The organism is Nostoc parmelioides FACHB-3921 (assembly GCF_014696625.1).
Classification (GTDB): domain Bacteria; phylum Cyanobacteriota; class Cyanobacteriia; order Cyanobacteriales; family Nostocaceae; genus Trichormus; species Trichormus parmelioides.
In genome coordinates, this window is sequence record NZ_JACJQL010000010.1 from 57672 (window position 1) to 156110 (window position 98439).

Genomic DNA, 98439 nt, shown 5'->3' on the forward strand with positions numbered 1-98439 from the left:
CCAAACACGCACCGGAGATTGTAAATCTTGGCTAGGAGTCAGCTCGATTTTACACTTGTTGGCTAATTCAGCGATCGCACAATCATCGTCAATGGCAATACCCTGTTGTAGCACTAACCAAGTCACAGCACGATACATCGCTCCTGTATCTAGATACACTAGACCGAGTTTAGTTGCTACTTGACGAGCCACGGTGGATTTTCCCGCACCGGCTGGCCCATCAATAGCGATGATAGGTTGGCGATCGCGCAAAATGGTATTGTCAATCAAACGTGTAGAGCCAAGACGAGCAGCGATCGCCAGCATTCCTTCCTCCTGAATTTTATCTAATGGCATTAACGTAGTCGGTTCAACCAATTCTATATATTCCACTAAAACACTACTAACCTTGGCTAATTCCTGCCGTACCACTTCTCGCAACCTACTGCTATAGCGGACACCTGCCTTAAATGCAGCCTCAGCTTGCAGCAAGCCACGATACAATACTGCTGCTTGCTGTTTTTCTGGAGCAGTTAAATACTGGTTGCGAGAGCTACAGGCTAAACCCGATGCTTCTCGCACAGTGGGACAAGCAACAATTTCTACAGGCAAATTTAAGTCAGCCACCAGCCGTTTAATCACAGCTAACTGCTGACCATCTTTTTGACCAAAATAAGCTCGGTCAGGTTGTACCAAGTTCAAAAGCTTGGTCACAATCGTCGCCACACCCTGAAAGTGACCTAACCGAGAATGACCACACAAGCCAGATATCATAACAGATGGAGGGATTACTTGTGTAACTTGAGATTCTTGTATATTTTTCTGGGGTATGCCTAATTCTTCCGGAGAAGGGGCAAAAATCGCATCAACTCCCGCCTGCTCGCACAATTGTCGGTCTTGTTCTAAAGTGCGGGGATATTTTCCATAATCCTCATTCGGGGCAAATTGCAGAGGATTGATAAAAATACTCACAATTACAGTAGAGTTTTCGTGCCGCGCCCGTTCAATCAGGCTCAAGTGGCCTTGATGTAAACTCCCCATTGTTGGCACGAGGCCAATTGCAGTCTGATACCAGCTAGTCATACTATCTAGTATCTGTTCTTCTGATGCTGTCAGCTGACTTTCCCAGCGACATTTATTTAAAAAGCAGCGTAAAGCCGCAACTGTTGTCAACAGGCGCACAAAAAAATACCCCTAGTTCTTCATTGAACCTCTCCCCCGTTAGTTTATATCTGAAATAGGGGTAAGAGATGAGTGAACTAGAGGAATTGGGGTTTGGGTATGAGGAATTGGGTACTGGGGGTTGGATATATGCTTTTCTGATTTTTCTGGCTTGTGCTTTTCTTTTATTGCTGGTTGCTAGTCCCCAGTCCCCAGACGCTAATCCCTATCTTCCCAAAACTTCAATCCTTACTGGTGCAACACCACTGCCGATCATTCCTATCACTCTGGCTGCACCTGTGGATAAATCAATCACTCGGCCACGAGAAAATGGCCCCCGGTCGTTGATACGCACCACTACAGAACGACCGTTGCGGGTATTGGTAACACGAACTCTTGTGCCGAAAGGTAAGCTACGATGAGCAGCAGTCATGGCTTCTGGATTAAATCTCTCACCAGTAGCAGTTGGTCTGCCAGCAAACCCGTCTCCGTGTCCATAAAAGGAAGCTATCCCTTGGAAAGTGAGTCTGATACCGCTAGCAATTCGCTGCGGCAGATTTGCTATTGGGTTTGAGGAACGCTTTGGTGAGCGTGCTGGTAAATTAGCGATTTCTTTGAGAGGTGAAGCATTACCTAAAAGTCTCCGCAGACGATTAGTTGCTTGCAGCGCATCGTTAGCAAGATTATTGGTGGAATCTGCTAGCCTTGTGTTTTGATTAATTTCCACCAATTCTTGATTATTGACTTTGATGGTGTAACGCTCTAATTTTTGCTGACTGGAAGAACTTTTATTTTGAGATTGAGAGGCAACTAATGAAGAGTCTGCACCCTTCCAACTTACGGTAATCTGGTCAGCTTTGACATTATTCCTGATGAGCTGGTTGATTTTTGCTGCTACCGAACTAGCTCTTTTAACTGGATCGTCATTTTGCGAACGGTTCTGGATTCTGGCATCCGCTAAATTCCCCAGACTTGCCACCTGAACTGATTTCTCAGTATTAAGGGCGTACGATTGCACGCCCTTTGTGTCTCCAATTGCTCCTACTTTTGTCTCCACGCTGGCAACTGGGTTAGAACTTACAAAGGTGAGAACTGGAATTTTCCGAATAAATAGGGTTGCCGCCCTACGACCTCCAAGGTTATGGGGATGAATGCTCGTAATCACAGCATCCGAGGTTCTTTTCCCTTCTGATGATTGAAACTCTCCTACCTTGACTACATCACTAGCTAGAATTTGCTCAGCTGGTGCTGTAGCTTTAGTAGTTTGAGTCCGACCGACTGCGGGCGTACCCAAAACAGTTACAGATAGGGCAACAATAGTCCACAAATGTCTTTGATTCATGCGTCCGATTTTTAAAGCGACTGTAGAACAGCAGTTTTTTTAACTCATAAGAATTTGCTTCACTTTTAGTGGCAACTCCTAAAAATGCAAACTCGTTCCGCTTTCACTTTCCGTTTTATAACTCGCATCAGACTAACATGAACTTCTGGCGTTGGGGATCAGGGTTTTATCGTAGGAATTGGCGCTTTTCCCAAATTTGTTTTCGGATAATAAGCTTGAAACCTTGTTCAAATGCGGATTTTGCCCATGTAGCGTTTTTTTCGATCTACCAAGGTTTTCTTAACAAAACTTAACAATTTCTTGGCTAAAAATTGCTCTAAAAGTTCCCGCAGATAGCAGGACTTTTGACTATACTTTATGTATGAATTTATACTTATTATATTATCTGATGAAATTTATAATAATCAATTATAGTACAAAAAAGTAATGTTAAACCTACTGAGTTAAACTATGTTTATATTCCCTTTATATTAGCTTACACCTGATATATGTCAATACTTACAGAGATAAATATTTTAGGGGCGAACACTAATGAGTATTTATCCTCAGCTAATTTTTATGATACATAGATATGTAATACTACTCTCAAATTAGTAAAAAAACGTGATGCTGATGACAATTGACCACAGTAAAGCTAAGTAAAAAAAACTGCCTACTTTTGTAGCTTATTTATTTTTAAGTAAAACCTGAATTATATAGTGAGATAATGAAAAACTGGGCGTTAGTTTGAGTAGAAAATTTTATTAATGTATAAAATATAACTTTTACTCCAAAAGCCCCAAATTACTTAATAAAACGCAATTTTTGAGAGCAAGCTATTAGCTGATGAGCGATCAAGCCAATCAAGGAGATTTAGAAATACGTCCCTCTCCCCTATTAACGGTGATTAACGATTTGCATTCTAAATACAAGTCACTCAAAGAAGGGATAGTAGCGAACTACATACCAGAACTGGCTAAAGTTAATCCAGACCTGTTTAGTATTTCCATCGTTACAGTGGACGGTCAGGTTTATCAGGTAGGAGATTATCAACAACTATTTACTATCCAGTCTATTTCTAAAGTTTTCGCCTACGGACTAGCGTTAGAAGATCATGGACGGGATTATGTGTTAACTAGGGTTGGTGTAGAACCAACAGGTGAAGCATTTAACTCGATTATTTTAGATGAGCAGTCGAAGCGGCCTTATAACCCAATGGTAAATGCTGGGGCGATCGCCACCACTAGTTTAATCAAAGGTGCTGGGGCAACAGAACGCCTAAATCGAGTGCTGGAAATGTTTCGCCGATACATCGGCCATGATGTGTTCGTTGATATTTCCGTATTTACTTCCGAACGCAGTACAGGACACCGTAATCGGGCGATGGCACATCTCATGCTCAACTTTGGCATGATAGATAGAAATATAGAAGAAGCATTAGACCTATATTTTCAGCAATGTGCTGTGATGGTTAACTGTCACGACCTGGCCGTGATGGCTGCTACCTTGGCAAACAGGGGGGTGAACCCAGTCACAGGAGAACAAGCGGTAAATAGTAGATATATAAAAGATATCCTCAGCGTTATGTACACCTGTGGGATGTACAACTTTGCGGGAGAGTGGGCTTATAAAGTCGGTATTCCGGCAAAAAGCGGTGTTTGTGGGGGCATTATGGCAGTTGTCCCCAATCAGATGGGAATTGCTGTGTTTTCTCCACCTTTAGATATTCGAGGTAACAGTGTGCGAGGAGTGAAGGTGTGTGAAGAACTTTCTCAGCAGTTGGGCTTACATCTATTTGAATGTGTGAAAGTGGAGAATGGAAAATGGGGAGTAGGGAATTGTGAGTGTTGAGTTGTTCCCCTACTCCCTGTTTTTTGGTCTATTTCCTCAACAACAAATAATAGAGTGAACCATGACCACCTGTAACACCTGCGCGATCGCCTGCTTGTTTCCCAGTTCCCATGAAGTAATCTACTCTTCCTGGGCCTTTGATGGCATTACCGGTATCTTGATCTAATACATAGCGGCTGACAGTGCGATACTCCATTCTTCCGCCAGCTACGGGAAAGGGAATAGAAGTATGAACAAGTGCTAGTGCGCCCGGAGGCATTAAAGATTTGTCTGTGGCAATGGAACGTTCTGCTGTTACTGGTACATTGATACTACCAGTAGCTGGCCTACTACCAGTTTCTTGGAAGAAAACAAATCTTTCCCAACGTGGTAAGTAGTTATTTAACTCCTCTGGTTGTTGGCGGAAGAAACTGATCATTTTTGGTAGTGTCATCCCCGATAAGGGAAGTTTGCCATCTTTGGCCAGTTCTCGCCCAATACTAGTCCAAGGGTAATCGGTTCCGCCTGCATAGCCGATCGCCGTTCGCTGTCCATTAGTTAACTGAATTTGGGCAGAACCTTGAATTTGTACCAAGTACGCATCTAGGCGATCGCTAAACCAGAGCAATTCTGAGCCACGCAATAGACCTGTATGCCCTTGTAAACCGTCTTCACCTTCCAGTTCTAATCTTGTTGGGTGTGGTTTAGACCATTGCCTGAAGTTAGATGGTAAGCGATATAGAGGATATTTATATACAGAAGTTCTGACACGACTAGCTCTATAAACTGGTTGATAGTAGGAAGTAAACTTAACAGTACCCTTGCCGTCATTACCTACAGACTGGTAAAAAGCAAACTCTCGTCGCACCGCAGCTTGCAACTGGGCGGGAGTTCTAGAATTGACAACTAATTGACGGAAACGTAACAAACTCCGCCGTACACGACTCAGAGTAATTCCTCTGACTGGATAATTCTGATAAATTCGTTTGGCGGTATTCGTTTGTAAGTAACGCAAACTGTTGTCTATGGCTGCTAATAGCGCTTTGCGGTCACTGGCTCTACCTACACCAAAAATTTGCTCATCGAAACCCAAACAAGGATTTTGGGTAACACAGTTGTTACCAATTTCTACAAGTTTCAGGGGAGTTCGAGTTACAGGCGACGGTAGTTGAGGATTGCTAGGGAGTGGTGACGGGACATCAATCACCTGGGCTACTGCGATCGGATTTACCAAAGCAATTCCCAGACTCAAGGAAAACAAAGCAAGGGTTTTTCTTATCATTTAGTTGAATCTTTCAACACTAGAACTAAAAACAGGTTCTACTCGGATCGCTACAATCCGGGAAGGGCGCACAACCATATACTCCCCTTGAATATTCTTGATGGGTACGCTAATAAAGTCGCTAGAACCAGATTTGGGTACTAGTTCGCCACTATACCATTTTTGGAATTCCTGAATAGTGGGAAACCGTACTTCTTCTCGATGACCACTTTCCAGCATCATGTGTACAGCGTATTCGTTTGGAGTTCTAGGCATAAGGTTGAATCCCTTAAAATATGTTCAACCTATTGTTAACCACGTTACACCAGAATGAAAAGGGTAAGCATACGGGAGCAAGATTTGCTTTTCGGGGAGACAAGGAAATTAGAAACTCATCACACATTACTCCTGATGGTTCTTTTCTTCACGCCTATGACGGTTACTCAACTGGAGACGGTTCCCAGGAATTTGGAAATAGGGGTATAGGGGTATAGGGGTTATAGGGGTTAAAAATTCTTACACCCTCACACCCTTACACCCTTATCTTTTTAACCACCAACATGAATGGCTGGTCGTCTGTGGGGATTCTTTTCAGCGCGACGCAACACTTCACGGGTGACTACAGCAATATCACCTTCACCAAACAGGATAAAACGCAGCAAATATTGGATGGGGTTTCCTTCTACCCAGCCGAAATAAGCATGAGGAATTTTATCTGTTTGGTCACGTATATATAGAAGTAGAGCTGCAATGGCGTTGGGTACGGCTGCACTTTCTGCCCGGAGGATGCGGTACGCTCCGACTTGTACACCTTTGACTTTGATGACATCGGCGAAATCTGAAGCGTCGGAGACGATAATTTCTAAGAACAGGATGGGATCAGTGGGTGGAATGTGATTGTCTTCACGTACCTCTGTCTCTTTGAGGAAATACTCTTGCTCATCGCCATCATTTAATCGATTGGCAATGAGGCGGATTGCACCTTGACTTTCTTCAACAATATATTGATGAGCCAGTTCGTCAACTTCGATTTGCTCTACTCGCAATTCGGTTGACCGCCAAACGCGGGAAACTAGGGAAGTAAAAATGATGGCGCTGATGAAGAAACCAGCGATTCTAATACCCTCTGGCCTTTCAATAATATTGACGATAGTCGTATATATAAATACTAAGGTAATGCTGCCGAAGATAAATTTGCCCTTTGTGGATCTTTGACGGTGGGCAGAAAGAGTGACAGCAAAGGCGGCGGAACTGATTAAAACTAATACACCTGTGGCGTAAGCTCCCCCCTGGGCTTCCACATTGGCGCGAAAGATAATTGTGACAACAAAGGCGATCGCTGTATAGACTAAAACTAAAGGTCGTGCTGCTAATGCCCAATTGGGAGCCATACCGTAACGTGGCAGGTAGCGAGGCACAATATTTAGTAGTCCCGCCATTGCGGATGCACCAGCAAACCACAAAATGGAAATTGTGCTGAGGTCATAAATTGTGCCAAAGCTATTACCTAAATATAGATGTGCTAGATAAGCTAAGGCGCGTCCATTAGCTTTACCGCCTGTAGCAAATTCGGCTGCGGGAATCAACAAAGTTGTGACAAAGCTGCTGGTAAGCAAAAAGAAACTCATGATTACCGCCGCCGCCGTTAGTAACTTGCGGGTATTGCGGATACGTCCTGTAGGGTGTTGGGGTGTATCACTGCTACTACCTTGTACCAGAGGCATAACGGTAACACCAGTCTCAAAGCCTGATAAACCCAGTGCCAATCTGGGGAATAACAACATAGATAGGCCGATGACGACGAAAAAATTTGAGTGACGGGCAAAAATTGCCGTTTGCCAATTAGCGATCGCTGATGGGTAAATAAGAACTTGATATAAGCCAACGCCAATGACAATTAAATTTAACAGCAGATATACGCTCACCAAAACGACGGCTATACCGATTGCTTCTCGAAAACCTCTCAGAAAAACTGCCCCTAGTAATGCTACTAGTACAAGAGTGATGGGAATGCTTTGATTATGAAATAGATTCGGAACAAGGGGATTTTCGATGATATGGGCTGTAGCATCAGCCGCCGAAAGAGTAATCGTGATAATGAAGTCTGTCGCCACAAAACCGAGCAGGCACAATACGAGTAATTTGCCTTGCCACCAAGAAAGCAAATGCTCCAATATGGCAATAGACCCTTCACCATGTGGACTTTTGCTAGCAATGCGCCGATAGATTGGTAATGCGCCAAAAAGTGTCAGCAGAACTAAGATCAGCGTCGCTATCGGAGAAAGAGCGCCGGCTGCTAGTGCCGCAATACCTGGTTGATAACCAAGGGTAGAAAAATAATCTACACCAGTCAAACACATGACTCGCCACCAGGAATGCTTGCGGTGAGCTTCTTCCTTACGATAAGGGCCTTCTTTTTCTCGTCTGTCTTCTTCGAGCAACCAGTCCATCAACTGTCTGCCGAGCCGTTGCGTAGACATAATTAGTTTAGCCATTAAACACAGTTTTGTTACAATAAGAAAGAATATTGTCTTCTTTGTATTTCTTTAGCTTTGTGGTAGAAAAACTAATTTTAAACCAAAAAATACAGAGGTTATAATTCTCTTACTTATCAATAGAAAAAACTAAGTTATTTCGTATATTTGTTTATGTTTGGCTAAAAGCTGGATATATTTCTCATTTGTTTTTGCTGCTAGCCACTTAGTTTTAAATATTGCTGCGGACTCAGCTTTAATAGGGTCTACATCGTAGGGTAAAATTTCTTTTTTATCATGCGTGTTTTCTGAATTTTGCTTATATTTCCTCCCACTTTTATGATTAGCATAACGACGCGATCGCGTATATCCCATTTGCAAGAACTTCCTAGCCATATCCGCACCAACAAAATCATCTGCGTCTAGATAATCAATAAAAATTGCGTAGATTTTTTCACTCGATTCCCTAGCAATATCAGGTGTTTTAAATCGCCAGTAGGGAAGAATTTCTGATTTATATGGCTCAACTAAAAGTACACCCTGTTCACCTTTGCCAACTCGATAGAGTTCAGGATGTTGGCGAAAGTCGAGATTTTTATAGTCTAAAGAATAATCAAAAGCCATGATTGTTTTTTATCATGGATAATAAACTCTCAAAATATAGTTACACTTCCATCTATGTAGGGAAATTTCTGCTGCTATGGTAACTACTCCTCAATCCCTAAACAGTGTACTTTCACCGGGTAATCTGCGTAGAGTGCATCACATTGCCCTGAATGTTAAAGATATGCAGGCTTCTCGCTATTTTTACGGTACTATCCTGGGATTACATGAACTTACAGGCGATGAGGTACCAGCCACTTTGGTGGAACTTGTCGCCAGTGGAAAAGTTGCTAACTTCGCTACCCCCGACGGTACAATTCTAGACTTATTTTGGACACCTGACTTAACACCACCAAACCCAGACCCAGAACAAAGTTTTACTAGAGCCTACCATCTAGCATTTGATATTGATCCTGGGTTATTTGAGCAAGCGGTGGCAGTTGTGCGAGAAAATCAAATTGCGATCGCTCATGGCCCCGTCACTCGTCCTACTGGTAGAGGCGTTTACTTCTACGACCCCGACGGCTTCATGATTGAAATTCGCTGCGACCCACAATAAAAAATATTAAAATTTCTAGTTGATTAATGTTAGTAAAGGCGCAGAAGTCAGCCTAACTGTTAGATTGGGCTAACTTCTGCTACACTCCTTGCATATATAAAAAATAACAGCGTTTAAAGTCTTTTGACTGCCAAATTGCCACAAACCTTTTTCAGTACTTATCAATTTTTATACAGCATAAATATTGAATTTAGATACTAATAAACATATTTTGGGGCTGATGTCTCAACGGAAAGTAGTATAATTTTTCCTGCTCTGATATTGCCTGTCCAAAGGCTGGAGCTAAAACTAAAAAATCTAGGTTTGTGCTTATGTTAAGTCCTGTTTTGACGATCGCCATCTTTCAAAAGCAGCCGAATCCTCAAGTGTTTTCAGCAGGTCAGGTCATCTTTGAAGAAGGACAAGTTGGTGATTATATGTACGGTATTGTAGAAGGAACTGTTGATTTATTGATCAATAGTAAGGTTGTAGAAACAATAGAGGCTGGGGAGATATTTGGTACAGGTATATTAGTAGGAGTGAATCATCGGAATTATACAGCGATCGCTCAAACTGATTGTCAACTAGCTTACTTAGATGAGAAAAGATTCTTATTCGCTGTCCAAGAAACACCAATGTTTGCACTCAATGTCCTGAGAAATTATTCAGAACGTCTCAGTCGCTTGCAACGTTTAGTTTAATATCACAGTATGTTTCAACCGCAGGAAAATGAGTAGTACTTTACATCGAAGGCAACTACTGAAATTATTGGGTATGAGTGTCTTAGGAACCTCATTTTCCAGTTGTGTCACATCTCCAGCTAGGGCAACAACGGTAAACTGGGGATATATCGGTAAAGTAGGCCCAGAGCATTGGGGTGAGCTTTCCCCTGACTTTGCACTCTGCCAAATAGGCAGAAAACAAACGCCGATTGATTTGCAGATTGCAAATGTGAAAGATGTCCACAGCAGCAGTCAAGATTTGTTAGTCTTCAATTATCAGCCAACGGCATTACACCTAATAAACAACGGTAAAACCGTCCAAGTCAACTATCCACCAGGCAGTTATCTTAAGTATGCTCACCAAAAATTTGAGCTACTTCAGTTCCACTTTCATCACTTCAGCGAACACCGAGTTGATGGAAAATTATATGATATGGAACTCCATTTAGTTCACCGGAGTAAATCTGGTGACTTAGCCGTTATGGGTATTTTCTTGCAAGCAGGAGCATTTAACCCCACGCTGCAAATTATCTGGGATGCCATACCTCAAAAGCAAGGAACAGAAAAGCAAATAGCGGATATAAATATAGATGTTTCCCAATTTCTCCCAGCACAACGCAGATTTTTTACTTATTCTGGCTCTCTGACAACCCCACCCTGTTCAGAAAATGTTCTCTGGTGCGTGATGGCAACTCCTATCGAAGCCTCTCCTGCACAGATAGCTCAGTTTAGTCAAATGTTTCCTGAAAATGCACGTCCGATCCAATCTCTCAACGATCGCCTAGTTATCGAAGCTATTTAAAATTTTTCTGCCAACTTTCCCTGATTTTGTGTTGCTATGTCATACTAGGAGATGAGAATTTATTCGGCGACCGCGTTTGTTTTGAGTATTGACAGGCTTTTCCCTTTTGGTATTTACAGACATTTCTCCGAAATCTCAATCCCTAGACACTTCTGATTTTGGAGACAATAATATGTCTATTTATGTTGGTAATCTTTCTTACGACGTTACAGAAGAAAGCTTGAACGCCGTATTTGCAGAATATGGTTCTGTAAAGCGGGTTCAGCTACCTGTAGACCGTGAAACCGGCCGTGTACGCGGCTTTGGCTTCGTGGAAATGAGTAGTGATGCAGAAGAAACAGCAGCAATTGAAGCGCTTGACGGTGCTGAGTGGATGGGACGTGACCTTAAAGTAAATAAGGCTAAACCCAGAGAAGACAGAGGCGGTTCTAGGGGTTCCTTTGGCGGCAATCGCAGCAACAACAACTTCCGTAACCGCTATTAAGAAAATATAGATTTGAACTGGAGAACCGGGAATGAAGAAGTAGTTATTTCTACCTCCTAACCCCCTAAAATTTTAATGCTCCTTTTGAACAGAACTTATTACTAATATCGGCTCAAGCAAGAATGCTTGAGCCTTTTTGATGTAACATCTGCAATTAACACCTCATACCAATCTTTCTGAATTACAAATTAGTATGATTTTGCTATTTATTTCATTGGTTGTAACTTGGTCACCTTGAGTTTAAAAGGCCCAACCCCAGTTTCGCCAAAAGACCGAACACGAATAATAAAAGTCCCTGTTTCATTGATGCGGGTAAACAGTAGAGAATTACTAGTGCCATCGGGGCCATCATCATTTTCTGCTAGCGTTGAGCCATCGGGTGCAAGTAGTGTGATGATACTGTCAAAACTTTCTGAAGATAAATCAACTGCTAGATTATCCCCCTTATTCAGCTTCACCGCATAGTCACGGGCAAATCCACCCTGACCAGTGGGAATGTCTTTATCTGAAAGTGCATCAGAAAGTTCTTTAAAATCAGTCAACAGGATAGGACTGTACAACTTACTCTGAGCAAATGCTGCTGTTGTACTGATGGCAATTACCATTAAGGTAGCGGGAAATATATTTATTCTTGTGAAATTTTTAGTCAGAAATTTACTGATCATTGTAAGTGATGTTCCCACAACAATTGGGTGGTTTGGTTAATTATAGATTTCCCAGAGATAGCTTGCCATTAATTTTTGATGTATCTATCTTTTGCAGCACTGGCTGTAGCTGCTAACCCCAAGACAGTGATTTCATTTTGACGCAGTATCTGCACGGCAGATTTAACAGTAGCACCAGTGGTGTAAATATCATCTATTAACAATACTGGGGCTTTTGGGCAGCTATGACGAAAATCTTGACCAATTGCAAAAGCTTCAGCCAAGTTGTTTTCTCGTTCAGAGACTGATAAACCAAACTGCGCTGTTGTCTCGCGCACTCTCGCCAAACCATTTAGTTTCAATTTTAATCCAGTTGTTTGGCAAAAGCTTTGGGCAATTAAGGCTGCTTGATTGTATCCTCTTTGTTTTTGCTTACTGGGGTGGAGTGGGATTGGTACAACTACAATTTGTGTTGTTTGATGAAGAGAATGTAACAACCAAGTTTCTCCTAGCCATTGTCCCAAAAGACGGGCAATTTCGGGTTGATTGTCGTACTTCATCAGTGCGATCGCTCGTTTGAGCGTACCACCATACAAACCCCAGCTAAATACCGGTATTGGCTGTTTCCACAACGCATCAGGGTGTGTGTGACGGCATTTTTGTAACTGTCTGGTACAGTTAGGACACAATTCAGTAGATGTAGGTCTTTGACACAGAGGACAGTTAGATTGCAAAAACAGGTCAAGCAGACCTTGAAAGTGGCGACTCCATGTTGGCATTTAAAGCTACTTGAGGAATTTGACATAAACGCGATCGCACCGCGCTGTTTCCACTTCCGTGGCTGGTTGGTAGCCGTGATTTTCATATAGCTTGACTGCTTCTACCAAAACGCTGGCTGTTTCAATCCAAATTTCTTGAAAACCACGAGAGGCGATCGCTGCTTCTAACTGTTGTAACAAATATTTCCCCAATCCTAAACCCCTAACACTGGGTAAAAGATACATTTTCCTGATTTCTACAGCCTTTTCCCCGCGATTTACAGGGTAATATGCCCCAGTACCTACTATTTGGCTTTGGTGTTCAATTACCCAAAACTCGCCTCCGGTTGCTAAGTAACATTCTTCTACTTGCAACACATCGCGGTCTGCACCTTTGGGTTCCCAACCTAAACCGTATTCTGATAATACGTAACTGATGACTGCGGCGGCTTTAGTGCGATCGCCTTTTTGCCAGTTACGAATTAAGAAGTCTTGATAGTAGCTGTTCATTACCGTTTGTGGGTCAGGTTTTTACAGAAAAGTCTTCTGGATCTATTCCCAATTTACCCAGCATATAGCTTCTCCTGTTGATTTTAACTCAGGTAAAGCTTGCAGCGCACGGATTTTATCTATGCAACACAAGAGTTCTTGAGATTATGACGATAGAGGCGATCGGATTAATTTTTTGTGCTAATATTTTTATGGGTTACGTAACGCATAACTACGATTCCATGACCATTTAAGTATGTCTCCATCAGATTAATACCCTAAATATAAAGATAAAAGAACGGAGAAATTTGCTTTAGGAGAAAGGGTTAAAGAGTTTCAATCTTTTGAGAGACAAGCACAAAAGCGATTAGATATTATAGATGCAGCCCCTAACAAGGAAGCGCTAATACAACTACCAAGTAATCGTTTTGAGTCATTAGGAGGCGATAGAAAAGGTCAGTACAGTATCCGAATTAATGAGCAGTGGAGAATTTGTTTTAACTGGCCTGATGATTTTCTTAAGCCCTTCAACATAGAGATTACAGATTATCACTGAAGGAGAGATAAATGGCACGCCCACCAATCCACCCCGGAGAAATTCTTGCTGACGAAATTACTGAACTCGCTATGACTGCAAGTGATTTAGCGCGTGTTCTCCATGTTCCCAAAAACAGAATTACTGAAATCATTAATGGCAGACGAGGGATAACAGCCGATACAGCTTTGCGATTAGGACAATATTTTGGAACTGGTGGAGAATTCTGGTTAAATCTTCAAAAGAATTATGAGCTAAGGTTAGCTGAACAAACATTAGGTAAGGAAATACAAGAAACTATTTGTCCTCGTATCTTAGTATCTTGAATTGATTATAGAGTCTTAAAATTTGGTAAATGGATAAGCGGCAGTTCTTAATCAGACATGATTAGCAACTACCAATTACCCATTACCACTCTTTAATTAATAATGTTAATTAACATTACTCATATTGCTAAAAATTTCAATTAAATTACCATCAGGATCTCGGAAATGTGCTGTTCTTAAACCCCATTCTGGACGGTTCAGAGGCTGAGTCACAATGATGGCGTTGTGGTCTTTGAGATGATAATAAAACTCATCTACGTTATCTACAGCGAAAACCAAAGCTACTTTGTTCTGACATTCAATTGCTGAAGGTTGATAAGCGCTGGGAACGGCTTCCGCCATTAATTCTTTTCTGAACAAAGCTAACTTGATATAGTCGCCGGTATGTAACTCAGCATAACCACTATTTTCATCGCCCCAATCGATGAAAAATCCGAGTGCATCCCGATAGAACAAAAAACAATCTCTGTAGTTGGAGACAAGCAACCTGATATGTGTTAACTGTATCTGCATATTTATGAGTGATTATACTAACTATGAATTCTAGGTTCTGGGTGTAAATTTTCTAGTAACTCACTTTCAACAATAGCTAATTCATCGAGCCTTTGACTAACAATTTCCCGGTCAAAGTAAGTATCCGCTAAAACCCAATATGTACCAAAGTGTCGTGCCTCAGATGCCATCAAACCTTTATAAAACTTGGCTAGTTCTGGTTCGGGACAGTGTGTAGCTAATAAGCCTAAGCGTTCGTGACTTCTTGCTTCGATTAAACCAGTCACGAGTAAGGAATCTAAAAAGCGTTCTGGTTCGTTGGTACGTGCAGCCGCTTTTAAGCCAGCGCCATAGGGAGGCGGGGGTAAGGGTGCTAGGGGTATATTGCGGCGTTCTAGCCACTGATTTACCAGTTCAAAATGTTCTAATTCTTCACGGGCGATCGCTGTTAATTCCCTGACCATTTTGGTATTAGATGGATAGCGAAACATAAAATTTAAGGCTACACCCGCCGCTTTGCGTTCGCAGTGGGAGTGGTCAAGCAAGATGATATCTAAGTTAGCGATCGCTTGTTCTATCCAAGCTTCACTGGTAGGTTGCTTTAGTACATTGATTTTTGGTAACACGGAGGTAAGCACAGGACGAGAAAACTATCAAAATTGTAACTCCAGCACATTGATTGTAATGTGAGTGGCTAGCTTTTCGTTTATCTGCGTCAAAAAAGTGCTGTTATATTTTCTCTCCAGCCCAAATAAATAAATCACCAGGGCGGAGGAAAAGACCTAACTCACTTCACAATCCTTGCTGTTAATAGCTCAAACTGCACTTAGTTAGTCATAATTCCCAACACTCTGGTGTTGATTAAGCGGAAAATTCCGCAATTAGGGTAAAAGTAAAGGGCTTAGAAAGCATATAACAGTCATCTTAAAAGTATTGTATCAAGACACACATTTTCATTTAGTTTTTAGAGTCTCTCAGAAGCATGATCCCCACTGTATTAAGACTTACAGATAATCGGGGATTTATGGGATCTATCAATCATGCCAATAGATAAAGTTATCGGCATTGGACAACCTAGAAATACTTAAATATATTTAATAATCATATTTAATTCCTAATATTTTATTACCAATCTATTTGTTGGCGATCGCGGAAGAAACCACCAGACGCACCACCATCAGGAAGAGTTGCCAGCCAGACGATTGTATCAACTCCTTCTTCAGGGGTTCGTGGTGCATCTTGCCCACCCATATCAGTTTTCACCCAACCAGGACAAACAGAATTAACTAGAATATTCGTCCCTTTTAATTCACTGGCAAAAATTCGCGTCAGTGCATTTAAGGCTGTTTTGGAAATGCGATATGCGGGTATACCTGAACCCATATCAGTTAACTGTCCAGCACCGGAAGAAACATTGACAATTCGACCATAGTTTTGTTTTTGCATTAAGGGTATTAATGCCTGAGTTACTCGTAAAATTCCATAAACATTTGTATCTATTGTTTGCTGTAAAGTCTCTATTTTTGTGTGAAAAATGCTGTTATTACCAGTTTGAGAATCAATATATATGGCTGCATTGTTAATTAAAATATCGACTTTGCCAAACTCATCACAGATAAATGTAGCTAACTGCTGACTACTTTTCTCACTTGTGACATCAAGAGGATAAGCAATCACATCTAAACCCTCAGCTTGTAATTTTTCAGCCGCAGCTTTTCCTTTAGCTTCATCCCGACTAGTGAGAACTACCTGATATCCCTTTTTAGCCAATTGGCGGGAGGCTTCAAAACCCAAACCACGGTTTCCACCAGTAATTACAGCGATTTTTTTGGTTGTATTCATTGTTTTTTATTTTCTGTCGATAGTGAATAACTACTCACACTGTTGTAAAAAACCTACACTTGTCAAACCTGCCCTGCTCCCCTCCCTCATCTCCTCATTGCCTGCATTGATGGAACAATGACTGATACCCTGTTAATTAGGGCAAAATTTTTATCAGACAAATTTTTCTATCAATGAATTACCTTGTAGCCGTATTACCAGATCGCATCCAAGCAGAAGCTGCTTACTTAGCCTTAGAACGAGAAGGTATTAATAGCACTATCTTGGGTAGAGGGTATAAAACTGCTGATGAGTTTGGCTTGATTGATCCCAATCTCCAAGCTAAAAAGCAAGTGAAGCTAATGGCATATTGGTTAGTACCATTCGGCTTTTTTGCCGGTTTTACCTTTAGCTACATCACTGGTTTGGATACCTTCGCCTGGGCGGGTGAAATTGGTAATCACGTTGTAGGCGGCATTTTAGGCGCTGCTAGTGGTGCTATGGGTAGTGTATTTGTTGGTGGAGGAGTAGGCTTAATTATTGGTGGTGGTGATGCTTTACCTTACCGCAATCGCTTAGATGCCGGTAAATACTTGATTGTAGTTCAAGGCTCGGAAACGCTGTCTCGCCAAGCAACCCGAATATTACGCCAGTTCGAGCCAGAAAATATCCAAGGTTATGCTGATACAAGTCCTGTGTGAGGAGTTGGGGACAAGAAAGTAAAAAGTAAAAAGGTAAAAGATATTTTTCTTTTGACTTTTGCCTTTTGACTTTTTCCTTGGACTGGGGACTGGGGATGAGGTAAGTATCGGAAAATAACAACTGACAACTGACAACCGACAACTGACTATATAAAAATGTTGCCACGAGAAGAACTTTTAAAGGGTGTGGAAAATCGAGATAGTGTAGCTCGTGTAATTGATCAAGCAGAGCAAGCTATTAAGACTTGGGAAGTGGTTGTGACAGATTTTTTGTCTCCGCCAGAGTTAGCAGAGATTCAACGGGTCTTTAGTCGGTTAACAGACGTGCAGTTGGTGGCTTGGGGTGGATATCCGCAAGCAGAACGCCAAAGATTAGCGATCGCCCGTGCTGAGTTACCCTTAGATCAATCTCAAGTTAGCCTTGTGGTGCTAGAAATCGCTGGTAATTTCCTATTTGACTCGGCGACTCACCGCGATTTTTTAGGCGCAATGCTGGGAACAGGAATTGTCAGGGAGAAAACTGGCGATATTATTGTTCTGGGTGAACGGGGAGCGCAAGCCATCGTTGTTCCAGAGTTAGCAGAATTTTTGCAAATTCATCTTAATCAGGTGCGTTCTGTTCCTGTGAAAACCCAACCTATTGAGCTAGCTGAGTTAAAAGTTCGGGAACCAAAGAAGAAAGAATTGACGACAGTGGAAGCTTCTTTGCGGTTAGATGCGATCGCCTCGGCTGGTTTTGGGATGTCTCGCAGTAAAATGGTAGACTTGATTGACTCTGGTGATGTCCGTGTCAATTGGAAAGAAGTCACCCAAGCCAGTTCCCAAGTAAAATCGGGTGACTTAATCGCCATTCGCGGTAAAGGACGCTTAGAAGTTGGAGAAATTGCCGTAACGAAAAAAGAACGTTATCGTGTCCAACTGACTAGGTATATGTAAGTTGACAGTTGACAGTTGACTGATAAGTGAACATCAAAAAATAAATTAGCCGAAATTGATGGTTTGGTAGGGTGCGTCAGTGCGATAGAACCTAACTATACTCAGAAATTATTCACACTGACGCACCCCACATTTTGGATATTTTTTTATCTGGAAGTACCTGACAACTAAGCTTTAAAGTGTTTAGCTAAAAGACTAAGCAAAGTTTTGCGTGGCACAAGTCGAGCCACATTGCTTCTAAGTTGGGTACTAGTATCACTAATAATTACCGTTGGTTCCCAGTTTTCCAGGGCTTTGAGTGATTTCAAGACAACTTCTTCAGAACTCATTACCTTATTTGTGGTTTCCGCCAAAGCTTGGGGAAAATTAGCCTCGGTAAAAAAGTCAGTTTCCGTTGGCCCTGGACAAGTAACTAAAACACGAACACCATATTGGCGATTTTCTGCCCATAAAGCTTCACTAAAACTGACAATAAAAGCCTTACTTGCGGCATACACTGAAAGATAAGGTATCGGTTGAAAGCCTGCAATAGACGCGACGTTAATAATGCTTCCCGAACGGTTTTGACGCATTAAGGGCAAGAATCTATGAGTTAAATCTACCAATGCTAAAACGTTTAACTGGACAATTTTAATTTGTCTTGTGCGATCGCTTTCGGCAAAGTCACCATAATCGCCGAACCCAGCATTGTTAATTAAACAATCAATCGTCAATCCTTTGCTTTTCGTTATATCAAATACATCCGCGACTGCATCTGTTTGTGTTAAGTCTTTAGCGATTACATCTACTTGAATTTTGTGTTGCTGTTGTAATTCTTGAGCTAATTGATGTAACTTATCTTGCGATCGCGCTACAAGTACAAGATTGGTCTGGCGTGCAGCTAATTCTTGAGCAAAGGCTTTACCTATACCGCCAGAAGCACCCGTAATTAAAGCAGTTGGCATTTGAGATAATAAGTATTTTCTTATGCTACTTATAAATTTTAACAATAGATTTTTCGGTCATTAGTCATTAGTAAAAATTCAGCACCGTAGATTATTGACCTTATGGCACGTTGTTGTATTTCTGCCAGTTAAGTTTTTTTGGTGATGATGGGAATACTAGTATCATAAGTTATATTTTATCTCTATGTATCGCCTCAATCAAAGAGCCTGGAAGTTATTGTTGGCAGAAGTGGAAAAATGTAGTGGTAATGACCAAGTTAGTAAGATTGAACGGGAAATAGTAATTAAACGATTAGAGAAATTGCGTTTAGAAAAAGGTTCTCCTGCTCAGATAGATGAGCTACGGGATACAGTTTTGGACATATATCCACAATTCAGTGAGAAAGTCCTCAAGCAAGCTGCAAAAGCTAATCAAGCACCTGGACTTTTTACCAAAATCAAATGGACAGTAATTCTCGTGGGTAGTTCGGCGGGGATTGTCTGGGTGGTGAATTTACCTTATCCCATGATTCGCTGGCCTGTAGCGAGAACAGTACCAATCCTACTGTTACCCAGCTATATGAGTATGGATTATCACTATCGGGGAGTAATTCAAAATCTAGAGCAAGCTGACCAGTTAATTAATAAAGCTACTAGTTCATTTGATATTGAGGAGGGCGCAAAAAAGGTTCAAGAAGCACAAAAACATCTAGATAATCTACCAGTTTGGTTTTTGGGATATTATCCCCAGGCTTACTGTAATTTGTTTGGTTGCAGTTGGCGATTCACCTTAGATGAGTTTGAAACAGCTCGTCAACGGACAGCGCGAATTAGTGCTGTTGTTTTTCAAGATAAGAACGCTTTAACACCACTTAGTCAAGGTGAACTAGCGATAGAATTGGCGAAAAAACAATATGAACAAGCTACTAATAGCAAAGATAGAGAACAGGCGATCGCCTCTTGGCAAGCAGGAATCGACCAGTTAGAAGAAATTCCCGCACAAACATTAGCTGCAAAAACCGCAAAAGCGAAGCTAAGAGCCTACAAACGGGATTTTGAAAACGCTCGAATTGGTAGTTTCATTGTCGCGGCTCAAGAATTTGATCTCGCCGCCGAAAAAATCAAGCAAACACAGCCACAAACAGCCTCGGAATTATGGCAACAAGCCATGAACCGCATCAACCAAGTTCCCTTAGAAAACCCTAGATACTTGGAAGCACAAAAGTTATTGGCAATTTACCAAGGCAAAATTCAGGGCATTGTTGATCCTAAAAGTGGCAAATTAATTGAGGGAGCCAAACAATTCGCCTTGGCTGCGGCTCAAGCCTCCCAAAACCCACCACATACAGAAACAAAATGGAAGCAAATTGCTAAACTGTGGTCAACAGCAATTGAGCAATTAGAAAATGTGCGTGTAGAAGAACCAGGTTATGTGGAAGCGCAGAAGTTATTAGCAAATTACCAAACCAACTTAGGAATTATCGAAACTCGACTGCAAGCTGAAGCAGAGTCACAATCATCACTGAAACAAGCTAATGAGCAAATCCAAAGCTTGATTGCTAACCCTCCCACCGACCCGCAACAGTTCCAAGGTCAAATACAAGGGATTATCAATCAGCTCAACACTATCAAGCCTGGAACAACCGCCTACCCGGAAGGGCAAAGACTAATGGCTTTGGCACAGAAGCGACTGAAACAATAAAACTTTGCTTTTACAGGAAATGTGTGTTAATGTTATAAATCGTGTGGTTGAGGACGTATAGCTCAGTTGGTTAGAGCGCTACGTTGACATCGTAGAGGTCACTGGTTCGAATCCAGTTACGTCCATTCGTAAACATATCTTATTTTATTTGCAAAAACTTATCTAAGGCTGACACCATACTAGGCGGCCAGCGACGGATGTTTTTTACCCAGTTCATATCTTTATACCGGGTATCTAAACCATAAGCCGCAACCCAGTTGCTTTCGGCTTCACCTTTTTGTCCGTTTACCCAGTAGATAGCTGTTAGGGCGGCGCGGACATCTGCGAAGTTGGGGTATTTACGAACGATATTACGCATTTCCCGGATTGCCTCATCTTTTTGCCCAGTTTCATAAAGGGCAATGGCGTAGTTAGCACGGGCGAAGGCAAAGTTGGGGGCAATTTCAAAGGATTTTTTGTAATCAGCGATCGCTTCAGACCATTTCCCTAAACCTGCTTTAGCATTACCCCGATTGTTATAGCCCATTGCATCGTTGGGGTCGAGTTCTAGGACATGATTATAATCTGCGATCGCTTCAGACCATTTCCCCAAGCCTTCTAATGCTGTACCCCGATTTAAATACGGGTCAGTAACATTTGGGGCTAATTCTATAGCTTTGTTAAAATCTGTCAGCGCTGCTTGTAACTTATTCTGACTTACCCGCGAATTGCCGCGATTACTCCAAGCCCCTGCATTAGTAGGGAAATTATCAATAATTTTTGTCCAATACTTTTCTGCGGTGACAAAATCACCTTTATTTGTGGCAGTAAATGCCTGATTTTTCCATTCTTCCCCTTGTTCTATTTGTTCCTGGGTAATCGATGGTTGTGGAGATTGTGCCATGACTGGTGTACCCCAGCCAAACAAAACTAATAAGCTGAGAACAACACTAATTAACTTAATCATTATCTGGGTTGACTGTTGACTGTTGACTGTTGGCTGTTGACTAATCACTACAGTAAAGATAGCTGCTCATTCGGTGGTGTGAAGCCCATGTGTTTATACGCAGCTTTCGTGGCTGTGCGGCCACGGGGAGTCCGACTGAGATAGCCAATTTGCATCAAGTAAGGTTCGTATACTTCTTCTATTGTTTGAGTATCTTCTCCGGTAGCGGCGGCGATTGTTTCTAAACCTACGGGGCCACCGTTAAACTGCTCGATAATCACACTAAGCATTCGGCGGTCTGTCCAATCGAGTCCGCATGGGTCTACTTGAAATAGCTGTAGTGCTTCGGCGGCGATATTTTGGCTAACTTCTGTACAGGATTTTACCTGTGCATAATCGCGGACGCGTTTCAGTAAGCGATTGGCGATACGTGGTGTCCCCCGTGAACGACGGGCGATTTCTGTGGCTCCATCGTCGGTAACTTGGGTTTGGAGTAACTGAGCGCTCCGCAGGACTATTTGACTGAGTTCGTCAACTTCGTAAAAGCGCAGTTTTTGAATTAAGCCGAAGCGATCGCGCAGTGGTGAAGTTAAGGCACCTACGCGGGTTGTTGCCCCCACTAAGGTAAACTTGGACAAAGGTATACTCCGAATCCTGGCGCTGGAACCTTTACCCACGGTAATATCTAAGCGGTAATCTTCCATTGCCGGATAGAGAATTTCTTCGGTCATCCGCGAAAGTCGATGGATTTCATCGATAAATAAAATATCACCGGGTTTGAGGTTCACTAGTAGCCCAACAATATCTCTGGGACGTTCTAAAGCAGGCGCACTAGTGATTTTATAATTGACTCCCATTTCCGAAGCTAATATCATTGCCATTGTTGTTTTACCCAATCCTGGCGGGCCATACAGTAGCAAGTGATCCAAAACTTCACCCCGCGACTTGGCTGCTTTGATGGCAATGTCCAGCACGTCTTTCAGGTCTTTCTGCCCGATGTAGTCGGCGAATCTTTGTGGTCTGATACTTTCTTCTTGCTTACCTTGCTCATCAATAGCAGCTTCAGGTTGCAAAACCTTCTCTTTGGGGGCGGCTGGTGCTGACTCCGGGCGTTTGTTTGGTTGTCCGTTTGGTTCTGGGGGCTGTTTTTTTGAGGAGATGATCGCCATAATTCAGCTTGCAACTCTAAGTTTAGGACTGTTTACGTTAATTCTTCGCCGTAATACTGGTAGTAGAAATGGTGGCGAAGATTTTGGTGAGAAAATACACAGGTCAATTTAAAATTTAAATTCCGGACAATTACCCAGGAGTAAAAAAATCATTATGTTATCTAAAAGAATCTTACCTTGTTTAGATGTGAAGGCGGGACGGGTAGTTAAAGGAGTTAACTTTGTTGATCTTAAGGATGCGGGCGATCCGGTAGAACTGGCCAAGGTTTACAACGATGCTGGGGCTGATGAGTTAGTGTTTCTGGATATTACGGCTACTCATGAAGACCGGGATACTATCATTGACGTTGTTTATCGGACTGCCGAGCAGGTCTTTATTCCCCTGACTGTAGGGGGTGGTATTCAATCCTTAGAAAATGTTAAAGCTTTGTTACGCGCCGGAGCAGACAAGGTTAGTATTAACTCTGCGGCAGTACGTGACCCAGAATTGATTGATCGGGCAAGCGATTGCTTTGGTAACCAGTGCATCGTTGTAGCGATTGATGCTAGACGTAGAGTAGATCCTTGTAATCCCGGCTGGGATGTTTACGTGCGTGGTGGTAGAGAAAACACTGGTTTAGATGCCTTATCATGGGCGAAAGAGGTAGAAAAACGTGGTGCAGGAGAACTATTGGTAACGAGTATGGATGCTGATGGTACTCAAGCTGGTTACGATCTAGAGTTAACACGGGCAATTGCTGAGTCTGTAGAAATACCAGTTATTGCTTCTGGCGGTGCGGGTAACTGTGAACATATATACACTGCCTTAACTGAAGGGAAAGCGGAAGCTGCTTTATTGGCATCGCTGCTACATTATGGTCAACTCAGTGTAGCTGAGATTAAGAATTATCTGCGCGACTGTCAAGTTCCAGTCCGCTTATACACATAGTTCTAAAGACATCATGGAATTTACATCACGTCTACCACAAGTCGGGTACAGTTCTCGAAAAGGATGTTAAGATTATTTTACAAGTATTAATAAATATTAAAAAATATGTTGATTCCTATTTTATTATTTGATGTAGCCTTGGTGGCGTGGTCACTGCACCTCATGGAGAAAGCTGTAGAGCATAAGGAATTTTCTCTCATGTTGGCAGGAACATTGGTGGCGCTAGCTGCTGCGGCTATGTTAGTAGTTTACTTTCTCATGGGGCATTGCATGAGCTATTTGTTACAAGTTAAGTAACTTGTACTCACAAGCCATTATCATTAGATTGTATAGCCATAGCCAGATAGATTAGGACATCAAGCTCAGATAAAACCCTGACAAGGTAAGGCTTTCAAGTCTGTCAACAGTCAACAGCTATACTTATGATATTGATTAGATTTGAGGAACTTGTGAGGAATTGGGGATTGGCAAAGAAAAAATCACCAATTACTCCATCAGCAGGAGAGTAGGGAGCTTTAGGCATTACCAACCTGCACAAATATTATTTATACAAAAGTAATTTAATAGTGAAAGTAGTGCCTTGTCCTTCACCAGGGCTAGTGACATGAATCGCCCCGCCGTGTAATTCTATGAGATAACGGGCGATCGCTAACCCTAAACCCAAACCATGTTGTTTATGTTGGCAGTCCGCTTGACGGTAGCGATCAAAAACGTAGGGTAAAAATTCCGACTTAATACCAATACCTGTATCAGTAACTGTGATGTGAGCTTCAGAGTCTGTGTATGATAGTTGGACTGTGATCTGTCCCTCTGGAGGTGTGAATTTAATCGCATTTGAAAGTAGATTGCCTAAAACTTGTAACAGGCGATTGATATCACCAGGAATCAGTGGAATTGATTCATCTATCACAGACTTTAAATGAATATTTTTGGCTTTTGCTGAGGGATAAGCAGTCTCAATTGCTACGCCGATAATAGCAGCTAAATCCACTTGGCAAAATTCCAACTGTAACTTACCTCTGAGGACACGAGACATATCCAGTAAGTCTTCCAAGAGCTTTGACTGTGATTGAGCATTGCGTTCAATGGTTTCTAAAGCACGGGTAAATGTGGTTTCATCAAGCTGGCGAGTCCGTAGCAATTGTGACCAGCCGAGAATTGCATTCAGTGGCGATCGCAAATCATGAGATACCATAGCCACAAACTCATCTTTCGTTTGGTTGGCGGCTTCTGCTTCCGCACGGGCTAATTTTTCTAATTGCAATAGTCGATTGCGTTCTGTTTCCGCACGTTTGCGATCGCTAATATCGGTTGTACTGCCGACTACTCGCACTGGCTGGCCATTTTCATCTCTGGTGATTACGCCTTGATCTAAAACATATAAATACTGATTATTCTTGTGACGGATGCGATATTCAAAAGCATAACGATTTTGATGGATAGGCAACTTCTGAAATTCCTCAAGCATAAGTGCTTTATCTTCAGGATGGATTTTCTCTTGCCACCATTCCAGGGTTGAGACTGCTTCTTCCAAAGAGTAGCCTAAAATCCGCGTCAATCCCTCCGTTCTGGTAACTCTACCTTTTGCTACATCCCATTCATATATGAGAGCATTAACTGCGGCGGCGGCTAGTCGAAAACGTTCATTGCTAGAGCGTAGTTCTTCTTCAACTTGCTTACGAGCAGTGATATCAAAGGCTGTACCAACTATTTGGCGTGGTGAACCGTCAGCGTTCCTCATAAAGACGGAATTACGACTAAAAAACCAACACCATCCACCGTTGGCGTGGTGCATCCTATACTCGTGTTCGATGATGTCTCCATCCTTAGCTGAGTCAAATTGCTGGAATACTTGCGGAAGCCGAACAAAATCATCAGCGTGCATTAATTTGACAAGAAATTCGTTTCCTAAACCTTGAATTTCTTGCGGAGTGTAACCTAATAGATTACCAACCTTACCGTTAAGATAAACATTCCGCTTTTCCATCAAGTCGTAAACGTATAGAATTCCCGGAGTGGTTTCTGCAATGCGTTCAATAAATTTCTGGCTTGTATTTAACTGTTGCTCACTCCGGTACAGTTCTCGGCGTAATTGTGTTTGTGTGATGGCTGAGTGAAGAGTTGAGCGCAAACGTTCTGCTGTTGTTTGTCCTTTCACTAGATAGTCATGAACACCACTTTTCATTGCTTGTACGGCGATCGCTTCATTGCCGTAACCCGTTAACATGACTATAGCTGGCATAGCTCCTTGCAGCAGCAGTTGCAATTCAGCCAAAAATTCCAGTCCATCTTGGTCTGGTAGTAAAAAGTCTAATAAAATTACATCAGGTTGCAACTGCCGACATAATTCCAGTGCTTCCTCTCCTGATTCCTGTTCTAGAATTGTATAGTGATGCTCTTGGTCTTGCTGAAGATAGCGGCGATAAACTTGGCGATCTTCAGCACAATCATCAATAATTAAAATGGTTAGCGGTTGTGCCATGACTAATTGCTAACAGCATCAGGAAGAATCACAATATCTAACCAATAAGTTAAAAAACTGTGAATTGTTTTAACTAAACGGTTTATATCTATAGGCTTAAGGATATAACTAGCGGCGCAATATCGGTAACATATTTCAATATCTTTAGGATTACAAGAAGTTGTGAGGACAATCACAGGAATATGTTTGAGGTTACGATCCTGTTTAATTTGAGCTAATATTTCTCGTCCATCGGTTCCCGGTAAATTTAAATCCAGCAAAATAATTGAGGGACAAGGAGCCATTTCCGGGTCGAGATAAGCTCCTGTATGGTAGAGAAAATCTAAAGCATCCTCGCCATCAGTGCAACGAAAAACAGGATTTAACACCACTTCTCGTTGCATGACTCGTTGAAAAGCTTCAAAGTCTTCGTCACTATCTTCAATTACTAATAAGGGTTGGGTGTTGCTACCAATCATCTGGGGAGTGCTGAAAAGTTCTCTGAATTATGAATTTTACTGGAGCAGCCTAGCTGTAGGCTATGAGTGAATTTTAAATTTTCAATTAGTCATGTTTCTACCCATCTTGCAGTGTGAAGTAGAAGGTACTACCTTCACCGTAGGTTGAATCCACCCAAATTTTACCGCCATGTCGTTCGACAATTTTTTTGGCTATGGTGAGTCCTGCGCCTGTACCACCGCCATATTTGCTAGGGCTGTGTAGTCGTTTGAAGATGCGGAAAATGGTTTCAAAGTGTTTTTCCCGAATACCAATACCATTATCTCGCACGTAAAATGTGGGTGGTAGGGGTGGGTTGTCAATGCAGCCAATTTCAATCCATTTGTTGGCTTTGTCGTTGTATTTGATGGAGTTGGCAATTAGATTACTGAAGACTTCACCGACTTGGATGCGATCGCAGTACACTACAGGCAGTAATTGTACAATCCTAATTTCCACCCCTGTCTCCTCAATTCGCCCACTTAACATATCTAGAATGCGATGCACAATTTCATTGAGGTCGGTGTCCTGCATGGATAAATCAACCCGTCCCAAACGAGAAAAATGCAGCAGCGAATCAATTAAATCTTCCATCCGTTGGGTGAGACGAATCAGGGTGAGTAACTTTTCTTTTCCTTGTGCATCGATTATTTCGCCATAATCTTCCATCAAAAAGTTGGAATAATTATGAATACCCCGTAGTGGTTCTTTCAAGTCGTGAGAAGCGATATAAGCAAAAGCATCTAGTTCCTGATTACTGCGTTCTAGTTCAATATTTAACTGTGCTAGTTCATCTGCTTTTTGCAAAACTATACCAATAATTGCGCTCCTTAACTCTAGTGCTGCATTCACTTCATAAGATTTCCACGGATGTGACTTCAAAAGTACTGTTTCTTTCCATAATTCAAAAGACTTACGAGGCGATAAACGTATTCCGCCATTTGCTACTACTTCTACAGGTTTATGAGGATTTCCTCCCCAATTTACAGTTCTTACCACCTCTGGACGAAACCATAAAATATAGTTTTTCTGACTTCTAGAAATAGAAAGTGCTATCAAGCCGCTAGCGACATCCCGTAACCTTTCTGCATCTGGATAAACTGTTGCTAGTGAATCTGTAGCAAAAATCTCCTCATGTATATTTTGACTCATCCATTCCACAAGAATTTGCATATCTGGGATTGGAGGAACTTGACCGACTGTACAACAATTGCCGTTAAAACAAACTGCCGCTCCTTGTGCGTTTACTAGGTCAAGTATATTCGGTTGATGATTCATTAAGGCGTTAATAAAGTCATTTTCCGCCGACATATATTGGACTAATTTGCTATGCACAGATTTCACTTGAATTTTATCTTCTGTATCTTCACTATCTTCCTTAGCACTCATTTCTACAGAAGTCATTTGTCCTAGAAATTCACAGGCGCTTCGTATTTCATAGGGTATATATTTTGGTGATTGATGATGGCAAGCAATGAGTCCCCATAACTTCTGATTTTTCATGATAGAAATCGACATGGAAGCTGTCACTCCCATATTCTGCATATATTCAATATGTAATGGGGAGACACTACGAAGAATTGAGCGACTTAAATCTAAAGGCTGATTATTAAGGGGATTATTAATAGGAATAATTGGGACTGGTTGATATTGAGCATCTGGAATTAGCCTCAGCCAGTTTTGGCTATAGAGTTTTCTAGCTTGTTGGGGAATATCAGATGCTGGATAATGTAACCCTAAATAAGATGTAAGATATTCTGGTCTTACTTCGGCAATAACTTTACCATTCCACTGTTCATCAAAGCGGTAAACCATCACTCTATCAAAGCCAGTAATTTTTCGGACTTCTTGAGCTAATATCTGGCTGATTTCTGTTATATTTGCTGCACCTTGGAGTTTTAGCATCGCTAGCTTTACAAGGTGATAAAATCGGAAAAATGAATAATTCTTGTCTGATAAATTAGCTTCCAATTCTAAAATCAACAAACCATTAGAACGATGGGCAATAACATCGAATGTCATGCTTTCATTATTTGATTTTAGAATCAATTCCAGGGGATTAATAATTTGCAAGTCTTCCTGTGCTAGACAATCCTTTAATAAACTAATTTGTTCTGTTTCTAGTAAACAGCTTAAATGTTGATTGAGTAACTGTTCGGGATGTCTTCCCAAGATATTGAATGTATTATCACTAACTTGCAGAATCGTTAAGTCTGCTTCTTGTAATGCTAAAAGTACTCCATGAGGTTGAATTAACCCAGGAATATGAATTGGCTCTTTGTTACAGTTACTGAGGTCTACCTGAAAGGGAATAGTGATATCGTTGATGTTCACTTCTCAGTCCTTAAGATTACAACCAGTAGCAAGACTGATTTTTGATGTAACAATTCTCTTGAAGCATCAAACAATACTGAAGTCTTGTCCATCAAAAATACTTGACTGTCTCAGCATAACAATTTGTGCAGATATGAGTAATCATCTCTGTACTCATTATCTTTGCTGACATACATGAGTAGGCTTATATTCGATTCAAAATGCTAAATATAGGCGTAAGACTTTGTTTGTGGAAGTATAAATAAAGATGTAGTTGTATTAAATCAAATAAAGCGATCGCCATCCTATATGATTTTTTCGCAGCTAGGTGCGATGACAACAGCCTTTTTTCCCTACTCTCTATTTCGACCCCGTTTCAAAAGTGATTTGCTCAGACTCATAGTTTGGTGGTTCGACGTGAATAATAATCCTGACTGGACTGAAGCGTTCTTCTAGCCGTCTTTCGACTTCTTCGGTGATGCGATGAGCAGTTTCCACATCTGGCGCATCGACTATTAAGTGCATTTCCATGAAGACTTGACGACCGAGGACACCCCGTGAGGCGATATCGTGACAATTAATGACCCCAGGTACAGCAACGGCGATCGCGTGTATGGCTTCTGGTGCGATCGCCATTTGATCTACCAACCAAGGTAAATTCTCTTTTAAAACTGACCAACCACTCCAAAATACCAACAACGCCACCGGAAACGCTAACACTATATCTAGCCATTGATACCCAAGCCAAACCCCAATCAAACCAAATATTACCGAGATTGTTACCCACACATCACTCATAGTATGGGTTGCATCAGCAATTAAGATTTGACTACCTACCCGCTTACCCTCAGCGCGTTCATAGAAAGCCACAAAAATATTTACTCCCAGGACAATCAGCAACAACCACAACTCAGGCGCTGAAATTCTTACATCTGCGCCACCCTTGAGAATGCGCTCAATCGCACCTTGGAGAATTTCAAAGCAGGCTATTCCTAAAAAGGCGGCGATTCCCAAAGCACCCACAGCTTCAAATTTGTGGTGTCCGTAAGGATGCTCGCGATCGGGATACGGAGAGGAAAAGCTACTGGCGAATAATCCGAGAATATTGTTAGCACTATCTGTCACACTATGCAAAGCATCGGCTAACAAGCTGAGAGAACCAGTCCAATACCCTACAACTGCTTTTAACCCCATAACAAACAAGTTAAGCAGTAAGGTAATTAGTAAAACTTTGCGTACCGCCGCACGGTTATCGTAAGCCATAGATATTTTTAAACACCCAGTTCTATGACTTCTAAGTTTACTTCTAATGTAGATATTTAAACATCAATCAAATGTATCAAAGTCTTACACCATAAGAGTTATATATCTCTATTGTCGTTAATTTAATATCTATTTTATTGAGACTAATTATAATTTAAAACTGTCATAACATAGGTAAATAGTAGTAATTACTTGAAAAAACATAGCATATTTTTATCATTAAGAGTCAACGGTCAACAGTCCTTCTTCATCTCCCCCACCCTCCGTTTTTCTGGGGAAATGGACAAAAAAAATGCCAAATTGGCTGAATTGGGTGCAGGAAAATAGTATTCTGTATTTTAGGTAACTGTTTTGCGATACATTTTTTGTCTGTAAAAATAGTATCTGGGGTTAAGAAATGGTAATAAATTTTCAATATCCTAACGGCAAAATTCAAAGATGGAAAAATCAAAGTGAATGCTCTTCATCACTTATTTACTATTTTTAGCCTTCCAGAACCGAAAAGATTACACATCATCAAGTCAGCAAAACTTTTCTTGGGCAACTGCTAACTATTTTTACGATTACTAGACCTAGTCCTTATAACAAGCATTAATTGATTAAAAAATCATGATAAGTGCTTCTAAGTTCTTATAATTGAATAATTTGACTTAACTCAACTAGTGTAGTTGAAAAGCAAAATTGATGGAGCTAAGACGGCTATCTCAATAGCAAATGAAATGACCAACAGCAAAGTTTTCATTTAATTCAGCTTCCATGAAAATATCATTTCTAAAATGTAGTTGCTTCACGACGCTAGCACCTAAATATGCTCAAAAATCATTCATAATAAGGCACTTTACCAAACCATCAATTTCGGATATTTTATTTTTTGGTATAACCTAAACGGATAAAAATTGGTGGGAATAGTCTATAACTTTCATATTTAGATAAATATCTGCAAGACATTATGAACTACCACATAAATTCTTCCCAAAATCGGTTTCACAAAATAATTACTACTGAACAATTGAATCAAGTAATTGAAGCTATTACTGATGGAAGATATTCTTGGGCCTGTGTTTTAATTTTACGTTTTGTTGGGTACAATCCTCTCCATTTCATTCCCCAACGGACTTATAGCCGTCTCATGAAGGACAATAGACAAGTTGCCAATATACCTGCTTCCTTAAATAATGGAAAATCCATAAGTGCCAATTCTTCTGTCACTAACTCTAGCGTAATTAATAAGGTTTCTTCTTAGAGTTTAAACCAGTCGAATAGTTCTGATTACTTAACAACCTCTGAACCAGATAAGATGGGAAATATCCCAGGGTATTTAGAAACAAAAACAGCAGCAATACATAGCAGGAATAAATAGAAACATGACTTATACAAATTCTCTATGAAGTTGCACCAAATAAATGATGTAGTCACGCCAATAGATATACGGTATTAAACACCCAGGTTGTTTGTTGAAACTGGGTGTAAGGCGGCTTCCCTGCGGGACGCTGGGCGTAGCTTGCTTATTTGCAGGATTAAGCCGTAAGCGTCAATCAAACGGGTATAGGAGCGTGAATGTTTAAAGCCCTTACCCCCTGTTTTATTTCCTCTGGGTTGTAAATACAAACCACATCACAACAACCATCAGACCCAAATAAGCTGATACGGTTAACCATTCTTGCCAGCTACCAGATAAATAATTCATCAGTAAAAACGCGGTAAATTACAACAAAATCTCTGTTTATCTCCATCCTATGCCCTCAAACTCTCAGTATATTCCTCGTTGAAACCACAAAAAATTTCTGCTGTTTTTCCGGAATTGCCAAAAATGCCGTGGTATTACCTATCAGTACAGCGAATTATACAGAACTTCTATATCAAAACCGTTGGGGAATATATCCCCACTGCATTTACAAAAGCCCGGACATAACCACCGGGCTTTTGTCTGTGATATCCCCCTGTGGTAGCAAACAGCATACTAATATTTTTGAGTAGATTAAAAATAGGCTATCTCTAGGACAGTTATGACTTTTGGAAGAACTGAAGATTTGGTGTTAGTTGTTGGTGCGACTGGTGGAGTAGGACAAATCGTAGTTGGTAAGTTATTGGAGAAGGGTGCAAAGGTTCGCATCCTCACACGAAACGCCGAAAAAGCCAAAAAGCTGTTCAATGACAAAGTTGAGGTTTTTGTGGGCGACATCCGCGAAGCCAGCACACTCCCAGCAGCAGTTGATAATGTCACTCATATTATATGTTGTACTGGAACTACAGCTTTTCCCTCTGCTAGATGGGAATTTGACCCAGAACCCAACTTTTTTGAATGGGGTAAAATTCTTCTAGATTCTAACTATAGAGAAGCAACGGCAAAAAATACTCCCGCAAAAGTTGATGCAAAGGGTGTGAGTAACTTAGTCGCCGCCGCACCTCAAAATTTGAGCAGGTTTGTGTTTGTCTCTTCCGTGGGGATTCTCCGCAAGGATCAACCGCCTTTTAATATTTTGAATGCTTTTGGTGTGCTAGATGCCAAAAAAAAAGGAGAGGAAGCGATTATTAATTCTGGGTTACCTTATACCATCATTCGCCCAGGACGATTAATTGATGGCCCCTATACTTCCTATGACCTGAATACACTCTTGAAAGCAACCACGGACGGTAAGCAAAACGTGGTTATCGGCAAAGGTGACACCTTAGCAGGGGATGCTAGTAGAATTGATGTCGCCGCAGCTTGTGTGGAATCCATTTTTTATTCAGCTAGTGAAGGAGAAGTTTTTGAACTGGTCTCTAAGGGAACAAGACCACCTACTATTGACTGGGAAAGACTGTTTTCTCAGCTTGAGAATTAGGCTGTAATTGTTATTCAAATGATAGTTGTTGACGGTTGACGGTTGACGGTTGACAGACTGGAAAGCCTTGCGTTGTCAGGATTTCATCTTATACTAATTTGAAAATATAATACGACAGATGTACAGCCCCAAATGCTTGTCCCATCTTGATTATTAATTTTGGATTGGTGTTAGCTTGATATCCTCATCCATTCGGCTACGGCTATATATACGAAAAAGAGGAAATTCAAAATTGTGAATTTCCCCGGCTTGTTCTCTACAATTTATGGGATTTAATACTCAGGAACTGATGGGTCTACTTCCCGACTCCAAGCGGTGATTCCGCCTTTGACGTTTGTCCCCACAATCCCTGATTCTTTGAGGATAGCTAGGGCTTTTGCCGATCGCCCACCCATCTTACAATGAGCAATTAAGCGGTGTCCGTTGAGTACTTCTTTGACTTTAGCGACACCATTACCATTCTCAATGTCTGGTAATGGTATTAATACAGAACCAGGAATTTTGGCGATTTCGTACTCGTTGGGGTTACGCACATCTAACAAAACAAAATCCTTCGCCCCGCTATCCAGCAATTCCTTGAGTTCAGTAACAGTCATTTCTTGAATTTCTTGCATTTTTTGCGCCTCGGCTGCTTTGGCTTGAGGAATACCGCAGAATTGTTCGTAATCTATCAGTTTTTCAATTACTGGGCGTATGGGGTTGGGACGTAACTTCAACTCACGGAATTTCATATCTAAGGCGTTGTACAGCAATAATCTACCACTGAGAGTATTACCGTTACCTAAAACAATTTTCACTGTTTCCGTGGCTTGAATTACGCCGATAATCCCTGGCAAAATCCCTAATACTCCGCCTTCTGCACAGGAGGGAACTAGTCCTGGTGGTGGTGGTTCTGGGTACAAGTCGCGGTAGTTCGGCCCGCCTTCGTAGTTAAAGACTGTGGCTTGTCCTTCAAAGCGAAAAATGGAACCGTAGACGTTGGGTTTGTTTAATAATACGCAAGCATCGTTGACTAGATATCTGGTGGGGAAGTTATCTGTACCATCCACCACAATATCGTAAGGTCTGATGATATCTAGGGCATTCTCGGAACTGAGACGAGTTTCGTAGAGGTCAACCTGACAATAGGGGTTAATCTCGTGTATGCGGTTCTTTGCAGATTCAATTTTGGGTTTACCTACCCAGGACGTACCGTGGATGACTTGGCGTTGCAGGTTGGAAGTATCAACCACATCGAAATCAACAATACCGATGCGTCCAATACCGGCGGCGGCTAAATATAACAGTAGTGGTGAACCCAGTCCACCTGTACCGATACACAGTACACTGGCAGCTTTAAGCCGTTTTTGCCCTTCCACTCCCACCTCTGGCAAAATTAAGTGGCGGGAGTAGCGTTCGTAGTCGTCTTTAGTTAACTGGATATCTTCCAGATTGGGATTAAGCATAGGAGTTTGAATGCGGAAGCGCGGACTACTGATTGTATCGAAAAATGATGTCGGTCTTTAGTCTTAAGTATTTAAAGTTATGTTATCAATTATTTCTGATTGAAACTGATGATGATTATCAAGGCTCCAGCTAAGGATGTCACTGGCTATACCTTTTTGGACGGAAACTATTATATACGAGTATCCAGCCCAAGCATAGAGGCGATCGCATTCTGAAGGTACGGCAGGATGATCAGGGTGAGAATGATAGATGCCAATGATATTTAAGGCTCTGTCTCGTGCTTCTCTTTGTACCTGTAACATAATTTGGGGTGCGATCGCATATCTTCTGTTTAAACTGGAAGCTGGCGAAGTGATGTTTGTCTGATTTATTTCTGGGGTAAAGTTATCTGCTTCTGTCTCCCAAGCGTTAGCGGTAGGTATGACTTCCACTACAATTTTCACCTTATTGGCTACGTATCCCATAATCAACCCACAACACTCTTGAGGATAGACGCTTTCAGCATGGCTGAGGATGGTTTGCTGATGTTCTGGTAAGAGTTTGATAGTTGGTTGATTCATCAAGGTTTTATGTCTAAAGGAGAATGTTTCGGTTTTTCACTAAAACGAAAAAATAATATATCAGTTTATAAGAATATGCTATGTACAACTTTCTTTGAAACCTAACCCCCAGCCCCTTCCCTACAAGGGAAGGGGAGAAAGAATCAAAGGCTTTCTCGTCGCATAGGGGGTTCATCTTTCTACCGTGGTGGGTCTTTGTGCATGAGGGGACGTAAACCATTTAACCCGGCTGCAATGGCTGAACCATTATGAACTACAGTTGCCGCTAGGGGATGTATTCCGACGGTGGTCGCTAGTCCTAAAGCGGCTAAATTGGGAACGACGGCTAAACTGATATTTTGTTTAATTATTGCTTGGGTTTGACGGGCGATCGCTATTGCTTCCACAAAACTAGTTAAGTTATCATCCATCAGGACAACATCGGCTGTTTCCCTAGCTACTTCGGAACCACTACCAAAGGAAATGGCGACATCTGCATAAGCTAGGGCAATGGAATCATTTAAGCCATCGCCGGTAAAGGCAACAGTTTTACCTGAATCATGTAATTTCTGAATAATTTCAGCTTTTTGTGCGGGGAATGCTTCTGCATGGATTTGGGACAGGGGGAGATTCAGTTCTTTGGCAACAGCCATAGCCCTTTGCTTATTATCCCCTGTCAGTAGATGTATTTCCATGCCGTATTCAGTTTGTAGTTTCTCAATCACGGCTGGGCTTTCTGGGCGCAGGGGGTCTGTGTAATAAATTACGCCTTGGAACTCCTGATTTACCGCCACATACAGTAAAGAATCATGGGCGGAGATGCGACAATTGAGGTGTTTCGGACAATCTGCATGGTTGCAGCTATGTGGTTCATAAAGACAATCGAGGGGAATGCCACACTGACGCAAAAAGCGATCGCTCCCTACTATAACTTGTTCACCGTCAATTTTGGCTCGTACACCTAAGCCAATTTCATACTCAAATTCTTGCCTGGGCAGAATTTCTACACCTTGTTTCTCGGCATAACGTACCACCGCTTCGGCGACTGGGTGGGTCAGGCGTTGTTCGGCGGCGGCGGCTAGGGCTATAAGTCTGTGGGTGGTGATTCTGTCGGCGATGATTTCCACTTCCACAACTTCGATATCACCTTTGGTTAATGTGCCTGTTTTATCGAAAACTAATGTATCTACCTGTGCCAATTTTTCTAAGGCGCGACCACTGCGGATGAGAACACCGTGTCTTGTGGCGTGGTGTAAGGCGGCGAGGAAAGTCGTTGGGAGGGAGACGCGGATACCTGTGACAAAATCAAGGGTGAGGATAGATGCAGCCCTGGCAGGGTTACGGGTAGCTGCAAATACCAGTCCGGCAAAAATTAGAGATGGTAATATGGCTTGGTCGGCAATGTCCGCCGCGTAGTTACCCATACGTGTATCGTGAACGGGTGCTTTTTGTACCAACTCGATACTTGCACCGGCGCGGGTAGCTGTACCTACTCGTTCGGCTTGGATGTAAATTTCTCCTTCCCTGAGTAAGGTGGACGCATAAACCGCTTCTCCCACCTGACGTAAAACTGGCATGGATTCACCAGTGAGTTTTTGTTGGTCGATTAAAGCTTTACCCCGTAATATTTGCCCATCTACGGGGATTTGTTCGCCGGGATAGACTATGACTGTATCTTGCAGTTGCACTTCTGTGGCGAGGAGGCGTTTTTTCTGTCCATCTGGTTGTGCAACCCAAGCGTAATGCCCCAAAGAAGCCAGTAAATCGGCAGCGTGATTTTCCGTAACTTTAGCGGTGCGCTCGCGGATTGTATCGCCAATTTCATGCAGTGTCATCACCAAAGCTGGTGTTAAAAGGTTTCCTTGGGCAGAAGTTAAGGCGATCGCGATAAAATCTAGACAATCTATATTTAATTTGCCTTTTTGGGTAATGCTAGCATAAGCACGTTTCGCTATAGGTAAAGCTGCAAGCCCTACCGTCCCTGCAATTATCACCCTGGGAATGGGCAACCCCAAACCCAATAAAGCTAATATTGTTGCCAAAGCTGGCAACTTTACCCCAGCATCATCTGATTTTGTTACTTGTTGACGGTTGATTGTTGACGGTTGACTAAATTTAGCCTGATGTAGCAACCCTGCTAGATAAGACTGCATTAATCTATTGTTGTTACCAAACTGTTCATATCTAATAGCAACAGAAGCCGCCCAGGAATTAACCCGTACTTCCAATACGTGAGAGTCAGATTCTAGTAACTCTTGTAAACGTTGCGCGTAATAGCAGTCATGGGCTACCAAGGGAACGCGAAATCTGATTCTGCCTGGAATTGTATGCACCACACTATAGGCAACTCCAGCAATGATACTTGATTTTTGAGCCACTGGCTTACTAGTTTTTGGCTTGGTGGCAGTCATGATTTCCCCCTCATGGTGGTGTAGCGACGTAATGAGTGGGATTCTATCGTTGCAATGACTTCAATATCCCACGAAACAGTTATGCCATAGCAAGACTTGACTTACTATAGTCAACTTAAGTGCTTGCGAGGAATCTAACTGCGAACATAAGTATATTGAATACCCTTGCTCAGTTATTTCTAGTCAACGCAATTATTTTTAAAGATTAGCTTTAACAGTGTCTAAAATATTTCAATTTATTTTGATATTAATAAAATATATCTTGAGAATATTAATAAAGTAAAAAAAATTACTTTATTAATATTCCGATTAAAAACCTAAATTTTAATTTAGGTTAATAAAGTCACCTTGCCGCTAGCTAAATCATAACGACCGCCAGCTATTTTGAGTTTACCTTCCTTAATTAAACCTCTTAAAATGGTCGAACTTTCTGCCAACTTTTCTGCCTGATATTGGACGTTAGCAATAATAGAATTTTCCTCTAAACTGCCAGTTTTATTTCTCACCCTTTCTACAGCCGGCTTAATTTCTTCCACAAACACACCAATTCTCCCAGGAAGAGGATCACCTTTAGCTGCTGCTACAACTGCACCACATCTTGCATGACCTAGAACTACAATTAGTTGTGCGCCTAAAACTGCCGTAGCAAATTCTAGGCTACCTATAGCAGTTTGGCTGGCAACATTACCAGCAACTCTGACAACGAATAAATCCCCTAATCCTTGATCAAAAACAATTTCCGCAGGTACTCTCGAATCTGCACAGCCTAATATAGCTGCAAACGGATATTGAGCAACGGCAGTTTCCTGTAAGCGCAGCGTTGACTGGTTAGGGTTGAGGCGTTTGCCATCTACAAACCGCTTATTTCCTTCCAGTAATCTAGCTAAAGCAGCCTGTGGATTAACTGGTTTTGGTTTTTCCTCACCAGTTGCTGGTTTTTGGGCAACAGCAGGTTCTCCTTGCCAAAGTAAGCTACCAAACGCACTAGCACCAATGCCTACACCACCTACGCCTGCTAATTTTAAAAAATTCCGTCGCCCAGCAAATCCATTAATTCGACTCATGATACACCTTATTTCAATCGGCAAAATTTCACTAAATTGCTGTTTGAATAACTCATGAATAAATACCCTCAAGCGCTATCAGATTGACAGAGATAGCATCTTCAGGACAGTAAAAAAGTTACGAATTATTGCAACCTAGTAATATCAAGCTTTGTTATTCTCTGGAATATACCAAAATCGTGTCTAACAATTGAATAATTTTATGATTTGATAAAATTATCGTTATGCCAGACTTATATCTATGAATCGCAATGGCTGGTATACCTACACCTTAATAGGCAAAAAATAACCAAAATATAAAATTCTTCACTAAAACACTAAAATATTTTAGTATTGAAAATTACATTTGTTAATATCAAATACGGAGTTATAAATTAGGAAATGACGGAGACTGTTCCGGTATCAATATCGTAAACAGCACTAATGATTTGGACAGTACCTTGATTAATTAACTGTGCCAAAATAGTTGATTTTTGTTGCAGCTTTTCAGCTTGGTATTGGATATTAGCAATAACGGCTGCTTTATTAACATCCTTGGACTTTGACGGTAATTTTTCTAAGGCTGGTCTAATACTCTCCGCCAAATAACTGATTTTGCCAGGAAGGGGTTCATCTTTCACGCTGGCTGCCACAGCGCCGCATTTTGTATGCCCTAAAACGACAATCAACCGTGTATCGAGTACAGATGTAGTATATTCCAAACTAGCGATCGCCACATCACTGGCAATATTACCAGCTACTCGCACCACAAATAAATCCCCCAGCCCTTGGTCAAAAACAATTTCCGCCGGGACTCTCGAATCTGCACAACCCAAAATAGCCGCAAAAGGATACTGTGCTTTGGCTAGTGATTGCAGTTTTTGCCGTGATTGGTTAGGATACCTTGGTTTTCTTTTGACAAATCTTTGATTACCATCCAGTAAAAGTTTTAAAGCTTGTTGTGGATTTACTGGATTCAAGTTAATGGATTTGACATCAGCAATAGCTGGTTCTTCTTTACCTACAGTCAAACTACCAGCACAAGCAGTAACCGCAACAACCAAACTCCCCGCGCCTGCTAACCCTAAGAAATTACGACGGCCAATAAATCCATTGATTCGACTCATTTCTTTACCTAACAACAGTTTGACTGTCATTAGGAAGATACCAAACTTAACAAAAGTGCAAGAGTACCTTTGCACACGCTTTAAGAGTTATTTAATTATTTGTTAATGAATTTTGAATTGGTATCATAGCTGCTCACGGTTGACAGTTGACGGTTAATTGTTAACTGTCAACTGTTAACAACCAACAATTGCCAGATTACATACTCCCCAGTTCAACTGTTCTTGACACCAAACCATTTATCATACAGTGATTGATAAGTGCCATTTTCTTTGAGTTTCAGTAAGGCATTATTAATAGGTTTACGGTAGGGGCTATTATTAGGTAAAACAATACCGTAGTTTTCTTCGCGGAAGACACTGCCCACAACCTCTACTTTTCCTTGACCTTGATTAGCAGCATAGAACAGAAGTACGGGAGAATCAAAAACAACAGCTTCAGCTTTTTTGGTTTCTAAAGCATCATAAGCTTGCTCAATTTTAGGGACTTCTAAGACAGAAATTTTTTGTTGTTTTAAGTATGTTGCAGCTGTGCTACCAGTTGTTGTTGCCACCACCCTGCCTGGTAGATCACTTACACTGTTGATATCTGCTTGTAACTGTTGCACAGTTAGTGAGGTGGTAGCTGCTGCTGTAAAGTAAGTGACAAATAGTACACCAATAAACATCCAAATAATAGCTAATATCCGACCAATGACTCCCTTGGGCATTTCATCAGCTTGAGTTGCTAAGGTAGCAGCAGCCCACCAACAAGCTTTGAAAATCCCAGGAAAGTAGGATGGGGAAATCATACCTTCTTTTTGATGACGCTCAGATAACCAAATGACGTGTGCTGCTACGACAATAAGCAACAAAGCCAAGCCAAGCACTTGTAAGATCGTTGTCGAGAAAAATAGTGCCAAAATATTAGGTGTGCCACTATTACTGAGTTTGGGATTACGTACCAAAATCTGTAATCCCCCGCTAAACATGGGTAAGGAAAAGTCAAATTGTTGCTGACGTTCAGCTGTAATTGAGATGGCTGCAATCCCTGCATTGGCTTTACCATCGCGCACAGATGAGAGTAAATCAGCGACATTCGGATATTCCACAAATTTAGACTCTGCACCTATCTGGCTGGCAATACTGCGCCAAAGGTCAATACTAAATCCTGATAGTTCACCATTGTCATTAAATACGAAAGGGGGAATGGCTCTAGTAGCTACGATTAGGGGTTTTTGAGTTTCCGGTTCTTGGGACTGTGCTGGATGAACAACCAGGAACAACAGCAAAATTCCGCATACCATTCCCAACCAGATATGGAGTTTCAGGAAACGCCTTATCTTCCTTACCGCCAGAAATTGGGAAAATTTTTGGGCGATCGCATTTATCATAAGTATTCTCTAAGATTTATATGCAATATCTATCATTCCCAATCCATGACAAATATTACAAACCACTTAGACTTCCCTAATGCCTTTTCCCTGCACCTAAGTATAGTTCAGCTACTTTAGGATCAGTTAATAACTCTTGTCCAGGGCCCGATATGGCATCACGTCCAGATTCTAATACATAACCACGGTCTGCCATTTCTAAAGCTTTACGGGCATTTTGTTCAACTAGGATAATTGCTGTTCCCTCTTGATTGATTTGTTTAACTTGCTCAAATACTTGTGTGACTAAAATTGGCGATAAGGCAGCAGATGGTTCATCTAACACCAGCAAACTAGGTTCTAACATTAAAGCTTTGCCCATTGCTAGCATCTGACGTTCTCCGCCGGAGAGTGTGCCTGCGCGTTGACGACGGCGATCGCTTAATCTAGGAAACATCGCAAATATTTTGTCTTTTAGTGGTTGCAGAGAATCATTGCGAATAAACGCCCCCATCTCTAAATTTTCTTCCACACTCAGGGATGGAAAGACATTGGCAATTTGCGGCACATAACACATTCCCAGACGGACGATTTGATTCGATTTCAGTCCAGCAATATTCTTACCTTTGAACGTAATTTTGCCTGTATGGGGTGTCAAAAGTCCAAAAATGGTTTTTGCTAAGGTAGATTTACCAGCGCCATTCGGGCCAATTACTGTCACTAGTTCCCCTGATTCAACTCGAAAATTCACCCCCTGCAATATGTCTACATCTTTGATGTATCCTGCATGGACGTTTTCAACTTCTAGCAGAGGCGTAAAATTTTGTGCTGAACCTGACATAAAATCCTTAATTCTGAAAATCACAAAACATAGGCATTCAACCTATGTTTTAAAAAAACTCAATTATAATTTATCCGAAATTATGCAATTTTCTTCTTTTTCCGAATACGTCTTGTTAAGTAGAGTCCTATTAAAGACAAAGCCCCTAAGCTAGCAGGTTCCGGAACAGTGGTTGTGCTACTGATTGTACCGATAGCCGTCACTTGACCTCTTACCTGCTCACCATTATTACCTACCTCTCCAATGTAAAGATACAATGGGCTAGCTGTTGAGATTCTTTGGGTGAGTCGAAATAAAATTTCCCCACCTTCGCCTAAACTCAGAAATCCCCTGGCTGTATTATCTGTTATGGCATTGGCATCAAAACTACCTAGTGTAGCAATGCTGTTATCAACTTCACCGTCTTTACTACCAAATAAATCGTTACCAGCAAAATAGTGGGCATAAATTGAATTGCCAGGATCGCGTTTAGTTCCAGGGGAAAAAATAGTTTGCTGTGGAGTAAAATTGAATACATCTAAACCGGGAAGGGTTTTGACATCTTCAGCATTGGTAATCAACCTGTCACTGATTTTAACTGCATCCAAATCAAAACCGCTAAATTTACCAGGAGAACCTGTGGCTATACCTATAATGTCACTGAGTTTAATTGCTGTAATATCAAAACCAACCCTTGAAAGATCGGCTCTATATACACCAGTTGAAGCTTTATTTAATGGATTAACATTAATTGTTCCGGCTAAGGATGTAAAACTCAGATCAAAACTAGCGGCTTTGGCGCTTTGTGACAACAGCAAGTTAATAGCTACAAAAGACAGACTCAAAACGCAGAGATGAACACTAGGTAAAATACTTAGCCTTTTCATAAATTATCGCTATCATTTCTTGATAAATACGGATGTTTACAACTCTGCCTGAAAAAAAACAGTCTAGGGAATACTGAGGATTGAGTAGTTAGATGGCTTCTCATCTTTATAACTAGGGACTGGGTGAAAAGTCTTGTTGTGTCTAGGTTGTATCATCTATTGATGTCCTAACACTACCGGCAACAGCTATACAATAAATTTAGCAACCTTTCATATTTTTTTGGTATTTGATTTAGAATTCTGTACATTTACAGAAAAACAGGCAACCTTCAAGTTTGAAAGATGCCTGTTAGCTTCAGTATGTTCCCGGAATAAATAACCGAAATTACGGAGTTTTCTGCAAATCTGGTCTTTCTTCTGGCACGATCGCCTTTTCTACAGGGCATACTTGTAGACAGATACCGCAATCAATACAAGTGGAAAAATCAATCCAGTACCAATCTGTTCCCTTGACATTTTTACCAGGGCCTTCATGAATACAAGCCACTGGACAAGCATCTACGCAGTCGGCAACACCTTCACAAACATCAGTCACAATAGTGTGTGGCATATTCTCGTTCCCCTCTCTTTTTAGTCATCGGTGATTAGTCAACAGTCTTGAGTTTTGTATGCTGGACTCTGGACTACTGACTCACCTTTTCAATTATTGGTGATCCGTCGGCTTTGATCCAAGCGATTTGGGCAATACTGCGATCGCGCGCATATTGTTTAATGGCTGGTATATCTGTGCCACCTAAGTCTAATTCTACTCTGACTAAATCAGGAGATTCACGTAGTTTTTGAGCGTAGGCGAAAGCCGCAATATGGGCTGCTGGACTTTCTGGCACGACCAACCAATCACTAGCCGGGGTTTCTTGTGGTAATTGCTGTGTAGTTAAAAGAACTTGGTATAAGTCTTCAATATTCAGGACAAATCCAATCCCCGGAATATTTTCTCCTTGGGGATGATACAACCCTAAAAGCTGGTCGTAGCGTCCACCACGCCCTAAAACTCTTGCTTGTGAATCAGTATTGTTGACAATCTCAAAGACAATACCAGTGTAGTAGTCTATGGTTTGAATCAGACTCAAGTCGAGAATTATCGGAAATTTCCCCTCAGATTCTAATAACTCCACTAGAGACTTGAGGTTATTAACCGCCTCTTGCTGTTCTGCATCTAAATTGAGGCTACTGACTTTCTGCAACACATCAGCGCTGTTTCCTCGCAAATCCAGCATGATTCTGGCGCGTTCGCGCAGTTCGTCAGTTAAGGGGAGTGTGTCTATTGTAATGCGGTCAAGGTGAGCGATCGCACTACGCACTTTAGCACGTAAATTGATGGGAAAAGCATCTAAAAGCGATCGGGTGATTCCCGCTTCCCCTAAAATTAAATGCCAATCCTGTAAACCCAGTGCTGTCAAACAATTACCCGCCAACAGCAACACTTCCGCATTGGCTAACAGTCCACCAACACCCAACAATTCCACACCAGCTTGATAAAACTCTTGCTGGCGATTATGCCTATTTTCCCAGATGCGACGAAAGACATTGGCATTGTAATAAAGGCGCTGGGGATGACGCAGATTTGCTATGCGTGTAACAACAGCACGAGCAATAGAAGCTGTCAACTCTGGACGCAATCCCAACTCTTCATCTTCAGAATTTTGTAGTTGAATCACCATCTGACGTTGAATTGCTTCACCCGCCATCAAGGTATCCATCCGTTCCAGCGTTGAGGTTATGATTCTGTGATAACCCCAACGGTGAAACACTTGTTGTAACTTATCTTCAATCCAGCGTTTTTGAGCCACATCTAAAGGTAATAAATCCCTGGCTCCCGCTGCTGGTTGATACACCATTCATCCTCCGTTATGTGATTCCCCACGCTGATTGGAACGCGGCTAGAAATATTCGTCTTCAGCACCTTGTGGTTGGTAGTGAATTTGCTAGTAGCGCGTCAATGTCAGCTTGTACATCGTCCCATCCCGGAGGTTAGGGGCAAAATTCCCCCATCATGCAATCGCACTTAGGGTCAGTCGCTGACTATTTTTTCTTCCCACCAAACAAGCCACCAAACAAACCACCTCCAGATTTATCTGGCTGTTTATCGCCATTACTGGAAGGTGCATTGACATTAGAGCTACCAGATTGTTGACCTAGAGCCTTATCTATTTTAGGTTTCCATGTCAACGCTGTTTGATCATTGGGGTCTAATTTTAGGGCATTATCGAAATGAATTTTCGCCATTTTCAGCTTATTTTGCCTCAGATATACAAAAGCCAGTAAGCTGTGACAACGGCTACTCTTAGGAGCTATCTTCAGCGCATCTTTCAACTCTACTTCGGCTGGGGGAAATTGGTTCTTGTCAATCAAAGTTTGAGCGCGGCGCAAATACTGGTCAATAGAGGAATCTTCTTTTGGTGGTTCTGGTGGGGGTGGTGCAGAGGTGTTGGTTGGCTGAGTGGGAGTTGAGCTAACTGTGGATTTAGCGGCTGGTGTTGGGGCGGCTAAAGCTTTCCCCGCAGTCCGCATCAAGTAAACTAAGTTCAACTCGCTGATTTGGGAAATGATGGGAATTGTCTCTTTGAGCGAGTTATATTGAGTTTCCGCTATTTTAGCGATCGCACTTTTATAAAGTAGATCAAAATTGGGGGCAGATGCTAACTGTTTGGCTAAATCAGTAGTCAGTTCAATGGAAGCCGACTCCTGCAATAAACGCTTACCTATTTGGGATAAAACTATGATGTATTCTGAACGAGTGCGTTCTGTTGATAGTATCTCATAAGCTGGGTTTACCAACTTTGATAATAATTCGCTAGCTAATTTTTTTTCTGTATCGGTGACGAGAGTACTGCTATCAGGGTGCAAGTGGCGAGCAATTTTCAGATATCGCTTGCGGATTTCTTTAGCATCCGTATCAACAGCTACACACAATATTGCGTGATGGTCTATGAAATCATATTTAAATAATCCACGATCTATTCTGAGAGACATATAGCGGTTTTGCACCAAGGAAGGCGTAAGATTTTTTCTAGTTTACTGCGCTTGATCGGGTAAACGTCAGTGGTCTAGAGAAATTATTTGCTACTCTTCGGTCAATCTTGATCTATTAAGGAGCCAAGGGACAAGAGGTAGGAGAAAGAAAGCAGAAGGCATAAAAAAAGGGACAGAAAGAATAGTTTGTCTCAGTAATTTCTCGTATAAATGGTGTGAGTTAAGCCATAACCACCGACAATTACCAATTACCAATTATCTTATTCCCAAGCCGATAGTGGCGGAACTTGCATTAATGCCCGACTCAGATTGTCGTGAATAGAACCATTCGTTGCGAGAATTCTGCCAGTGGCAATTTTTAAAGGAGTACCATCATAAGCAGTAACTTTGCCACCTGCTTCCTGTAATAGAATTACCCCAGCGACAACATCCCAAGGTGATATTCCTCGTTCCCAATAACCATCGACACGCCCACAAGCTACATGGGCTAAATCTAACGCTGCTGAACCGCTACGCCTTACGCCTTGGGTGAGATGAGTGAGGTGGCAAAATTCTGCATAGTTATTATCCGGTGTTTCCCGGCGATCGTAAGCGAATCCAGTCACCAATAAGCTTTTACCCAATTCTGAAGTATCAGAAACCTTGATAGGACGGCGATCGCGTGTTGCACCCAAGCCAGCAGCCCCCCGGAATAACTCATCATGAAATGGGTCGTAAATCACCCCAACCTGAGGTACACCGTTAATTAATAGCCCAATAGACACACAAAAAGCTGGGTATTGGTGGGCGTAATTAGTTGTCCCATCTAAGGGATCGATCGCCCAAAGATATTCATTATCTTGATTTCCCAACTTTCCCGACTCCTCAGCCAAAATGGAGTGTTGCGGAAAGTGGCGACGAATAATTTCTAAAACTACCGCTTCTGAAGCCTTATCGGCGGCGGTAACTAAATCACCAGGACGACCTTTTTCTGTAACTGCATCTTCTAACTTACCCAAGTAACCCTGTAAAACCTCACCCGCAGCCAAGGCGGCTTCTGTCGCAATATCGAGAAAAATTTGTAAATTAGTCATTAGTCAATAGTCAATAGTCAATAGTCAATAGTCAGTAGTCAGTAGTCAGTAGTCAGTAGTCCATAGTCAATAGTCAATAGTCCATAATTATTCTTCTTTGCTCCCCTGCTCCCTGCTCCCTGCTCCCCAGCCTTCTAACGATTCAGGCGACGAAACTCAGTAGGTGTTTGACGCATGGGTTTATCTGGACTCCAAATACCTTGACCCATGATTCTTGCCCATTGTTGGGCGCGTTCTAGGCGCTGATCATATTTGTGGTTAGGCGATCGCTCTACAAACAAAGCATACCCTTGTTTAACTACTTGTTCATTTAATAACTTGTCATCTTTCCACACATAAGCCAATGTCCGACCAATTGTGTCTTTGGCTTCAATATCAAACTCCAACATTACAGGTTTGTCTAAATCGCCTATGGATTGTTCTAAAAATTCCTTGGACTGATTGCCCCAAGGACGTTGGCGCAAATCTGGTGCATCCACGCCAATTAATCGCACTTGAGAAATTAAATTTGGCTGTTCCGCCACACCCACAACTTCTAAAGTCTGGCCACTCACCACCCGCGCTATCCTCACCTGAGTCGCCGTTGTGGCAGGATTTTTGGCTTGACAACTCACCAGCATTAATAAACAGACAAACATGGCGAGTTTTTGCACCCAGGTGGGGAGGCGCAGGGAGTGGGGTAGCGCACAGGTGGAGAGAAGGAAGCTTTCCCCCCTGCCCCCTGCCCTCTGCCCCTTGCCCTCTGCACCCTGCTTCTTCATCTTGTTTTTACTCTTCATCTAAGGGTAAACCGGCTTTCACTCTTCCCTTGGCAAAATAGCGCCCAAACTGAAGCTCATAAACTTCATCTTCGTCTTGTGTTTCTACTTCCAAATCAGAACGAGCATAACTGACGCATAACAAAGCATAACCTTGACGACGCAACTCTAGGGATAATCCCACTGCCTCTGGTTGATAAATGTCACCAGATACCACCCTGACAGCACAAGTGGTGCAAGCCCCATTGCGACAAGAAAATGGCAATTCCACCCCTTGTTGTTCGGCTGTGTGTAAAATGTATCGGTCTTCTGGTACTTTTAGGGTATACTGTTTGCCAGTGGCGCGATCGCGTACTTTAATTGTGTGTGTCTCGGACATCTTGGTTCGGGATTTTAATTGGGACTTTCAGATTGCTCTAAAAAATTTCTTTCTTTATCTTTGCATTTTTTAGAGTTTCAGCGTACAATAGTAAATCGTGACATCTGGAGAGATGGCCGAGTGGTTTAAGGCGCAGACCTGGAAAGTCTGTAATGCGGAAACGTATTCTAGGGTTCAAATCCCTATCTCTCCGTTACTCAGCCTAGTTTAAATATATAGTTTTGACCCAAACTCTACCAATAGTTGGGTGGGCTAGATTTTTAGATATTACTAAAATTTAGTTGAAAGCGCCTATTCTGCTTTTAAGTTGCACAATCTATCGTGAGGGCTGTTGACTGTTGACAGTTAACCGTTAACAGCCCTTATTAGTGGTTATGGAATTTAGACGCGCATTAGCTTATCAAGATTGACCCGACTGCTGATCTACTCAACCATCTTCTGGAGTGTTTTTCCTCGTACTTCTGTTGACGATTTCGTTTGCTTCAATTCCTCCTAATTGGAAAAAACCTACACCTGTCAGGGGGAGACATGGGAGGAAAATTTCCCAATCCCCGATCCCCAATCCCCAATCCCCTACCTCCTCACTTAAGTGCATCTAAAGGCTCACAAAAGTCATTGACACCTTGCTTGAGAATATATATCAAAACTGGTGTTGCCAAAATATTCGGAAATGTAGGCATGGTTTTGAGATGAGCCATCATCTCGGTAATTGAGCCATTAAGCAAAGCACTACGGAATTCTGGCTCACAAATCACAGCACGCCACTTTCTCGCCAGAGCATCTAACCACTCGGCGTTAGCTCGTTCTGGTTCTTGTCCTGCTTTGATGGCTAGTGTCATCGCCGCATCTTCTAAATCTCCTTCGCAGTCTTCAATTAAGTCCAAAGCCTCCATTGCCCCCAGATCATCTGCCAATTGAGAGCGAAACAATGCTATTTCTTGTGATGTAACTGTAGTCATGAGTAAATAATCAGTAGTGCATAGTCCATAGTTTATAGTCTGTTGACTGTTGACTGTTGACTGTTGACTACTGACTACCGACTACTGACTACTAATTAATGCTCTAGAAGTAACAGCACGTTGCAGTTCAGCTAAGGCGCGATTGTAATCGAGAATAGCGGTGATTCTGTTACCCTCAGCTTGTGTTAAGTCATTTTCTGAGTTAATCACATCTGTTTGAGTACCTACACCAGCTTGGAAACGCAGCCGCGCTAGACGCAGGGCTTCTCTAGCCTGTTCTAGGGCAACATTGGCAGTTTGGACGTTTTCTAAGTTGGAGCGTTGGTTGGTAAAGGCCTGCTCTACTTGGAAGCGGACTTGGTCTCGCTGGCTAGCAAATCGAGTTTCGGCGATCGCAATATTAGCTCTAGCTTGGGATGCTCTGGCTCTAGCAGCTCCACCATCGTACAAGTTTAAGGTCGCCCTCACGCCGACAGAATAACCGTCAGTCAGACCAACACCATCATCGAACTGATCTAGTAGGTTGTAGTTAGCAATAAAGCTGACTTGTGGCCCCAAGGTTGCTAATGCTTGCCGACGTTGTTGTTCGCTGATGTTTCTTTGTGCCAATTGCTGATGCAATTCGGGACGGTTTTGATAGGCGAGGATGATGCTTTGTTCTAGGGATTGGTTCCACAGCCCTGCTAATTGTACAGGGTCGGCAGCACTGATATTTACAGCCTGAGGAATGCTTAACAGGGTTGCTAGTTGACGGCGAGTGGTTTGTTGCCGAGACAGGTTATTGGTTAGCTGTTGGGTGTTATTAGCTAAGTTTACTTGCGATCGCAGCACATCAAATCTAGTACCCACCCCAGCCCTTTCTAAGGCTTCCGCATCTCGTAAGCTAGCTTGGGCATTTTCCACCGCCGACCGAGCAATACGGACTTGTTCATCTGCCTGTTGCAAGTCGTAATATGCTCTAGTTACACTCAAGCGAATTTCTTCTGACTGGCGCTCTACATCCAACTCATTAAAACGTACCTGTTCCTCAGCTTCTTGAATAGCAGCTTTCCTTCTCCCAGAAGTATAAAGGTCGTAGGATAATTGTGCTTGGCTATTAAATGCTGTACCAGGTTCATCGTTGTTGCCAACTCCGCCCTGTTTACTAATCAGTTCGTCCTGGAGTTGACCACCGGCAGACTGACTGCGGGTAACGTCACTACTGAGAGATAAGTTGGGCAATAAAGCGGCCTGTGCTTCTCGTAGCAGGGCTTGAGTGCGTTGCAGTTCCAACAGAGACACTTGCAAATCCCGATTGTTCCGCCGTGCCAGTTCCAGCGCCTGAGTCAAGGTAATCGGCTGATTCTCCTTGAGTGTCACTTCTTCTGGTTTGGTGGGAAATTGCAAAGGATTGGCGTTGGGAATCAAGTTTTGCGGCACTTCTACAGCACCCGCAGGTGTTTGAGTCCCTACTGGCGCTGATTCCGTTTGGACGGGTGCAACTTTTGGTGACTGAGTATCTGCTTGTACTGATTCAGTCAATACAGGAGTATCTGTTGGTGCTGATTCTTGCGGTACAGGAGTAGCTGTCGGCGCTTGAATATCTATGAGAGTTGATTCTTCCGGTACAGGAACAGCAGTAGAGTCTTGTGTAGTATTACCCTGCGCTATCTGCTTTCCAGTTAGCTTGGTGAGTTGACAAGTTTCTGATGAACAACTACTGATATTTAAGAGTTTTGCTGCGCCGATATGATTTGCAGTTGTCTGTAAAACCATTGGTAACTGGGTTTTCAGTTTTTCCTGTGGCGCAGGATTTTGTAAATAAGACGGAGAAAAAATTTGTTGTCCAGCCAGCAGGGTAGTAGATGTAGTAGAAGCTACTTTTGTTACTAATTTCGGTTTAGTAATCCCTGAGTTAATTTGTTTTTGTTGGCTGGAAAAACGCTTTTGTTTTAGCCTTTGAGAAAGAGTCAGTTTAGACTTGAGAGGGAAATTTTTAACTTCATCTTGTCGAGATTTTTGTTCTCTATCGATACCAGTATTTTCTGTCAAGATTACTGGGTGACTGTGACTACTGGAAAACTGTAAATTTGGTGTAGTCACACCAGAAGTGGGAATGATGTCTGGAAAAATCTGGACTGTAGCATTAGGCAGTTGTGTCTGACTTTTGTCTACTAGCAAAGTTTGACTATTTTGAGTAGCCACAATACTAGAAGAAGGCACAAGTTGTACACTACTTACTTTCATGGCTTCAGCCACAGCTGGCTGAGTCGTCAATACTGCTGCTGTTACACCAGGCAAGAAACTATAGAATAAGTGTTGTCCTTTCACCGCATCCCCTCACACGAAAATTAATCTGGCGGCAGAAAACTTTTCTTCACCACAGAATATAGCACGATACTAAATTTAAAGAGGAATATAGTACGATACCAAATTTAGGAATCGGAACCCTGTTTGTCTTCAAAACGTCTGACTATCCGAGAAAGTTCCGCTTTCTCGTCAATACTAACGCGGGTTGGAGAGCCACTGACAATTCTTTCGTAGTTACGGAAAGAATCTTGAATTTCTGGACCATCTGCCGTGATATTATATTCTCTAATTCCTTTGTCGTGCCAGGAACCTCTCATCTTAAATACGTTAATTGCCCTTGACATTTCCCCACGAATCTCTACGTACTGTAGCATTAAGATTGTGTCGGTAATTGTAGAGATGTGAGAGTCAGTTATGGAATGAGATCCCATAAATTGGTCAGTTGTGTTAGTAAAGAAGCCAGTAATTTCTTCTTGTTTGGCATAACCTGTAACACCAATAACAAACTGTCGGAAGGCATTATTACTGACACCTCTAGCTAGTGCTGACAGGGAATCAATAGCAATTCGTGCTGGTTTAAAATAGGCAATTTCGGACTTAATAATCTGTAAGTGGTCTTCTAACCCAGTTGATTCTGGATAGGTACAAATAATCTTCAGTAGACCTTGGCTTTCTAATTCTTCAAAATCAATACCCCAAGAATAAGCATTCCGAGATAGTTGAGCACGTGATTCTTCATAAGCAAATAATATTGCTCGCTCGTTGTTGACGCAGCCGTTTTGTAAGAATTTACTCACTAACAGGGTTTTACCTGTACCTGTAGCGCCTGTGGCTAAAATAATTGAGTCTTTGAAGAACCCACCACCGCACATTCCATCTAGAGTTTTGACACCAGAAGAAACCCGGACATTAGAAGACCTTTGAGTCAAGCGCATTGCTCCTAATGGGAAAATGTTCACGCCATCATTGGTAATTGTGAAAGGATACTCACCTTTCATGTGAGTTGTACCACGCAATTTCAGTATTTCAATGGTGCGGCGGCGACGTTCTCCTTCTAAAACGTTACGGGCTATGACCACGTTATCGGAAACAAATTCTTCTACACCAAAGGAGGCTACTGGCCCGTATTCTTCACTGCGTTCGGTGGTAATTATTGTAGTGACATTAAGTTGTTTGAGACGGGCTACTAGGCGAAAAATCTCTCGACGCACCACTCCCACGGCTTCATACTGCTGGAATACGGCGGTAATGGAGTCGATGGATACTCTTTTGGCTTTGTATTTGCGAATTGCATACTGCAAGCGCTCAATTAATGCGGAAAGGTCAAAGTTACCGACAATATCTTGACCTTCTGGGTCTGGAGATGCGTCCAGAATAAATAATTTACCCTCATTAATTAGGCGTTGTAAGTTCCAGCCAAAAATATGAGCATTTTTGATGATGTCACTGGGCGATTCTTCAAAGGTGACAAATACACCTGGTTCATCAAAGAAGCTGATACCGTTAAAGAGAAACTGTAGAGATAATAAAGTTTTGCCTGTTCCAGAGGTTCCACTGACTAAAGTAGTTCTACCGACTGGTAAACCGCCATGACTGATATCGTCAAAGCCTTCAATCATTGTGCGAATTTTTTCTACACCATTACCAGATGTATTTTGTTGTTCCTGCTGCTCTTTCTCACTCATCGGTTGCTAATAATGGGGTGCTATCCCCAGTTTTTATATGACTAAAGTTGGTAGATTATTTTTAACACCAAAGATTAAAGATTACTTTGTGCTTCCCAATCTTCTTCTGTTAGTTCTTCATACAACAAATCTAAACCTATCAGAACTCTTTCACGATCTGAAAGATCACCAATAATTTTGCGGACTGGTGGGGGTAAAATCTTTGATAATGTCGGGGTGGCTAATATTTTATCTTCTTCTGCCAATTGTGGGTTTTTCAGTACATCAATTACTTTTAGGGCATAAATACCTTGAAACTCCTGTTCTAAAATATTTTTGAGTGTTTTTAACGCCCTGACTGAATTTGGTGTGTTGCCTGCTACGTAAAGCTTGAGGACGTATGTCTTTCTGGCTTTATTCATAAAGGTAGATGATAGAAGTAAGCATTTCAATATAAGGTATCTTCATGAATTTTGTAGTCAGTTACGGTTATTTTTTGTGACCACTTATGGTGTAGGGAAATTCTATTATTTAAAGAGCGCCCCTCTGTAGGCTTCACAAAGATGAGCCAGGATATCTATCAGGGTGAGGCGATAATCCATTAAAGTTTCGTCACCTCTGCCCTCTAGTCTTAGCTGCTTCGAAAATTCATCAATTAGTTCCATATGAATTTCAATAATTTCTGGCACAGGAATATTAGCACAAAATACTGCATTGATAAATTTATCAATTTTTTCTTTTAATGCTTTGTCTGTAGTAAAGTAACTTAAAAGAATTTGGCGATAATCTGATTTGAGTTGCTGCAATAATACTTGCTGATCAACTTCTTGAGTCATGTGCTGACGAACCTACTGTGCTTATTGCTTTTGGCATACGAATAAGGAGATTTACTGAAGAAATTTCCGTTAGTCTCTAGTTTTAACCATCTCAGTAAGTGATAGGTTTTTGTACTGATGGCAGCAAATAGAGACAAGAGGGATGGGGAAATGTTTGTAGACCACCTTACATTCCACGGCCGTGCGCGTAATACTGCACCAGTAGCTAGTTTTAGTGGATGATCTAAATTTTCTTTAACATCTGGTGGAAGAATCAATATTAATAGTAGCATTTACATACTTGTGTATTTTGCAATCACCGTCATCCATAGAGGTATGAAAATTAGTGAAAATAATCGGTATTTTTTAAATTAGTAATCCCATTGTTAAAAGATACTCTATGTCAAAATATAGAGCTATGGCTTTTTACTCATTGCTCTATCTGTAATAGTAAATAAGTAAAAGGATTACGATTTGTAAAGTCGTTCATTATCGAAAACACGTTAGCTAATTGATGATTTACAAATGTACATCTATCTGAATAGAGATTTCCGATTCTGCTCCCTGATAAGATACTTAAACGGAATTAAAGTATTGTCGCATTCCCAATCATTATAATTCCTCAAGGTTCTAAAGCGAATGTTTGGAGCCATAATTGTTCTAGCCGTCGTTATCAACAAAAAAATTGAATCATCTGTAGAAAACTGGCGTGCTAATCTTGCCAGAGTTCGGAGGAGCAAAGGAAAATGTCACCGCTCTGAAAGCTAGTGAATGCAAATAGTAGTGTTCGAGAGAACCAATCTATTGTTTCAATAGTGTTAAAGCTCTACCAAAATCTCTTATATGAGTCTTCTTAAAAGATATTGCCTTTGGCAGTAACACTATCTGCTCCAATGCTTATGGTGGAGCCAGAGGCTTTCAGAGGAAGAATGATCCCCCAAAGCCTTATGTCAATGCTACAGTATCCGCTTGATGAATTTCTAGCCAATGTAACCAGTTGCCTAGAAACAAGTACTCTGGCAATGGTGCTGGAGATTTTTGAGCAACAGCAATGCGATGGGCGTTCGCGTAGCGTCTCAAAGAGAAGCGCCGACTTAGGCGATCGCTTGGTGATAGTAAATGAGCAGCAATGCCCCGTTGGGTTGCTGCACTCTGGCCAGCTAGCACGAAAGTTGTTAGCAGCCACAGGTAACGAACTATTTTTAAACTTACAACAGCCACTGTCAACTTTTAGTCAAGCCTTAATTGAACCAATACAGATATTACCAGCCAGCCATAGTGTAGAGCAATTAGGCGTATTTTGGCGGTATCATCAAGCCCATAACGGAGAATATGCACTGGTTGATGGAGAAGGTAAATTCTTGGGGATTCTCGACAGTGTGCGTTTATTGGCAGCATTGGCAAAGGAGCAAACAGCGAATCATCCTCATACACCTAACTGTACATATGATGATGTCGAGGCTGGTTTGAGGGGATCACCTACGGGAGGTGGCACGCCATCCCTACATTCATTGCGGGATGTTGCGCGTTCTCTGCGAGAGGTACCACCAGCCTCCAGAAGTGAGCAACTCCAACCATTGGTACAGTTATTAGAGCGCCTACCTTGGCCTTTAATGTTGCAAACCAGTGCCGGTGAGGTGTTAACACGAAATTTAGCTTGGTGGCAACAATTGGGAGCGTTGAAAGATCCAGAGGGTGTGCGTCAACAAGTGGAAGCAATTTTGGCAGCTACCAGGATTAAACAGCCAGAATATGTTGGTCAAAGAAGTACCACAGGCACACATCATATTCAAGGCTATGAGCAAGTAGGAGAGGAGTTAGCTCAAATACCAGCCACAGGTTTGCTACCCCTATCACCCTACGAACCAACAACCAGCGCCAAAACTAGCTCTAGTCGCTGCTTTTTAGATAGTCAAATGGGTACTTGTACCTGTGTGGTAGAAGTGCAGAACGGACAGGAGCGAGTTTGGCAGTTTGCCAAAATTCTGTTAGATAATACTGATTTAAAATTGCCCAACACCGATGATTTATGGCTGGTGTTGGCGACGGATGTCACAGAACAGCAGCAACTTTGTAAAGAACTTGCAGCTAAAAACGCTGATCTGATTCAGTTAAATCGCTTAAAAGATGAATTTTTAGCTTGTATTAGTCATGAGTTGAAAACACCCTTAACGGCAGTTTTAGGCTTATCGCGGTTGCTGGTAGACCAGCAGTTGGGGGAACTCAACGAACGCCAAGCCCGTTATGCGGGGCTAATTCACCAAAGTGGTCGCCATCTGATGAGCGTGGTGAATGACATTTTGGATTTAACCCGCATGGAAACAGGGCAAATGGAATTGACCCCGGTACCAGTGAGTATTCGGGCTGTGTGCGATCGCGCTCTTTCCGAAGCCAAAGCGATCCATAATCAAACTAGTAAAGGCAGCACCACAGAAGCCACTCGCCAATCTACCCCTGAATTTACCCTTTCAATTGAACTAGATTTAGACCAGATAGTGGCTGATGAGTTGCGTCTGCGCCAAATGCTGGTTCACCTGTTGTCTAACGCTTTCAAATTTACAGAAATATCCGGCGAAATTGGCTTAAGAGTAAGTCACTGGGAAGGATGGATTGCCTTTACAGTTTGGGATACAGGAATTGGTATTCCCGAACACCAACAACATTTAATCTTTCAAAAGTTCCAACAATTAGAAAATCCTCTGACTCGCCAATTTGAAGGTACAGGCTTAGGACTGGTCTTAACTAGGGCTTTAGCTCGTCTCCACGGCGGTGATGTCAGCTTTTTGTCGCGGGAAGGTAAAGGCAGTCAATTTACCTTGTTGTTACCACCTAGCCCACCCAGCAGTGGTTTTGCTGAGTCGGAAGTGGAAGTGGAAAATATACCCACCTCCAACACCCGCAATCGAGTAATTAATACTGGACAAAATCATCCAGTTTCCTGCCAAAGATTAGTCTTGGTAGTGGAAGCCGTAGCCCGATATATAGAAGATTTAACCGACCAACTCAAAACTTTAGGCTATCGAGTAGTAATTGCTCGTTCAGGAACAGAAGCTGTGGAAAAAGCCCGGCGTTTGCAACCAAAAGCCATCTTTTTAAATCCCCTGTTACCTTTGCTGTCTGGTTGGGATGTGCTGACTTTGCTAAAATCCGATGGTGCAACTCGTCATATTCCGGTAGTTGTGACTGCTACAGGCGCAGAAAAAGACATAGCCTTTGCTAACCGCGCCGATGGTTTCCTCAGCTTGCCAGTAGAGCAGCAATCTCTGACACCATTGTTAGATAAATTATGTGGCAAACCGACGGTGCAGTCACTAGGTTTAGGGATTAATGAAAGGAATCAATCAAAAAAGACTTTACGGATTCTGCGGTTAGTTGATGTGGAACTGGAATCTATCAATCCCCATCCTTCACTACAGCAACACCGGGTGATTGAAGTGGATGATTTAGACCAAGCCGAACTTTTAGCGAGGGTTTGGCAGTTTGATGTTATTTTGTTGGATGTAGAAACTTCTCTAGCCCAAACTTATTTACAACAATTAACTCAGCATCCCCGCCTAGCGGCTTTACCGCTAGTAACTTGTGATGTGGAAACAACCTTGGCTGCTTCCCAAATCCCTGGTCTTTCCGTGTTTCCTTGTTTAACACCCCGTGTGAGAGATCAGGACTATGATCTAGGCAAAGGCAAAGTAGATCCCTTGCTATCTGTGCTACAAATCGCCTCTGGTGTCTGCTACCCACCAAGTATCTTCGTAGTAGACTTGGCCATGCTAGAGGATTTACCACAAACCAGGCGCAAATCAGCCAAGGGTTCTGGTACAGAGAGAAAAACTGTCAGCCGTGGGGAAGTTGCAGAACGGGGAACTGAATGGTTCCAAGCTTTAATTCAGTACTTACAAACAGCCGGCTTAAAAGCCACTATGGCGCGCTGTTGGGCAGAAGTATTACAACAAATTGGCCATAATAGCGTTGATTTACTGCTAATTTGTCTAGGCGAATCAGCCATCCATCCAGAAGCAGTAAGTGCTTTGAAAGCACTACAGGATTTACCTTGCAATTTGCCACCGATTTTAGTTATTGACCAACAACTAAGTCGCTCTCAAGTTACTTCTCGCAGTAAACTGACTCATGCCAAAAAGCAGGAATCTGAATCTATCGCGGGTGTGGCAAAAGCGATCGCTACCCAAATTGTCCCACGTTCCATCTCAATGGAAGATTTATTAACTCAAATTCATCAAACGTTGACTCTCAATGAACGGTAGCGTCAATCTATAGGTGTTTTTTTCCCAGTACCAAATTTTACGGCTGAAATGCTTACACTGTAAGCTGTTGAATCTGTTTAGGTTCGGTATGAGGTTGACGCGATCGCTTGAATCTTTTGCCAGAGTGGCTTTTTCGCTATTTTTTAAGATGCTACTCTTGACAACCCAATGGCTGAAAAGCTACCTTAGTTTCGGATTGACGCAACCGCACCTTGAAAACTAAATACAGTAAGCCTTCTAGACCCCGGCAGTTTTAATTAACAAAAATCCCTATCAGGGATTGAAACTTGCTGGCTATATTAATCAGCGAATTAGTACCGGGCGTTTTAATTAACAAAAATCCCTATCAGGGATTGAAACAACTTGTTCCTCAAACTGGGCAGCCCAAAATAAATCACATCCATGTTTTAATTAACAAAAATCCCTATCAGGGATTGAAACAATTGCTCTTAGATCCCAGTTAAAACATGAAGTATGTTTTAATTAACAAAAATCCCTATCAGGGATTGAAACTACGTGGCTGGGCAGAACTGCCGCAGAGGGCAAGGTTTTAATTAACAAAAATCCCTATCAGGGATTGAAACTTCTTTGGCGAATGTGCCTCCAAATTTGAGCCAAGTTTTAATTAACAAAAATCCCTATCAGGGATTGAAACCTGGAAAGAGTACTCTAAGGAGGAACTACGGGAGAGTTTTAATTAACAAAAATCCCTATCAGGGATTGAAACTTTAAAGCTTGTTGTAGTTCTTGGCGTGTCATCGTTTTAATTAACAAAAATCCCTATCAGGGATTGAAACGTACTATCTGCCTTGGGTTCACTAAGTATTTCTGCTGTTTTAATTAACAAAAATCCCTATCAGGGATTGAAACACCTGGAGCTAGTCGAGGGGGTGAAAGTAATAAAGTTTTAATTAACAAAAATCCCTATCAGGGATTGAAACATGATTTTAGCTCCTTTAAAAATTAATTAAGTGTTTAAGTTTTAATTAACAAAAATCCCTATCAGGGATTGAAACTGGACGTAATGCACCCCAGACTTCCAAATACCTTTAGTTTTAACTAACAAAAATCCTCAAATATCACCAATGTAAAAAATAACATTTTTTTAAAATTTACTGCCTATATTTATTTACAAACAAAAGTTAGGTGATCATTCCATTAAAGATATGTTCATGGTAAATTTTTAACAGTGTGTTCTACTCGTCTCACCTCATCAATATCTCCACTATGAACATCGACCGATTGCAGGAACTTAAGCAGAAACTAACTATTGAAGCAGACTTGTCCGCGATCTGGTCATTTTATATGGATTCTTTTGTGGATGATACTGAATTTATAGAACTGGGTGAGCCTAAATATAATGAATATCTAGATGCTGTCATCCACAAAACTTGTGAGCAAATGTTTGGCAGGGTCATCAAGATTACTGACTTTTTGACAATCTACATTGCACAGTATGGTTTTTTCCATGCCCCTTTTTGGGCTGAAAAACGTATTGGCGGTGTGATTTATTTCGAGGATCTCAAAATTGGCTTAATTGCCGTATCTGCGGATTATCCTCCTACAGATGAAGTTAAGTATTCACGGTTTTCTGAGGTTATGCAATTGCCTACATCTAATCGTCTTGATCTCAACTGATAAAAGCACAACGCATCAATCCCACTAATATGTAATTATCACTGCGCCGCTATCTTGTTTTAATTTAATGCAATAAACTTTGGCTCAGATTGAAGTACTTTAAGTTGGTCTTTGGACAGGCTTATTCGCTCTTGAAGGCTAAATTTATTTGCACACAAAATTCTCATTCAAAAGATATGAATAACAACATTTTCGGACTCTCATTTTCTATAGTCTTTGGTGCTGCTAGCGCCTTTTGCTTGGGAACATTGCCTGCGAATGCCAACCTATTAATTAGTAATACTACAGGGAATAATGTTGTACTTTTTGATAAACAGAACGGCCAATTCTTAAAAGATTTTATTACATCGGGTAGTGGCGGGTTAATCAGTCCCGATGATTTGAACTTTGGACAGGATGGGAATCTTTATGTCTCTAGTGGTAATAATCCAAGTAATTCAGCAATCCTTCGCTACGATGGAAAAACTGGCAAGTTCATTGATGTTTTTGCCTCTGGTGGGGGTTTATCACGACCCTATGGTGCTACGTTCGGGCCGGATGGTTTCCTTTACGTCAGTAGTTTTCTTACCGACCAAATCCTCCGCTACAATGGCACGACTGGTCAATTCATCGACGTTTTTGCCGCAGGTAACGGTCTGTCTGGTGGATTAAATGGGCCAAATGACTTGTTATTTGCTCCGGATGGTAGCTTGTACGTTACTACTCAAGGAAGTATCGCTGTAGATAACGAAGCCACCTTTCCTGGTCTACCCAGTCAGGTATTGCGTTTCGATTTAGCCACGAAGACTTCTACCGTATTTATAGACCAGCCAACTCCATCACCAGATAGTTTCGGTTTCGTTAGTTTTCTCGGATTAGCCCTGGGGCCAGACGGTAACTTATTTGTTAGCGATTTTGCCAACGATATTAGGCATTACAATTTGCAAACAGGAGAATTAATTAATATTTTATCGACGAATTATACAGGTACTGTTCCTAGTAATAATTTCATTGGCAATTTAGCTTTCGGAGCAAACAATACTCTTTACACAGTTGGCTTTGATTTTACTCAGAATAATAAGGGGGCAATTCTTCGCTATAACGGAGCCACAGGAGCGCCATTCCCATCTCAGGGTAATAGTAATGCTATCTTTGTACCCACTACTGATAAGTTGTCACGTCCCATTGGTATTGCCTTCGTAGATCAAAATTTGGCTCCTGTGCCTGAAGCCAGTACCTCCATCGGCTTATTATCTTTAGGAGTTCTCTTCTCAATTTCGTGGCTAAAACGAGAACAGGTAAAACGTAACACCTAGCGCAATGTCCCTGCTAGCAGATGCAGAACACATTCTTTCAGATGTAGCAGCATTAGGCTTGGCACTAATTGCTGCTTGGCTATTATCTGTGATTGGACTTGGCTTGTTAGCGGGTAGAAAAACCCTATCTTTCAAAAAGGTCAGCACAAAAGCTTGAGCTATAGCTGGGGACTGGGGACTGGAGACTGGGGACTGGGTGAAAAGTCCTGTTGTGTCTAGGTTTTATAATCTATTGATGTCCTAACACTACTGACAACAGTTATAATTTTTCAATTCTGTTTTTAATTCATTGGTGAATGAACTGTGGTTTGGGCTTAAAGCTTGCGCCGCAGTTTAGTTTTAATTTGAGTTCGACACCTACAGCCGCTTTACATAGGGTTTTAAAAAACAAACCTCGACTAATTATCTATTTAAAGATAGACGGTAGAATACTAGGAGCCAACCATAAACCGTAACCAATAAAAGCAAATACGGCTGTAATGACAGCAGTGACGACATAGCTGAGGCAAATTAATAAACCATCAGATTCAATTGTGGCGATCGCTAATAATAAAATACCAACAGTAGGTATGGGGTTAGTTAAGGGAATTGGTGAGATGAGTAATATTGTCAGCCAAGATATACAAAATCCGTTGATGCGCCAGGTTAAAGGGTTATGAGCAATTTTGCTTAACCGGGGACGGGCGATTTTTTCTACAACCTTGGTAACACGCCGCAGATTTTGAAGAAGAAACTGGGCAAAAGGACGGGGGAATTTATAATGAGCGATTTTTTTAGGTAACCAAGGCGATCGCCTACCCAAAAGCATCTGTATCGATAATATCAGACAAGCAGCACCAAAAGGCCCTGTTGCCCCTGGTGGCATAGGAAATAAGAAAGGCAGAACCAATAATGCAATTACCAAGCTAAAACCACGTTCTGAGGTTTCTGCCAAAATGTCGCCAAGTGTCAAATGCTGTTCGGCTAAACGTTGCAGCAATGACTTAATTTCTTGAGAAAAGCTTAAGCGTATTTGGTGTGAATTGAGGTGAATTGCCACAATAATCCCACTTAATCTAACTAAAATAAATACGAAATATCAATACAAATGCACCCACTATATATTTATTACAATAAGCTATTCTGCTTTTAAGTTGCACAATCTATCGTGAAGGCTGTTGAGCGTTGACAGTTAACAGTTATCACTCATTTTTACCCTGCCTCTTCTCTACTTCACACTGGCGGAACTAAAACAGCTACAGCTTTAGGAATAACGCGAAATGTAGCAGGGGTATAGGTTGTGATTTCACCATCGGTATTAATGGCACGGGGTTTACGTGTATAAACTTCAAACTCCTGGCCGTTGAGGGCGCGGACGTTTTGTCGATGAATGTGTCTACCATTTCGCATTGCGGGTAATAAGGGAATAATTTCCCACCAATGACGAATTTCTACACTATAAAGGTCTAATCTTTGGTCATCAATGCTAGCATCGGGAACTATAGCCATACCACCACCGTAATAGCGCCCATTTCCGACAGCGATTTGTACAGTTTTGACCCGGAACACTCTATCTTTAGAGCGAATTTCTGCACTAAAGGGACGAGATTCCCAAATAACTCGTATTGCTGTGACAGCATAAGCAAATACTCCCCAACGACGTTTAAATTCTTTGGTCAGTCGGCGGGTAATTTTTACACTTAGCCCTAAACTGGCAACATTAAAAAAGTGTTTACCATTTACCCAACCTAAATCAATACGTCTTAACTCTCCTGCGGCAATTGTTTTACAAGCTTCAGGTAATGAGTTAGAAATTCCTAATGTTCTAGCTAAGTCATTAGCAGTTCCTAGCGGCAAAATGCCTAAAGGTAATTGTGTTTCTACTAAAGCATCAACGACAGCATTTAATGTACCGTCACCCCCTCCAACTATAACTAAATCAACTTGGTATTTATATTTATGTATAACTTGAGAAAGATGTTTAGGGTGTTCTGTTGATTCTTCGATTAACTGAAAATTGAATTTTTTCAGATGATTAATTGCCTCCAATAGACGCGCTTGTCCTTGGCGGGCATGACGATTAACTAATAGCAGTGCGCGGAGGCTCATAATAGTTCGTAATTTGTAATACGTAATTCGTGGTTAAGATATATGGAAATCAAGGTTAATTCTGAAAAAATTACTGACAATGGGTGTGTTAATTCTACCGTAAGAATATGGTCATAGATGATTGAAAATACAGCAATGTCTTTTCCTAAGAATTATCTATATTTATCATAGATAAAAAATATAATAATTGTTGTCAGAAAATTTCGGTGTATCAGATTATCAGTTGTGTGAAATACCACAGATCCCCGACTTCTTTGAGAAATCGGGGATCTAGTATCGCACAAATTATTGATGATTGTTGTTTAAAAAAAAGGTAGAAGATAAGTAGCAAAATCAGGGGATTTTACCTTTTATCTTTTACCTAAGTGCTAACAGTCGTCATCTGGGGAACGTTGTTATCCCACATCATCATGGGCAAATCTATTAAAGAGAAAGTCTAGGGCGTAGTTACGCAGTTTATAGTATTCTGGATCTTCCATTATACGGGCGCGATCGCGTGGGCGAGAAAATGGAATTTCCAACACTTCACCGATTTTGGCGTGGGGGCCGTTGGTCATCATTACCAATTTGTCGGCTAAAAATAGCGCCTCATCGATGTCGTGGGTAATCATCAATACTGTGCAACGATTATCACCCCAGATTTTCAACAATTCTTCTTGTAATTCTTCTTTGGTAATGGCATCTAGCGCCCCAAAAGGTTCGTCTAAAATCAGGACTTTAGGACGAATTGCCAAAGCACGGGCAATAGATACCCGTTGTCTCATACCACCCGACATTTGCATGGGCTTTTTCTCCATCGCATCAGCCAGTCCCACCATTGCCAGATGTTCCCGGACAATTGACCTTTTCTCTGGTTCTGGCTTGTTGGGGTAAACGGCGTTGACAGCTAGGTAGATATTTTCAAATGCAGTCCGCCAAGGAAGTAGGGCATAGTTTTGAAACACCACCATTCTATCGGGGCCTGGTTGGGTGATGGGTTCGCCTTCCAGTAAAACTTGCCCGGAGGTAGGAAAGTTAAAACCAGACACCATATTTAGCAGCGTGGATTTACCACAACCAGAGTGACCAATAACGCAGAGAAATTCACCCTGTTCTACATTTAAGTTAACGCCATCAAGGACGGTGAAGGGGCCTTTCTTGGTGGGATAGACTTTGCTAACGTCTTTAATTTCTAGGAAAGGTCTGTTGTAATTAGTCCCATCAGCTGACCGTCTTTCCTGTCTGCTTCTGGTGGTTTCGGTAACGATTGAACTACGGTTTTGCATGGTGGTGAAGGGGGTATGATTTGGGGGATTTTTGTAGGGTGCGTTAAGGACGTTAGTCCTAAGGCACCATGCGAGATTATGGGTGCGGTGCGTTAGCCTGCGACATAACACACCCTACGGGCTGTGATTTTGAATTTTGTTGGCGTAAGCCTTGCCGTAGGCTATTTTGAATTTTGAATTGTTAAGCTACTCTTCTGGTTGGCGAGTCGAGGACAACTTCCGCAATGGAGAAATCACGCTTAATGTGCAGGCTGTTGAGATAGGCTATGGGGTCGTCGGCGTTAAAGGGTGTGCCATCAAATAATTCGATGGGTTGGCGAGTGTAACTGATATCCAGACCTAATTCTCTGGCGGCGGTGCTGAAAACCCTTACACGACAAACCCGTTCGACAACTTCTACCCAGTTTCTGGGGAAAGGCGTATCACCCCAGCGCGCCAACTGACTCATAATCCAGATTTGTTCGGTACGGCTGGGACGGTTGATGGCTGACTCAGCAAAAAACTGGTGGTGGGCGTAGTCCTGTAATGGGTGGTCTATATCACAGACAAGGCTATTCGGGTCTTCCAGTTGAATGTAATCTAAATCTGTGCTGACGTAATCTCTACCCGCCACTATTCTTCTGACTTCTTCGACATTTTCTGGTCGAGAACAATATTCGCAGGCTTCCAGCAAAGCTTTAGTCAAGGCGATGTGGGTATTAGGATATCTTTCTGCCCAATCTTCCCGCACACCCAAGACTTTACCGGGGTGTCCCAACCACACTTCCAAATCGGTAGCGATGGTAAAGCCGACATTTTCCACGGCGGCGCGGTAGTTCCAAGGTTCACCCACGCAATAACCGTCAATACTTTTGTTTTGCAAGTCGGCTACCATCTGGGCTGGTGGGATGGTTCTCATGTCCACATCTAAATCGGGGTCAATTCCACCAGCCGCTAACCAGTAACGTAGCAATAAATTGTGCATGGACGCGGGATGGACTACCCCCATGATGTGGCGCTGGTCACGGGTACGCAATAGGTAATTTTTAAAGTCCGATAAGCTGCGGACACCTTCATCATAAAAGCGTTTCGCCAAAGTGATGGCGTTACCGTTGCGGGTCATGGTGAGGGCGGTAACCACAGGTAGGGGTTGGTTATCATGTCCTCCCAAGGTTAACCACATGGGCATCCCGGAAGGCATTTGGGCTGCGTCTATATAACCGCCTTTCATGCCATCAACGATACCCCGCCAACTAGTTTCCCGCACTAAGTTGACTTCATCTAAACCATGTTTAGTAAAGAATCCTTTTTCTTTAGCCACGGCTAAGGGGGCGCAAGCTGTCAAGGGTAAGAAACCAATTTCTAGGTTAACTTTTTCTAACCCATGACGAGCCACATCTGCGGTCTTCCGGGCGCGAATTTTCTTCACCCGCTTTTGTTGGTTGAGGAAGTAAATCATCTCACTCCGCAAACTGTAGTAGCTTGGGTGTTCTACTACTTCCATCCGTTTGCGGGGTCTGGGGATATCAACTTCCAAAATGTCACCAATTTTGGATTCGGGGCCGTTGGTCAACATCACAATTCTGTCAGACAGCAGCACGGCTTCATCTACGTCGTGAGTCACCATTACCGCAGTGACTTCATTTTCTTCGCAGATTTGCATTAACTGTTCCTGCAAATTACCCCTGGTGAGGGCATCCAAAGCGCCAAAGGGTTCATCCAATAGTAATAGTTTAGGACGAATTGCCAAGGCACGAGCGATCGCCACCCGTTGTTTTTGTCCCCCAGACAACATCCCCGGTTGTTTATCTGCATGGGGACGCAAACCCACCATATCTATATGTTTTTCTACAATTGATTTGCGTTCAGCTTCCGGCATTCCCTTCATGACTGAGTTTACAGCCAGGGCAATATTTTCTCTCACCGTCCGCCAAGGCAACAAAGAATAGTTTTGGAAAACCACCATCCGGTCTGGCCCTGGTCTGCTAATTCTTTGTCCTTCCAGGGTTACTATACCTTCACTCGGCAAATCCAACCCAGCAATCATATTCAATAAAGTGGACTTACCGCAACCGGAGTGACCAATCAAAGAAACAAACTCACCTTTTTTAATTTGGAGGTCAATTCCTTTGAGGGCGATATATTTCCCACCACCGGTTAATTCAAATACCTTATCAATTTGGTCAACTGCAACAAATACGCTCATTTCCTTTGTTCCCCATGACTGTGTTCGCTTGGTCAATAGCCATTAACTAATGACTATTGACTAATGACTATTGACTATTGACTACTTCTGTTCTGCTGGTAAAATTTTGTTTTGCAACCAAGCCATTAACTTATCGAGAATCAGACCAACAACACCGATGTAGACCAGGGCTAAAATTACTTCGCTGACGTTGTTGTTTTGATAAGCATCCCAGATGAAAAAGCCAATTCCAACGATACCGGACATAACGATTTCTGCGGCGATAATCGCTAACCAAGCCAAACCAATCGCTATTCTCAAGCCAGTGAAAATGTAGGGTAACGCAGAGGGAATAAGGATGTTGGTGAAGTATTCTTTGCGGCTAAGTTGAAGAACTTTAGCAACGTTGTTGTAATCTTGGGGAATTTGAGTTACGCCTACTGCCGTGTTAATCAAGATAGGCCAAATGGCGGTGATGAAAATTACGAATAATGCTGCTGGTTCGTTTTGTCTTAAAGCTGCCAAGGAAATGGGAACCCAAGCCAAAGGTGGTACAGTCCGCAGTAATTGGAATATGGGGTCTAAAGCTTTGGACATGGTTTTATTGATGCCAATTAAAACTCCCAAGGCAACGCCAACAACGGCCGCTAAACTATAGCTGATTGCTACCCGTTGGAGACTGGCTAAAATTTGCCAAAATAGACCTTTGTCTGTGCCACCCTTATCATAGAAAGGATACAAAATGAGTATCCAAGTGTCTTGAATTACTTGTACAGGCCCTGGTAGTGTAGCGCCAGGAGTCCAGGAGAATAATTGCCAGATTACCAGAAAAATTGCAATGGCGATCGCTGGCGGGAATAAATCGGGAAACTGCTTTTGTAAACTTGATAAGAAACTGTTATCAAATCTAGGATTTACAGGTCTTTTCTGTGCGACGGTCATGTTAATTTATGCTCCTCAGATGATGACTTGTGGAAAACTGACTCAAGAGTGTAGCGATTCTCTTGATTGATAATTGATGACTGATGACTGATGACTGATGACTGATGACTGTTGACTGATGACTGTTAACTAATGACTAAACACTAACTTTCTTGATTTTGAGACTCTTCAGATATTCTTCTGGCTTTTCGGGGTCAAACTTTGCGCCATCAAAGAATTCTTCAACACCACGAGATGTGCTGGTGGGAATATCAGCCGCAGCAATTCCCGCTTCTTTAGCTGCTTCTTTCCAAATGTCTTCGCGGTTGACTTTATCGATTAATTCTTTGGCTTTAGCTGCACCATTTGCTAGGTAATCTTTGGGCAAGAATCCCCAACGCACGTTTTCTGTGATGAACCATAAATCATGACTCTTGTAGGGATAAGAAACACTACCTTTTTCATCCTTCCAGTAGTAAGCCGCCATTGATTTATCATCTATTTTGCGACCATCACCCATGTCATATTTGCCGACGTATGGGTCTGCCAGAATTTCTGGATTATTGAGATTGAAATAATTTCTTCCAGCCAGAATTTGAGATGCTTCTTTGCGGTTATCAAAATTATCTAACCACTGTTGTGCCTCCATAATGCCTTTGAGTAATGCTTTAGTAGCTTTGGGATACTTATCCACCCAATCAGCTCTCATAGCCAAGTATTCTTCTGGGTGATTCTTCCAAATCTCAGCTGTCAAGGCGGCCATGAAGCCAACTTTGTCAGTGACAAGGCGGTATGGCCAGGGGTCGCCTGTGCTGAAAGCGTCCATTGTGCCGGTTTTCATGTTAGCTACAGTTTGCGCCGCCGGGACTGTCAGCAGTTTGACATCTGCATCAGGGTCAATACCGCCTGCTGCTAACCAGTAGCGAATCCATAAGTCTTGGTTGACATTGGGGAAGGTAAAGGCGGCGGTGAAGGGTGTAGAAGACTTGAGTTGGCTAAATAAAGACTTAGCGCCTTCTAATTTTAAACTGATTCCTTTACCTTGGTGTTTGTTAGCGATCGCAATGCCATTCCCATGTGTAATTAATTGACATAATACATACATGGGGATCTTTTGATTACCTTTAGTAATTAAACCTTCGGTAATTAAATGTGGCATTGGCATTTGCCATTGACCACCATCAATTCCACCACCAGCTGAACCAATTTCTACGTTATCTCTAGCAGAACCCCAAGAAGCTTGTTTAGAAAGTTCTACATTAGTTAATCCATACTTAGCAAAGAAACCTTTTTCTTTGGCAATAATTAAAGGAGCCGATTCCACAATGGGAATGTATCCCAATTTAACTGTAGTAACTTCCGGTGCTTGCTCTGCGCTAACATTAGCAGCAGGTTGCGCCGTGGGTGCAGATTGTGTCCCGCCAGTCGTTTCCGGTGGATTTCCCAAACAACCTTTAAGGAATACTGCACTTGCCGAAGCGCCTGCGGTGACTATAAACTTACGGCGGGAAAATTGATTAAAAAACTCTGTCATATAAAGCCCCTTGAGTCGAATTTAAATTTTTGTAGACACGACAATTTATGCAGGCGAAACAGATGTTTCGTGCAATATAAAAAAACTTTATTTTCACCATACTGAGTAATAAGATCCCCTCTATTTCCGTGCAGAAATAGATTGAATCACTACTGAGTAAATAAAAATAGCTGAATTACTTGACTTTACTTGAGCGTTCCTTGCGGTCGCTCGCTGTATTGAAATTTAGTTTACAGGTTTTATTCTCAAAGTGGTTAACTCTGAACAGGTAATTATTAAATAAATATTAGATTGGTCATATAAGTAAAAATTTATCTTCGCAGACAAAAGTAGGGAGATTGATTCAATGTATAGATGTTTATTAATGATGAGCATTCATGAAGAAGGGGATTTACTCAATTGCTCCATATATTGATGTAATTTTCTGGTAAAAACCTGGGAATTTATCAATACAAACTATTATCTAAAACTATAGATTGAGTATTTATGCTGGCTGAAATTGCCAAGTTTACTTGGCGATTCACAAGAACTTGGCTAGGACGATAGTATTGAGGGAAGAATCAATTAAGCCTGGCTTATCAATGACTTTAGCGGAAACTTTCAATACTCAACATCATCACAATCCTTTGATTACCCTGAACTACGAACCAGCCCTAGAATCTTTGGGTAACGACTACTATGATGAAGTGACAGCGGCCGAATTTCCCCAACTCACCCTACGCTGGCGGAATGACGCGATACTCCCCAGACTGGGACTAGACCCGCAAACAGTCACAGACGAAGATTTCATCACAGCTTTTGGTCTATTCCAAGGACGTAAGCCACTGTTAGCACTGCGTTACCACGGCTATCAATTCGGTGAATATAACCCCAACTTGGGTGATGGTAGAGGCTTTCTGTATGGACAAGTTCGCGGTACTGATGGCGAACTGTATGACTTTGGTACGAAAGGTTCTGGAAGAACACCTTATTCTCGTGGTGGCGATGGAATGCTGACACTCAAAGGTGGTGTGAGAGAGGTTTTAGCCGCCGAAGCATTACACCAATTAGGAGTTAGAACCTCTCGCTGTCTCACCATGATAGAAACGGGTTTAGGTTTGTGGCGCGGTGATGAACCTTCACCCACCCGTTCATCGGTGATGGTAAGAATGAACAAGTCTCATATCCGTTTTGGAACTTTTGAGCGTCTGCACTATTTTCAACGCTCAGATTTAATTAAAAAACTGTTAGATCATGTAATTGAGCATTATTACCAACACCTAGCTCATGAATCAGATAAGTATGCTTTATTTTATGCGGAATTAGTGAAACGGGTAGCAGAATTAGTCGCTCAATGGATGGCCGCAGGCTTTTGTCATGCAGTTCTCAACACTGACAATATGTCAATTACTGGGGAAAGCTTTGACTACGGGCCTTATGCGTTTATTCCTACTTATAATCCCTACTTTACGGCTGCATATTTTGATTATTACGGACGCTATTGTTACATCCAACAACCAAGTATTTGTCAGTGGAACCTAGAAATGCTGCAAGTCCCATTAAGAGCAGTTATTGATAAAGCTGATATGGAAGCAGGATTAGCCAAATTTAACGAGTATTGCCATGCAGAATATTATTCTTTGATGTTGAAAAAATTAGGTTTTGAGGAGTTAAAGACCCCAGAAGCGGAAGAGCTTTTAAGCCTCACCCTCAAGTTCTTACAAGAAAGTCAAGTTGGTTATCACCAGTTTTTCTATGAGATGGCACGTACGTTTTCAATTAAATGGAGAGATGAGCCAGGACTAGTATTAAGTGGTTCAGATATTGTTCCTCCATCAGGTACAGATGCAAATTTTGATAATTGGTGTGTACTTTACCATAAAATTCTGAATAATTTCGACTATGAACAAGTGAAGATAATTGCTCAGAATCTTACTTACTACAATCCAAAAACTTCATTATTAAGACCCACAATCGAATCAGCTTGGGAACCGATTGTTCAAGAAGACAATTGGCAACCTTTTTATGATTTAGTTAAGACCATTCAATCAAGAGGCTAGTAAATCAGTAGAAGATGTTTAAGGCGGAATATCCTACGAGGAGGCTTACGCCGACCCAGATAAGCAGACTAGAAAAATCAAAAATTATAGCTGTTGACGGTTGACGGTTGACAGACTTGAAAGCCTTTCTTTGTCAGGGTTTTATCTCAATTTGATGTCCTAATCTATCTGGCGACAGCTATAGTACAAAATCATCCCAATTTAAAAAAAATGCCACAGATATACAGCCCCAAATGCTTGTTCCGTCTTGATACTTGATTTTTAATTTTGAATTGGACTAAGCATTTTTTTAGCAAAGATTCATTATTTATGTTGTAATTTATTAGCAGATATTTCATGGTTTTACCGTCGTCCTATAGTAAGCTTAAACCAAGTCTATCTAAAACCTTGATGCAAGGGCTTTTACACGATGTTTCAACTATGGGACGATATATTTTATTTACTGATAAAAACTAAGAAAAATATATATAGGACTTCTTAGTCTGGTGAGATACAAATTTATCGGCTTACCCTGCGGGAAGACTTCTCTACGAGACGCTACCGCGAACGTCAATATCTGTGTCCATCTGCGTTTAATTATTTTCTTTTGTACTGCACTAGGATAATAAAAGCTATAACTTTCACAGAAATTATTGAAGTAATATATGTGTCTTATATCTAATAAAATAAATGATTATTTTTAACAGCAAATAACAGTTTAATAACTACATATCTAAATTATTTCATTGATGGTTTAAGTTAATTACTTTGAGAGTGATTAAATATGCAAATATTAAAGTTAAATTAACTTTTGTTGTGCAGTAAGCAAATATAAATTAATATCTCTTACACAGTTTTTATCAAGAATTTACCATAAAGATTCTGCAATAAAAACCAATTAACTCAGGTGAGGATTTCCTACCTCATTTTTCCTAGAAATAATTTAGGTGAATGTCCTGTTGTTATTAGTATTTTTATTGACATACAAATGAAGACTAGTGTTAAGTAGTGTGACCTATATCAAATGTGCTGGAGGTGAAATAAGTGAATAGGCAGCACAAACATCACCGATGTAATTCAGCGAACTTGTTAAGCAAAAAAAATTTGCTGCCGTTTTTGCTTGGTATTGTGATTTTATTTGTTGTGGTGATGCTGTGGCTGAGACTACAAGCCGAAGAAGAAATCAAAATTCAACAGTTAATTAAACAGCAAGCGATCGCCACCCAAACTGAATTAGTAACACAACTTAAGACTCGCATTCTGGCATTAAAACGCATAGGTAAACACTGGGAAATGCACGGCAGCATTCCCCAGGCGCAATGGGAACTAGAAGCCAGAGCATATCTTGAAGATTACGGAGGTTATCAAGCCATCAAGCTGGTTGACCCATCATGGCAAGTGCTGCGGTCTGTTTCTGTAGCAAAAAACAAAGCAGCCGAGAATTTAGAGATAATGCCAAAATTCCCACAATGGACGGGAGCAACGACACAGCCACGCCATGAAACTACGATAACTCGTACAGTTAATCTCAACCAAGGCGATCGGGTGTTTTTCGCTTGTGTACCTCTATGGATGGGAGATAAATTTGGTGGTACAGTCTTAGGAGTTTTTCAAGTTCAACATTTTTTTGAGTCGGTTTTACACATAGCGCCAGGTTACAAGATCAAAGTATTTGATGGTCAAGAGTTGATTTATGACCAAGATAAACGGTCGTCAACCCTGCCATTATGGCAACAGTCAGTAAACATCGACTTTTATGGGATGACTTGGCAATTGCAGATTTACCCAACTCCAGAGCTATTAAAAGATTTATATTCACCTCTACCAACAGTTGTATTAGTAGCCGGAATTTTCAATGCTGGGGCAGTCACTCTACTAATTTATTTTGCTCAAGCCACCAAACTCAGTAACCATGAGATTAACAGAATCAACCAAGAACTAGCTAACAGAATTGAAAAACAAACACAGGTAGAAATTGCCTTGCGTGCCAGTGAAAACCGTTTGCGAGAGTTATTAGAAACAGTCAGAGTTATACCTTGGGAACTTGACTTAAAAACTCAGGGTTTCACCTATGTTGGGCCGCAAGTAGAAACTTTACTGGCATACCCCGTTGCTCAATGGTACACCAAAAACTTTTGGGAAAATCATTTACATCCCCATGACCGAGACTGGGCAGTGAGATTTTGCCAGGAAGCGACCAACAAAGGGCAGAACCACGAGTTGGAATACCGAATGCTAGCAGCTGATGGCAGAGTTGTCTGGCTCAAAGACATTGTGAATGTAGTACAAGTTGATGGAACTCCCGTAATGCTGCGGGGGTTCATGTTTGATATTACTGACCTCAAGCGAGTTGAAGAAACTTTGAGATTAAGGGAGAGAGCATTAGCCGCCAGCAGTGATGGCATTATTATTAGCGATGCTAAACTTCCCAGTTATCCAGTAATATATGTCAACTCTGCCTTTGAGCAGATCACAGGTTACAAAGCTACAGAAGTCGTCGGACGCAACTGTCGTTTTCTACAAGGTAACGACACTCAACAATCAGCAATCGAAGAGTTGAGGTCAGCACTCAAAGCAGGCAAAAATTGTAAGGTGATTCTGCGTAACTATCGCAAAGATGGCAGTTTGTTTTGGAATCAGTTGAGTGTCTCGCCCATTTATAACGACAGTGGCCAGTTAAGTCACTTTATTGGGATTCAAACTGATATTAGCGATCGCCAACAAGCAGAAGCTTCTTTACGACGGCAAGCCCTCACCTTTGAAAATATTTACGATGGTGTGATTATCACCAACTTACAAGGGCAAATTCTGGACTGGAATCCTGCCGCAGAGAGGATGTTTGGTTATAGCAAAGATGATATTTGTGGACAAAGTATTAGTATTCTGCACAAGGTAGAAGAAGATGCAGCCCTGAACAGCGCCATTATTGCAGAAATCACCAATCAAGGACGCTGGTCAGGAGAAATTAACTTTGTGCGCCAGGATGGTAGTCAAGGAATTTGTGAAACAACCATAGTTGCCCTACAAGATGACCAGGGACAAACTGTCGCCACAATTAGCGTCAATCGTGACATTACTGAACGCAAGCACGCTGAGTTATTACTCAGGCGTAGCGAAGAACGTTTTCAAGCATTCATGAATCATAGCCCCACACCTGCTTGGATTACGGATATAGATGGCACAATTGTTTATCTAAGCGAAACTTATCGGCGTACTTTTCAAGTGCCAACACAAGAACTGATTGGTAAAAACATTTTTGACATTTATCCATCCGAATTAACTCAAACTTTCCGAGAAACTATCCACATAGTTGCGCGTACCCATCAAGTGATAGAAACTGTAGAGTCTGCACCCTGTAGTGATGGCACAGTACGAGATTTTTTGGTATATAAATTTCCCATATCTAGTAAACCTGATAAGTGTTTAATTGGCGGTATTGCTATTGATATTACTGAACGCAAACAAGCCGAAGCAGCCCTGAGAAAAAGTGAAGAACGTTGGCAATTAGTCATTGAAGGTAATCAAGACGCTATTTGGGATTGGAACATTATTACCAATGAAACTTTTCGTTCTGCACGGTGGGCAGAATTAATCAAAGAACAAAACTATCAACCCATAGCTGATCATACAGATTGCATTAGCCGCATTCATCCTGATGATTATGAGCGGGTGATGGCAGTTAAGCAAGATTGTCTTAGTCGGAAAATTCCTAATTATGTGGTGGAGTATCGTTTGCGTTGCAACGATGACAGCTATAAGTGGGTATTAGTTCATGCAACTGCTCAATGGGATGAGCATGGTAATCCGGTGCGGATGGTTGGCTCTATCAAAGACATTACTGAACGCATAGAAGCGCAAGAAGCATTACAAAGACAATTACACAGAACCCTATTACTAGAAAAAATTACCCAAAAAATTCGCCAGAGTCTTGATAGTAAAGAAATTTTTGAAACAGCTGCCACCCAAATTGGCCAGGCTTTAGCTGTCGATCGCTGCCTCATACATTCTTATATTAGCGATCATGACCCACATATTCCCTTAGTCGCTGAATATAACAACGTTCTCGATTACTGCTCAATGCAGCAATGGGAATTTACCACTACTGGGAATCATCACATTTTACAAATGATGTCCCAGGATAAGGCGATCGCCTCTGCCAATGTCTACACCGATCCTTTACTGCAAACAGCAGTGCCTAGCTGCTGTGAAATTGGGGTCAAGTCTATGCTAGCCGTCCGTACTTCCTATCAAGGAGAACCAAACGGAGCTATTTGTTTACATCAATGTGGGTATTTTCGCCAATGGACTACCGAAGAAATTGAATTACTAGAAGCAGTGGCTGCTCAATTGGGCATAGCTTTAGCTCAAGCTCAGTTATTAGAGCAGGAAACCCGCCAACGGGAAGAACTCACTATCAAGAATTTTGCCTTAGAACAAGCAAAAAGGGCAGCAGAAGCCGCCAATCGGGCAAAAAGTGAATTTTTGGCCATGATGAGCCACGAAATCCGCACTCCCATGAATGCTGTGATCGGGATGACAGGATTACTCTTAGATACAGGATTGACTTCCCAACAACGCGACTTTGTGGAAACAGTTCTCACAAGTGGCGATGCTTTGTTGAGTATTATTAATGACATCCTGGATTTCTCCAAAATTGAATCCGGTAAGTTAGAACTGGAAGAACAACCTTTTGAGGTGAGGACTTGTGTAGAACAAGTTATCGACCTCTTAGCCGCTAAAGCTGCCCAAAAAGATATTGAACTCGCTTACCTGATTCATCCCCAGGTACCCATGCAAATCGCTGGAGATTTAACTCGCCTGCGGCAGATTTTGACGAATCTCCTCAACAATGCGATCAAATTTACCCCAGAAGGAGAAGTTGTAGTCTCTGTGCGTAGCCAGCCATCACCCAACCAAAAAACCAATAACTGTTGCGAAATTATCTTTACCATCAAAGATACAGGTATCGGTATTGCCCCGGAAACAATGGATTTGTTATTTCAACCATTTGTCCAGGCTGATGCTTCAATGACAAGAAAATATGGAGGTACAGGACTAGGACTCGTGATCAGCAAAAGATTGGGTGAAATGATGGGCGGCTACCTTTGGGTAGAAAGTCGAGGGTGCGTTGGTGGAAACCCTCCCCCTGGATGGCAAAGTAAAAACTCAATCTCATCCGCTTCTGTGGCTACAGGTTCCACCTTTTATTTTTCTATGACTGTGCCTGTGGTGGCTCATGCAGATTTAGAGACTTCCATCACTTCCCCAGTCCAACTAAGCGGTAAACGGTTACTAATTGTCGATGATAATCCCACAAATCGCCAGATTTTGAGATTACAAGCCGAACCTTGGCAGATGGAAACTTACACAGCCCCATCTGGTGCTGAAGCTTTAGCGCTGATAGACCAGGGAACGGCGTTTGATATTGCTATTTTGGATGTGCAGATGCCGGAAATGGACGGTCTGACACTGGCAAGACAAATTCGTCAGCGTCCCAGTTATCAACACTTACCCTTGGTGATTTTAACTTCTTGGGGTCAACCAGATACTGACTTGAGTGATATCGAATTTGCAGCCTGTTTAAATAAACCAATTAAACAATCTCAACTTTATGATGTCCTAGCTGCTACTTTGGGCAATCAACCTATCCGTGCTAGTGTTGTGCCTGATCCTCCTGCTCAATTCAATTCATGCCTAGCACAGCAGATACCTCTACGCATTTTGCTAGCAGAAGATATAGTGGTGAATCAGAAAGTGGCTCTGCTGATCCTGAAAAAATTGGGTTATCGGGCAGATGTAGTGGCTAATGGACTAGAAGTGCTGGAAGCTTTACAACGTCAGTCTTATGATGTAGTGCTGATGGATGTGAATATGCCAGAAATGGACGGATTGAAAGCCAGCCAAATCATTTGTCAAACTTGGAGTTCTAGTTCTCGTCCTTATATTATCGCCATGACAGCTAATGCCATGCGGGGCGATCGCGAAGCTTGCTTGGCGGCGGGAATGGATCACTATATTAGTAAGCCTTTACAACTTGAGGAGTTAGCCAAGGCACTGGGCAAATGTCACCCCTCAACTATTGCTACGGAAAAAGCACCGGAAAAAACCAGTAGCCAAAATCAGAGTTTTACAGACATTAGTGATTTAAAATTTGCCACAATAGATACAAAAATTTTACAAGCATTACGGGATATGTTAGGAGGAGATAAAGTAGCATTTGCTGAATTAATCAACTGTTACCTGACTGAATCCCCTAAATTAATTCAAAATTTAGATGTAGCTATTAATACGAGTGATGCTCAGGGAATATGGAAGACAGCGCACAAATTTAAATCTAGTAGTGGCTCAGTTGGTGCGGTTTTTTTAGCACAACTTTGTAAATTACTAGAAACTAAGGGGCGCAATAACAATCTAGAGGGTTGCATAGAACTTGGCTCACAATTACGTCAAGAGTATGAACTAGTCCAAACGGCTTTGTACAGAGAAGTGAACAAGGAGACATCATGAAAAATACAGTTCCAGAAAGTCCATCCCTCATTCTCATTGTTGATGATGAACCGTTCATCCGAGCGCAGTTGCGGCTCTCTCTACAATGCGAAGGTTACCGCACAGCAGAGGCTGAAGATGGTAGAAAGGCTTTGACTATTTTTCAAGAACTGCAACCTGATATCGTCCTACTGGACGCGATTATGCCTGACCTGGATGGCTTTGAGTGTTGCACTCGTTTACAGCTACTAGAAGATGGTAAATACACACCAGTCTTAATGATTACTGGACTAGAGGATCAAGAATCAGTTGATCGGGCATTTGAGGTGGGGGCAATTGATTATGTTACCAAACCGATTCACTGGCCAGTTTTGCGTCAACGGGTCAAACGTTTAATTCAGCAATCCCATCTCCAACAAAAGCTAGAAGCGGCTAACAGAGAATTGCAAAGGTTGGTGAAGATTGATGAGTTAACTCAAGTAGCCAACCGCCGCAGATTTGAGGAATATTGCGCTCAAGAGTGGCAACGCATGGCGCGGGATCAACTACCTTTATCTCTGATTCTTTGTGATGTCGATTTTTTTAAAGCTTACAACGATACTTACGGTCATCGGGCAGGCGATCGCTGTTTACAATTGGTGGCAAAAGCGATCGAAAGCTGTGTTAATCGGCCTGCTGATGTCGTCGCTCGTTATGGTGGTGAAGAATTTGCCGTTATCCTACCCAGAACATATCCTGAGGGAGCTATTCACTTAGCTAATGCCGTCTGCTCTGCCGTCAGAGAATTGCAAATTACCCACCTAACTTCTCAAGCTAATACTTGCGTCACCATAAGTGCTGGGGTAGCCACAGAAATTCCTGTACCCAACTCTGATTTTCAAGAGATTATCGATGCGGCCGATCGCGCATTATATCAAGCCAAAATGACCGGACGCGATCGCTGTCAACAATATATTAAACAATCATCTTCTCCCGTTTATTTTTTAAACGCTCATCATCGACTGGCTTGAATCAAAAGTTAGAGGTTAAGGCAGATATTTTCCTCCATAACCAATTACCGATTCGGTTGATAAACTCGACCAAATGTATGATCAGGGTGAATCTCAACTACTAAATCGACTAGAGCAGCACATTGAGATAAGGGTTGAATAAATAATTCAGGGTGTAGCGATCGCCAGAAATAATTGACGAATTCTTCTATTTGTGCATCTGACATTCCTGTTTTACCAGCAGCAATCATTTTTTGTTCGGCTTGTTTGCGCCATTCCAAAGAGCAACGGTAATCAGTGGGATATAACAAAATTAAACTGTCTAATTTCTCCCATAGTGGTAAATAATTATTTAACTGACGATTCATATCACGGGCAAAAGCCTGATCTTCATCAGTGAGAATCGGCGGTGGGGGAAAGTTAAAGAGGCTGGGATCAATTGGGCGGACACCAACAAACCATCCCTCAAAAATTAAAATATCAACTCCTGTAATAACATCTGGATCAGTGCGATCGCCTGCACCAGCGTGAGCAGATTTATCAAAGCGAGGAACCACTACAGGGCTTTTTCCTTGACGGATTTGTTCTAGTACATTCAAACCTAAATCGATATCATGGGTTCCTGGGGGGCCACGCCAAATTAAACGGGGGTCTTGTTGTCGTAAAGCTAGGCGATCGCTATAAGTTTTATATAAGTCATCTAACGACAAACTCAAGGTACGATATCCCAACTGCTGGAGAATGAGCTGAATCACTAGGGAAGTGGTAGTTTTACCCGTTCCTTGACTACCTAAAATTCCTTGAATAAAAGGGCGTTTTAACTGTTGATGTTGTGCGGCTATTTTCATCCCCAGTGGTAGCCATAAGTCCCACAAAACCGGGAACATTTTTTCTGGTAGTATTTTCAGATTATTTTGACAGAATTGATGAAAAGCTGGCATTATCCCTGGTAAAAGACGCGATCGCTCTCGGATCATTTCCTCTACATTTGTCGGCGTGATCCCAAAAGCTTTAGCCCTTGATTCATCTGCTAAAGCTGCTGCTTCCGCTTCCTTCTGACTTGAAAAAGGGTGTAGGGGTGTAAGGGTGTGGGGGTGTAGAGGAAAGATATCTTTCATGTTTGACTGTGAAACTTGCTTCATCGGAACTACCTAACTTGCATCACGTCGCTCAATTCCCCATTCCTAACTATGATCCCAGCTTAAAAGCTTCAATAAACAGGCTATAGGTAAAGCCGACCTTGAGAAGATTGAGTGATTCGACTAAGAGCGATCGCCTAGCGAAAAAGCCTTGACTGTAAAATATTCTGCTAGTAACCTCTGTTAAGGTTACTAAAAACGCCGCGATCGCAATATCTAGTTCAGCCTGTTGACCTGCTGTGGTAGAAATTGCTGTACCCAGAAAAAATCCGAACAGAAAGCTAATCAATAGTAGCGATAACCGCCGCCAAGGATTTAAAAACCATTGCCCCAACTGCCTAGCAATGGTGTCGAACAAGTTGTTAAGACGAGTGTTTTGCATCGGTGAAGTTTTTGGAAAATGATGGGCAGTTAGGAAGGCTCCATCAAATTAGTATAAATTACCAGGATGCTAACAAGTAATTGAGTATTAAAAGCTGGTTGAAGGGACAATACGAGCTATGACGCTTTTAAATGACATAGTAATTTGTATGGGTTGTTGACTGCTGACGGTTAACTGTCAACTGTCAACAGTTAACAGCCAAAACGAAAAGATGTACAAGTTAAAGCAAGAGCAGCTGATTAACTCACTGAGCAAATGTTACGAAATGTAAACATTTTCGGTTGCACAAGATCCAGTTTTGGAGGAGAATAGCTTGTGCCTCAGACTACTTAATTCCCAAAAATCATCATTTTCTTTATCAGTGTAAATATATAATTAATGTATTATATAATACTTTTATTTTGGCCAAAATTATACGTTATTCCTAGCATAATAAAGCATTCAAAGCCTTTATTCGGAGAAACATGAGGTAATTATTCATGCTTCCGGTTTTAGGAAAAATTGATACTTATGCTACATTCTTGAGCCAAATTCTACAGAAGCCCACACCCAGAAAGTCAGCAATTTTCTTTGATTATCTCTAGGGAGAATAGGCTACTATTTGGTCAAGCCTACAAAAATAATTATTTCTAAAATCAATATCAATATGAAATCTTCAGTGTATCGTAAAGCTGTGGTGACAGCTTGCGCCTTGGGTCTACTGGGGTTACTGGTAGGTTGCTGGGGAATGACCGTATCAATTGAAGCTACAAATCCAGATACTTCTTCAAGTATATCTACTGATATAGAAGAGATAAAAAGCAATTCGCATTTGCCAAGTAATTCTACTGAGGTAGTAAATAAAACAGATTCACCAACGAATTTAATCACACAAAAGAGTGAGCCAACAAATTCCATCTTGGCTGCACGTCAATCATTACCCAGTGACACCAAGCATCTGGGTAAATTACGCATGAGTAATCAAACGGATCAACCTGTGCGATTGGCTTTATTAGCTCGCCAGTCAAGTAATAAAAGCTCGATTACCAAAGAAAGTGGTGTTCCGGCTCATTGGGATTTTGATCCCCAAGAAGGTAGTGAAAGAGGGCTAATACTCTCTCTACCAAACGGAGGCATGAAACTAGAAAAAGGTGACATTTTAGTAGCCTTTGCCCAAGATGGTTCCCGTCGCTACTGGGGCCCTTATGTTGTCGGAGAAACGCCTCAACCCACTTGGAATCCCCAAAGCCAAGAATGGGTTTTAGTTCTTAGTCAATAGTCGAACCAATTCGCTTTTTCCCGTTGGTAATAGCCTGTGGCAAGGCTAACGCCAACGCAATTACAATCATTGGGGGTTTCGTGTTGACTGTTGGCTGTTAACAGTCAACAGCCCTCACAATGGATTTGCAACTTAAAAGCAGAATAGCTCGCTCGTGCAACGCAATAAAAAAGTAGGAATATTCAAGAACAAAACATAGCCACTGAACGACTTATGATCAATGCAAGAAATAAAAAATTAATAGTTTACAGCCAAAAAGCCATCGACTATTAACTATTGACCATTGACTAATGACTATTGACTGATGAGGTTAAAATTGAGCGTTCTTGGCGCTGTCGAGCGGTGCTTCAATAATTTAGTAAAGCGTCCAGCCCTTGCTGTGACTGCCTCAATTCTGTGGTTGATTCTAATTGGTTGGATAGGCTATGGATGGAACTTAGGCAGTGTTGGCTTGGTTGACGAAACAGAGCCATTATTTGCTGAAGCTTCACGGCAAATGTTAGTTACGGGTGATTGGATCACGCCGTTTTTCAATGGTCAAACTCGTTTTGACAAACCTGCTTTAGTTTATTGGTGTCAAGCGATCGCCTATGCGGTGTTTGGTGTGAATGAATGGGCGGTGCGTCTTCCCTCAGCTTTAGCAGCAATGGGAGCAGTTTCCCTAGCTTTTTACACTGTTCATTGGTCTCTAGCGAAAAAAGATGAGTTAGAACAAGTGACACGGCCAACTCGCCGCTACTTAACAGCCGGTGTAGCCGCAGGTGTGATGGCACTTAATGCCCAAATGATTGTCTGGGGAAGAACTGGTGTCTCAGATATGCTCTTGACTGGGTGTATCGCCTCAGCTTTGTTATGCTTTTTTCTGGGATACGGGAGCAAAGAAAATCCCAATACCCGATCGCTATTCCCTAACAAGTGGTACTTGGCTTGTTATGTGCTGACTGCTGGGGCAATTTTGACTAAAGGCCCGGTGGGTATTGTTTTACCGGGGATCGCTGTCTTGGCATTTTTGCTATATGTGGGGCAGTTGCGGACAGTACTGCGGGAAATGCGCGTCATTTTAGGGGCTGTGATTATCTTAGCTTTATCTGTTCCCTGGTATGCCTTGGTGATTTGGCGTAATGGTGAGAGTTACATCAACTCTTTTTTTGGATATCACAATGTGGAGCGTTTTACGGAAGTAGTTAATGGTCACTCGGCTCCTTGGTATTTTTACTTTGTGATAGTCACACTATTTTTCGCCCCATATTCGGTCTACTTACCTTTAGCAATTTTCAGACTGAAGTTGTGGCGGCGATCGCACTGGCAAAATCAAGAACGTTCCCAGCAATTGGGTTTATTTGCCTGTATTTGGTTTCTGAGCGTCTTTAGTTTCTTTACAATCGCTGTTACCAAACTACCAAGCTACGTCTTACCTTTAATGCCGGCGGCCGCTATTTTAGTAGCATTGTTATGGAGCGATTTCTTCCCCAGTAATGAACAGACAAACAAGATAGAGATTACTTATCCATCTTCTGTTTTACTAGCCAGTGGCTGGGTGAATGTCATCTTTTTAACTATAGTAGCGGTAGCCTCATTTCACGTGTACCATCTGTTGGGTAATGATGATGCAGCTCCCAACTTCCGCCAAAATTTACAAGATTCTGGGTTACCGGCGATCGGCGGCTGGCTTTGGCTTGTGGGGGCAATTTTTGTTGCTGTTTTAATATTGCGTCGCTATTGGCATTCTATTATCGGCGTTAATATGCTGGGATTTGTGGCCTTTTTGCTAGTTGTCATTATGCCAGCTTTGTTTTTGATGGATCAAGAGCGTCAACTACCATTAAGAGACTTATCTGCTGTTGTAGCTCAAGTACAACAACCAAAAGAAGAAATAATCATGGTGGGTTTCAAAAAGCCGAGTGTAGTTTTTTATAGTCACAAACAGATAAATTTTGTCCGGACGACAGAAGAGGGTGTGGAATATATCCGTAATTTAGCTAATCAAGCGGTTAAACCATCTTCCCTGTTACTTATGACTAACAAAAAAAACTTCTTTAAAATGGACTTGCCTCCAGATAATTACGAAAATTTAAAGATTCAAGGTGCTTACCAATTAACTCGAATTAATTTCAGGAAGATGAAAGCTGAAAAAGTTAAAATCTCCTGATTGGTAATCATTTAGAGTTTCCTTCCCCCGGCTTTTCCTAAAAGTCGGGGATTTTTATATGAATTTTGTTTTTTGTGTTATAACCCTAAGTATGTTGCCCAAAGGATGTATGAAATAATAGCTTTTTGGGCAAAATTTGAGTTAGATCAGGTCACTACCTTAGAGCGACAATTGCTGCGTTCCACTACAGGCGATCGCCAAAATTTTGGCTCTATATAAATCAACTATATTTCCGTAAAATTACTATTTTCAATTAATAGATTTTACGTATAAATTGCTGGCATCTTTGCGTAAATTTTTTGGCCGCAGGAAAATTTAGATGAATAAAATACAAACCAATATAAATACTGGTGATTTTACCTCTCCATTTCTGGGTACTAACTATACTTTCTGGAACGTAGGGACAAGATTAATCACTCTGCTGCTGATATTTACAGCTATTTCTCACAAATCGGCAGTTGCGGCAGATAACATTGCCACTGAAGACCAACAGCCCGAATTGAGTAACTATCAAAAACCTCAAGATTTTTTTACAGCATCTAAAGTTAATTCTCAAACCAATCTTAACCTGAAGCAACGGTTACTAGCACATCAAAAAAGTCGTCAGATGGCTCAGTCTGAAACTATCAAAATTAATGATGGTTTTACTGCTAATGTTGCACCAGAAACCTTTAGCAATTCTTTTCCTGAAACTACATTTTCCCCTATAGTTCAAAATGATTTAGTAACAGAGGATAACTCTCAGCACAATTTATTTATTTCTCCAGTTAGTAATCCTGAATTACTAACAGAAAAACAGGCTAATATATCTCAAAATTTACAATCCCCAATCATTGCTCAAATAGACTCATCAGAAACAGTGGGCGATACCTTTGGCGACACTAATAAGTTACGCCAAGAACTTCTAATTGAACCAATTATCAAACCCAGGGAAGCTTCAAAAGCTTCTCCTGGTTCAACTGCTGGTACTCCTTCTGCCTATGGTGCAAGTTTCGGTCAGGCCTATATTGGTGGTGGTTTATTTTTTCCTCTAGAAGATAACAAAGATAGGGTAGATGGTTCTTTATCTGTTGGTTTTGGGTTAGGGGATTCTGCTAAATCTGTAGGGTTGGAAGTTAACGTCAATATTACTAGTGTGGGTGGTGGCGACACTTTTGATTTTGGTGATAGCGGTGGTGTGGGATTCAAACTACATCGGTACTTGGGTGATGGTACAGCAGTAGCTGTGGGGTGGTCAAATGCTATTAAATGGGGGGATGTAAGTAGTTCTAAAGATACCATCTATGGTGTAGTTACTAGGGCATTTCCATTACAACCCAAAAACTCAAACAATCAATTACCTTTGACGATTTCCGTCGGTCTTGGTAGTGGTGCTTTCCGTTCTAAAGGTGCAATAGATGCCAATGAGAATCCGGCAAATCTTTTCGCTAGTTTAGGTTTGAGAGTTATACCTCAAGTATCTTTAGTTAGTAGCTGGACTGGAAATCGTCTCAATATGGGTGCGTCTTTTGCCCCTTTCAAGAAGATACCTATAGTTATCAATGCTGTTTTCACAGATGTTACTAGTAACTTTAATAGTGGTCTGGGTTTTTCGCTGAGTGCTGGATACAGTTTTCGGTTTTAACTGCTGAGTTATAGCCGTAGTCAGATAGATTAGGACATCAAGCTAAGATAAAACCCTAAGAGCGTGTTTGAAAAGTGGTTTACTGTGATTTTAGACACTTGTTGATCCCCCCCCTTAAAAAGTTACGATGTACACACAAGTCTGATAACCTAGCCCCACAACGTTTTGATCCCCCCTAACCCCCCTTAAAAAAGGGGGAACAAGAATCAAAGTCCCCCTTTTGAAGGGGGATTTAGGGGGATCTGAAATATTTGGCTACACCAATAGGAACTTTTCAAACATCCTCTAACCATCAAAGCCTTTCAACAGTTAATAATCAGTAGTCAACAGCTATATATCTGGGAATTTCATCAAAATTAAAGGCAATGAACAAACAAAAATTTTCTCTAAGTCTGGTTCTAACTTTGATTATCTCCGCTTATTTAGCGGGTGCGCCTGTGAGAGTATATGCTGGTGGCGGTGGCATCACAGGCGGAAGTGAAGACTCTTCCTCATCATCAGGTGATAGTTTTAATCCAGCAGATTCTCAATCTTCTCCGGAACTTGCCCCTGGTGTGAATATAGAAATTGGTAGTGATGGCGGTCTTAGCACATCAGCAGAAACTCAAAGTAGTTTAAATGCAGCGATCGCTAATGTATTAAGCCAAACCCCAGCAGCAAATAGTGTAGCAGCAAATATTGTAGCTATCTTGCAAGGAGGGGCAAATGCGGCCGCAGCAGCTAATCAGCTACAGTCTTCTTTAGTGAGTTTAGGAGTTACCGGTTCTTCAGCACAGGCGCTGGTAAGTGCTTTATTGGGTCTAGCTGGGAATAAATCGGCCTCTGCGTCGGGTTTTACCGTAGGCACTAAAAGCTTAATCACCAATTCAGTAATAGCCCAAAAAGAAGCCTCCCCAACTCTAAATATTAATAATTTGAATGCTGCTATTAATGCTTACAACAAGATTGTGATGGAAAGTAGTCCAGAGGTTCTTCAACAACTGGCAAAAGATGCAAATTTTCGGGCAATTGGTAATCTACTCAAGCAATTACGGGCTGCTTTGAGTCAAAGTTAAAAGTTCAACGCGATGATACTAAAGTTATTAGAGGTGCAATTGACAATCCTTTGGCTAAAGCCAGAGGATTATTGTTTTCAAAATCCAAATAGTATGAGATGAGACGTAAACTGAAATTAGTAAAGTTGATTTTAGCGATCGCCTTTATATTTACTAGCATCATTCCTGTGAGGATTGCGATCGCTTTTCATCAAGCCCCCGTACCACAGGCTATTTTTGTGTTAGGTGGTGCGGCTGAGAGGATGGGGTTTGCAGCGCAATTTTGGCAATCTCACCAGAATTTAGATATTTGGGTTTCTGACTTTGCTTGGAATTTAGATGCTAATCGCCGGATATTTTTAAAATTTGGTGTTCCTGATGCAAAGTTGCATTTGGATGGTAGAGCAACCGATACTGTGACAAATTTCACAACTTTGGCAGGAAATTTTGCTGACCAGAGGTTACAGCATATATATTTGATTACGTCAGATTATCACATGAGAAGGGCGCAGGCGATCGCAACCATAGTTTTGGGTAGTCAGGGAACTGTGGTTACACCTGTGGCGGTAGCCTCTAGGAATCAGCCACCAGAATCATTGGTAAGATTATTAAGAGATGGAGGGCGATCGTTTTTATGGCTTGTGACTGGACGGACTGGGGCTAGTTTTAATTCTAGACTTAAGTCCCATCGTGATTTTTAACTACCTACTAATTTGTTGAGAAACTACCTTAATCAGATTACTCTTTGACAGGTTCAGATATTTGAATTAATACCTGCCATGCCTGATTACGTAAAAATGGCAACTTGAATAACAATTGATCTAAAAATTCTAGGATACTTAATATCACTCTAAAACCAGGAAAATCCACAATTAGAACAGCCAACAGTGAAGTCAAATAAAAATACTTTATTTCTATATTTTTAAAATATTGTTTTATTAATTTTAAATCACTTTCTAGAAGAGGGTGTTCATCTTCAGAGCGAATTGATGGTGTTAAACTACGAAATAAGTTAATAAGTATATTATGCCCAAGCGGTTCAATAAAAATAGCCTTCCCCTCTGGCTGGAGAACATTTGCTATTGATTTAATTGCTTTTTCCAGGTCGAGATGATGTAGAATTCCAGAGCCACAGATTAAGTCTATTGAGGAAGAGTTAAATGTTAATTCCTCTGCATTCATGACTTCAAATGAAATATTTTCTCCTATTTGTTCATTTAATGCCTGGACTTTAGCGACTTCAATGGCTACTGGAGATATGTCAATACCTATGACTTTCTTAGACTGACTCTTAGCTAAAACAAAGGCATAACTGCCAGTTCCACACCCATATTCAATAATTGTTAAACCTTCACAATTTTTCATTAATAATTTCACATACTCTTTTTTAATAGACTGAGCTACTCTATAAAATTTCCCAACTTTTTTGCTTCGTTTAGAATCATCAGCAAATCTTTGATCATGGAATTTTTTCTCACGTTCAATTCTGGATATATCTGTTTCCATTTGATGTTCTAACATTTTGTATTTCCATTTACAATTGAAACGTATCACCAAGCATTTACTTTGAAAATCTTATGCCTCACTAGCTGATATCCGTAGCCAGAAAAGTGAGAAATTGGCATCGTTAACAAAGTAACTCCACAAAAAAACCACAGACTTAAACAAGAAGGAAGTTTGTCTTCTTCACCACGCCAAAGTTCTGTAGCAAAGTTTTTACGGAATTTTAGAGTGGTGCGTAAGCTTTCCCCAAATGGAAAAAATAAGCCACTCAAAATTAATGCTTCTGTATGTAGAGATAACTGAGGAACGATGAAATCAATCAGCGATAACAACAGTGTAGCTGATATAAATAAAAATGGTAGCTTTCCTCTCAATTGCAACTGATTTTTGTGTTTAATACTGGTTAAGTAACGTCCTCTGCCGTATTTAAAGTATTGAATACAGATGGATTGCCAGGTTTCTCTGGGATAGTACCATACTCGAATATCTGAACTAATATAGATAGCTTGAGGGTTTTTAGTGAGCAATTTCTGATTTAATTCAGCATCCTGGTTAGTAATTTGCGAAATATCAAACCCAGAAGTATCACGTAATTCTTTTGTCCAAAAACATCCTAAGTAAACTGTGTCAGCATAACCGTCATAGTTAGGATCTCTATATTTAGCTCCACCACTGCCTAGGAAACTTTTAGAGGCCAGTGCTACCCCTGCCTGAAAAGGAGTTTTAGCCACAAATCGTTGTGCGCCACCGACGTTAATGGCTTTAGACTCTAATAATGCTTCTACACATCGTTCTATATAGTCTGGTGCGTAATCAGAGTGAGCATCAGCTCTCAGGAAAATATCACCTGTACATTTTTGCAAACTTAGATTTAGCCCAGCAGATTGGATTTTTAACGGATTGTGTATTACTTTAACTCTAGAATCCTCTAAAGAAAGTTTTTTTACAATATCCTGAGTACCATCTGTACTGTCACCATCAGCAACCAATATCTCAACTAAATTGGGATAAAGAGTTGAAATAAATCCTCTAATTAGTTTTTCTATATTAGCAGCTTCATTATAAGTAGGAATTACTAAGCTTACGAATGGATAACTATTTATACTGTATTTATTTAACATAATTCATAGTTGTTTATCTGTTTTCTTTTTTAACACAATTGTTGTGCCACGAATTAACATTGCGGATATACTATATTTGGAAAAATCTTGACTAATTGATAATTTGTTTATTTTATCTAAATCTGATTTTGTTCCTTCTATAATTTTATCTTCTAAAACTTCAAACCCAACATCTGAAAATATATTTAAATAGTCCTGGTGTCGTAGTCGATTTTGATAATGTAATGAAGGATTAAATAGTAAATTCCAAATTTTATTATTAAATTGAAGAAAATTATACACAGAAATACTACTATCAAAATATGAATAATGATCCTGATAATCAATTTTAAAACTCATAATTCCATCATTCTTTAAAAGGCGATAGCATTCTTTTAAAATAGCAATAATATCATCTGGTGGAATATGTTCTAAAGTATTAGTTGAAACAATGTAATCAATAGTTTCTTGTTCCAAATTAGTTTTCCTAGCATCGAATGGCGCTCGATATTGTATTCCATAGAATTGCATTAACTCATCAATACATTCAAGCTGATTTTTAAAATACTTTTTTGGTATACGTTGAAGTTTTAAATAGCTACTTATGTGCTGAATTTCTTCTATAGCCTTATTAATTAACTCAATACGAATTAATTTACGTATATCTATCAAAGCTTGATGATTAACTCCTAAGCTATAAAAGAGTAAAGGTTGTACTAAATCCCATCCAGCTCCAAATTCATAAAAAGTAGCTTGCTCAAGAGAGTCTGAAGTATATTTATGAAAATTTTCAATATGTTGCTCTGCAATCAATAATTTTTCTTTTATTTTTGATTCTTTAAGCGGCAAATTTTTAGTTATATTCTTTTGAAATAAATAGTTTATATTCTCTCCAAAAGGAATTATCGAGAAGATATATTGTAGTCCAGCTTTGTATTTCCAATTCATAATACTCAACTCAATTTTGTTAATTTGCTTGTAAAAATTTATTAATTAATTCTATAAGCGATTTTGCATTAGTCTTATATTCATGATTTTCTTCTACTAACCTACGGCCTTCCTTACCTAACCGAAAACTTATCTCTGGATAAGATAAGAGATATTTCATTTTTTCCGCTAATTCCTCAAAATTACCTGGCTCAATCAAGTAACCATTTACCTTATCTTTTACTACTTCTGGTATACCAGATATTTTTGAAGCGATCACTGTTCTTCCTAGAGACATCGCTTCATATATAACTGTTGGTATACCATCCATATCTCCATTTTTGTCCATGATACTAGGCATTACTAAAGCTAGACAATCAGTTAATATGTTTGGTAAGTTTTCATTTTTATATTTACCCTTCAACCAAACAATATCTTGAAGTCCATTTATTTCTATTAATTGCATAAGATTTGCTTCTTCGGGACCAGATCCATAGATATCAACAGTAAAATATTCACCTTTTTTATGTAGAATATTAGATGCTTTAATCAGGGTTGAAAAGCCTTTTTTTGTAACTAAGCGACCTAAAGCTACAAATCTTTTACTTTCTAAAGCAGGAGAAAGTATATGAAAATCATTAGTCCGGATAGAAGTATAATTAGTTATAACTTTTTCTTCATTTATAGACAAAATCTTTAATATTTCCTGTTTACCATACTCATGCGCTGAAAAAATTTTAGTAGCGTGTTTTATTTTAATAAATTTGAGTAAGTCAAAATTTTGTATACTTTTATCGTAAATATCAAAAGCATGTACTTTGAATGAAAAAGGGCATTTTAGTAGCTCACTTAGCATCAAAGCCACTGTAGCAGTTCCTTGACCAAAATCGGCATGAATCCAATCATAAGCTGGTGTTTTATCTGCTAAAATTGCATACCATCCAAGAGTGAATACTAACGCTGCTAATTTCTTTTTAATAGCGAATGGGTTGGCTGATGCAACTAAAGTATAAAATAAAACTTTATAAAGAGAAATCGGTGATTTATTTAAGCATAATATTAGCCCTAAAAGTGCATTTTTATAATTAGGATAAAGGACTTTATCTAGTAAACATTGAGCAACCTGATGAATTTCAGAAGCAGAAAATTTTCTGCAAGAAAGAACGGTTATATTAACTTCATTTGCTTGTATTCCCAGCATCTCATTCTGCTCAAACACTAAGCTTAATGCTGGAAACTGAGGAGAAATATAGAGAAGATTTTTAAGGGTTCTCACGATTGTTAAAATCTACACTTTTTGTAAAACAATACAAGTAGCTGATACTTGTTTAAATAAATAGGGCAATTTTGCAATGCTATCTCGCCATGTGTGTGATTTGTACATTGGTAGCATTAAACGTAGCATAAAAGCTATTGCAAAGATTACAAATGGTAGAGAAGTTCCATTGTATCTACTGCAAACAATTTTTCCATCTATCATTTTTAAAGCTGGAAATTCTCTCTTAAGCTCATCTATATCAGGACGAAACATAGTATCAATAGGATCAGGATGGTAGGGATAATCACAAGGGACAGTTAGGAATAGATAGCCACCAATAGGTAAGATTGAGTAAATAATTTCACAAATTTCCTCTCGATTAGATAAGTGTTCTAGTAAATTTGAACACATCACAGACTTAATATTTAATTTGGCAATTTCTTGCAAAATATCAGGGTTACAGAGGTCTCCAGCAATATCAACACCTTCATTTGTCTTAATATCTAAGTGAATTACAGGATATCCCTCTTCTCTAGCTGGTTTAAATATGTAATTATTTATCCAAGGCTGGGTTTCTTCTCTAAACTTTTTAGTAGAACTGCCTATATTTAGAAGTGGAAATACTTCATTAGTGTTTAATGAGTAAATATTTTGAGCTAGCCATTCTGCTTCTTGTTTAAGCATAAATTAACCTCGTAATTGTATTTTTAAATTAGAATACACTCTATATAGCATAGTTCTTAAATCCTATAGTTTCTAAATACTGAGACACAATATAATCTGTGTTAAAATCCTTTGCTCTCTGAAAAAGTAAATTTTGCTCAGTGGGATTATCTAATGTTTTTTGCATAGCATCAGCTAGAAGAATAGGGTCTTTTACAAGAGTTAGCAATCCATACTTACCATTCTCTAAAATTTCTGCTGGTCCGTGAGGACAGTCAGTTGAAACCACAGGACAGCCACAAGCCATTGCTTCAATTAAAACTGTTGGTAATGCTTCGTACTGTGAAGATAAAACAAAGGCGCTTGCTCGGCTCATGTAAGCATAGGGATTAGAGACAAAACCAGGCATCAAGACATCAGATTCTACGCCTAATTTTTTGATTAGAGCTTCTAACTCACTCCGTAATTCCCCTTCGCCCAAAATTAAGAGACGGGCAGAAATTTGCGAACGTAAATTAGCAAAAGCAGTAATTAAAGTTCTATGGTCTTTTGCCTTAGTAAGCCTACCTACAGATAGAAAAACAGGTGGTTGATTAGGTAGAAACCACTGATGCTTTAGTGGCTCATTCATTTTTAAAATTAGGTCATCATCAATTACTGGGTTATAAATAGTCTTTACTAAACCTTGTTGAAGTCCTAATTCTCTTTCTAAATCACGAGATGTCCCTTTAGAAACTGCTATTAAACTATTTGCTAAAGGGTAAGATAAACGCATTAAAGTGGGTACAAGTTTAGCTCTATTAGGAAAATTGTGTTTATTAGCAGATAGCGTAGTGTGTTCCACTAATACCACTCTGGTAGATATATGTGAGAAAAATTGTGCCATTACAGCTGCCACATTTGCATTACTCAGATGAGAAATTAAGATTTTAGGTTTCTCGCGTTTAAGATAAAATGCAAGTGGAATAGTTGAAGGAATAACCATTTTAGAATTTAAACAAATAATCTTAACATCTTCAGGAACCTGAGCTAACAATGGGCCTTTTAATTGGGTCAAAATAAGATCCGGTACAATACCTCGTTTTACCAAACCTTTTAAAAGATTAATGACAACTTTTTGAACTCCACCTCCATCTAAATTAGGCAAAAATATAGCTATTTTTTCTTGTAATTCTTTTTTAGCCACATTATCATTGCTGTCATTATTTTTGTTTTGTTTTATTTCGTTCATATTTTTTATAATTTACTAATGATAATACATGGATAAAATAAAAGCTTTAGATTGAAAACTGTCTTTTGTATAATTCTTCTAGTTCAATCAATTAAGAGGAGCTAGTTTTGAACTTTCTTATAATATTGCTGCCCAAAAATTAAAAATTTGTTATCATCCAAATCTTTCTTGATCAATCGTCTAAATAATTTTTTTTAGATTCATACAAAAGACAAATAGAACCGAATAATATATATAGTATTTTTTTGTTTTCCCATGACAGAGTTGTTCCCATAACAAATACTACTAATATTGACACTAACATCCCTAAGCCCCAAGGGTCTTTTTTAGATAGATTTAAAGTATATTGAAATCCAAAAAATAAAATCGTTACAAAAATTGTTATTCCTATTAACCCCATCTCACTCCAAACTGAAAGAATAATATTATGAGCTACCAAACCAATTTCTGGATTATATGTACTTCTAGGTAGACGAACACTTGAATAATCATCTATTACATATGGTAAAGCTCCTGCACCAACACCTAAGAAAAAATTATGCTTAATAACTTCTATAGCTGCAAGCCAGATATCCCACCTAGCTAATGCGAATTGAGATTCATCTAATTGATTAAATCTACTAAATAACGGCGAAATAAATAAATTTAAAAACTCATTAATTGTATCCATGCCCAAAATATATAAGATACTCGTGAACAATAAAATTATTAAATAAAAATATTTTTTTTTAAATTTTCTTAAAGCCAAAAAGCTTAATGGCACAACCATAGCAATTAGACCTGTTCTGGATAGTGTTAACAAAACTCCAATCAAAATAGTAGCTAAATTAAAAAACATCAAAAGTCTACTACGTTTAGATTTAAGCTGTGAGTAAAATACATAAACTCCCACTGAAAAAGCTATTAGTAGTAAACCTGCAAGATCATTTGGATCTTGTCCACCAGTAGTAAATCTGTCTAAATTATTTTCTAAACCTTCAGGTCTAGCTAAAAAATTACCTAGAATGACAGAAGCTGTACAACCTATCAACAATGATATCCAGTAAATAGAAAGCCATTTTCTATTACTAAGAAATACAATAGAAAATAAAATAAAATTACCAATTAATGTAATAGTTGTGATTAAGCTTGTTTCAGGGCTAACACTCCACAAAATACTAGCAAATGACCAAAATATCAAAGTCAAAATTAAGTTAAATATTGGATCTTTAAATATACTTAGTTTATTAAGTACAAGACTCTTTTGAAGAAAACATCCAACTCCAGTAAGAATAATTAGGTAACGAGAAATACTGCCAGATTCTCCTGTTCCTAAAAGGTTCTCAAAAGGTAGCATAAACATTATTATGGTAAATCCAATAGCAAAATTCTTAAATAGAATAACAAATAAAAGATATATAATTATTGGAGACAATAAAATGAAAACCATTATTTCTTCTTTCATTAATGCCAAAGTCCTTCAAATTATTATTTTTAAGCCTGTAAATATTCATTAAAAAATACAATTATAAATATATAGACATTGATGATAATTATTTTTATTGCATATCCTTGTCAATATTTTTCACAACAAGATAGGTTGATACTTCTCCAAATATTAAAACGCTTCCAAGGATAAAGCTCATGAAAAAAGCTGATTGTTGTAGTATGATGCTTAATAAGGTAAGTGTTACAGCACTGATCATATTAACAACTGCTCCTACATGAGGTATCCCAATAGAGTGTATTAATGTATTTGAATAACCGAGATACATAGCTAGAAGAGTGCTAACTCCCATCACTAAAAAAACTGGTATGCTTGCTTTATATACTTGACCTAACAAAAAATATTGAACACAAGACATAATAATCAAAACTGTTATCATTACTCCGAAAAATATAGGAGATATTTGCCACATACGCTTGCGAAATAATTGGCGGCTTTTAGCATCTTTAATTGCAGAAACATCCGGTAAAATTATTGTTCTAATTGCATCATTAATTAGTAAAAAAACAGGGAGAAATGTCAAGCTTGCACTATAAATACCTACTTCAGTAGGATCTGTTTTTCGTGCTAAAATAAATTGGGGAATTTGATACATAAAACTGAATAATATCCCGGCTATCCCTACCCAAACTCCATAATAAAAAATAGATTTTAAAAGTTTTATTTCATTGGTTGTAAAAAACACATTTTTGTATCCATAAGATACCATTTCTGAAATTTGTCTATAACTTATTAATAGAGAAAGCGGTAGAAAATATAGAGATACAATAATTGTCGTATTTGAAATTTTGTTAAGCATCAAAAAAATAAGTGCTGTTATCAGCCGCAGTAGTCCGTAAACTAAAGTGTACTTTTGAAAAGCTTGAAACTTTTTCTGGGCTTGTTCTATAGCTCTTGTCGTCGTCCAAATACTCAGCAGTCCTCCAGAAATAATAGCTAGGTTAATAAGTAATCCTGTACTTTGCAGCATAGGTAAAGTTTTAGCGAGCAGCTTACTACCTGGATAACTAAAACATATTGTGAGTAATAATAGCCCAAATTTCCACTTGTTTATTACTATAAGTAAACTAATTTTTTCTTCATCATCTGATGCCACATTGTATAAACGAACTAGGGCAACACTAGTACCGAAATCGAGTACAGAAGATAAATTTGTAGTTACAGCAACTGCAAGAGCAAACTTAGCAAATTCAGCAGGGCCAAATAAACGTGCAGCTAAAATAGTAATGGCAAACGAAGAAAAATTATTAAAAATATTGGCGCTTAGTACATTAAGTAAAGTTCGTATTTTTGGATGCAATTTAAGTTTGTACATTTATTATCAGCATCTATTTTTCTATAGCTAGTTAGAAAATGCAGATAAAATCATGGGTGATTAAATTGCTTTTTTCTTCCGCCATAACATTACACAACTTAAATCTTTAACACCTCAGAGATAACACTGGGTTCTCTAAAATATTAACCAGTTAAAGCAGTCTTAACCCAGTAATCTTACTTAGGTTAGACTTAATCCTATCCTTCTTGCCAGAATTATTATCTCCAGTATTTTTATGGGAGTAGTAGTAACTGTAGTCATTACTATCAGTAGCCACACAATTCACCACCATTCCCAAGACCGGCACACGCGAATGCTCAATAAGTGTCTTTGTCGTCTTAGCCGCAGCAGAATTAAGCACACCAGGGCGTGCAACTAACAACATTCCATCTGCCATTTTTCCTATGATCGAAGCATCCGCTAAAACACTTAAAGGTGGAGTGTCGATAATTACGTAATCATAATCTTCAGATGCTTGTTGGAGTAACCCATTCATGCGCTGTGAGTCTAGTAAAGCCGCAGGATTAGGCGGTATAGTGCCAGAAGTCAGTAATTCTAGATTAATTACCACTTCCTTAGCAGCTTCGGCTAGGGTAGCCTGACCCACTAAAACATTGCTTAAACCCATCAAGTTAGGCTGTTGCCACATTTCATGTTGACGAGGGCGACGCATATCTGCATCAATCAATAGTACCCGCCTTCCCATTTGGGCAGTTGCTACCGCCAAATTAGCGGCGATAAAAGACTTACCCTCATTCATCACACAACTGCTAACTACAATTACCTTCAGTTTCTTATCAGAAAAGGAGAAGCCCAAATTGATTTGCAGCATTTCAAAGGCTGCATTAACTGAAGAGTAAGGGTTATTGAGTACGGGTAATTCGGTGATACTCTCACCACGAGCCAGTCTCACTTTTTGATCAAAAACTGGAATTGTACCCAACAAAGGATAATCCAACAACTGTTGAGCTTCTTCTAGTGTCCTCACAGACTTGTCTCCAGCCTCTAGCAACAAAGCTGCACCAATAGCTAAGAAAAAGCCTAAAAATCCCCCTAATGCCAAATTCAAGAGAATACGAGGAGAAACTGGTGTTTTGGGAAGTAAAGCTTCAGAAACAATCCTGGCATTACCCACATTCTGATTTTCCACCACCTCAACATCTTGCAATCGTTTTAGCATTTGTTCGTAGGTGGTCTGGGCAATCTGTAGCTGTCGTTGTAACTGTAGTTGTTGTTGTTCCAGTTTGGGTAAGACTCTCAGACGGGCTTGATAAAGGACAAATGCCTTCATCAACACACCAACTTGATTTTCTAATCCCAATCGTTCAACTTCCACCTGCACCAAATTAGCAGTTAAAGTCTGTTTGAGTTCCCCTATTTGTAAATCTTGCTCTGGAATAGGCTGCGAACTACCTAAAGTTTTGCTCACTCTTCCTTCTAGCTGCTCTTTGAGAGCTTGTTCCTTATTTAATAAATTAGCAATAACCGGGTGTTCCTCAGTAAATCGTGACCTCTCCACAGCTAACTGGTCTTGAACCTTCTGGTATTCTGATAGCACTTGTTGTACTGCATTAGATTGGCTTAAGCTGCTCAGTGCCATAGCTTGCTTTGTGTTCAATGCCAATTGATTTTGCAAAGCACCAGAACGAGTTCTAGCATCAACCAACTGTGCGCGCAGTAGAGTCACCTGGCCGGATAATTCATTTAGCCTTTTGACTCCTTGTATAGCTTCTTCTTGTAGGGAAACAACCTCATATTTTTCTTTGAACCGACGTAGTGCTGCTTCCGCTTCTGTGACTTTCGCTTCGACTAAAGGTAATTGCTTACTTAAAAATTCCCTTGCGGCTGTAGCTTCAGAACGATTATTGCGAACATTATTCTCTAAATAAGCGCTCATCAACTTATTGACAATCGCTGTTGCTTCTTCAGGATTAGCACTACGGTAAGAAAGTTGTAAGATATCCGTTCCTCGGACACTTTTAATTTTTAAGTTCCGGAGGAAATCATCTATTTCTAAAGGTTGTCCCTGTTCATCCTTCAGCTGGGACTCAGCAATAGTCTTTTGAATTATGGGGTTTGAGCGAATAATTTCTGCTTCAGTTTCCAAAGGGTTAGAAAGATTGGTCACCCCACTGAGTTGTCCCAATTGCTCACTTACCCCTGTCAGGGAAGAAACGCCACTTTGCTTATTGAAAAGGAGTTTGCCCTCAGCTTCATAAATTGGTTTTTGGCTAAAAGTAACCAACCCTGTAACTCCAAACACCGACCCTATAATCGCGGCTATCAGTAACCAACGTCTTTTTACAATCAGCCAATACTGTTGGAAGTTAATCAGGTCTTGATCGTCTTGGTGGGAAGGCATAGTTCAGATAGTACCTTAAAGATTGAAACTACTAAAAATTATTTCTTTCATTTATATTGATGTAGAGCAGTAATGCAGTCGAATGTAGGAAATATTCAACAGTTATCAGTTATGTAATTCCTAAATAAAGGGATTCGCAGTTGAGTCAAATACAGACCTAACTCCCAGCCCCTTCTCTTGTAGGGAAGGGGAGTAAAAATCAAAGTCTCTCTCCTTGTAGGGGAAAGGTACTCTATGAGAAGAGATTCGCTTTATGGAGAGAGGGTTAGAGTGTATTGCATACAAACGAGAATCACTATATTTTTTGAAATCCACTTAGGTCAGTGCCTAAACAAAATAGGGGTTTTGTAGGCATTGTACACTCTAAAACTAAGCTTCGAGTGTACGGGCTTTTTTCAAGGATTATGCCGGGTTTTTCTATTGATTAAAGCGGTGAAACTGTAATCACTGTTCGCTGATTTAATTTCCTTAGTAACTGCTACTGACTGGATGCAACCTGATTTAAATAATCAATAAAGATTTAATAAAAGATTATCAAGCTTTTTCCCCAGAATAGCCTACGTATTTTCACTGTTCTTTTGTCTAGCGTAATAAGGTGATACGCACCTAAATCAAATATTCTTGCGTCAGGGCTGTCCATAGTCAAGAGTCCAGAGTCAAAGGCTAGCTTGGACTTTGGACTTTGGACTTTTGACAACCTGAGTGCGAAATATACAATTTAAATGCGTAACAGCTTATCTATATTACTGCGAATTACTAATTGCGAATTGGTTTTATGTTGTTCGGCTTGCTTACCGTGCTAAATACTAAGTTATATTTATTTTCTTATATAGCGTTTACCAGTCTAATGAAGTACATTATTTAAAATAAAGATAGTGTAGATACTCAAGGGTAAAAATGAAACCATATTCCCTAGACTTTCGCCAAAAAATATT

At 40.7% G+C, this 98439-nt stretch carries 81 protein-coding genes, 2 tRNA genes, 1 pseudogene and 1 CRISPR repeat array (1 of these 85 cut by a window edge); of the genes and pseudogenes, 29 read left to right on the forward strand and 55 right to left on the reverse strand.

Annotation, left to right across the window (positions count from 1 at the left end):
* Together H6G14_RS09315 and H6G14_RS09320 are read right to left on the reverse strand one after the other, a co-directional pair.
* Positions 1 to 1161, reverse strand: partial view of a bifunctional pantoate--beta-alanine ligase/(d)CMP kinase gene (locus H6G14_RS09315; protein WP_190567078.1) — the 5' portion only. The gene continues 444 nt to the left of window position 1, outside the view; 1161 of the gene's 1605 nt are visible here — the first part of the coding sequence; it begins with the start codon at positions 1159 to 1161; its stop codon lies off the left edge, out of view.
* A 205-nt stretch (positions 1162 to 1366) separates the two neighbouring features.
* Positions 1367 to 2482 (reverse strand): septal ring lytic transglycosylase RlpA family protein, encoded by a 1116-nt coding sequence (locus H6G14_RS09320; protein WP_190567079.1) that lies wholly within the window; start codon positions 2480 to 2482, stop codon positions 1367 to 1369.
* An 825-nt stretch (positions 2483 to 3307) separates the two neighbouring features.
* On the opposite strand from H6G14_RS09320, the gene glsA reads away from it, so the two are divergent.
* Complete coding sequence (glsA, locus tag H6G14_RS09325) at positions 3308 to 4312, forward strand: glutaminase A (RefSeq protein WP_190567081.1); 1005 nt, start codon at positions 3308 to 3310, stop codon at positions 4310 to 4312.
* Positions 4313 to 4340: 28 nt separating this feature from the next.
* Here the strand turns inward: glsA and mltA are convergent, their stop codons facing one another.
* Both mltA and H6G14_RS09335 read right to left on the reverse strand, forming a co-directional pair.
* Entirely contained in the window at positions 4341 to 5573 is a 1233-nt protein-coding gene (gene mltA, locus H6G14_RS09330) for a murein transglycosylase A (RefSeq protein ID WP_190567083.1), read from the reverse strand.
* Positions 5574 to 5828 (reverse strand): hypothetical protein, encoded by a 255-nt coding sequence (locus H6G14_RS09335; protein ID WP_010997083.1) that lies wholly within the window; start codon positions 5826 to 5828, stop codon positions 5574 to 5576.
* A gap of 20 nt (positions 5829 to 5848) precedes the next feature.
* Here H6G14_RS09335 and H6G14_RS09340 point away from each other — a divergent pair, with 20 nt between their 5' ends.
* The gene (locus tag H6G14_RS09340) at positions 5849 to 6046 is read left to right on the forward strand and encodes a hypothetical protein (RefSeq protein WP_190567085.1); all 198 of its coding nucleotides are present in this window, start codon (positions 5849 to 5851) and stop codon (positions 6044 to 6046) included.
* 54 nt (positions 6047 to 6100) lie between these two features.
* On the opposite strand, the gene H6G14_RS09345 is transcribed toward H6G14_RS09340, so the two are convergent.
* Positions 6101 to 8047, reverse strand: a complete 1947-nt coding sequence (locus tag H6G14_RS09345) for an APC family permease (RefSeq protein WP_190567087.1) — start codon at positions 8045 to 8047, stop codon at positions 6101 to 6103.
* A gap of 129 nt (positions 8048 to 8176) precedes the next feature.
* Positions 8177 to 8650 carry a DUF4385 domain-containing protein gene (locus tag H6G14_RS09350; RefSeq protein WP_190567088.1) on the reverse strand — a complete coding sequence of 158 codons (474 nt, stop codon included), beginning with the start codon at positions 8648 to 8650 and terminating at the stop codon, positions 8177 to 8179.
* A 76-nt stretch (positions 8651 to 8726) separates the two neighbouring features.
* On the opposite strand from H6G14_RS09350, the gene H6G14_RS09355 reads away from it, so the two are divergent.
* The 4 genes from H6G14_RS09355 (at position 8727) to H6G14_RS09370 (ending at position 11175) form a co-directional block, all read left to right on the forward strand.
* Positions 8727 to 9188 carry a VOC family protein gene (locus H6G14_RS09355; protein WP_190567090.1) on the forward strand — a complete coding sequence of 154 codons (462 nt, stop codon included), beginning with the start codon at positions 8727 to 8729 and terminating at the stop codon, positions 9186 to 9188.
* A gap of 311 nt (positions 9189 to 9499) precedes the next feature.
* Complete coding sequence (locus H6G14_RS09360; RefSeq protein ID WP_190567092.1) at positions 9500 to 9868, forward strand: cyclic nucleotide-binding domain-containing protein; 369 nt, start codon at positions 9500 to 9502, stop codon at positions 9866 to 9868.
* A 28-nt stretch (positions 9869 to 9896) separates the two neighbouring features.
* Positions 9897 to 10691 carry a carbonic anhydrase gene (locus tag H6G14_RS09365; protein WP_190567094.1) on the forward strand — a complete coding sequence of 265 codons (795 nt, stop codon included), beginning with the start codon at positions 9897 to 9899 and terminating at the stop codon, positions 10689 to 10691.
* A gap of 172 nt (positions 10692 to 10863) precedes the next feature.
* Positions 10864 to 11175: an RNA recognition motif domain-containing protein gene (locus tag H6G14_RS09370; RefSeq protein ID WP_190567096.1), complete on the forward strand. Its 312-nt coding sequence runs from the start codon at positions 10864 to 10866 to the stop codon at positions 11173 to 11175.
* 206 nt (positions 11176 to 11381) lie between these two features.
* On the opposite strand, the gene H6G14_RS09375 is transcribed toward H6G14_RS09370, so the two are convergent.
* From H6G14_RS09375 to H6G14_RS09385, 3 genes are all read right to left on the reverse strand, one after another.
* Positions 11382 to 11780: a PPC domain-containing protein gene (locus H6G14_RS09375; RefSeq protein WP_422394068.1), complete on the reverse strand. Its 399-nt coding sequence runs from the start codon at positions 11778 to 11780 to the stop codon at positions 11382 to 11384.
* Positions 11781 to 11908: 128 nt separating this feature from the next.
* Positions 11909 to 12598, reverse strand: a complete 690-nt coding sequence (locus H6G14_RS09380) for a ComF family protein (protein WP_190567100.1) — start codon at positions 12596 to 12598, stop codon at positions 11909 to 11911.
* 6 nt (positions 12599 to 12604) lie between these two features.
* The gene (locus tag H6G14_RS09385; protein WP_190567102.1) at positions 12605 to 13087 is read right to left on the reverse strand and encodes a GNAT family N-acetyltransferase; all 483 of its coding nucleotides are present in this window, start codon (positions 13085 to 13087) and stop codon (positions 12605 to 12607) included.
* 274 nt (positions 13088 to 13361) lie between these two features.
* On the opposite strand from H6G14_RS09385, the pseudogene H6G14_RS09390 reads away from it, so the two are divergent.
* Both H6G14_RS09390 and H6G14_RS09395 read left to right on the forward strand, forming a co-directional pair.
* Positions 13362 to 13622 (forward strand): annotated as a pseudogene (locus tag H6G14_RS09390) (type II toxin-antitoxin system RelE/ParE family toxin); the annotation flags it as partial.
* 11 nt (positions 13623 to 13633) lie between these two features.
* Positions 13634 to 13927 (forward strand): HigA family addiction module antitoxin, encoded by a 294-nt coding sequence (locus H6G14_RS09395; protein ID WP_190567103.1) that lies wholly within the window; start codon positions 13634 to 13636, stop codon positions 13925 to 13927.
* A 105-nt stretch (positions 13928 to 14032) separates the two neighbouring features.
* On the opposite strand, the gene H6G14_RS09400 is transcribed toward H6G14_RS09395, so the two are convergent.
* The 3 genes from H6G14_RS09400 to H6G14_RS09410 all read right to left on the reverse strand — a co-directional run bounded on the left by H6G14_RS09400 (position 14033) and on the right by H6G14_RS09410 (position 16261).
* Positions 14033 to 14440: a VOC family protein gene (locus H6G14_RS09400; protein ID WP_190567105.1), complete on the reverse strand. Its 408-nt coding sequence runs from the start codon at positions 14438 to 14440 to the stop codon at positions 14033 to 14035.
* A gap of 17 nt (positions 14441 to 14457) precedes the next feature.
* Complete coding sequence (locus tag H6G14_RS09405) at positions 14458 to 15057, reverse strand: tRNA isopentenyl-2-thiomethyl-A-37 hydroxylase MiaE (RefSeq protein ID WP_190567107.1); 600 nt, start codon at positions 15055 to 15057, stop codon at positions 14458 to 14460.
* 487 nt (positions 15058 to 15544) lie between these two features.
* Positions 15545 to 16261 (reverse strand): SDR family oxidoreductase, encoded by a 717-nt coding sequence (locus H6G14_RS09410; protein ID WP_190567108.1) that lies wholly within the window; start codon positions 16259 to 16261, stop codon positions 15545 to 15547.
* A 173-nt stretch (positions 16262 to 16434) separates the two neighbouring features.
* On the opposite strand from H6G14_RS09410, the gene H6G14_RS09415 reads away from it, so the two are divergent.
* Both H6G14_RS09415 and H6G14_RS09420 read left to right on the forward strand, forming a co-directional pair.
* A complete protein-coding gene (locus H6G14_RS09415) occupies positions 16435 to 16941 on the forward strand; it encodes a hypothetical protein (protein ID WP_190567111.1) in 507 nt (168 codons plus the stop codon).
* Between the two features lie 156 nt (positions 16942 to 17097).
* Entirely contained in the window at positions 17098 to 17877 is a 780-nt protein-coding gene (locus tag H6G14_RS09420; RefSeq protein WP_190567113.1) for a photosystem II electron transport protein, Sll1252 family, read from the forward strand.
* 167 nt (positions 17878 to 18044) lie between these two features.
* On the opposite strand, the gene H6G14_RS09425 is transcribed toward H6G14_RS09420, so the two are convergent.
* The gene (locus H6G14_RS09425) at positions 18045 to 18821 is read right to left on the reverse strand and encodes an SDR family NAD(P)-dependent oxidoreductase (protein ID WP_190567115.1); all 777 of its coding nucleotides are present in this window, start codon (positions 18819 to 18821) and stop codon (positions 18045 to 18047) included.
* A gap of 184 nt (positions 18822 to 19005) precedes the next feature.
* On the opposite strand from H6G14_RS09425, the gene H6G14_RS09430 reads away from it, so the two are divergent.
* Positions 19006 to 20502, forward strand: coding sequence for a hypothetical protein (locus H6G14_RS09430; RefSeq protein WP_190567117.1), 1497 nt, complete (start codon positions 19006 to 19008; stop codon positions 20500 to 20502).
* 51 nt (positions 20503 to 20553) lie between these two features.
* A tRNA-Val gene (locus tag H6G14_RS09435) sits at positions 20554 to 20627 on the forward strand.
* 14 nt (positions 20628 to 20641) lie between these two features.
* Here H6G14_RS09435 and H6G14_RS09440 read toward each other — a convergent pair.
* Both H6G14_RS09440 and ruvB read right to left on the reverse strand, forming a co-directional pair.
* The gene (locus H6G14_RS09440; RefSeq protein ID WP_190567119.1) at positions 20642 to 21448 is read right to left on the reverse strand and encodes a tetratricopeptide repeat protein; all 807 of its coding nucleotides are present in this window, start codon (positions 21446 to 21448) and stop codon (positions 20642 to 20644) included.
* Between the two features lie 47 nt (positions 21449 to 21495).
* The gene (gene ruvB, locus H6G14_RS09445; RefSeq protein WP_190567121.1) at positions 21496 to 22596 is read right to left on the reverse strand and encodes a Holliday junction branch migration DNA helicase RuvB; all 1101 of its coding nucleotides are present in this window, start codon (positions 22594 to 22596) and stop codon (positions 21496 to 21498) included.
* Between the two features lie 154 nt (positions 22597 to 22750).
* Here ruvB and hisF point away from each other — a divergent pair, with 154 nt between their 5' ends.
* Together hisF and H6G14_RS09455 are read left to right on the forward strand one after the other, a co-directional pair.
* Positions 22751 to 23524: an imidazole glycerol phosphate synthase subunit HisF gene (gene hisF, locus H6G14_RS09450; RefSeq protein WP_190567123.1), complete on the forward strand. Its 774-nt coding sequence runs from the start codon at positions 22751 to 22753 to the stop codon at positions 23522 to 23524.
* A 105-nt stretch (positions 23525 to 23629) separates the two neighbouring features.
* Complete coding sequence (locus tag H6G14_RS09455; RefSeq protein WP_010997047.1) at positions 23630 to 23821, forward strand: hypothetical protein; 192 nt, start codon at positions 23630 to 23632, stop codon at positions 23819 to 23821.
* Positions 23822 to 24065: 244 nt separating this feature from the next.
* On the opposite strand, the gene H6G14_RS09460 is transcribed toward H6G14_RS09455, so the two are convergent.
* The 4 genes from H6G14_RS09460 to cdf31 all read right to left on the reverse strand — a co-directional run bounded on the left by H6G14_RS09460 (position 24066) and on the right by cdf31 (position 30059).
* A complete protein-coding gene (locus H6G14_RS09460) occupies positions 24066 to 26006 on the reverse strand; it encodes a hybrid sensor histidine kinase/response regulator (protein ID WP_190567124.1) in 1941 nt (646 codons plus the stop codon).
* Positions 26007 to 26008: 2 nt separating this feature from the next.
* The gene (locus tag H6G14_RS09465) at positions 26009 to 26464 is read right to left on the reverse strand and encodes a response regulator (protein WP_190567127.1); all 456 of its coding nucleotides are present in this window, start codon (positions 26462 to 26464) and stop codon (positions 26009 to 26011) included.
* 97 nt (positions 26465 to 26561) lie between these two features.
* Complete coding sequence (locus H6G14_RS09470; protein ID WP_190567129.1) at positions 26562 to 28817, reverse strand: ATP-binding protein; 2256 nt, start codon at positions 28815 to 28817, stop codon at positions 26562 to 26564.
* A 339-nt stretch (positions 28818 to 29156) separates the two neighbouring features.
* A complete protein-coding gene (gene cdf31 / locus H6G14_RS09475; protein ID WP_190567131.1) occupies positions 29157 to 30059 on the reverse strand; it encodes a CDF family zinc efflux transporter Cdf31 in 903 nt (300 codons plus the stop codon).
* 949 nt (positions 30060 to 31008) lie between these two features.
* Here cdf31 and H6G14_RS09480 point away from each other — a divergent pair.
* Complete coding sequence (locus H6G14_RS09480) at positions 31009 to 31302, forward strand: HetP family heterocyst commitment protein (RefSeq protein ID WP_190567133.1); 294 nt, start codon at positions 31009 to 31011, stop codon at positions 31300 to 31302.
* Positions 31303 to 32065: 763 nt separating this feature from the next.
* Positions 32066 to 32884: an SDR family oxidoreductase gene (locus H6G14_RS09485; protein ID WP_190567135.1), complete on the forward strand. Its 819-nt coding sequence runs from the start codon at positions 32066 to 32068 to the stop codon at positions 32882 to 32884.
* 272 nt (positions 32885 to 33156) lie between these two features.
* Here H6G14_RS09485 and moeB read toward each other — a convergent pair whose 3' ends face one another.
* The 14 genes from moeB to H6G14_RS09555 all read right to left on the reverse strand — a co-directional run bounded on the left by moeB (position 33157) and on the right by H6G14_RS09555 (position 47689).
* The gene (moeB, locus tag H6G14_RS09490; protein ID WP_190567137.1) at positions 33157 to 34329 is read right to left on the reverse strand and encodes a molybdopterin-synthase adenylyltransferase MoeB; all 1173 of its coding nucleotides are present in this window, start codon (positions 34327 to 34329) and stop codon (positions 33157 to 33159) included.
* 63 nt (positions 34330 to 34392) lie between these two features.
* Positions 34393 to 34890, reverse strand: a complete 498-nt coding sequence (locus H6G14_RS09495; protein WP_190567223.1) for a M67 family metallopeptidase — start codon at positions 34888 to 34890, stop codon at positions 34393 to 34395.
* A gap of 179 nt (positions 34891 to 35069) precedes the next feature.
* Positions 35070 to 37280, reverse strand: a complete 2211-nt coding sequence (locus tag H6G14_RS09500) for a heavy metal translocating P-type ATPase (RefSeq protein WP_190567138.1) — start codon at positions 37278 to 37280, stop codon at positions 35070 to 35072.
* Positions 37281 to 37609: 329 nt separating this feature from the next.
* Positions 37610 to 38344 (reverse strand): carbonic anhydrase, encoded by a 735-nt coding sequence (locus H6G14_RS09505; RefSeq protein WP_190567140.1) that lies wholly within the window; start codon positions 38342 to 38344, stop codon positions 37610 to 37612.
* 374 nt (positions 38345 to 38718) lie between these two features.
* The gene (locus H6G14_RS09510; RefSeq protein WP_190567225.1) at positions 38719 to 39450 is read right to left on the reverse strand and encodes a carbonic anhydrase; all 732 of its coding nucleotides are present in this window, start codon (positions 39448 to 39450) and stop codon (positions 38719 to 38721) included.
* Positions 39451 to 39662: 212 nt separating this feature from the next.
* Positions 39663 to 40820 (reverse strand): transporter substrate-binding domain-containing protein, encoded by a 1158-nt coding sequence (locus H6G14_RS09515; RefSeq protein WP_190567142.1) that lies wholly within the window; start codon positions 40818 to 40820, stop codon positions 39663 to 39665.
* A 76-nt stretch (positions 40821 to 40896) separates the two neighbouring features.
* Positions 40897 to 41640: an ABC transporter ATP-binding protein gene (locus H6G14_RS09520; RefSeq protein WP_190567144.1), complete on the reverse strand. Its 744-nt coding sequence runs from the start codon at positions 41638 to 41640 to the stop codon at positions 40897 to 40899.
* A gap of 80 nt (positions 41641 to 41720) precedes the next feature.
* Positions 41721 to 42506: a PEP-CTERM sorting domain-containing protein gene (locus tag H6G14_RS09525; RefSeq protein ID WP_190567146.1), complete on the reverse strand. Its 786-nt coding sequence runs from the start codon at positions 42504 to 42506 to the stop codon at positions 41721 to 41723.
* 325 nt (positions 42507 to 42831) lie between these two features.
* The gene (locus H6G14_RS09530) at positions 42832 to 43056 is read right to left on the reverse strand and encodes an indolepyruvate ferredoxin oxidoreductase subunit alpha (RefSeq protein ID WP_010997065.1); all 225 of its coding nucleotides are present in this window, start codon (positions 43054 to 43056) and stop codon (positions 42832 to 42834) included.
* 73 nt (positions 43057 to 43129) lie between these two features.
* Positions 43130 to 44344 (reverse strand): ATP phosphoribosyltransferase regulatory subunit, encoded by a 1215-nt coding sequence (locus tag H6G14_RS09535; RefSeq protein WP_190567148.1) that lies wholly within the window; start codon positions 44342 to 44344, stop codon positions 43130 to 43132.
* Between the two features lie 184 nt (positions 44345 to 44528).
* Positions 44529 to 45479 (reverse strand): J domain-containing protein, encoded by a 951-nt coding sequence (locus tag H6G14_RS09540; protein ID WP_190567150.1) that lies wholly within the window; start codon positions 45477 to 45479, stop codon positions 44529 to 44531.
* A gap of 260 nt (positions 45480 to 45739) precedes the next feature.
* Positions 45740 to 46552: an inositol monophosphatase family protein gene (locus H6G14_RS09545; protein WP_190567152.1), complete on the reverse strand. Its 813-nt coding sequence runs from the start codon at positions 46550 to 46552 to the stop codon at positions 45740 to 45742.
* A 134-nt stretch (positions 46553 to 46686) separates the two neighbouring features.
* Positions 46687 to 47331, reverse strand: a complete 645-nt coding sequence (locus H6G14_RS09550) for a thermonuclease family protein (protein WP_190567154.1) — start codon at positions 47329 to 47331, stop codon at positions 46687 to 46689.
* Positions 47321 to 47689 (reverse strand): 2Fe-2S iron-sulfur cluster-binding protein, encoded by a 369-nt coding sequence (locus H6G14_RS09555; protein ID WP_190567155.1) that lies wholly within the window; start codon positions 47687 to 47689, stop codon positions 47321 to 47323. Before H6G14_RS09555 ends, H6G14_RS09550 begins: the two co-directional genes overlap by 11 nt.
* A 106-nt stretch (positions 47690 to 47795) precedes the next feature.
* Between H6G14_RS09555 and H6G14_RS09560 the strand changes: the two genes are divergently transcribed.
* Positions 47796 to 47882: transfer RNA gene (locus tag H6G14_RS09560), tRNA-Ser, on the forward strand.
* A gap of 388 nt (positions 47883 to 48270) precedes the next feature.
* Here H6G14_RS09560 and H6G14_RS09565 read toward each other — a convergent pair.
* From H6G14_RS09565 to H6G14_RS09585, 5 genes are all read right to left on the reverse strand, one after another.
* On the reverse strand, positions 48271 to 48648 hold the full coding sequence (locus H6G14_RS09565) for a hypothetical protein (protein WP_010997039.1): 378 nt from the start codon (positions 48646 to 48648) through the stop codon (positions 48271 to 48273).
* Positions 48649 to 48729: 81 nt separating this feature from the next.
* The gene (locus H6G14_RS09570; RefSeq protein WP_190567157.1) at positions 48730 to 50958 is read right to left on the reverse strand and encodes a TolC family protein; all 2229 of its coding nucleotides are present in this window, start codon (positions 50956 to 50958) and stop codon (positions 48730 to 48732) included.
* A gap of 104 nt (positions 50959 to 51062) precedes the next feature.
* Positions 51063 to 52622 (reverse strand): circadian clock protein KaiC, encoded by a 1560-nt coding sequence (gene kaiC, locus H6G14_RS09575; protein ID WP_010997037.1) that lies wholly within the window; start codon positions 52620 to 52622, stop codon positions 51063 to 51065.
* Positions 52623 to 52696: 74 nt separating this feature from the next.
* Positions 52697 to 53023, reverse strand: a complete 327-nt coding sequence (kaiB, locus tag H6G14_RS09580) for a circadian clock protein KaiB (RefSeq protein ID WP_010997036.1) — start codon at positions 53021 to 53023, stop codon at positions 52697 to 52699.
* A 105-nt stretch (positions 53024 to 53128) separates the two neighbouring features.
* Positions 53129 to 53437: a circadian clock protein KaiA gene (locus H6G14_RS09585; RefSeq protein WP_190567159.1), complete on the reverse strand. Its 309-nt coding sequence runs from the start codon at positions 53435 to 53437 to the stop codon at positions 53129 to 53131.
* A gap of 926 nt (positions 53438 to 54363) precedes the next feature.
* Here H6G14_RS09585 and H6G14_RS09590 point away from each other — a divergent pair.
* The 4 genes from H6G14_RS09590 to H6G14_RS33530 all read left to right on the forward strand — a co-directional run bounded on the left by H6G14_RS09590 (position 54364) and on the right by H6G14_RS33530 (position 60765).
* A complete protein-coding gene (locus H6G14_RS09590; protein WP_190567160.1) occupies positions 54364 to 57675 on the forward strand; it encodes an ATP-binding response regulator in 3312 nt (1103 codons plus the stop codon).
* Positions 57676 to 57925: 250 nt separating this feature from the next.
* A CRISPR array of direct repeats spans positions 57926 to 58691; the repeat unit is 37 nt; unit sequence GTTTTAATTAACAAAAATCCCTATCAGGGATTGAAAC.
* A 211-nt stretch (positions 58692 to 58902) separates the two neighbouring features.
* The gene (locus H6G14_RS09595) at positions 58903 to 59313 is read left to right on the forward strand and encodes a hypothetical protein (RefSeq protein ID WP_190567162.1); all 411 of its coding nucleotides are present in this window, start codon (positions 58903 to 58905) and stop codon (positions 59311 to 59313) included.
* Positions 59314 to 59489: 176 nt separating this feature from the next.
* The gene (locus H6G14_RS09600) at positions 59490 to 60608 is read left to right on the forward strand and encodes a Vgb family protein (RefSeq protein WP_190567164.1); all 1119 of its coding nucleotides are present in this window, start codon (positions 59490 to 59492) and stop codon (positions 60606 to 60608) included.
* A 4-nt stretch (positions 60609 to 60612) separates the two neighbouring features.
* The gene (locus tag H6G14_RS33530; RefSeq protein WP_242053392.1) at positions 60613 to 60765 is read left to right on the forward strand and encodes a hypothetical protein; all 153 of its coding nucleotides are present in this window, start codon (positions 60613 to 60615) and stop codon (positions 60763 to 60765) included.
* A gap of 249 nt (positions 60766 to 61014) precedes the next feature.
* Here H6G14_RS33530 and H6G14_RS09610 read toward each other — a convergent pair whose 3' ends face one another.
* The 6 genes from H6G14_RS09610 to H6G14_RS09635 form a co-directional block, all read right to left on the reverse strand.
* A complete protein-coding gene (locus tag H6G14_RS09610) occupies positions 61015 to 61647 on the reverse strand; it encodes an exopolysaccharide biosynthesis protein (protein ID WP_190567166.1) in 633 nt (210 codons plus the stop codon).
* Positions 61648 to 61820: 173 nt separating this feature from the next.
* Positions 61821 to 62696 carry a lipid kinase gene (locus H6G14_RS09615; RefSeq protein WP_190567168.1) on the reverse strand — a complete coding sequence of 292 codons (876 nt, stop codon included), beginning with the start codon at positions 62694 to 62696 and terminating at the stop codon, positions 61821 to 61823.
* A 395-nt stretch (positions 62697 to 63091) separates the two neighbouring features.
* Positions 63092 to 63961, reverse strand: coding sequence for a nitrate ABC transporter ATP-binding protein (locus H6G14_RS09620; RefSeq protein WP_190567169.1), 870 nt, complete (start codon positions 63959 to 63961; stop codon positions 63092 to 63094).
* 181 nt (positions 63962 to 64142) lie between these two features.
* Positions 64143 to 66146 carry an ABC transporter ATP-binding/substrate-binding protein gene (locus H6G14_RS09625; RefSeq protein WP_190567171.1) on the reverse strand — a complete coding sequence of 668 codons (2004 nt, stop codon included), beginning with the start codon at positions 66144 to 66146 and terminating at the stop codon, positions 64143 to 64145.
* An 81-nt stretch (positions 66147 to 66227) separates the two neighbouring features.
* Positions 66228 to 67067: a nitrate ABC transporter permease gene (gene ntrB, locus H6G14_RS09630; protein WP_190567173.1), complete on the reverse strand. Its 840-nt coding sequence runs from the start codon at positions 67065 to 67067 to the stop codon at positions 66228 to 66230.
* Between the two features lie 136 nt (positions 67068 to 67203).
* Positions 67204 to 68580, reverse strand: coding sequence for a CmpA/NrtA family ABC transporter substrate-binding protein (locus tag H6G14_RS09635; RefSeq protein WP_190567175.1), 1377 nt, complete (start codon positions 68578 to 68580; stop codon positions 67204 to 67206).
* A gap of 581 nt (positions 68581 to 69161) precedes the next feature.
* On the opposite strand from H6G14_RS09635, the gene H6G14_RS09640 reads away from it, so the two are divergent.
* The 3 genes from H6G14_RS09640 (at position 69162) to H6G14_RS09650 (ending at position 78094) form a co-directional block, all read left to right on the forward strand.
* The gene (locus tag H6G14_RS09640; protein WP_190567176.1) at positions 69162 to 70619 is read left to right on the forward strand and encodes a protein adenylyltransferase SelO; all 1458 of its coding nucleotides are present in this window, start codon (positions 69162 to 69164) and stop codon (positions 70617 to 70619) included.
* Positions 70620 to 71642: 1023 nt separating this feature from the next.
* Positions 71643 to 77105, forward strand: a complete 5463-nt coding sequence (locus H6G14_RS09645; protein WP_190567178.1) for a PAS domain S-box protein — start codon at positions 71643 to 71645, stop codon at positions 77103 to 77105.
* A complete protein-coding gene (locus H6G14_RS09650) occupies positions 77102 to 78094 on the forward strand; it encodes a response regulator (protein WP_190567181.1) in 993 nt (330 codons plus the stop codon). The genes H6G14_RS09645 and H6G14_RS09650 overlap by 4 nt, the downstream gene beginning before the upstream one ends.
* 44 nt (positions 78095 to 78138) lie before the next feature.
* Here H6G14_RS09650 and H6G14_RS09655 read toward each other — a convergent pair whose 3' ends face one another.
* Both H6G14_RS09655 and H6G14_RS09660 read right to left on the reverse strand, forming a co-directional pair.
* Complete coding sequence (locus tag H6G14_RS09655; protein WP_190567227.1) at positions 78139 to 79191, reverse strand: glycerate kinase; 1053 nt, start codon at positions 79189 to 79191, stop codon at positions 78139 to 78141.
* Positions 79192 to 79261: 70 nt separating this feature from the next.
* Positions 79262 to 79594 (reverse strand): DUF565 domain-containing protein, encoded by a 333-nt coding sequence (locus H6G14_RS09660; RefSeq protein ID WP_190567183.1) that lies wholly within the window; start codon positions 79592 to 79594, stop codon positions 79262 to 79264.
* A gap of 646 nt (positions 79595 to 80240) precedes the next feature.
* Between H6G14_RS09660 and H6G14_RS09665 the strand changes: the two genes are divergently transcribed.
* The 5 genes from H6G14_RS09665 (at position 80241) to H6G14_RS09685 (ending at position 86360) form a co-directional block, all read left to right on the forward strand.
* On the forward strand, positions 80241 to 80852 hold the full coding sequence (locus tag H6G14_RS09665; RefSeq protein WP_190567185.1) for a hypothetical protein: 612 nt from the start codon (positions 80241 to 80243) through the stop codon (positions 80850 to 80852).
* Between the two features lie 304 nt (positions 80853 to 81156).
* Entirely contained in the window at positions 81157 to 83001 is a 1845-nt protein-coding gene (locus H6G14_RS09670) for an ArnT family glycosyltransferase (protein WP_190567187.1), read from the forward strand.
* Positions 83002 to 83320: 319 nt separating this feature from the next.
* Positions 83321 to 84625 carry a hypothetical protein gene (locus H6G14_RS09675; protein WP_190567189.1) on the forward strand — a complete coding sequence of 435 codons (1305 nt, stop codon included), beginning with the start codon at positions 83321 to 83323 and terminating at the stop codon, positions 84623 to 84625.
* A 365-nt stretch (positions 84626 to 84990) separates the two neighbouring features.
* Positions 84991 to 85680: a hypothetical protein gene (locus H6G14_RS09680; protein ID WP_190567191.1), complete on the forward strand. Its 690-nt coding sequence runs from the start codon at positions 84991 to 84993 to the stop codon at positions 85678 to 85680.
* Positions 85681 to 85778: 98 nt separating this feature from the next.
* On the forward strand, positions 85779 to 86360 hold the full coding sequence (locus H6G14_RS09685) for a YdcF family protein (protein WP_190567192.1): 582 nt from the start codon (positions 85779 to 85781) through the stop codon (positions 86358 to 86360).
* Positions 86361 to 86397: 37 nt separating this feature from the next.
* Here H6G14_RS09685 and H6G14_RS09690 read toward each other — a convergent pair whose 3' ends face one another.
* The 9 genes from H6G14_RS09690 to H6G14_RS09730 all read right to left on the reverse strand — a co-directional run bounded on the left by H6G14_RS09690 (position 86398) and on the right by H6G14_RS09730 (position 97504).
* Positions 86398 to 87180: a class I SAM-dependent methyltransferase gene (locus tag H6G14_RS09690; protein WP_199326103.1), complete on the reverse strand. Its 783-nt coding sequence runs from the start codon at positions 87178 to 87180 to the stop codon at positions 86398 to 86400.
* Positions 87181 to 87209: 29 nt separating this feature from the next.
* The gene (locus tag H6G14_RS09695; protein WP_190567194.1) at positions 87210 to 88283 is read right to left on the reverse strand and encodes a glycosyltransferase family 2 protein; all 1074 of its coding nucleotides are present in this window, start codon (positions 88281 to 88283) and stop codon (positions 87210 to 87212) included.
* 3 nt (positions 88284 to 88286) lie between these two features.
* Positions 88287 to 89210 carry a class I SAM-dependent methyltransferase gene (locus H6G14_RS09700; protein ID WP_190567196.1) on the reverse strand — a complete coding sequence of 308 codons (924 nt, stop codon included), beginning with the start codon at positions 89208 to 89210 and terminating at the stop codon, positions 88287 to 88289.
* Positions 89211 to 89229: 19 nt separating this feature from the next.
* A complete protein-coding gene (locus H6G14_RS09705) occupies positions 89230 to 90465 on the reverse strand; it encodes a glycosyltransferase (RefSeq protein ID WP_190567198.1) in 1236 nt (411 codons plus the stop codon).
* A 12-nt stretch (positions 90466 to 90477) separates the two neighbouring features.
* A complete protein-coding gene (locus tag H6G14_RS09710; protein ID WP_190567200.1) occupies positions 90478 to 91131 on the reverse strand; it encodes a class I SAM-dependent methyltransferase in 654 nt (217 codons plus the stop codon).
* A 40-nt stretch (positions 91132 to 91171) separates the two neighbouring features.
* The gene (locus H6G14_RS09715; protein ID WP_190567202.1) at positions 91172 to 92341 is read right to left on the reverse strand and encodes a glycosyltransferase; all 1170 of its coding nucleotides are present in this window, start codon (positions 92339 to 92341) and stop codon (positions 91172 to 91174) included.
* 172 nt (positions 92342 to 92513) lie between these two features.
* Positions 92514 to 93785 (reverse strand): O-antigen ligase family protein, encoded by a 1272-nt coding sequence (locus H6G14_RS09720; protein WP_190567204.1) that lies wholly within the window; start codon positions 93783 to 93785, stop codon positions 92514 to 92516.
* Positions 93786 to 93879: 94 nt separating this feature from the next.
* Entirely contained in the window at positions 93880 to 95142 is a 1263-nt protein-coding gene (locus tag H6G14_RS09725) for a lipopolysaccharide biosynthesis protein (protein ID WP_190567206.1), read from the reverse strand.
* Between the two features lie 151 nt (positions 95143 to 95293).
* Complete coding sequence (locus H6G14_RS09730; RefSeq protein ID WP_190567208.1) at positions 95294 to 97504, reverse strand: GumC family protein; 2211 nt, start codon at positions 97502 to 97504, stop codon at positions 95294 to 95296.
* Positions 97505 to 98439: the final 935 nt, after the last annotated feature.

What these genes read in the sequence shown, in the direction of transcription:
- H6G14_RS09320 (WP_190567079.1), bottom strand. Translation starts at nt 2,482, where the DNA reads ATGAATCAAAGACATTTGTGGACTATTGTTGCCCTATCTGTAACTGTT.
- glsA (WP_190567081.1), top strand. Translation starts at nt 3,308, where the DNA reads ATGAGCGATCAAGCCAATCAAGGAGATTTAGAAATACGTCCCTCTCCC.
- mltA (WP_190567083.1), bottom strand. Translation starts at nt 5,573, where the DNA reads ATGATAAGAAAAACCCTTGCTTTGTTTTCCTTGAGTCTGGGAATTGCT.
- H6G14_RS09335 (WP_010997083.1), bottom strand. Translation starts at nt 5,828, where the DNA reads ATGCCTAGAACTCCAAACGAATACGCTGTACACATGATGCTGGAAAGT.
- H6G14_RS09340 (WP_190567085.1), top strand. Translation starts at nt 5,849, where the DNA reads ATGTTCAACCTATTGTTAACCACGTTACACCAGAATGAAAAGGGTAAG.
- H6G14_RS09345 (WP_190567087.1), bottom strand. Translation starts at nt 8,047, where the DNA reads ATGGCTAAACTAATTATGTCTACGCAACGGCTCGGCAGACAGTTGATG.
- H6G14_RS09350 (WP_190567088.1), bottom strand. Translation starts at nt 8,650, where the DNA reads ATGGCTTTTGATTATTCTTTAGACTATAAAAATCTCGACTTTCGCCAA.
- H6G14_RS09355 (WP_190567090.1), top strand. Translation starts at nt 8,727, where the DNA reads ATGGTAACTACTCCTCAATCCCTAAACAGTGTACTTTCACCGGGTAAT.
- H6G14_RS09360 (WP_190567092.1), top strand. Translation starts at nt 9,500, where the DNA reads ATGTTAAGTCCTGTTTTGACGATCGCCATCTTTCAAAAGCAGCCGAAT.
- H6G14_RS09365 (WP_190567094.1), top strand. Translation starts at nt 9,897, where the DNA reads ATGAGTAGTACTTTACATCGAAGGCAACTACTGAAATTATTGGGTATG.
- H6G14_RS09370 (WP_190567096.1), top strand. Translation starts at nt 10,864, where the DNA reads ATGTCTATTTATGTTGGTAATCTTTCTTACGACGTTACAGAAGAAAGC.
- H6G14_RS09375 (WP_422394068.1), bottom strand. Translation starts at nt 11,780, where the DNA reads ATGGTAATTGCCATCAGTACAACAGCAGCATTTGCTCAGAGTAAGTTG.
- H6G14_RS09380 (WP_190567100.1), bottom strand. Translation starts at nt 12,598, where the DNA reads ATGCCAACATGGAGTCGCCACTTTCAAGGTCTGCTTGACCTGTTTTTG.
- H6G14_RS09385 (WP_190567102.1), bottom strand. Translation starts at nt 13,087, where the DNA reads ATGAACAGCTACTATCAAGACTTCTTAATTCGTAACTGGCAAAAAGGC.
- H6G14_RS09395 (WP_190567103.1), top strand. Translation starts at nt 13,634, where the DNA reads ATGGCACGCCCACCAATCCACCCCGGAGAAATTCTTGCTGACGAAATT.
- H6G14_RS09400 (WP_190567105.1), bottom strand. Translation starts at nt 14,440, where the DNA reads ATGCAGATACAGTTAACACATATCAGGTTGCTTGTCTCCAACTACAGA.
- H6G14_RS09410 (WP_190567108.1), bottom strand. Translation starts at nt 16,261, where the DNA reads ATGAATACAACCAAAAAAATCGCTGTAATTACTGGTGGAAACCGTGGT.
- H6G14_RS09415 (WP_190567111.1), top strand. Translation starts at nt 16,435, where the DNA reads ATGAATTACCTTGTAGCCGTATTACCAGATCGCATCCAAGCAGAAGCT.
- H6G14_RS09420 (WP_190567113.1), top strand. Translation starts at nt 17,098, where the DNA reads ATGTTGCCACGAGAAGAACTTTTAAAGGGTGTGGAAAATCGAGATAGT.
- H6G14_RS09425 (WP_190567115.1), bottom strand. Translation starts at nt 18,821, where the DNA reads ATGCCAACTGCTTTAATTACGGGTGCTTCTGGCGGTATAGGTAAAGCC.
- H6G14_RS09430 (WP_190567117.1), top strand. Translation starts at nt 19,006, where the DNA reads ATGTATCGCCTCAATCAAAGAGCCTGGAAGTTATTGTTGGCAGAAGTG.
- H6G14_RS09440 (WP_190567119.1), bottom strand. Translation starts at nt 21,448, where the DNA reads ATGATTAAGTTAATTAGTGTTGTTCTCAGCTTATTAGTTTTGTTTGGC.
- ruvB (WP_190567121.1), bottom strand. Translation starts at nt 22,596, where the DNA reads ATGGCGATCATCTCCTCAAAAAAACAGCCCCCAGAACCAAACGGACAA.
- hisF (WP_190567123.1), top strand. Translation starts at nt 22,751, where the DNA reads ATGTTATCTAAAAGAATCTTACCTTGTTTAGATGTGAAGGCGGGACGG.
- H6G14_RS09455 (WP_010997047.1), top strand. Translation starts at nt 23,630, where the DNA reads ATGTTGATTCCTATTTTATTATTTGATGTAGCCTTGGTGGCGTGGTCA.
- H6G14_RS09460 (WP_190567124.1), bottom strand. Translation starts at nt 26,006, where the DNA reads ATGGCACAACCGCTAACCATTTTAATTATTGATGATTGTGCTGAAGAT.
- H6G14_RS09465 (WP_190567127.1), bottom strand. Translation starts at nt 26,464, where the DNA reads ATGATTGGTAGCAACACCCAACCCTTATTAGTAATTGAAGATAGTGAC.
- cdf31 (WP_190567131.1), bottom strand. Translation starts at nt 30,059, where the DNA reads ATGGCTTACGATAACCGTGCGGCGGTACGCAAAGTTTTACTAATTACC.
- H6G14_RS09480 (WP_190567133.1), top strand. Translation starts at nt 31,009, where the DNA reads ATGAACTACCACATAAATTCTTCCCAAAATCGGTTTCACAAAATAATT.
- H6G14_RS09485 (WP_190567135.1), top strand. Translation starts at nt 32,066, where the DNA reads ATGACTTTTGGAAGAACTGAAGATTTGGTGTTAGTTGTTGGTGCGACT.
- moeB (WP_190567137.1), bottom strand. Translation starts at nt 34,329, where the DNA reads ATGCTTAATCCCAATCTGGAAGATATCCAGTTAACTAAAGACGACTAC.
- H6G14_RS09495 (WP_190567223.1), bottom strand. Translation starts at nt 34,890, where the DNA reads ATGAATCAACCAACTATCAAACTCTTACCAGAACATCAGCAAACCATC.
- H6G14_RS09500 (WP_190567138.1), bottom strand. Translation starts at nt 37,280, where the DNA reads ATGACTGCCACCAAGCCAAAAACTAGTAAGCCAGTGGCTCAAAAATCA.
- H6G14_RS09505 (WP_190567140.1), bottom strand. Translation starts at nt 38,344, where the DNA reads ATGAGTCGAATTAATGGATTTGCTGGGCGACGGAATTTTTTAAAATTA.
- H6G14_RS09510 (WP_190567225.1), bottom strand. Translation starts at nt 39,450, where the DNA reads ATGAGTCGAATCAATGGATTTATTGGCCGTCGTAATTTCTTAGGGTTA.
- H6G14_RS09515 (WP_190567142.1), bottom strand. Translation starts at nt 40,820, where the DNA reads ATGATAAATGCGATCGCCCAAAAATTTTCCCAATTTCTGGCGGTAAGG.
- H6G14_RS09520 (WP_190567144.1), bottom strand. Translation starts at nt 41,640, where the DNA reads ATGTCAGGTTCAGCACAAAATTTTACGCCTCTGCTAGAAGTTGAAAAC.
- H6G14_RS09525 (WP_190567146.1), bottom strand. Translation starts at nt 42,506, where the DNA reads ATGAAAAGGCTAAGTATTTTACCTAGTGTTCATCTCTGCGTTTTGAGT.
- H6G14_RS09530 (WP_010997065.1), bottom strand. Translation starts at nt 43,056, where the DNA reads ATGCCACACACTATTGTGACTGATGTTTGTGAAGGTGTTGCCGACTGC.
- H6G14_RS09535 (WP_190567148.1), bottom strand. Translation starts at nt 44,344, where the DNA reads ATGGTGTATCAACCAGCAGCGGGAGCCAGGGATTTATTACCTTTAGAT.
- H6G14_RS09540 (WP_190567150.1), bottom strand. Translation starts at nt 45,479, where the DNA reads ATGTCTCTCAGAATAGATCGTGGATTATTTAAATATGATTTCATAGAC.
- H6G14_RS09545 (WP_190567152.1), bottom strand. Translation starts at nt 46,552, where the DNA reads ATGACTAATTTACAAATTTTTCTCGATATTGCGACAGAAGCCGCCTTG.
- H6G14_RS09550 (WP_190567154.1), bottom strand. Translation starts at nt 47,331, where the DNA reads ATGAAGAGTAAAAACAAGATGAAGAAGCAGGGTGCAGAGGGCAAGGGG.
- H6G14_RS09555 (WP_190567155.1), bottom strand. Translation starts at nt 47,689, where the DNA reads ATGTCCGAGACACACACAATTAAAGTACGCGATCGCGCCACTGGCAAA.
- H6G14_RS09565 (WP_010997039.1), bottom strand. Translation starts at nt 48,648, where the DNA reads ATGACTACAGTTACATCACAAGAAATAGCATTGTTTCGCTCTCAATTG.
- kaiC (WP_010997037.1), bottom strand. Translation starts at nt 52,622, where the DNA reads ATGAGTGAGAAAGAGCAGCAGGAACAACAAAATACATCTGGTAATGGT.
- kaiB (WP_010997036.1), bottom strand. Translation starts at nt 53,023, where the DNA reads ATGAATAAAGCCAGAAAGACATACGTCCTCAAGCTTTACGTAGCAGGC.
- H6G14_RS09585 (WP_190567159.1), bottom strand. Translation starts at nt 53,437, where the DNA reads ATGACTCAAGAAGTTGATCAGCAAGTATTATTGCAGCAACTCAAATCA.
- H6G14_RS09590 (WP_190567160.1), top strand. Translation starts at nt 54,364, where the DNA reads ATGTCAATGCTACAGTATCCGCTTGATGAATTTCTAGCCAATGTAACC.
- H6G14_RS09595 (WP_190567162.1), top strand. Translation starts at nt 58,903, where the DNA reads ATGAACATCGACCGATTGCAGGAACTTAAGCAGAAACTAACTATTGAA.
- H6G14_RS09600 (WP_190567164.1), top strand. Translation starts at nt 59,490, where the DNA reads ATGAATAACAACATTTTCGGACTCTCATTTTCTATAGTCTTTGGTGCT.
- H6G14_RS33530 (WP_242053392.1), top strand. Translation starts at nt 60,613, where the DNA reads ATGTCCCTGCTAGCAGATGCAGAACACATTCTTTCAGATGTAGCAGCA.
- H6G14_RS09615 (WP_190567168.1), bottom strand. Translation starts at nt 62,696, where the DNA reads ATGAGCCTCCGCGCACTGCTATTAGTTAATCGTCATGCCCGCCAAGGA.
- H6G14_RS09620 (WP_190567169.1), bottom strand. Translation starts at nt 63,961, where the DNA reads ATGCAAAACCGTAGTTCAATCGTTACCGAAACCACCAGAAGCAGACAG.
- H6G14_RS09625 (WP_190567171.1), bottom strand. Translation starts at nt 66,146, where the DNA reads ATGAGCGTATTTGTTGCAGTTGACCAAATTGATAAGGTATTTGAATTA.
- ntrB (WP_190567173.1), bottom strand. Translation starts at nt 67,067, where the DNA reads ATGACCGTCGCACAGAAAAGACCTGTAAATCCTAGATTTGATAACAGT.
- H6G14_RS09635 (WP_190567175.1), bottom strand. Translation starts at nt 68,580, where the DNA reads ATGACAGAGTTTTTTAATCAATTTTCCCGCCGTAAGTTTATAGTCACC.
- H6G14_RS09640 (WP_190567176.1), top strand. Translation starts at nt 69,162, where the DNA reads ATGACTTTAGCGGAAACTTTCAATACTCAACATCATCACAATCCTTTG.
- H6G14_RS09650 (WP_190567181.1), top strand. Translation starts at nt 77,102, where the DNA reads ATGAAAAATACAGTTCCAGAAAGTCCATCCCTCATTCTCATTGTTGAT.
- H6G14_RS09655 (WP_190567227.1), bottom strand. Translation starts at nt 79,191, where the DNA reads ATGAAAGATATCTTTCCTCTACACCCCCACACCCTTACACCCCTACAC.
- H6G14_RS09660 (WP_190567183.1), bottom strand. Translation starts at nt 79,594, where the DNA reads ATGCAAAACACTCGTCTTAACAACTTGTTCGACACCATTGCTAGGCAG.
- H6G14_RS09665 (WP_190567185.1), top strand. Translation starts at nt 80,241, where the DNA reads ATGAAATCTTCAGTGTATCGTAAAGCTGTGGTGACAGCTTGCGCCTTG.
- H6G14_RS09670 (WP_190567187.1), top strand. Translation starts at nt 81,157, where the DNA reads ATGAGGTTAAAATTGAGCGTTCTTGGCGCTGTCGAGCGGTGCTTCAAT.
- H6G14_RS09675 (WP_190567189.1), top strand. Translation starts at nt 83,321, where the DNA reads ATGAATAAAATACAAACCAATATAAATACTGGTGATTTTACCTCTCCA.
- H6G14_RS09680 (WP_190567191.1), top strand. Translation starts at nt 84,991, where the DNA reads ATGAACAAACAAAAATTTTCTCTAAGTCTGGTTCTAACTTTGATTATC.
- H6G14_RS09685 (WP_190567192.1), top strand. Translation starts at nt 85,779, where the DNA reads ATGAGACGTAAACTGAAATTAGTAAAGTTGATTTTAGCGATCGCCTTT.
- H6G14_RS09690 (WP_199326103.1), bottom strand. Translation starts at nt 87,180, where the DNA reads ATGTTAGAACATCAAATGGAAACAGATATATCCAGAATTGAACGTGAG.
- H6G14_RS09695 (WP_190567194.1), bottom strand. Translation starts at nt 88,283, where the DNA reads ATGTTAAATAAATACAGTATAAATAGTTATCCATTCGTAAGCTTAGTA.
- H6G14_RS09700 (WP_190567196.1), bottom strand. Translation starts at nt 89,210, where the DNA reads ATGAATTGGAAATACAAAGCTGGACTACAATATATCTTCTCGATAATT.
- H6G14_RS09710 (WP_190567200.1), bottom strand. Translation starts at nt 91,131, where the DNA reads ATGCTTAAACAAGAAGCAGAATGGCTAGCTCAAAATATTTACTCATTA.
- H6G14_RS09715 (WP_190567202.1), bottom strand. Translation starts at nt 92,341, where the DNA reads ATGAACGAAATAAAACAAAACAAAAATAATGACAGCAATGATAATGTG.
- H6G14_RS09720 (WP_190567204.1), bottom strand. Translation starts at nt 93,785, where the DNA reads ATGAAAGAAGAAATAATGGTTTTCATTTTATTGTCTCCAATAATTATA.
- H6G14_RS09725 (WP_190567206.1), bottom strand. Translation starts at nt 95,142, where the DNA reads ATGTACAAACTTAAATTGCATCCAAAAATACGAACTTTACTTAATGTA.
- H6G14_RS09730 (WP_190567208.1), bottom strand. Translation starts at nt 97,504, where the DNA reads ATGCCTTCCCACCAAGACGATCAAGACCTGATTAACTTCCAACAGTAT.